General features: G+C 57.6%; 106 protein-coding genes and 1 pseudogene (1 of these 107 cut by a window edge). 70 read left to right on the top strand and 37 right to left on the bottom strand.

Going from position 1 to position 115,343, the window contains the following annotated elements; all coding sequences use genetic code 11:
- Both IEV54_RS09065 and IEV54_RS09060 read right to left on the bottom strand, forming a co-directional pair.
- A protein-coding gene (locus IEV54_RS09065; protein WP_150278411.1) for a PA0061/PA0062 family lipoprotein crosses the window boundary here: on the bottom strand, positions 1–7 show its beginning. Its footprint begins 452 nt before the window's first position; only the first 7 of its 459 coding nucleotides appear in the window; its start codon is at positions 5–7; its stop codon lies off the left edge, out of view.
- Complete coding sequence (locus tag IEV54_RS09060) at positions 4–1,230, bottom strand: substrate-binding periplasmic protein (RefSeq protein WP_150278412.1); 1,227 nt, start codon at positions 1,228–1,230, stop codon at positions 4–6. Before IEV54_RS09060 ends, IEV54_RS09065 begins: the two co-directional genes overlap by 4 nt.
- A gap of 215 nt (positions 1,231–1,445) precedes the next feature.
- On the opposite strand from IEV54_RS09060, the gene IEV54_RS09055 reads away from it, so the two are divergent.
- Together IEV54_RS09055 and IEV54_RS09050 are read left to right on the top strand one after the other, a co-directional pair.
- On the top strand, positions 1,446–2,300 hold the full coding sequence (locus IEV54_RS09055) for an SDR family NAD(P)-dependent oxidoreductase (RefSeq protein ID WP_188434396.1): 855 nt from the start codon (positions 1,446–1,448) through the stop codon (positions 2,298–2,300).
- A gap of 379 nt (positions 2,301–2,679) precedes the next feature.
- Complete coding sequence (locus tag IEV54_RS09050) at positions 2,680–4,428, top strand: putative bifunctional diguanylate cyclase/phosphodiesterase (RefSeq protein ID WP_150278414.1); 1,749 nt, start codon at positions 2,680–2,682, stop codon at positions 4,426–4,428.
- A gap of 413 nt (positions 4,429–4,841) precedes the next feature.
- On the opposite strand, the gene IEV54_RS09045 is transcribed toward IEV54_RS09050, so the two are convergent.
- Positions 4,842–5,711, bottom strand: a complete 870-nt coding sequence (locus IEV54_RS09045) for an alpha/beta fold hydrolase (protein ID WP_150278415.1) — start codon at positions 5,709–5,711, stop codon at positions 4,842–4,844.
- Between the two features lie 164 nt (positions 5,712–5,875).
- On the opposite strand from IEV54_RS09045, the gene IEV54_RS09040 reads away from it, so the two are divergent.
- Positions 5,876–6,190 carry an HP1242/YdcH family protein gene (locus IEV54_RS09040; protein ID WP_223825492.1) on the top strand — a complete coding sequence of 105 codons (315 nt, stop codon included), beginning with the start codon at positions 5,876–5,878 and terminating at the stop codon, positions 6,188–6,190.
- A gap of 299 nt (positions 6,191–6,489) precedes the next feature.
- Here IEV54_RS09040 and rfbD read toward each other — a convergent pair whose 3' ends face one another.
- The 4 genes from rfbD to rfbB are packed head-to-tail and all read right to left on the bottom strand — an operon-like array spanning position 6,490 to position 9,890.
- Positions 6,490–7,371, bottom strand: coding sequence for a dTDP-4-dehydrorhamnose reductase (gene rfbD, locus IEV54_RS09035; protein ID WP_150278416.1), 882 nt, complete (start codon positions 7,369–7,371; stop codon positions 6,490–6,492).
- Positions 7,368–7,910, bottom strand: a complete 543-nt coding sequence (gene rfbC / locus IEV54_RS09030; RefSeq protein ID WP_150278417.1) for a dTDP-4-dehydrorhamnose 3,5-epimerase — start codon at positions 7,908–7,910, stop codon at positions 7,368–7,370. The genes rfbD and rfbC overlap by 4 nt, the downstream gene beginning before the upstream one ends.
- On the bottom strand, positions 7,897–8,784 hold the full coding sequence (gene rfbA / locus IEV54_RS09025; protein WP_150278418.1) for a glucose-1-phosphate thymidylyltransferase RfbA: 888 nt from the start codon (positions 8,782–8,784) through the stop codon (positions 7,897–7,899). The genes rfbC and rfbA overlap by 14 nt, the downstream gene beginning before the upstream one ends.
- 5 nt (positions 8,785–8,789) lie before the next feature.
- Complete coding sequence (gene rfbB / locus IEV54_RS09020) at positions 8,790–9,890, bottom strand: dTDP-glucose 4,6-dehydratase (protein WP_150278419.1); 1,101 nt, start codon at positions 9,888–9,890, stop codon at positions 8,790–8,792.
- 262 nt (positions 9,891–10,152) lie between these two features.
- Between rfbB and rfbF the strand changes: the two genes are divergently transcribed.
- The 44 genes from rfbF to IEV54_RS08800 all read left to right on the top strand — a co-directional run bounded on the left by rfbF (position 10,153) and on the right by IEV54_RS08800 (position 57,884).
- Positions 10,153–10,923, top strand: coding sequence for a glucose-1-phosphate cytidylyltransferase (rfbF, locus tag IEV54_RS09015; protein ID WP_150278420.1), 771 nt, complete (start codon positions 10,153–10,155; stop codon positions 10,921–10,923).
- Complete coding sequence (gene rfbG / locus IEV54_RS09010; protein ID WP_150278421.1) at positions 10,914–11,981, top strand: CDP-glucose 4,6-dehydratase; 1,068 nt, start codon at positions 10,914–10,916, stop codon at positions 11,979–11,981. The genes rfbF and rfbG overlap by 10 nt, the downstream gene beginning before the upstream one ends.
- Positions 11,978–13,300: a lipopolysaccharide biosynthesis protein RfbH gene (rfbH, locus tag IEV54_RS09005; protein ID WP_150278422.1), complete on the top strand. Its 1,323-nt coding sequence runs from the start codon at positions 11,978–11,980 to the stop codon at positions 13,298–13,300. The genes rfbG and rfbH overlap by 4 nt, the downstream gene beginning before the upstream one ends.
- Positions 13,300–13,995 carry a sugar phosphate nucleotidyltransferase gene (locus tag IEV54_RS09000; RefSeq protein ID WP_150278423.1) on the top strand — a complete coding sequence of 232 codons (696 nt, stop codon included), beginning with the start codon at positions 13,300–13,302 and terminating at the stop codon, positions 13,993–13,995. The genes rfbH and IEV54_RS09000 overlap by 1 nt, the downstream gene beginning before the upstream one ends.
- Positions 13,996–14,003: 8 nt before the next feature.
- Positions 14,004–15,356 (top strand): GHMP family kinase ATP-binding protein, encoded by a 1,353-nt coding sequence (locus IEV54_RS08995; RefSeq protein WP_223825493.1) that lies wholly within the window; start codon positions 14,004–14,006, stop codon positions 15,354–15,356.
- A complete protein-coding gene (locus IEV54_RS08990) occupies positions 15,335–17,248 on the top strand; it encodes an N-acetylneuraminate synthase family protein (RefSeq protein ID WP_223825494.1) in 1,914 nt (637 codons plus the stop codon). The genes IEV54_RS08995 and IEV54_RS08990 overlap by 22 nt, the downstream gene beginning before the upstream one ends.
- 10 nt (positions 17,249–17,258) lie before the next feature.
- The gene (locus IEV54_RS08985) at positions 17,259–18,449 is read left to right on the top strand and encodes an FkbM family methyltransferase (RefSeq protein WP_188434395.1); all 1,191 of its coding nucleotides are present in this window, start codon (positions 17,259–17,261) and stop codon (positions 18,447–18,449) included.
- On the top strand, positions 18,446–20,251 hold the full coding sequence (locus IEV54_RS08980) for a thiamine pyrophosphate-binding protein (RefSeq protein WP_223825495.1): 1,806 nt from the start codon (positions 18,446–18,448) through the stop codon (positions 20,249–20,251). Before IEV54_RS08985 ends, IEV54_RS08980 begins: the two co-directional genes overlap by 4 nt.
- A 1-nt stretch (position 20,252) precedes the next feature.
- Positions 20,253–21,140, top strand: a complete 888-nt coding sequence (locus tag IEV54_RS08975) for a sugar phosphate isomerase/epimerase family protein (protein WP_150278425.1) — start codon at positions 20,253–20,255, stop codon at positions 21,138–21,140.
- On the top strand, positions 21,137–22,198 hold the full coding sequence (locus IEV54_RS08970) for a Gfo/Idh/MocA family protein (protein WP_150278426.1): 1,062 nt from the start codon (positions 21,137–21,139) through the stop codon (positions 22,196–22,198). Before IEV54_RS08975 ends, IEV54_RS08970 begins: the two co-directional genes overlap by 4 nt.
- Positions 22,185–23,015 carry an SDR family oxidoreductase gene (locus IEV54_RS08965; protein WP_150278427.1) on the top strand — a complete coding sequence of 277 codons (831 nt, stop codon included), beginning with the start codon at positions 22,185–22,187 and terminating at the stop codon, positions 23,013–23,015. Before IEV54_RS08970 ends, IEV54_RS08965 begins: the two co-directional genes overlap by 14 nt.
- Entirely contained in the window at positions 23,009–23,878 is an 870-nt protein-coding gene (locus IEV54_RS08960) for a class I SAM-dependent methyltransferase (protein WP_150278428.1), read from the top strand. Before IEV54_RS08965 ends, IEV54_RS08960 begins: the two co-directional genes overlap by 7 nt.
- 1 nt (position 23,879) lies before the next feature.
- Entirely contained in the window at positions 23,880–24,944 is a 1,065-nt protein-coding gene (locus tag IEV54_RS08955) for an NAD-dependent epimerase/dehydratase family protein (RefSeq protein ID WP_150278429.1), read from the top strand.
- A 13-nt stretch (positions 24,945–24,957) separates the two neighbouring features.
- Positions 24,958–25,917 carry an FkbM family methyltransferase gene (locus tag IEV54_RS08950; protein WP_150278430.1) on the top strand — a complete coding sequence of 320 codons (960 nt, stop codon included), beginning with the start codon at positions 24,958–24,960 and terminating at the stop codon, positions 25,915–25,917.
- 11 nt (positions 25,918–25,928) lie between these two features.
- Positions 25,929–27,233 carry a polysaccharide pyruvyl transferase family protein gene (locus IEV54_RS08945; protein ID WP_150278431.1) on the top strand — a complete coding sequence of 435 codons (1,305 nt, stop codon included), beginning with the start codon at positions 25,929–25,931 and terminating at the stop codon, positions 27,231–27,233.
- 122 nt (positions 27,234–27,355) lie between these two features.
- A complete protein-coding gene (locus IEV54_RS08940; protein WP_223825496.1) occupies positions 27,356–32,416 on the top strand; it encodes a glycosyltransferase in 5,061 nt (1,686 codons plus the stop codon).
- 241 nt (positions 32,417–32,657) lie between these two features.
- Positions 32,658–33,860, top strand: coding sequence for a flagellin (locus IEV54_RS08935; protein ID WP_150278432.1), 1,203 nt, complete (start codon positions 32,658–32,660; stop codon positions 33,858–33,860).
- A 75-nt stretch (positions 33,861–33,935) separates the two neighbouring features.
- On the top strand, positions 33,936–34,340 hold the full coding sequence (locus IEV54_RS08930; RefSeq protein WP_150278433.1) for a flagellar protein FlaG: 405 nt from the start codon (positions 33,936–33,938) through the stop codon (positions 34,338–34,340).
- Between the two features lie 103 nt (positions 34,341–34,443).
- A complete protein-coding gene (gene fliD, locus IEV54_RS08925) occupies positions 34,444–35,916 on the top strand; it encodes a flagellar filament capping protein FliD (protein WP_150278434.1) in 1,473 nt (490 codons plus the stop codon).
- Entirely contained in the window at positions 35,916–36,314 is a 399-nt protein-coding gene (gene fliS, locus IEV54_RS08920; protein WP_150278435.1) for a flagellar export chaperone FliS, read from the top strand. The genes fliD and fliS (IEV54_RS08920) overlap by 1 nt, the downstream gene beginning before the upstream one ends.
- 125 nt (positions 36,315–36,439) lie before the next feature.
- Positions 36,440–36,823 (top strand): flagellar export chaperone FliS, encoded by a 384-nt coding sequence (gene fliS / locus IEV54_RS08915; RefSeq protein ID WP_150278436.1) that lies wholly within the window; start codon positions 36,440–36,442, stop codon positions 36,821–36,823.
- Positions 36,804–37,130: a flagellar protein FliT gene (fliT, locus tag IEV54_RS08910; protein ID WP_150278437.1), complete on the top strand. Its 327-nt coding sequence runs from the start codon at positions 36,804–36,806 to the stop codon at positions 37,128–37,130. Before fliS (IEV54_RS08915) ends, fliT begins: the two co-directional genes overlap by 20 nt.
- Positions 37,131–37,270: 140 nt before the next feature.
- On the top strand, positions 37,271–38,737 hold the full coding sequence (locus tag IEV54_RS08905) for a sigma-54 dependent transcriptional regulator (protein ID WP_150278438.1): 1,467 nt from the start codon (positions 37,271–37,273) through the stop codon (positions 38,735–38,737).
- A 112-nt stretch (positions 38,738–38,849) separates the two neighbouring features.
- The gene (locus IEV54_RS08900; RefSeq protein WP_150278439.1) at positions 38,850–40,097 is read left to right on the top strand and encodes a sensor histidine kinase; all 1,248 of its coding nucleotides are present in this window, start codon (positions 38,850–38,852) and stop codon (positions 40,095–40,097) included.
- Complete coding sequence (locus IEV54_RS08895) at positions 40,094–41,572, top strand: sigma-54-dependent transcriptional regulator (protein WP_150278440.1); 1,479 nt, start codon at positions 40,094–40,096, stop codon at positions 41,570–41,572. The genes IEV54_RS08900 and IEV54_RS08895 overlap by 4 nt, the downstream gene beginning before the upstream one ends.
- Before the next feature lie 71 nt (positions 41,573–41,643).
- Positions 41,644–41,982 (top strand): flagellar hook-basal body complex protein FliE, encoded by a 339-nt coding sequence (gene fliE, locus IEV54_RS08890; RefSeq protein WP_150278441.1) that lies wholly within the window; start codon positions 41,644–41,646, stop codon positions 41,980–41,982.
- 27 nt (positions 41,983–42,009) lie between these two features.
- Positions 42,010–43,743: a flagellar basal-body MS-ring/collar protein FliF gene (gene fliF / locus IEV54_RS08885; protein ID WP_150278442.1), complete on the top strand. Its 1,734-nt coding sequence runs from the start codon at positions 42,010–42,012 to the stop codon at positions 43,741–43,743.
- On the top strand, positions 43,736–44,758 hold the full coding sequence (gene fliG / locus IEV54_RS08880; RefSeq protein WP_150278443.1) for a flagellar motor switch protein FliG: 1,023 nt from the start codon (positions 43,736–43,738) through the stop codon (positions 44,756–44,758). The genes fliF and fliG overlap by 8 nt, the downstream gene beginning before the upstream one ends.
- Before the next feature lie 25 nt (positions 44,759–44,783).
- Entirely contained in the window at positions 44,784–45,623 is an 840-nt protein-coding gene (gene fliH / locus IEV54_RS08875; RefSeq protein WP_150278444.1) for a flagellar assembly protein FliH, read from the top strand.
- The gene (gene fliI / locus IEV54_RS08870) at positions 45,610–46,962 is read left to right on the top strand and encodes a flagellar protein export ATPase FliI (RefSeq protein WP_150278445.1); all 1,353 of its coding nucleotides are present in this window, start codon (positions 45,610–45,612) and stop codon (positions 46,960–46,962) included. The genes fliH and fliI overlap by 14 nt, the downstream gene beginning before the upstream one ends.
- On the top strand, positions 46,955–47,404 hold the full coding sequence (gene fliJ / locus IEV54_RS08865; RefSeq protein WP_150278446.1) for a flagellar export protein FliJ: 450 nt from the start codon (positions 46,955–46,957) through the stop codon (positions 47,402–47,404). The genes fliI and fliJ overlap by 8 nt, the downstream gene beginning before the upstream one ends.
- 66 nt (positions 47,405–47,470) lie before the next feature.
- The gene (locus IEV54_RS08860) at positions 47,471–47,776 is read left to right on the top strand and encodes an STAS domain-containing protein (protein ID WP_150278447.1); all 306 of its coding nucleotides are present in this window, start codon (positions 47,471–47,473) and stop codon (positions 47,774–47,776) included.
- A gap of 3 nt (positions 47,777–47,779) precedes the next feature.
- Complete coding sequence (locus IEV54_RS08855; RefSeq protein WP_223825497.1) at positions 47,780–49,519, top strand: fused response regulator/phosphatase; 1,740 nt, start codon at positions 47,780–47,782, stop codon at positions 49,517–49,519.
- A 40-nt stretch (positions 49,520–49,559) separates the two neighbouring features.
- Complete coding sequence (locus IEV54_RS08850) at positions 49,560–49,910, top strand: Hpt domain-containing protein (RefSeq protein WP_150278448.1); 351 nt, start codon at positions 49,560–49,562, stop codon at positions 49,908–49,910.
- Positions 49,911–50,013: 103 nt separating this feature from the next.
- A complete protein-coding gene (locus IEV54_RS08845) occupies positions 50,014–51,459 on the top strand; it encodes a flagellar hook-length control protein FliK (RefSeq protein WP_150278449.1) in 1,446 nt (481 codons plus the stop codon).
- Between the two features lie 225 nt (positions 51,460–51,684).
- Positions 51,685–52,200, top strand: coding sequence for a flagellar basal body-associated FliL family protein (locus tag IEV54_RS08840; protein WP_150278450.1), 516 nt, complete (start codon positions 51,685–51,687; stop codon positions 52,198–52,200).
- A 9-nt stretch (positions 52,201–52,209) separates the two neighbouring features.
- Positions 52,210–53,181 carry a flagellar motor switch protein FliM gene (fliM, locus tag IEV54_RS08835; RefSeq protein ID WP_150278451.1) on the top strand — a complete coding sequence of 324 codons (972 nt, stop codon included), beginning with the start codon at positions 52,210–52,212 and terminating at the stop codon, positions 53,179–53,181.
- 69 nt (positions 53,182–53,250) lie between these two features.
- Positions 53,251–53,721 (top strand): flagellar motor switch protein FliN, encoded by a 471-nt coding sequence (fliN, locus tag IEV54_RS08830; RefSeq protein WP_150278452.1) that lies wholly within the window; start codon positions 53,251–53,253, stop codon positions 53,719–53,721.
- Complete coding sequence (fliO, locus tag IEV54_RS08825; RefSeq protein ID WP_150278453.1) at positions 53,721–54,149, top strand: flagellar biosynthetic protein FliO; 429 nt, start codon at positions 53,721–53,723, stop codon at positions 54,147–54,149. The genes fliN and fliO overlap by 1 nt, the downstream gene beginning before the upstream one ends.
- Entirely contained in the window at positions 54,146–54,898 is a 753-nt protein-coding gene (gene fliP, locus IEV54_RS08820; RefSeq protein WP_150278454.1) for a flagellar type III secretion system pore protein FliP, read from the top strand. The genes fliO and fliP overlap by 4 nt, the downstream gene beginning before the upstream one ends.
- 10 nt (positions 54,899–54,908) lie before the next feature.
- Complete coding sequence (gene fliQ / locus IEV54_RS08815; protein ID WP_150278455.1) at positions 54,909–55,178, top strand: flagellar biosynthesis protein FliQ; 270 nt, start codon at positions 54,909–54,911, stop codon at positions 55,176–55,178.
- Complete coding sequence (fliR, locus tag IEV54_RS08810) at positions 55,178–55,954, top strand: flagellar biosynthetic protein FliR (protein WP_150278456.1); 777 nt, start codon at positions 55,178–55,180, stop codon at positions 55,952–55,954. Before fliQ ends, fliR begins: the two co-directional genes overlap by 1 nt.
- A complete protein-coding gene (gene flhB / locus IEV54_RS08805) occupies positions 55,954–57,093 on the top strand; it encodes a flagellar biosynthesis protein FlhB (protein ID WP_150278457.1) in 1,140 nt (379 codons plus the stop codon). The genes fliR and flhB overlap by 1 nt, the downstream gene beginning before the upstream one ends.
- A 77-nt stretch (positions 57,094–57,170) precedes the next feature.
- A complete protein-coding gene (locus tag IEV54_RS08800; RefSeq protein ID WP_150278458.1) occupies positions 57,171–57,884 on the top strand; it encodes an SIMPL domain-containing protein in 714 nt (237 codons plus the stop codon).
- Here IEV54_RS08800 and IEV54_RS08795 read toward each other — a convergent pair whose 3' ends face one another.
- On the bottom strand, positions 57,885–58,268 hold the full coding sequence (locus IEV54_RS08795; RefSeq protein ID WP_150278459.1) for a hypothetical protein: 384 nt from the start codon (positions 58,266–58,268) through the stop codon (positions 57,885–57,887).
- 166 nt (positions 58,269–58,434) lie between these two features.
- On the opposite strand from IEV54_RS08795, the gene zigA reads away from it, so the two are divergent.
- From zigA to IEV54_RS08780, 3 genes are all read left to right on the top strand, one after another.
- A complete protein-coding gene (gene zigA, locus IEV54_RS08790; RefSeq protein WP_150278460.1) occupies positions 58,435–59,652 on the top strand; it encodes a zinc metallochaperone GTPase ZigA in 1,218 nt (405 codons plus the stop codon).
- Positions 59,652–60,308 (top strand): DUF1826 domain-containing protein, encoded by a 657-nt coding sequence (locus IEV54_RS08785; protein ID WP_150278461.1) that lies wholly within the window; start codon positions 59,652–59,654, stop codon positions 60,306–60,308. Before zigA ends, IEV54_RS08785 begins: the two co-directional genes overlap by 1 nt.
- A 126-nt stretch (positions 60,309–60,434) precedes the next feature.
- Positions 60,435–61,313, top strand: coding sequence for an alpha/beta fold hydrolase (locus IEV54_RS08780; RefSeq protein WP_150278462.1), 879 nt, complete (start codon positions 60,435–60,437; stop codon positions 61,311–61,313).
- Here IEV54_RS08780 and IEV54_RS08775 read toward each other — a convergent pair.
- From IEV54_RS08775 to ectA, 5 genes are all read right to left on the bottom strand, one after another.
- Positions 61,310–62,884, bottom strand: coding sequence for a cation:proton antiporter domain-containing protein (locus IEV54_RS08775; RefSeq protein ID WP_150278463.1), 1,575 nt, complete (start codon positions 62,882–62,884; stop codon positions 61,310–61,312). The two genes, IEV54_RS08780 and IEV54_RS08775, sit on opposite strands and share 4 nt — an antisense overlap.
- 179 nt (positions 62,885–63,063) lie before the next feature.
- Positions 63,064–64,494, bottom strand: a complete 1,431-nt coding sequence (locus IEV54_RS08770) for an aspartate kinase (protein ID WP_150278464.1) — start codon at positions 64,492–64,494, stop codon at positions 63,064–63,066.
- Between the two features lie 128 nt (positions 64,495–64,622).
- Positions 64,623–65,021, bottom strand: a complete 399-nt coding sequence (locus tag IEV54_RS08765; RefSeq protein WP_150278465.1) for an ectoine synthase — start codon at positions 65,019–65,021, stop codon at positions 64,623–64,625.
- A gap of 12 nt (positions 65,022–65,033) precedes the next feature.
- Entirely contained in the window at positions 65,034–66,320 is a 1,287-nt protein-coding gene (ectB, locus tag IEV54_RS08760) for a diaminobutyrate--2-oxoglutarate transaminase (protein ID WP_150278466.1), read from the bottom strand.
- A 22-nt stretch (positions 66,321–66,342) separates the two neighbouring features.
- A complete protein-coding gene (gene ectA / locus IEV54_RS08755; protein WP_150278467.1) occupies positions 66,343–66,849 on the bottom strand; it encodes a diaminobutyrate acetyltransferase in 507 nt (168 codons plus the stop codon).
- Between the two features lie 286 nt (positions 66,850–67,135).
- Between ectA and IEV54_RS08750 the strand changes: the two genes are divergently transcribed.
- Complete coding sequence (locus IEV54_RS08750) at positions 67,136–68,752, top strand: sensor domain-containing diguanylate cyclase (RefSeq protein WP_150278468.1); 1,617 nt, start codon at positions 67,136–67,138, stop codon at positions 68,750–68,752.
- A gap of 44 nt (positions 68,753–68,796) precedes the next feature.
- On the opposite strand, the gene IEV54_RS08745 is transcribed toward IEV54_RS08750, so the two are convergent.
- The gene (locus IEV54_RS08745) at positions 68,797–69,567 is read right to left on the bottom strand and encodes an SDR family oxidoreductase (protein WP_150278469.1); all 771 of its coding nucleotides are present in this window, start codon (positions 69,565–69,567) and stop codon (positions 68,797–68,799) included.
- A gap of 223 nt (positions 69,568–69,790) precedes the next feature.
- Here IEV54_RS08745 and speA point away from each other — a divergent pair, with 223 nt between their 5' ends.
- Entirely contained in the window at positions 69,791–71,707 is a 1,917-nt protein-coding gene (speA, locus tag IEV54_RS08740; RefSeq protein ID WP_150278529.1) for an arginine decarboxylase, read from the top strand.
- Between the two features lie 48 nt (positions 71,708–71,755).
- On the opposite strand, the gene IEV54_RS08735 is transcribed toward speA, so the two are convergent.
- From IEV54_RS08735 to IEV54_RS08680, 12 genes are all read right to left on the bottom strand, one after another.
- A complete protein-coding gene (locus IEV54_RS08735; protein WP_150278470.1) occupies positions 71,756–74,434 on the bottom strand; it encodes a S8 family peptidase in 2,679 nt (892 codons plus the stop codon).
- Between the two features lie 109 nt (positions 74,435–74,543).
- Positions 74,544–75,224 carry an SDR family oxidoreductase gene (locus tag IEV54_RS08730; RefSeq protein ID WP_150278471.1) on the bottom strand — a complete coding sequence of 227 codons (681 nt, stop codon included), beginning with the start codon at positions 75,222–75,224 and terminating at the stop codon, positions 74,544–74,546.
- A gap of 28 nt (positions 75,225–75,252) precedes the next feature.
- Complete coding sequence (locus tag IEV54_RS08725; protein ID WP_150278472.1) at positions 75,253–76,215, bottom strand: alpha/beta fold hydrolase; 963 nt, start codon at positions 76,213–76,215, stop codon at positions 75,253–75,255.
- Between the two features lie 170 nt (positions 76,216–76,385).
- A complete protein-coding gene (locus tag IEV54_RS08720) occupies positions 76,386–77,000 on the bottom strand; it encodes a BLUF domain-containing protein (RefSeq protein ID WP_150278473.1) in 615 nt (204 codons plus the stop codon).
- Positions 77,001–77,142: 142 nt separating this feature from the next.
- Positions 77,143–77,589, bottom strand: coding sequence for a hypothetical protein (locus tag IEV54_RS08715; protein ID WP_150278474.1), 447 nt, complete (start codon positions 77,587–77,589; stop codon positions 77,143–77,145).
- A 35-nt stretch (positions 77,590–77,624) separates the two neighbouring features.
- Entirely contained in the window at positions 77,625–79,016 is a 1,392-nt protein-coding gene (locus IEV54_RS08710) for an efflux transporter outer membrane subunit (RefSeq protein WP_150278475.1), read from the bottom strand.
- Entirely contained in the window at positions 79,006–80,982 is a 1,977-nt protein-coding gene (locus IEV54_RS08705; RefSeq protein ID WP_150278476.1) for a MacB family efflux pump subunit, read from the bottom strand. Before IEV54_RS08705 ends, IEV54_RS08710 begins: the two co-directional genes overlap by 11 nt.
- A 2-nt stretch (positions 80,983–80,984) precedes the next feature.
- Entirely contained in the window at positions 80,985–82,187 is a 1,203-nt protein-coding gene (locus IEV54_RS08700; RefSeq protein WP_150278477.1) for an efflux RND transporter periplasmic adaptor subunit, read from the bottom strand.
- A gap of 92 nt (positions 82,188–82,279) precedes the next feature.
- Positions 82,280–83,059, bottom strand: a complete 780-nt coding sequence (locus IEV54_RS08695; protein ID WP_150278478.1) for a substrate-binding periplasmic protein — start codon at positions 83,057–83,059, stop codon at positions 82,280–82,282.
- 84 nt (positions 83,060–83,143) lie between these two features.
- Positions 83,144–83,887 carry a VOC family protein gene (locus tag IEV54_RS08690; RefSeq protein ID WP_150278479.1) on the bottom strand — a complete coding sequence of 248 codons (744 nt, stop codon included), beginning with the start codon at positions 83,885–83,887 and terminating at the stop codon, positions 83,144–83,146.
- A 45-nt stretch (positions 83,888–83,932) separates the two neighbouring features.
- Entirely contained in the window at positions 83,933–85,324 is a 1,392-nt protein-coding gene (locus tag IEV54_RS08685) for a sigma-54-dependent transcriptional regulator (protein WP_150278480.1), read from the bottom strand.
- Positions 85,311–86,804 carry a sensor histidine kinase gene (locus IEV54_RS08680; protein WP_188434391.1) on the bottom strand — a complete coding sequence of 498 codons (1,494 nt, stop codon included), beginning with the start codon at positions 86,802–86,804 and terminating at the stop codon, positions 85,311–85,313. The genes IEV54_RS08685 and IEV54_RS08680 overlap by 14 nt, the downstream gene beginning before the upstream one ends.
- Positions 86,805–87,016: 212 nt before the next feature.
- On the opposite strand from IEV54_RS08680, the gene IEV54_RS08675 reads away from it, so the two are divergent.
- Entirely contained in the window at positions 87,017–87,442 is a 426-nt protein-coding gene (locus IEV54_RS08675) for a DUF4168 domain-containing protein (RefSeq protein WP_150278482.1), read from the top strand.
- Between the two features lie 94 nt (positions 87,443–87,536).
- Here the strand turns inward: IEV54_RS08675 and IEV54_RS08670 are convergent, their stop codons facing one another.
- Complete coding sequence (locus IEV54_RS08670; protein ID WP_150278483.1) at positions 87,537–88,430, bottom strand: LysR substrate-binding domain-containing protein; 894 nt, start codon at positions 88,428–88,430, stop codon at positions 87,537–87,539.
- Between the two features lie 110 nt (positions 88,431–88,540).
- On the opposite strand from IEV54_RS08670, the gene IEV54_RS08665 reads away from it, so the two are divergent.
- The 11 genes from IEV54_RS08665 (at position 88,541) to IEV54_RS08615 (ending at position 98,400) form a co-directional block, all read left to right on the top strand.
- Positions 88,541–89,653, top strand: coding sequence for an S-(hydroxymethyl)glutathione dehydrogenase/class III alcohol dehydrogenase (locus IEV54_RS08665; protein WP_150278484.1), 1,113 nt, complete (start codon positions 88,541–88,543; stop codon positions 89,651–89,653).
- A gap of 167 nt (positions 89,654–89,820) precedes the next feature.
- Positions 89,821–90,669: an S-formylglutathione hydrolase gene (gene fghA, locus IEV54_RS08660; RefSeq protein ID WP_150278485.1), complete on the top strand. Its 849-nt coding sequence runs from the start codon at positions 89,821–89,823 to the stop codon at positions 90,667–90,669.
- 60 nt (positions 90,670–90,729) lie between these two features.
- The gene (ispF, locus tag IEV54_RS08655) at positions 90,730–91,203 is read left to right on the top strand and encodes a 2-C-methyl-D-erythritol 2,4-cyclodiphosphate synthase (RefSeq protein WP_150278486.1); all 474 of its coding nucleotides are present in this window, start codon (positions 90,730–90,732) and stop codon (positions 91,201–91,203) included.
- 11 nt (positions 91,204–91,214) lie between these two features.
- Positions 91,215–92,276 (top strand): tRNA pseudouridine(13) synthase TruD, encoded by a 1,062-nt coding sequence (truD, locus tag IEV54_RS08650; RefSeq protein ID WP_150278530.1) that lies wholly within the window; start codon positions 91,215–91,217, stop codon positions 92,274–92,276.
- On the top strand, positions 92,276–93,025 hold the full coding sequence (surE, locus tag IEV54_RS08645) for a 5'/3'-nucleotidase SurE (RefSeq protein WP_150278487.1): 750 nt from the start codon (positions 92,276–92,278) through the stop codon (positions 93,023–93,025). The genes truD and surE overlap by 1 nt, the downstream gene beginning before the upstream one ends.
- Complete coding sequence (locus tag IEV54_RS08640; protein WP_150278488.1) at positions 93,026–93,700, top strand: protein-L-isoaspartate(D-aspartate) O-methyltransferase; 675 nt, start codon at positions 93,026–93,028, stop codon at positions 93,698–93,700.
- Positions 93,701–93,723: 23 nt separating this feature from the next.
- On the top strand, positions 93,724–94,635 hold the full coding sequence (locus IEV54_RS08635; protein WP_505666455.1) for a polyprenyl-phosphate transporter: 912 nt from the start codon (positions 93,724–93,726) through the stop codon (positions 94,633–94,635).
- 49 nt (positions 94,636–94,684) lie between these two features.
- A complete protein-coding gene (locus tag IEV54_RS08630) occupies positions 94,685–95,500 on the top strand; it encodes a peptidoglycan DD-metalloendopeptidase family protein (protein WP_223825498.1) in 816 nt (271 codons plus the stop codon).
- A gap of 153 nt (positions 95,501–95,653) precedes the next feature.
- Positions 95,654–96,721 (top strand): RNA polymerase sigma factor RpoS, encoded by a 1,068-nt coding sequence (gene rpoS, locus IEV54_RS08625; RefSeq protein ID WP_373286433.1) that lies wholly within the window; start codon positions 95,654–95,656, stop codon positions 96,719–96,721.
- Between the two features lie 174 nt (positions 96,722–96,895).
- Entirely contained in the window at positions 96,896–97,477 is a 582-nt protein-coding gene (locus tag IEV54_RS08620; protein ID WP_150278491.1) for a LemA family protein, read from the top strand.
- Entirely contained in the window at positions 97,474–98,400 is a 927-nt protein-coding gene (locus tag IEV54_RS08615) for a GIDE domain-containing protein (RefSeq protein WP_223825499.1), read from the top strand. The genes IEV54_RS08620 and IEV54_RS08615 overlap by 4 nt, the downstream gene beginning before the upstream one ends.
- Before the next feature lie 9 nt (positions 98,401–98,409).
- Here the strand turns inward: IEV54_RS08615 and IEV54_RS08610 are convergent, their stop codons facing one another.
- From IEV54_RS08610 to IEV54_RS08600, 3 genes are all read right to left on the bottom strand, one after another.
- The gene (locus tag IEV54_RS08610) at positions 98,410–100,476 is read right to left on the bottom strand and encodes a putative bifunctional diguanylate cyclase/phosphodiesterase (RefSeq protein ID WP_150278492.1); all 2,067 of its coding nucleotides are present in this window, start codon (positions 100,474–100,476) and stop codon (positions 98,410–98,412) included.
- A gap of 209 nt (positions 100,477–100,685) precedes the next feature.
- Entirely contained in the window at positions 100,686–101,267 is a 582-nt protein-coding gene (sodB, locus tag IEV54_RS08605) for a superoxide dismutase [Fe] (protein ID WP_150278493.1), read from the bottom strand.
- A gap of 218 nt (positions 101,268–101,485) precedes the next feature.
- A complete protein-coding gene (locus IEV54_RS08600) occupies positions 101,486–102,088 on the bottom strand; it encodes a LysE/ArgO family amino acid transporter (RefSeq protein WP_188434389.1) in 603 nt (200 codons plus the stop codon).
- Positions 102,089–102,177: 89 nt separating this feature from the next.
- Here IEV54_RS08600 and IEV54_RS08595 point away from each other — a divergent pair, with 89 nt between their 5' ends.
- Entirely contained in the window at positions 102,178–103,080 is a 903-nt protein-coding gene (locus tag IEV54_RS08595; protein ID WP_150278495.1) for a LysR family transcriptional regulator ArgP, read from the top strand.
- Here IEV54_RS08595 and IEV54_RS08590 read toward each other — a convergent pair.
- Together IEV54_RS08590 and IEV54_RS08585 are read right to left on the bottom strand one after the other, a co-directional pair.
- Positions 103,051–104,109, bottom strand: a complete 1,059-nt coding sequence (locus IEV54_RS08590) for a saccharopine dehydrogenase family protein (protein ID WP_223825500.1) — start codon at positions 104,107–104,109, stop codon at positions 103,051–103,053. The two genes, IEV54_RS08595 and IEV54_RS08590, sit on opposite strands and share 30 nt — an antisense overlap.
- Before the next feature lie 215 nt (positions 104,110–104,324).
- Entirely contained in the window at positions 104,325–104,681 is a 357-nt protein-coding gene (locus tag IEV54_RS08585; protein ID WP_150278496.1) for a hypothetical protein, read from the bottom strand.
- A 230-nt stretch (positions 104,682–104,911) separates the two neighbouring features.
- Here IEV54_RS08585 and IEV54_RS08580 point away from each other — a divergent pair, with 230 nt between their 5' ends.
- Complete coding sequence (locus IEV54_RS08580; protein WP_150278497.1) at positions 104,912–105,808, top strand: coiled-coil domain-containing protein; 897 nt, start codon at positions 104,912–104,914, stop codon at positions 105,806–105,808.
- Positions 105,808–106,299 (top strand): annotated as a pseudogene (locus IEV54_RS17350) (acyl carrier protein phosphodiesterase); the annotation flags it as partial. The gene IEV54_RS08580 and the pseudogene IEV54_RS17350, both read left to right, overlap by 1 nt.
- 14 nt (positions 106,300–106,313) lie before the next feature.
- Here IEV54_RS17350 and IEV54_RS17470 read toward each other — a convergent pair.
- Entirely contained in the window at positions 106,314–107,174 is an 861-nt protein-coding gene (locus tag IEV54_RS17470; protein WP_150278499.1) for a lysophospholipid acyltransferase family protein, read from the bottom strand.
- Positions 107,171–107,944, bottom strand: coding sequence for a GNAT family N-acetyltransferase (locus IEV54_RS08570; RefSeq protein ID WP_150278500.1), 774 nt, complete (start codon positions 107,942–107,944; stop codon positions 107,171–107,173). The genes IEV54_RS17470 and IEV54_RS08570 overlap by 4 nt, the downstream gene beginning before the upstream one ends.
- Before the next feature lie 184 nt (positions 107,945–108,128).
- Here IEV54_RS08570 and IEV54_RS08565 point away from each other — a divergent pair, with 184 nt between their 5' ends.
- Together IEV54_RS08565 and IEV54_RS08560 are read left to right on the top strand one after the other, a co-directional pair.
- Positions 108,129–108,911, top strand: coding sequence for an oxygen-binding di-iron domain-containing protein (locus IEV54_RS08565; RefSeq protein ID WP_150278501.1), 783 nt, complete (start codon positions 108,129–108,131; stop codon positions 108,909–108,911).
- 13 nt (positions 108,912–108,924) lie between these two features.
- Positions 108,925–110,085, top strand: a complete 1,161-nt coding sequence (locus tag IEV54_RS08560) for a phospholipase D-like domain-containing protein (protein WP_150278502.1) — start codon at positions 108,925–108,927, stop codon at positions 110,083–110,085.
- Positions 110,086–110,147: 62 nt separating this feature from the next.
- Here IEV54_RS08560 and IEV54_RS08555 read toward each other — a convergent pair whose 3' ends face one another.
- From IEV54_RS08555 to IEV54_RS08545, 3 genes are read right to left on the bottom strand one after another with little or no spacing between them, the layout of a single operon-like run.
- Positions 110,148–110,912, bottom strand: a complete 765-nt coding sequence (locus tag IEV54_RS08555; protein ID WP_150278503.1) for an enoyl-CoA hydratase — start codon at positions 110,910–110,912, stop codon at positions 110,148–110,150.
- 34 nt (positions 110,913–110,946) lie between these two features.
- The gene (locus IEV54_RS08550) at positions 110,947–111,879 is read right to left on the bottom strand and encodes a 2Fe-2S iron-sulfur cluster-binding protein (RefSeq protein WP_188434387.1); all 933 of its coding nucleotides are present in this window, start codon (positions 111,877–111,879) and stop codon (positions 110,947–110,949) included.
- Positions 111,872–112,987 (bottom strand): GGDEF domain-containing protein, encoded by a 1,116-nt coding sequence (locus IEV54_RS08545; RefSeq protein ID WP_150278505.1) that lies wholly within the window; start codon positions 112,985–112,987, stop codon positions 111,872–111,874. Before IEV54_RS08545 ends, IEV54_RS08550 begins: the two co-directional genes overlap by 8 nt.
- A 301-nt stretch (positions 112,988–113,288) precedes the next feature.
- Between IEV54_RS08545 and IEV54_RS08540 the strand changes: the two genes are divergently transcribed.
- Positions 113,289–114,809 (top strand): fumarate hydratase, encoded by a 1,521-nt coding sequence (locus IEV54_RS08540; RefSeq protein ID WP_150278506.1) that lies wholly within the window; start codon positions 113,289–113,291, stop codon positions 114,807–114,809.
- The last annotated feature ends 534 nt before the right edge of the window (positions 114,810–115,343 follow it).

The raw sequence follows: 115,343 nt of genomic DNA, 5'->3' as shown, positions 1-115,343 counted from the left end.
GCATCATAACTTGCCTCCAAGATCCGATTTCAAAAGGGCACGCTCAATATTCAGACCGATAATCAATGTGCCTATTACTTCCTTGGTGTCAGGGTCACGGATCTGCTCACTTATATGCACCTGATAGGCCTGGCTCGACTGGTCATATTGCAGCGTACCGATATAGGCCTCGTTGTTGATAGCAAAAAACGCCTCGGAAAACTTGGCCTCATCGCCCTGCCAGTAATCGGTGGTCCGCTCGCTGGCGGCCACCAGCAAACCCAGTCGGTCCGTGGCCATTATTTCGGTTATCAGACCGTTGCTCTCTGCCTGCTGAGTCTTGAGCCATGCCGAGAAGGGTCGCGCCAGCAGCCCATCGGCTATGGGGGCGGAGCCGGTTTTGGTCTCTTTAACCCATTGCCTGTCCAGTGCCAGAATCTCCCTGGTGTGAAGCTGCACATGCTCCCTATTTTGCTGGCGCACAGCGTCAATCAGGACCCGATTGTCTGCCCAACTCTGGTAAAGGTCGCGATGCAATTGGGCAATCTGTTTTTTCTCCGCAGCATGCAGCGCGGGCGTCTCTGCCAGGCAGTAGTAAACCTGCCGGTTAAAGCGTTGCAGCAAATCAGGTTCGCGTGCCAGCAAGCGATTGGAGAAGTAGACACCGAGCGTGGCGTATTTGTAAAACTGCTCGAAACCAGGCCGCAGTTGGACGGGTTGCTGGGTAAGAACAGTACGCAGGGTGCTCTGATCGGCCAGAAATCGATCAATCCGACCGCGATCCAGTAATTGCAATAATTGCTCGGTGGTGCCAACCACCTGGTCTACCTCGGTGCCCTTTTCCAGCAACCAGGCCAGTTGATTGCTGCCTCTAATAGCTCCGGTTCGCGGGCGGGCGGTTGGTTTTACAGCGCTATCTGTATTGCTATACCAGAACCATTTTTCCAACGCCAGCGGCGCGGACAGCGTGGCATAGGGCTCAGCCCGGGGCATCTGGGTTGCAGAGAAAAAGCCATCTGCCCGGTTCTGCTCCACCTCATAGATGGCCCGCTCCCAGGGCAGAATCTTTATCTCGTACGCTTGCTGCATGGACTCGAAAACACATTCCAGTGTGCGCACTGATGAGCCTTCCAGGCCCTCGGGCGTACGAATCTGATAGGGCGGGGACACATCGGTATTGAGGATGATGGGCGCGGCCTCCGTGGTCAGCGCAACCAGCGACAGTGCCAATAGAGATATCGAGCGGGCCATGCTCACAGTGCATTCCTTTTATTGTTTGAAACAGATGACTGACTATAGCCTAAGAGGAAGTTCGTGCGACTTCCGGCGTCCGACCAGCACGGGCTGATAAACGCTGATCAACCTGGATGATAGATCTGGTCTGGGTAGGGCAATGCGGGCATGCTATTCATCAAATCAATAATCTGGCTGCGGGTACGGCTTGCGGCCCCACAAGGAGAGAGCACATGCAAAACCTGAAAGGTAAAGTAGCGGTCATTACCGGTGGTGGTAGTGGTCTGGGCCGCGAATTCGCGCTGCGTTGTGCCGCACGGGGTATGAAACTGGTACTGGGGGATGTCGACGAAGCCGGCATGCAAGAAACCCTGAATCAGGTCAATGAGTTGGACTCCAGTATTGAATCCGTAACCATGCGCTTGGACGTCTCCAAGCTAGAGCAGGTTCAGACTTTTGCTGATCTGGCAAAAAGCCGGTTTGGTGGCGCACATCTATTGTTCAATAACGCCGGTGTCAGCGTCGGCGGGCCCGTATGGATGAATACCCAGGCGGACTGGGAATGGGTGGTTGGCGTCAATATGTACGGAGTAGCTTGGGGTCTCAAGGCCTTTATCCCGATGATGATCGAGCAGGGCGAAGGCCATGTCGTCAACGTCGCCTCCGCCGCTGGTTGGGTAAACGGCCCGAGCATGGCGGTTTATAACGCGACCAAGCATTCTGTCGTGGCGATCTCCGAGACGCTGGCGCTGGATTTGCATGACGTGGGCGCTAATAACGTTGGTGTGACCGTTCTGTGCCCGGCTTTCTTCCCCACCGGCATTCACGACTCAGCCCGTAACCGCCCTGCGGATATGGCCGACACGCTCGCTCCGAGCGCGATCGATCAGGAACGCGCCGCGGCTCTCAAAGCAGCTGTAGAAAAAGGCCGAGTCAAAGCCCAAGACGTAGCCGAAATGACACTTAAGGCCGTCGAAGACGATCAGTTCTACGTCTTCCCGCATCGCAAGATCAAACAACTGATTGCCATGCGTGCAGCGGCTGCAGACAGGGAAACGACTGTATTTGACTCGATGAATCCGCAGTAATCGCCCTTGGGAGGGTCGAGTTCCACCTCGATCAAATGTGCGCTGAAAGCACCCTGGCCGAGATGGAACTCGGCCGTTCCCGGTAATTTAAATCAAAGTGTTGCACCAGAAACCCGCTCACCCGGCGCTCAATGGGCGTATCCCTCACTACCCAGCTAGCCAAGCTCCCCACAGATCCTCTCACCAGCAACAGGTGCAGGGCGATGAAACTTGAAAATATCGCAAAACGGATCCAGTCTGATTTAATCCATGAGGCGCATTGGATAAATGTGCAGATTTGTTAAGCGTCCCGGTTCGACCTGAAGGCAAAACGCAAAACCTGACCCTGATCTTTTGGCCCCGAGCTCAATCGTCCGGAAGGTTTTCGGAGTTACAGACCATGCCAGATAAACAGGATCCTGCGGCATCGCCCACATCGGCCAGCGCCTCACCAACGGCGGTTGTACAGAGCGAACAAAAGTTCTATGAGCTGATCGAGAGCCTACCCATGGTCGCGGTGCAGGGCTACGACAAAAAACGCCAGGTCATTTATTGGAACGAAGCGAGCAGGCGCCTCTACGGATATACCCGGGAGGAAGCGCACGGCCGGTTGCTGGAAGACTTGATCATTCCTGACCAGATGCGCAAGGGCGTAATAGAAGCCCACCAGGGTTGGTTAGATAACAACGTCAGCATTCCCGCGGCAGAAATCGAACTGCAGCACAAGGAGGGTCACCTCGTCCCGGTTTATTCCAGTCATGTCATGATCAAACAGGATACCGGCGAATGTGAAATGTTCTGTATCGACATTTCCTTGCAGGAGCAGAAAAAGGCCAGGGATGAGCTAATTAGGGTGGCGAGTTTCGACGATTTGACTCAATTGCCGAACCGGCGAATGATGGAATTTGAATTGTCGGAGCGTCTGGCCGAAGCAGACCGCATGAATCGCGCATTGGCAGTGGTGTTTATCGATCTGGATAATTTCAAGCTGATCAACGACACCCTGGGCCACCATTATGGCGATGAGCTACTGAAGGCCGTTGCTGAAGCCCTGAAAACCGAAGTGCGTACCTATGATCTGTTGAGCCGCTTTGGCGGTGATGAGTTTGTTTTGCTGCTGTTTGATCTCGATAGTGCAGAGCGTATTCATGAACTCCTCAAACGGCTGATCGTTAAGCTCGATCAGGGCTTTTTTCTGGATGGAGACTGTTATCAGGTAACCGCCAGTTTCGGCGTCAGCCTGTATCCGGCCGATGGCACTACGGTGGCCGAACTCATGGGCAATGCTGATGCAGCCATGTACCAGGCCAAGGAAAAGGGTAAAAACAGTGTGTGTTTTTATACTTCAGACATCAATGAGCGTCTGATTCGATATCAGGAGGTCACTGCAATCCTGCAGCGCGCCATCGTAACTGATAGTTTGCAGCTCTATTTTCAGCCGCAAGTCGATTTGAGAAATGGGCGCATCGGAGCCTGCGAAGCCTTGCTACGGTGTTTCGACGAGCGATCTCAAGCCATATCCCCGGCCGTTTTTATTCCCGTAGCGGAGAAGTCCGGTCTGATCAATCGTATTGGTGAATGGGTAATCCAGTCGGCCTGCAAACAGCTCAAGGCCTGGCAAGGCACAGCACTCGAGGCGTTGCGGGTGGATATTAATTTATCCGGCAAGCAACTGATCAATCAGCACCTGGCGGATCATATTCTGCAGACGCTCCACGATTACGGCTTGACCCCCGGCCAGCTGGGCGTGGAACTGACGGAAAACGAGGTGTTTGGGGGAGATGAAGCGCAAATAAGGCAGCTGGAGCGGTTGAAACAGGCCGGGGTGCACATTTCGATAGACGATTTTGGTACTGGTCATTCGTCCCTGGTGTATTTGCGAAAGCTGCCGGTCAGCAGCCTCAAGATTGATATGAGCTTTCTGCATCATGCATTGGAAAACGAGAGTGACCTGGCCATCATGCAGGCCATTATTACCGTTGGGCACTCGCTTGGCCTAAATGTAGTAGTGGAGGGCGTGGAAACCCCAGAGCAGGATGAGCTGGTTAAAAACCTGGGCTGTGACCAGGCCCAGGGGTATCTATATGCCAGGCCGATGCCGGCGGATCAGATGCCGGCATTCATGGCTGGTTTCGATTCGGACAACTGAGCATGTTTGGTGATTCAGATTCAGTGGTCGGGACCTCGTTCGCGCCCTGGCCTTTGCACCTACTACCAACAGGAAAGCGTCGAGTTCCAGCTCGATAGCGAAGCAACCTGAATCCACACAGGCCGAGATGGAACTCGGCCACTCCCGCAAGTCGCCAAGCTCCGCCCTGGGAGTGTCGAGTTCCACCTCGACAAAAGGGGAAAAGCTGCACCCAAGGCCTAGATGGAGCTCTGCCACTCCCGGAAGTCGCCAAGCTCCGTCCTGGGAGTGTCGAGTTCCACCTCGACAAAAGGGGAAAAGCTGCGCCCAAGGCCTAGATGAAACTCGGCCACTCCCGGGTGTATCGGCCGTTACCCAGCTTCCGACCCCATCGTCATTCCCGCGAACGCGGTAAACCATTTTGATTTTGAGTGCTACCCAGCCATCGCCAACCGCGGCTGCTGCCCTTCGGCAACACGTCCACGCAACAAGAATCTCTCAACCACCGATTGCACATCCTGCAGCGCGGTCTTGTGTTCCATCTCCAGAAAATGCCCGGTATGCGCGATAGTGGCAAAATCTGACTGCGGTGCCAGCGCCCGGAAATGCCTGGCATCTTCCGGTGAGGTATAGCGGTCCCACTCGCCGTTGATGAACAGCAAAGGCACATCGATATTGCCCACGCAACTCATATACTGCGCCGAGTCCAGCTCGCGCACCTGCCGCACGTGAAACAGCATCTGGGCGTATTCGAACTCTTCCAGGGAGCTTACATGTCTGAAGTTGCAGCGCTTGAACAGTGAGGGAAGGTGCTCGCCAATAGTCCCGTTGATCAGGTCACCGATTGCCTGCCGGTCACACGCGGCCAGGCTGTGTTGTGCACGATCCAGATAGGACTGCATGGCGGGATTGAGCACAGGTGAAAAGGAGCTGATCACCGCACTGCGTATCCGTTCTGGCCGTTGCGCCAGCGCCAGCAGAGTCGCCACACTGCCCCAGGAAAACGCCAGCACATGGTCAGCACGAAACAATTCGATAAGATCCAGCAGAATCAGCGCTTCATCCTGCTTGTCGATCAACGGCATGCCGGGATTGTATTGCCTCGACTGACCCTGATAGGGCTGATCAAACAGCACCACGTTGAACAATGGCTGCAGATAACGCGCTGATTGACTGAACGAAGCGCTGGTCGCCAATGAGCCATTGACCAGAATGATGGTCGCGCTGGTGCGCGGGTTGGGATAGAGCGTTGTGTGGACTTTCAGGTCGCGATGCACGCGAACAACGGATTTTTCGGCATACATGGTTCACCTCATGACATCAGCTGGGTTTTGTCACAGCTAACCTCATGCGGATGTCAGCGGCATTTCAGTTGCCTGCCGCTGATCGACTTTCACCTAACTGTCACGCTGTATCCTTGCTCCAATCACTGCTTCCTTGATCAGGATCAACAGCTGGATGAGTGCAAATGGCTGATAGTGGTGAAGAGTTATCCACCCCAACCACAGAGGCTGTCTGCATGTCATTGGAAAAGCACGATCTGATTCACGAAATGCCCGAAGCAAAAGAAGCGATTCACCAGCTGAAAACCAGTAACAATCACTTCGCAAAGCTGTTTGAGGAATACCATGAGGTTGATCATGCGGTGCATCGATTTGAAACAGGTGCAGAGAACTGCTCTGATGAGCACCTGGAGAATCTCAAGAAGCAGCGTCTCAGCCTCAAGGACCAGTTGGTTGGCATGATTCGCGAGTATGAATCTTCAGAGCTGTCTGGGTCCTGAGTTTCCCCGGGCCAGGCGGTTGTCTGGCTCGACACGCCTGGCCGAGATGGAACTCGACCACTCACAGGATGCCCCTCCCGGCCTGTGCCTTTTCTTTCACGCCACGCTGCAATTGCTCAGGCTGGCGATGGATTTTCCATGAAGTCCGGTACCTGGGAATTGTCGAGTTCCACCTCGACAGCAGCGCCAGCAGAGCTCACCCCGACCGAACCGGGACTCGGATGCTCGCGGGCGCCTCTCATATTCAAAACGTAGGACCCCGGTCAGCACTCCTTCGGCCCGCGCGCTCCTTCCCCAGACTAATCCTGCCTCAGCTCTTCCAATAATTTATCCAGGTCGACTCGCCAGTCGGGCTGACAGATGCCAAAGGTATTTTGAATCAGCGAACAATCCAGTACAGAGAACGCTGGGCGTTGGGCGGGAGTTGGATAGTCCTGCGTTGTGATCGGACGTAAGGCGGGCAGCTTGTCGAGCAGTCCTGACTGAAGGGCTCTGTTGAGGATTTCCTGAGCAAAGTCATGCCAGGTACAGGCTGGCGAACCAGCAAAATGGTAGGTGCCCCACTGAAGATCCCCGGCTTTCTGATAACGCACTGCCAGTTCCCAGAGGCAGTTGGCGATGCTCGCTGCCGACGTCGGACAACCTCTCTGGTCCGCGACAACCCTCAACTCTTCCCGCTCATTACTCAGTTTGAGCATGGTCTTGACGAAGTTCTTGCCGTGTACGCCGAATACCCAGCTGGTTCGCAGGATCAGCGATCTTTGCAGCTGAGCCAGGAGCGCCTGCTCGCCTGCCAGCTTGCTGGCACCGTAGACCCCGGTGGGTCCTGTGGAGTCTGTTTCCCTGTACGCATGATTCAGATCACCTGCGAATACGTAATCCGTCGACAGATGAAAAACAACAGCGCCGACACTCTGTGCGGCCTTGCCCAGATTGGCAGGCCCTATTTGATTAACGCTCCAGGCGCGTTCTGACTCGCTTTCGGCCTGATCCACTGCGGTGTAGGCAGCGGCATTCATGATGATGGCGGGTTTATATTCTGATACTGCTGTTTGCACTGCACTGGCGTCCGTTATACCCAGCTGGGAAGACGTTCGTGCCAGAAGCTCGAAGCCAGTCGGGGTCAGGCGTTCGATTTCATGGCCAACCTGCCCTGAGGCGCCTGTGAGCAGGACCCTCATCTGGCGTGTTTTGCCAGGTCAGCGAGTGACGGCAGCGCCAGATCCTTGGCTGAAAGCAGAGGCTCCGTAATGGGCCACTGAATGTTCAGATCAGGGTCGCTCCACAGCACCCCGCCTTCATCCTCGGGGTAATACAGGTCGGTGCACTTGTATTCGAAATCAGCCACCTCACTCAGTACGCAGAATCCGTGGGCATAACCCGGTGGGATCCACATCTGGCGATGGTTCTCGTCTGATAGCGTAACGCCGACGTACTGACCGAAGCTAGGGGAGGCGGGGTCGATGTCTGCGGCAACATCAAATATCGAGCCTCGGCTGGCACGTACGAGTTTCCCCTGGGGATGTAGGCGTTGGAAATGCAGACCGCGAAGCACGCCTTTTCTGGAACGCGAATGATTGTCCTGCACAAATGCCATATCCATTCCGGCGTCACGATAACGCTCGGCATGAAAGCTCTCCAGGAAGAAACCTCGCTCATCGCCAAATACGGTGGGTTCGATAATGAAAACGCCAGGCAGTGCTGTTTCAATAATCTTCATTGCTCGGCCCCTGGGCGAGGACTTTACTCAGATACTGGCCGTAGCCTGTTTTGCTGAGTGCCTGGGCCTGGGCTTTCAGTTTGTCAGCCGACAACCAGCCCTGATTGAACGCGATTTCCTCAAGACAGGCGACTTTCAAACCCTGGCGCGCTTCAATGGTCTGCACAAACTGGCCGGCATCCATCAGAGACTCATGGGTACCGGTGTCGAGCCAGGCAAATCCCCGTCCCAGCAGACTGACGTTGAGATCTCCTCGTTCCAGATAGGCACTGTTCACGTCGGTGATCTCCAGTTCGCCGCGCGGTGATGGCTTGATGTTTCTGGCGATTTCTATCACGTCGTTGTCGTAAAAATACAGACCGGTCACCGCGTAGTTGGATTTGGGAACGGCTGGCTTTTCTTCGATAGAGATAGCACGGCCTTCAGCGTTGAAATCCACCACGCCGAAGCGTTCCGGGTCGCTCACGTGATAGCCGAACACAGTGGCACCCGAGCTGCGAGCTGCGGCCTCTTTGAGCATCGCGCTGAAGCCGTAACCATAGAAAATATTGTCGCCCAGGATCAGGCACACATTGCTGTCGCCGATAAAATGCTCACCAATCAGAAAGGCCTGGGCCAGGCCGTCTGGTGAAGGTTGCTCGGCATATTCCAGACTGATGCCAAAATCCGATCCATCACCGAGTAACTTGCGAAAGCTGGGCAGGTCCTCCGGCGTCGAGATGACCAGAATCTCCCGAATGCCGGCAAGCATCAGCACCGACAGGGGATAGTAGATCATCGGTTTGTCGTAGATCGGCAGCAGTTGCTTGGATACGCCCCGTGTAATCGGATGAAGGCGGGTGCCCGATCCGCCTGCCAGAATGATGCCTTTCATATTGGTTAATCCTTTTCCACTGTGGCGGTAGCATATTCTGCTGCCCCCAGACGGGCGAGCTGATAGTCACCACTGAGTACGCGCTGCCACCAGGCACGATTGATCAGATACCACTCTACGGTCTTGCGGATCCCGGAATCAAACGTTTCGCGCGGAACCCAGCCGAGCTCGCGCTGGATCTTTGACGCATCTATCGCATAGCGCTGATCGTGCCCTGGGCGGTCCTTCACAAAGGTGATCAGCTCTTTATAGCTTTCCAGGGTCGCGGGTCTCTCATCTGCGGCCAGTTCGTCGAGCAGCGTGCACAGCGTCTCGACCACTTCCAGATTGCGTTTCTCGTTGTGCCCGCCGATGTTGTAAGTTTCTCCCACCCGGCCACGTGTCGCCACCTCCACCAGTGCGCGAGCGTGGTCCTCTACATAGAGCCAGTCCCGAATCTGCCCGCCATCGCCGTACACCGGCAGCGGCTTGCCCTGGATCGCGTTGAGGATCATGTGGGGAATCAGTTTCTCGGGGAAGTGGTAGGGTCCGTAGTTGTTCGAACAGTTGGTGATAACAACAGGTAACCCGTAAGTGCGCTGCCAGGCTCGAACCAGATGGTCTGAGCTCGCCTTGGTCGCCGAGTAGGGTGAGCTGGGCGCATAGGGCGTTTCTTCTGTAAACAGCGCTTCGACGCCATGCAGATCGCCGTACACTTCATCAGTCGAGACGTGGTGGAAGCGGAAGGATGTCTGGCGAGACCTGTCCAGCGTTTGCCAGTAGGCTCGGGCAGCCTCAAGCAGACTGTAGGTGCCGACGATATTTGTCTGGATGAAATCGGATGGGCCATCAATCGACCTGTCTACGTGCGACTCAGCCGCCAGGTGCATCACCACATCTGGTTGGAATGCGGACATGAGCTTCGACATTGCCGCCTGGTCGCATATGTCCAATTGATGGAAGTTGTAGCGGTCACTGCCCGCAAACTCGGCGAGTGAGTCGAGGTTGCCAGCGTAGGTAAGCTTGTCGACGTTGGCGACGACCTGCACAGTGTTCGCCAGAAGGTGGCGGATCACGGCGGAGCCTATGAAGCCGGCGCCGCCGGTGATTAGGAATCTCAAACCCATGCTTGCTCCTCGCATTCGGCACCCATCCGAAGGGGGTTCGCCGATATTGGCGATAGTTTGATACAGGGCTGTGGTGAGGGCAAATGGATCTATTTGCGCCTGATTGACCGGGGCTCGTTTGCGCCCCGTGTTGTCAGACAGAGGCGCTGATAGCAAAATGATTTCGATTGGCAAGATTCTTGCTCAGACTCGGGTAACGTCCTCTTAGTCAACAATATGCCAAGATGTTGGCGATCAGTAGCCTCAGAATAAGGATTGAACAATGAAGGCAGTCATTCTGGCTGGTGGTCTCGGTACCAGAATCAGCGAGGAGTCGCATCTCAAGCCCAAGCCCATGATTGAGGTGGGTGGCAAGCCGATAATCTGGCACATCATGAAAATCTACCAGCATTACGGGATTACCGACTTCGTGATCTGCCTGGGTTACAAGGGATATGTCATCAAGGAGTATTTTGCCAACTACTTCCTGCATATGTCGGATGTGACCTTCGACATGTCGGAGAATCGCATGCACATTCACCAGCGGCATGCAGAACCCTGGCGTGTGACATTGGTTGATACCGGTGAGATGTCCAGCACGGGCGGGCGTCTCAAGCGAGTGCGTGACTACCTGGGTGACGAGAGCTTCTGCTTTACCTACGGGGACGGTGTATCCAACATCAATATTCCTGAGCTAATCGCATTTCATCGTAGGCACGGCAAACTTGCGACTGTTACTGCTGTGCAGCCCCCGGGCCGTTTCGGTGCTCTGGATATTAAGGGTAACCAGGTCAATGGCTTTCAGGAAAAGCCGCTCGGTGATGGCGGCTGGATCAATGGCGGCTTTTTTGTGCTGGAACCAGCGGCACTCGACTATATCGCTGATGACAGCACAACCTGGGAGTTCGAGCCCATGCGCCAGCTGGCCAGCGATGGTGAGCTGATGTGCCATTTTCATCGGGGCTTCTGGCAGCCCATGGATACGCTGCGTGACCGCAATTTTCTGGAAGAGCGCTGGGCCAGTGGCAACGCGGAGTGGCGCTTATGGGAGTGAACACTGATTTCTGGACTGATCGGCGGGTGCTGTTGACTGGTCATACGGGTTTCAAGGGCAGTTGGCTGGCCATCTGGCTGCGGAGCCTCGGCGCCGAGGTATACGGTATTGCCCTGGCTCCTGAAAACGAACCCTCACTGTGGAGCACCGCAGGTCTTGCAAGTTGTGTGGATGGCAGTTTTACCGACATACGCGATCAATCAGCGCTGACCGACAAGGTGCTGGCGTTTGCGCCGGAGATTGTCTTCCACCTGGCGGCGCAACCGCTGGTACGTGCCTCCTACCGTGATCCGGTAGAAACCTATTCGACCAATGTCATGGGCACAGTGCATCTGCTGGAAGCATTGCGCCAAACCGAGTCGGTCAAGGCCATCGTCGTGGTAACCACAGACAAGTGCTACGAGAATCAGGAATGGCAATGGCCCTACCGCGAGACCGATCGACTTGGCGGATTCGACCCCTATAGCAACTCCAAAGCCTGCGCAGAACTGGTATGTGCGAGCTACCGCGATGCGTTTTTTACTCCAGCGGGAGTGGCACTGGCAACAGCCCGCGCGGGCAACGTAATAGGCGGAGGCGACTGGGGTGCGGAACGGCTGCTGCCAGATGTGCTGCGTGCCTGGGACGCGGGTGAGGAACTGACCTTGCGCTACCCCGGGGCCACCCGTCCGTGGCAACATGTGCTGGAGCCCCTGAGCGGTTATTTGAAGCTGGCGGAGTATTTGCTGGCTGTGGGGACGAGCGGTCCCAGCGCCTGGAACTTCGGACCGGACAATGACAGTGTTGTCAGCGTGGAGTCGGTGGTGGCTCGAATGGCAGCGCTCTGGACGTACGATCAAGCACGTTGGCGATGCGTCGAGGCCAGTCAACCGCATGAAGCCGGAGTGCTTGCGCTGGACTCGTCCCGTGCCCGTAGTCAGCTGGCCTGGCGCCCGCACTGGACTCTCGACATGGCACTGCAGCGAACGCTCGACTGGCACAGCGCCTGGCGCAAGGGTGATGACTTGCAGGCGCTCTGCCTTCAACAGATAGCCCTCCATCAAGGCGAGTCAGTATGAGTGATGCCCGCAAGCAGCAATTGCGTGAAGAAATAGCGATAAAAGTGAAGGAGTATGCCGAGCTCAGCCTGGCGCCCACACCGTTTATTCCCGGCAGCTCGCTGGTGCCGCCCTCGGGGAAGGTGATCGGTGCTGGCGAGCTACAGATGATGACTGAGGCTGTGCTGGATGGCTGGCTGACCACCGGGCGTTTTAATGACGCCTTTGAGAAACGTCTGGCCAAATACCTCGGACGACGCAGCGTGTTGACCACCAACTCTGGCTCGTCGGCCAACCTGCTGGCGTTTTCGGCATTGACTTCACCGCGCCTGGGCGAGAGGGCGATTGTTCCCGGTGATGAGGTTATCGCCGTTGCTGCGGGCTTTCCAACTACGGTAAATCCGATTATTCAGTGCGGTGCGGTGCCGGTCTTTGTGGATGTTGATCTGGTGACCTGCAATATTGATCCGGCACTGATCGAGGCGGCCATATCGCCGCGTACCAAGGCGATAATGCTGGCTCATACCTTGGGCAATCCCTTTGACCTTGGCGTGGTCCGGGCGTTGTGTGACAAGTACCGGCTGTGGCTGGTCGAGGATTGTTGCGATGCCCTGGGCGCCACCTATAATGGCCGAATGGTGGGCTCCTTCGGAGACATTGGCACCTTGAGCTTTTATCCGGCGCACCACATCACCATGGGAGAGGGAGGTGCCGTCTTTACCGATAAGCCGTTGCTCAAACGTATCATGGAGTCCTTCCGCGACTGGGGACGCGACTGCTACTGTCCGCCTGGAGAAGACAATACCTGCGGGAAGCGCTTCGGCTGGCAACTGGGCGGATTGCCCGAAGGCTATGACCACAAATACACCTACGCACATCTGGGCTACAACCTGAAGATCACGGATATGCAGGCGGCCTGCGCTTTGGCGCAAATGGACCAGGTGGATGATTTCATCACGGCGCGCAAGCGCAATTTCGCTTGGCTACATGAGCGACTGAGCGCCAGCAGCGACTATCTGATTCTGCCCGAGGCGACGCCCAACAGTGATCCGTCCTGGTTCGGCTTTCCGCTCACGTTGCGTGATGGGGAGCGCCATCAGCGTGTCGACCTGCTCCGTTTTCTTGATGCCCAGGGCGTCGGAACTCGCTTGCTGTTCGCCGGTAACCTGGTCCGTCAGCCTTACATGCAGGGTCGCAATTTTCGTGTGGCCGGATCGCTTCCGGTAACCGAGAAGGTTATGCGCGACACCTTTTGGGTAGGCGTCTGGCCTGGTCTCAGCGAGGAGCATCTGGAGCACATTGCCAGCAGCATAGAAACCTTTTTCGCGAGGATCATCTGATGCGCGCCTATGTGCTGTGTGGTGGCCTGGGCACGCGTTTGCAGTCTGTGACAAAGGGTGGACAGAAAGCGGTGGTAGATGTTCAGGGCGAGCCCTTTCTGCTACTGGTATTGAAGGAGCTCAGGGCGGCCGGGATTGAGGAAGTGGTGCTCTGTGCCGGACATCGGGCAGATCAGTTGCAAAGCCTGCTTGAGTCCCTGGCCAAGCGAGCCGAATTGCGCCTGCACTTGGTGGTGGAGGAATCACCGCTGGGTACCGGGGGAGCTTTGCTGCATGCGCTGCAGTACTGGCCGGTTGATGAGCCTTATCTAGTCCTCAATGCCGATACCTACCTGAGCAGCGAGGCCTTTTCCTTGCTTGCTGATGGCAAGCGTAATTTGATTCTGGCCGCCGATGTTGCGGAGCGTACGCGTTACGGTAGCCTGTGTATCAATGACGACGGGCTGGTCCTTGCCTTGTGCGAGAAGGGCAGCGCAGGCGCTGGGCCGGTCAATGCCGGTGTCTACTGTTTTACTGCTGACGCGCTGGCTGCGGAGCACCCGCGTGCCTGCTCGATGGAACTGGATATCCTGCCCGGGCTGATCGAACGCGAGCAGTTGTTCGCCGTTCACTACGACGGCCCCTTTGTCGATATCGGCACGCCATCCTCTCTGGCTGCCTTCACACAATCAGAGCAATGGAGTCCGTCGCGATGAGCCGCCTATTGGAAACGCTCACGGTAGGGTCCGAGCAATCTATCCTCGATGCGGTCAAGTGCATCGAATCGGGTGATTTGCAGATCGCTTTCGTCGTCGAGTCGGACCAGCGGTTGGTGGGGGTGGTGACCAACGGCGACGTGCGGCGCTATTTGTTGCAGGGCGGCGATACCAAGCTGCCGGTGGTTGCCTGCATGAACAGCAACTTCCGTGCAGTTGAGGTCGGGGCGACGCGCGAACAGTTACTGAAAACCTTCGACCTCGGCTTCAATGCTCTGCCTGGGCTGGATGCGCAAGGTCGTCTACAAGAAATCTACACCCGCCAGATGACGGCGAGCCCTGAAGTGCCTGTACTGGCGCGCGCCCGCGCACCGGTGCGCATGAGCTTTTGTGGTGGTGGGGCGGATTTGACCTATTTCTTTGTTGATCATCCTGCAGCCGTACTGAGTTGTACGGTGGGTCTGTATGCGCACGCCACCCTGGTCCCACGGGATGACGCCAGCGTGCATATCTTTTCCGAAGATCTGGGATGTGAAGAACACTACGATAGCTTGGCCCAGTTGCTAGTGAGCGAAAACAAGAGCCTGCTCGGCACCATCGTTTCGGTGATTCGCCCTGCTTACGGCTTTGATCTCTATCTGCGCTCGGATTTTCCGGTGGGATCTGGGTTGGGCGGCTCATCTGCAGCCACCACGGCAATCATTGCCGCTTTCAACGAGCTGCGGCAGGATCGCTGGAATACCTATGAAATTGCCGAGCTGGCGTTTCAGGCTGAACGTTTGTGCTTCGGCATTGCTGGGGGTTGGCAGGACCAGTATGCGTCAGCTTTCGGCGGTTTTAATCTTATTGAGTTCGAAAATAAGCGCAATCTGGTACACCCGATTCGCCTCGAAGACGCGGCCCGTTTCGAGCTGGAAGCTTGCCTGGTGCTCTGCGACACCGGCCTTGTTCATAATTCGGGGCAACTGCACGAAAGGCAGCGCCAAGAGATGGAAGCGGAGTTGTCGCAAACTGATCTGCTGCGCGAAAGTGTGACGCTCTGCCGGCGCATGCATCGGCACCTGATACGCTGTGAACTCCACGACTTCGGTTTGTGTCTGCACGAGGCCTGGATGCTGAAGAAGCAGTTTTCGTCTGCAGTGAGCGACGCCAAACTGGATGAAATCTATGCCATCGCTCAAGCGGCAGGTGCGCTTGGTGGCAAGTTGCTTGGCGCCGGAGCCGGCGGTTTCTTCCTGTTTTATGTGCAGCCTCAGCATCGACAGGCGGTGGTCCGTGCGGTGAATGAACTGGGCTGTGCGACAACCAATTTCCGATTTGAATCGAGTGGCGTGACTTCATGGCGAACGAAAATACAATGACTCCCGCAGTGATGGATGTCGGTGGCTTCACTGTCGGCGGCGACCAGGTCTTCGTGATTGCCGAGGTGGGTAATAATCACAACGGCTCGCTGCCGCTGGCCAAAGAGCTGGTCGACGCCGCCATTGCCGTAGGTGCCGACTGCGTCAAGTTCCAGCTGCGTGACCGGGCCGCGCTGTATCGTAGCAAGGCAGATGGCTCCCGGGCTGAGGACCTGGGTGTGGAGTACATCCAGGATCTGCTGGACAAGGTAGAACTGACGCTGGCGGAGCATCGTGATCTGCGCGACTATTGCGCCAGCAAGGACATGCTTTATCTCTGCACACCCTGGGATGAGTCCAGCGTCGACGCGCTTGCCGACTTTGATCTCCCGGCCGTCAAGCTGGCCTCGGCAGACCTTTGCAACCCCTATCTGATCGCCAAGGCAGCCTCCCTGGGCAAGCCCATGATTCTCTCCACGGGTATGTCATTCGAGCATGAGGTCGTTGCTGCTATCGCTCAGTTGAGTGAGCTGGATGTTCCCTTCGCATTGTTGCACTGCAACAGTGCCTATCCAGCCCCGGAAACCGATATCCAGCTCAACTACATCGGGCGCATGCGTGAACTGCACGGCTTGATCGGCTACTCCGGCCATGAGCGGGGTATCGCCATTTCGCTAGCCGCAGTGGCGCTGGGTGCCAAGCTGATCGAGCGACACATCACGCTCGATCGCGGTATGGAAGGTCCGGACCACCTGGCCAGCCTTGAGCCTGCAGAATTCAGACAGCTGGTGGAGGGTGTGCGTCAGTTGGAAAAGGCATTGCCCTGCCCGGGCATGCGGCGCCAGGTCAGTCAGGGCGAGCTGCTGAATCGCGAAAACCTTGGCAAGAGCGTGATTGCCGTGACTGCGATCAAATCTGGCGATGTATTCACCCAGGACAAGCTGCGCGTCGCGAGTCCCGGTCAGGGCCTGGCACCTTATCGCCTGGCAGACCTGCTTGGCCGGAGCGCCTGTCGTGACATTGAGCAGGGAGATTTTCTGTTTGAAAGCGATATTGACGGCGCCGAGCAGAAGACCTTGAAATTTGATTTGCCGGTTCGTTGGGGCGTTCCTGTGCGCTACCATGATTTTCTGCAGTATCATTCGCGCATAGCACCGGATCTATACGAGTTTCATCTGTCCTATCGTGATTTGTCGGTTGACCCCGAGCCCTATCTCAAGCCGGTGGCATGCAGCCGTCTGGTCGTGCATGCGCCTGAGCTGTTCGAGAACAGTGAGCTGCTTGACCTGGTGGCAGATGACGAAGCGTACCGCCAGCGTTCAATCGCCAACCTGCAACGTGTTGTCGATGCGACGCAACGTATTGCCGCCTTCTTTCCTCAGGCTGACGCGCAATTGATCGTGGCCAATGTGGGTGGTTTCTCCGCCGACGCTCCTCTTCCCGTCGCGCGGCGCGAGATGCTGTACCAGCGTTTCAGCGAGTCCTGCGCGCAAATTGATTTTGGCCCCACTGAACTGATCCCACAGAACATGGCGCCGTTCCCGTGGCACTTCGGCGGACAGCGGCATCAGAATATCTTCATGATGCCGGACGAACTGGCGCAGAAGGCAGAGGCCCTTGGTTTGCGCCTGTGTCTGGACCTGTCCCATCTGCAGATGACCTGCTTTCACTTTGAGCTGGATTTTCAGGCCGCGTTGCGGCGCCTGCTGCCGTTGTCCGCGCATCTGCACGTGGCGGATGCCAAGGGCACCAATGGCGAGGGTGTGTTGATGGGTACTGGAGATGTCGACTGGCCGGCGACCTGGGCGCAGATCAGGGAGGCAGATGCCAGCTTCATTCCCGAAGTCTGGCAGGGCCACAAGGACCACGGTGCGGGTTTCTGGGCGGCCCTGGTCTACTTGCAATCATTATGAGGCTCCATCTATGAATACCGACGATCTCACCCAGCGTTTGGAGTCGTTGCTATGCGAGCCGTTGGAGTCCATCCGCGAGCGCCAGGCCACTACTCTGGAGCGCCTGATAGGAGGCCTCGACCGTCCCTTCGCACTGTTTGGAGCCAGCCACCTTGGTCGCAAGGCTCTGATGGTTCTGAAGGAAAAGGGCTTGGCCCCTTGCGCCCTCATGGATAACAATCCGGCACTGTGGGGGACCTATATCGAATCGGTGCCGGTGTATAGCCCCGCGCAGTTAGTCGATCAATGGAGCGGCGAGCTGCCAGCAGTGATATGTACCATCTGGAGTGGCCATATCCACGATTGCATGGAAGATCGACTTAAACCGCTGCGTGAGTTGGGGTTTAAACGCATCGCACTGTTTGGGCACCTGGCTTGGCGGTATCCGCAGGATTTCTTGCCACACTATTGTATGGATTTGCCAGAGTACGTGGTGCCGGAGGCTGATGCTATCCGCCGCGCCTTCGCTCTGCTGGGAGATGAGACTTCGCGTCGGCTGTTCGTTGACCATGTCGAGTGGCGGCTGCATCTGGATCACGATCTGCTGCCGGTCTCTTCGCCGCTGCAGATTTACTTTGACGCCCGGTTCAGTACCGATTTCGCCGAGGAGGTAGTGTTCGACCTGGGCGCCTTCAACGGCGATACAATGGAGGGCTATCTGGCCAGCGGTCGCGGCTACCGCGAGTATCATTGCTTCGAGCCAGTGGCACGTAACTTCGCCGAGCTGCAGACTTGCCTGAAGCGACTGGCGCGCCCCGACCTGTATGTCCACCGCCTGGCGGTCGGCGACAACGTTGGCGGAGTGCTGATTGAAGCGACTAACGGCCCCTCGTCCAGGGTTGGTATGGGTGACGAGCGGGTGCCCATGACTACTTTGGACCACCTTGCGGCCCAGGGCATGCTCCCTACTTTCATCAAGATCGACATCGAAGGCCACGAACCTCAATGTCTCGCCGGTGGCCGTCGGCTGATTGCCGAGCTCCAGCCGCTGATCGCGGTGAGCGTCTACCACGAACAGAACCACCTATGGCGCATTCTGCTGCAGCTGCACGAATACCACGAGGGCTACCGCTACAGTCTTTGCCCCCATGTCAGTGATGGTTGGGACCTGGTTCTCTACGCGGTTCCTGCTGATCGTATCCCCGCCCCATTACCGGTATGAGTACCAATTCCATGCGTGTTGCCGATTACATCTTTGATTTCATCGCCAGACAGGGCGTTAACCACATTTTTTTCCTGCCTGGTGGTGGTGCCATGCATTTGAACAATGCGCTGTATCGCCGGACTGATCTGACGCCTGTGAGCATGTTGCACGAACAGGGCGCCGCTATTGCTGCGGAGGGCTACGCGCGTACGTCTGGTGGCCTCGGGGTATGCCTGGTGACCTCCGGGCCGGGGGCCACCAACGCCATGACGGGGCTGGCCGGGGCGTGGTTCGAGTCGACCCCGACGCTCTTCGTGTCCGGGCAGGTCAAACGTGCGGACCTGAAAGGCAACACTGGCCTGCGCCAACTGGGTACTCAGGAACTCGACATTGTCAGTGTCGCTGGGCCGCTGAGCAAATACGCGGTCTGCCTGCTGGATCCGTTGCGCGTGCGCTATGAATTAGAGAAAGCGCTGCATCTGATGCTCAGTGGCCGCAAGGGACCGGCCTGGATTGACGTGCCTTTGGATGTGCAGGCAACCGAGATAGATCCTCAGGAACTGGAGGGGTTCGTGCCGGAACAGGCAGAAGCCTCGCTTTGGCCCGAGGAGGCCGCACTGGCGCGTCTGATGGGCCGGCTGCGGGCTGCCCAGCGCCCGGTACTGTTAGTGGGCAATGGCGTGCATGCCGCCGGGGCGGAAGTTGAGCTGCGCCAGTTGATCGAGGATCTGGGTATCCCGACGCTGACGACCTGGATTGGTGCCGACCTGCTGGAGCATGGGCATCCGCTTTACGTCGGACGGTGCGGCACGGTGGCACCTCGCGGACCGAACTTTGCAGTGCAGAATGCCGACCTGGTGATCGCCATCGGCTGTCGGATGGATTTTTCCATCACCGGCTTCAATCGCGCCCATTTTGCTCGCGCAGCTGAGATAGTGGTGGTTGATATCGATCCGGCAGAGATACTGAAGCTGGGCGACATGCCGGATGAGAGTTTTGTCTGTGATGCAAAAGAGTTCATTAAGCAATTGCACAGTATCAATGACGGCGGGTCGCTGGACTGCGAGGCATGGCGTGCACGCTGCGCTGCCTGGAAGGAGGCTTATGCGGTGGTGTTGCCCGAGTATCGGCAGGCGGGCGCCTACGTCAATACCTATGTATTTACCGAGCTGCTCTCTGAGTTGATGTCCGAGGGAGACCAGATCATCCCAGGTAGTTCTGGCGCGGCGCTGGACACCTTCTGGCTGGCGCTGCGCCTGAAGCGGGGGCAACGTGCGGTGGCCACTGGGGGGCTGGGCTCCATGGGTTATGGTCTGCCGGCGTCCATCGGCGGCTGCCTGGGCAGCGGCGGGCGTCGCACGGTTTCAATTGATGGTGATGGCGGCTTTGTGATGAATATTCAGGAGCTGGAAGTGGTCCGGCGCCTGAAGCTGCCGATTAAGTATTTTGTTCTCAACAACAATGGTTATGCTTCGATTCGGGCATCTCAGGGTGGGTATTTCAAACAGATCATAGGCTGCGATCCGGCCTCTGGCTTGACCTTGCCAGATATCTCGGCGCTGGCTGCAGCTTTCGGTCTGCCGGTTATGCAGGTAGATGGCACCGGTGATTTGCGCTCTACCATTGAGCAGGCTCTGGCGCTCGACGGGCCTGTGGTCTGTGAGGTCATGGTTGAGCCTGATCAGGCAATTGGTCCACGGATAACGTCGCGAATCGAACATAACGGCGTCATGGTTTCAAGTCCTCTGGAAGACCTTTTCCCCTTTCTGGAGCGCGATGAGCTGCGCGCCAACATGTTGATTCCCCTGGTGGAGGAGTGATATGACCGACTACCTGGCAGCTTATGCCGAGGGCGGCTTGTATACCATGCAAGGCCGACTCAGCGAGCCTGAAGAGGGCCGCTTTCAATCCTTCCCGCGTAGCCAGTGGCGTTTGGAAATCGAACGTGCCGCGCAGATCGGGCTGCGGGGTATCGAATGGATCTACGACCTTTACGGAGAAGGCAGCAACCCGATAGAAACCCAATCCGGACGTCGAGAGCTCGGCGGACTGCTGGAGCAGCATGGTCTTGCTGTGGTGTCCGTCTGTGCCGACTACTTCATGGATCGTCCACTTTTGCGTTGCAGTCCCGAGGAGCACGGGGCCTTGATTGACCGGCTGGAGTGGCTGCTCGGCGTGTGTGCCGAGCTGGGGGTCGGGCGGGTGGTGTTGCCATTCGTGGATGCGTCCAGCATCCGCAATGCTGCGGAGCGCGCCCAGGTGGTTGCGGCGCTGCGGCAAGTGCTGCCAAGCGCCGAGCGTCAGGGCGTGGAACTGCACCTGGAAACCGATCTCGGCCCGGAGGCGTTCCGCCAGCTGCTTGCGGAGCTTGAACACCCGCTGATTTGCGTCAACTACGATGCGGGCAACAGCGCCTCGCTCGGGTACCTACCCGAGGAGGAGTTCGCGGCCTATGGTGCGCGGGTCGGTAGTGTCCACATCAAGGACCGTCAACGGGGCGCCGGCACGGTGGAGCTGGGGCAGGGCGATACGGACTTTCGCAGCTTGCGCGAGCAACTGCTCAAATACGACTATCACGGTGATTTTGTGCTTCAGGTCGCTCGTGGCGAGGCTGGGGATGAGCCGCGCTGGCTTTCAGAAATGGCGCATCTCGCGGCTGACTGGTTGCGTGGTTGCGCCCTGAATGATGAAAAGAGAGATATAACGTGAAGATTCTGTTCTGTGGACTGGGGGGGATTGGTCAGCGCCATCTGCGTAACCTGCGCCTGTTGCTGGGTGATGCGCTGGAGGTGCACGCCTATCGTGTGCGGGGCCAGCGCATCAAGTTGCTGGACAACCTGACAATCGATGAAGGTGCGGATCTGGAAAAGGATTACGCCATCCAGGTACACCATGAGCTGGCTGAGGCGCTGGCGCAACAGCCAGCGGCGGTCTTTATCTGCAATCCCAACGCGCTACACGTGCCGGTAGCACTGGAGTGTGTGCGTGCCGGTGTTCCCGTGTTCATGGAAAAGCCGTTGGCCAGTGATCTGACAGATGTTGACCAGCTGCTTGCCGAGGTAGAGAAGCGCAAGCTGCTGTTCCATGTTGGCTACAACTTCCGTTTTCATCCCGGGTTACAGCGGCTCAAGACCTTGCTCGAAAAGGGATTCTTTGGGCGGCTTGTCAGCGTGCGCTCGGAGATCGGAGAGTATCTGCCTAACTGGCACCGCTATGAGGATTATCGGCAGATGTATGCCGCTCGGGCCGATCAGGGCGGTGGCGTCATCCTCTCGCAGATTCACGAAATGGATCTGATCTACTGGTATTTCGGTCTACCTCGCAGCCTGGTCTGCCATGGTGGCCATCTCAGCGGGTTGGAAATCGATGTGGAAGACACTGCTTCATCCTTGATGCGTTTCGAGGGTGACAATGGTTGTTTTCCTCTCATGCTGCATCAGGATTTTGTGCAACGTCCACCGTCGCGCAGATTCAAGATCGTCGGCGATGCTGGCTGCGCCGAAATGGATCTGATTGCCAACTGCTTGTATGTCTACGATGAGGTGGGAGAACTCTGCGAGCAGAACGACTTTGCCGGTTTTAACCGCAATGACATGTTTCTGGCGCAGGCCAGGCATTTTCTCGATTGTCTGACTAACGGCACCAAGCCCGTGGTGGATATCACCGAAGGTGTGCAGAGTCTGCGTATGGCACTGGCTGCACGGCGCTCGTTGCGCGAAGGGTGCGAGGTGCAATTGAGTGAGGTGAACATCCATGGCCAGCGTTGAAACGCTGTTTCGCCTGGATGACCGGGTGGCGTTGATTACCGGCGGCGCAGGTTTACTGGGCTATCAGCATGCAGCCACCATTGCGGCGCTGGGCGGCTTGCCGGTGCTGCTTGATATCAACGCCGCCGAGCTGATGAAAAACGCCGCGAGGCTTGAAGCTGAAACGGGATACAAGGCGCTGACGCTGGTCGCCGATATCACGGACGTGGACGCGCTACGCTCGGCGGATGAGCAAGTGCAGGCACATCATGGGCGATTGGATATTCTGATCAATAATGCCGCGCGTAATCCCAAGGTAGAAAAGGCTGGTGATCAGGACTTTTCCCGTCTGGAACACTTTCCCTGGGAACAGTGGCGTCTGGATCTGGATGTTGGCCTGGGTGGAGCCTTCAACTGCGCCAAGGTATTTGGTTCGCAGATGGCGCGGCAGGGTAGTGGGGTGATCATCAATATCGCCTCCGATCTTGGCGTTATTGCGCCGGACCAGCGCCTCTATCGTGTCGAGGGCCTTGAACCGGATAACCAACCGGTCAAGCCGGTGACTTACTCGGTGGTCAAGCATGGCCTGATTGGCTTGACCAAGTATCTGGCGACCTATTGGTGTGAGCAGGGCATACGCTGCAATGCGCTGTCGCCGGGTGGTGTCTATGCCGGCCAGAACGACGTGTTCGTCGCCAAGCTGACGCAGCTTATACCCCTTGGCCGCATGGCTGGCGCTGATGAATATCGCGGCGCTATCGCGTTCCTCTGCTCGGACGCCTCCTCTTATATGAATGGTGCCAACCTGGTAATCGACGGGGGTCGCAGCACATGGTGAGTCGCGAACTGATTGCTCGTCACTGTATCTGTTGTGGTGGCGGTAATTTGGAAAAGTCTCCGGCAGTATTGATGCCCTTCGTTGCGCTACGCGTTTTTGGTCATGAGCCGGTGGAAATCACCGCAGACTGGGGGCTGCGTGATTTGCGTCAAGGGATGGCCTACACCCTGTGCAACTCGCTGCAATGTCAGGAGTGTGGCGCCCTTTTCCTTGACTACCGCTTTACCGATGAGCAGATGGCAGCGCTGTACCACAACTATCGCGATGCGCAGTACAATGCGCAACGCATTCGTTTCGAGCCGGACTACGTTAAGGTCGTGCCGCATTACCATCAGCGCGCCGCCTATCTGGATGAGGTGGAGACGTGGCTAGCGCCACACTTGCCCGAGGCCCCTGCCGTACTGGACTGGGGCGGTGATAGCGGCATCAACAGCTTGTTCCGAGAGCGTAAACGCCTACTGCATATCCATGATATTTCTGGTGTAGAGCTGGTACCCGGCGCCGAGCAAGTCGACATTGAGCAAATCAGCCAGAATCACTACGATCTGGTGACTTGCAGCCAAGTGTTGGAGCATGTGTCGTTCCCACTGGAGCTTGTGGAGCGGATGCTGCCGGCCCTTGATTCTGGGGCACTGCTCTATCTGGAAGTTCCCCACGAGGCTCTGATGCGCGAGCACCCGGGCAATCTGGATCTGGCACACCGTAAGCGACACTGGCACGAACACGTTAATTTCTTTACCGAAACTGCCATGCGCCGGCTTCTGGAGCGCCTGGGCCTGACGGTGCTGGATGTGCTGCACCTGCCGGTAGACGTGGGTTGGACTCGCGGCGAGGTAATGGGCGTGTTGGCGAGGTCGACCTGACATGGAGCCGCTTCTGGACAGTCCAAAGCGTCACCCCGTGATCACCGAGGACCTGGCGCTGATCTTCTCACGGCCTGAGGATTGGCGTCGCTTCGCCGGCAGTCATGTGCTGATTGCTGGCGCCACCAGCTTTCTGGCGGCCTACCTAGTCGAGTTCTTTGCCTCGCTGAGCGAATGTTGGCCGGAGCAGCCAGTGGTAATTCACGCCTTGGCGCGGAACTCAGATAAATTACACTCGCGCTTCCCGCACCTGAGCAAGCAAAGCTGGTTCCGGCCAATAATTCAGGACGTCTGCGACCCTCTCCCGGCAATGGATCACGTGGACTTCATCGTCCATGCGGCTGGCGCGGGCAGCCCAAAGCAGTACTTGGCCGACCCCATAGGCACTACCCGCTCTAACGTTCTAGGCGTGCTCAACCTGCTTGAATTGGCGCGCCAGCATCAGTCACGCTTGCTGTTCATGAGCAGCGGTGCGGTCTACGGCCATGGAGATAGCGATAGCCCCATCACTGAAACCGATTATGGCGCCCTGGATCCCTTGGATATCTCCGCCTGCTACGGCGAGGGCAAACGAGTAGCTGAGACGCTCTGCGCCGATTACCACCGGCAGCACGGCGTGACGGCTGTCATGGCACGCATCTCCCACACCTATGGTCCGGGCATCGCGCTGGACGATGGAAGGTCTTTCGCCGATTTCATTGCCGACGCGCTGGCGGGACGAGACATTGTGCTCAGCAGTGATGGCTCTGGCAGTCGGCCGTTCTGTTATGTGGCTGATGCGACCGCCGCCTTTCTGATCCTGCTACTGCGGGGAGAGGGAGGTAACGCTTACAATGTCGGTCTCGATCAGGAGACGACTATCCTCGATCTGGCCAGACTGATCGCGCGGCTTTCACCAACCCCAGGCCTTGAGGTGAGGTGCCCCCCGCATAGTTCGACACGGCAAGCGCTGTTCCGGACCGGCGGACATTTCTGCCTCGGCAAGATGGAACGCCTGGGTTGGCGGCCGACCATTTCGCCTGAAGTGGGGTTTGAACGGACCCTGCGCTATTTCATTCAGTCCTAAATGGAAGCTCGAAATGGAAAAAATCAATAATAATCGCCTGGTTTTGGCCAAGGTAAAGTTCGATGCCGGCGAAATAGACAAATTTCAGTATGCTGAATACATCAATGATCAGCACGCCAGACTCTTCGACTATCCGCAGTTCCTGGCGGGGACCGATGTTCAGGAAATTCGCATTACCGCACAAGGGGTCGTGGTGACCTCTGCCGCTCATGGCATCGCCATGTTTATAGATGCCGTGGATCTGCACGCCACGCCCTACACCCTGCTTGACTTCGGTAGCTATGAGACAGATGAAACCAGTTTCCTTAAATCGGTGCTCTGTGATGGAGAGGTATTTCTCGACATCGGCGCCAACCTCGGTTGGTACTCTCTGGTGCTGGGCCGCAACTGCCCCAAGTCAAGAATCTATGCCTTTGAGCCGATTCCGTCCACGGTGGAGGTGCTGGAGAAGAATATCCGCCTCAACGGCCTTGAGAATATCGAGACGGTCTGCATGGGTATGTTCAACAAGGAAGACGAGCTGAACTTCCTCTTCGCCCCCGACGTGTCCGGCGCCACCTCGCTGAAGATGACTGGACAGTCCAGAGGACGTACTTCAATCCAGAATGTGACGTGCCGAACAACCACCCTGGACGTCTTTTGCGCCAGCCGCGACATAGTACCTTCGCTGCTGAAGATCGATGTGGAAGGCGCGGAGTTGATGGTAGTGCAGGGCGGCGAGAAGATCTTGGAAAGCACCCCGATCATCTTGATGGAGCTGTTGCGAAAGTGGTCCCGCGAGTTTGGTTACCACCCCAACGACGTGTTCACTCTGTTGGAGAGATACGGTTATCGAGCCTGGGTGTTCGCCGAGGATCACAAGCTAGAGGGCTGTCCTCGCGTTACCGAAAACACCATGCAGACAAACTACGTCTTCATGCATCCACAAAAGCACGCAGATGTGATTTCCCAGTGGGAATTGCCCGCCCGATAGAGGTTTGTCCCATGCTCGCGCCAACGGCCATGAAATACGGTCTTATCACCAATGTAATGACATTTGGCCACCTTACGGCCGGAAGCCGGAGTAATCTTGGCGACGATATCCAGACTCATGCGGTCGAGCATTTGTACGCTTTTATGGGTATTACGCCAGACCAGATTGTGCGGCTGAACCGATATGAATTCCAGGAGTATGACGGGCGCCACGGCTATATCCTCATGCCGATGTGTGGCTATTTCACCTTGGGTAACGCGCAAAGTCCATTGCCTCTATCGCCCTACATCATTCCGGTATACTTCAGCTTTGGGCTCTCCAGCGATGTCGATGATCCTGCAGACTTGGACCATTTTCGCCGCTACGAGCCCATAGGTACCCGAGACGAACGGGTTATGCAGATGTTCCGCTCGCGCGGCGTTGCTGCCTTCCTTTCGGGATGTTTGACCATCATTTTCCCTCGCCGCGAGCATGCCCCGGTAAAGGGCAAGGTGTTTCTTGTAGATGTGCCGAACGAAGTGCTGGAGCACATGCCCCGGGAGCTTCTCGACAAGGCGGAGCATCTGACACACGTATACCCATACGAGCGCATTCCCTCCGACCAGAAGGAAGCTGATCGTCTGGACGCTCTGGCGCGTGAATTATGCAAACGCTATGCGGACGAGGGCGTTCTGGTCGTGACCAGCCGTCTGCATTGCGCTGCTCCCTGTATCGCGATGGGGATTCCTACAATCGTTGTTGCTCACAATATCAGTGATCGTTTCGCGTGGCTGGATCGTTATGTGAAGATCCACACTCACGAAACCTTTGCCCAGATCAACTGGAATCCTAGCGTGCCTGATCTGGAGGAAACCAAGCAGATGATACTTGGCGCGGCTGCCAGACAGATTGTCCGGGCTCGCGAGCGCTGGGCACCATGGGCTGAAATCAGCGCGTTCTACGAAAGCCGTGAGTCTAGTCAGTACAACCATATGATGACGCAAGCTTTGGAGCAGATGCTGCCTCCTGGTCGAGTTCCCCTGCGCTTTGCTTTTTGGGGAGCCAATACCCACGGTGTTCGCCTGAGTCGTGCCATCGGAGAGCTGCGGCCGGGCAGCGAGCTGGTCGCAGTAATTGATGAATATTTGCAAGCAGATCGCTTCTGTGGCGTATCGGTGGTGCGCTCGGATGCTCTGGATGGACTGCGGCGTGAGGGCGTATACGTTTTTATCTCGACGTTTGCAGGACGGGAATATGCCGAGACGCGCCTACAGGAAAAAGGGGTCGAGCATGGCTGTTTGTTCCACGACCTGTTGACTTTTCATGCGCTCTCTTAAGCAAGTTGGCGGTATAGAACAATTGCCTGACTGGTATGGGCACGTATTGGCTGAAGGCATCTGGCTTGTGGCGAAGTCACTTGCAGGGATGTCTTTCCAGGTACAAAAGAAGGAAGTTGGGAATGATGGAGTTTGACTTGATGGCCGGAGGTCGTTGCCACGGCAAGCCGTGGCGGGTAGGGATCGCAGGCGTCAGCAGTGCCGACCCGGAGCGGCCTTTCGTTCTTAGCGACGCACTCTGGCTGGATTTGATGCGTCAACTGCCCTGGCAACAGCTGAAAGCTTATGCCGGAGTCCATGGATTGATCTTTGAGCCGATTTTGCACGGCGACAATGTTGATCATGATGCCCTGTTATTAGTGCTGAGCGATCATTCCGGGCAACTGCTAACGGGGTTGAGTTCGCAGGTTCGTCGTTACCTACTGCTACGAGGCAATCAAGCACGCGTGGCCCCCGAACACGAGACTTCGTTCTCACGAGTTTTTCTTCCTCTCGGCGAGCCATTCACCGATGGCCAATTGGTTTCCCTGAATCAAGCATTTACCCTGCCGGCATCCTCGGTCAGCAAATATGAATGGTTACCCTGTGATGATGAGCCTGAATTGCCAGGCTTACTCCCGCGGCAATGGTGCGAATGTCTGGAAACTGGTCGCGTGCCGGTGCATCTAGGCAACTGGTCGGTTCCTGAATGGGTCCCGCAAGGTAGCTATATCGAGGGACATGATCGGCATGGTCAAACCTCGCTGCAGGATTACTGTAACGCGCGTGTGCAGGCCGCTGGCGAAAAGCTTTATGCTTTTTTTGCGAATAAGAGCAGCTACCCCTATTCTAGCGATTTCTGGGTTACAGCGCTAACGGCTGCTATTGCTGGTGATGCCGCTACAGTTCGCGACTCGAGACCTTTGCTCAGTGTCATCATTCCGGCCTACAACTATGGTCGGTTCCTGAAGCAAACCATCTTGTCGGTATTGGATCAGGGCTATAAAAACATAGAGATCCTGGTGCTCGATAACGCATCAACCGACAACACCGCTGAGGCTGTGCGCTCGTTTGCCGATGAGCCTCGTGTCCGCTATATCCGCAACTCACGCAATGTGGGCCCCAGCTATAACGTACTCAACGGTATCCAGATCGCTCAGGGGCACTACCTGTCGCTGCTGATGGCTGACGATTATTACAACCCTGGTTTCTTGTCCAGCCTGCTGCCCCGCATGCTAGAAAATCCTGAAGTGGTTGTTGGATATACGGCGATCCGCTGGGTGAATGAGCAGGGAAATATGCTCAATATGCCCAGGCATCCGGGTTACAAAGATCAGGATTATGTGGGAGGTCGCAACGAGGTCGCGGACTTGTTGGTTCATGACAGCTACATCCCCCCGTCTGCCACGCTGATCCAGCGTGATCCCTTCTTGCAGGTTTGGCGGAGAGATTCAAAGCTCAATGGCGCCGGTGACTGGCTCTCGATGTTGCAAGTGGCAGAAAAATATCCTGACTTTATCTTCCTGAGCAAACCTGGGGTCACCTATCGAGCCCACTCTGCTCAACTCTCGACCGAGTTCTATTCTTCCAGTGCGCCGCTAGCTGACCATATACGCATAGTCGAGGGAGTCTTCGAGCGCGGGGCGGAGAATAAGCTCCGAGATCATGAACTCAGTGTTGCCGCGCATCTTCGCCGGCGCCTCGCTTTGTATCCAGGTGAACAGTCCTCGTCTTTGGGATTGCGAGTGAGTCAGCTATGTGAACGGCTAGAAGCGTTGGCTGAGTCTAATGGGCAGCCTCTGTTCGCTATCGTGCTTACCACCTATAACCGCCCAGCCATGCTGATGGATGCCCTGCGTAGCCTGGCCGAGCAGAGCCTGCAGGATTTTGAAGTCATTCTGGTCAACGATCACGGTGATCCGGTCGAGTCGTTGCTTGATGGCTTTGATTTTCCCCTGACCTACTTGCGCCAGGGCGCGAATAGAGGCCCGGCTGCCGCTCGTAATGCGGCGCTGCGGTTAGCGAGGGGCCGCTATGTTGCTTACCTTGATGATGATGACGTCTTCCTGCCCGACCACCTTCAGTCGCTGGCTATTGCGATAAAGAGCTATCCTGACGCCGTCGTTTACGCGAATGCGGTGTTTGTTACCGAGAAGCTGGAACAGGACTCCCGTATCGAGTTGGTTCGTGAGGATCGCTATGTTCACGATATCTACTCGAAGGAACGGCTGTTCGTCGACAATTACATACCGGTCAACACCTTTGCATGCGCAAGAAGTCTTGCGATAGCGGCTGGTGATTTTGATGAAACCTTGTCAGGGCTGGAGGACTGGGATTTTCTTCTGCGCCTGGCCTCCCGTGCACAGTTCATACACCTGCAGCAGACCACCGTTGAAGTCAGGATGCGCGTGGCTGACGAAACGTCTGAACGGCGATCAGAGCAAGCTGCAAAGAACTACGCCGAGCTTTACCAGGAAATCTACCGTCGCCATTCTGATCTGGGCAGCGAACAGGTTCGCCAGGGACGCGCCGCGCAGTTGCGTAGACTGGGAGTCGTTGCAAAGGGTGCCCCGGCATCCGTACGCACCTGGCTGGCTGCCAGAACCCTGACGCCAGTGCAGCAGCGTTTGATCGCCGAGTATACGGAGAAACAGAAGGATCATACGGCGCAACTGGGAGTGGTGATCATTGATCTGGATGGTGACACTGAGGGGCTGACCCGCAGTCTCGATTCGATACAGAATTTTGTCGCGGTCAATAATGTCAATCCCCTGGTGCTGAGCACTTCATCCAAGCCGGAAGGTCATCTGGGCTCCTGGTTTCAGGTTCAGCCGGATAACTGGGTCGCTACACTCAACGAGCTGCTCGTGGCCGATAACAGTGACTGGATTATGCTGGTGCGCGCAGGCGACGAATTGACCGCCAGCGGTTTGCAGATGACTTCGCTGGAACTCCTGGCCGATCCGCAGTGCCGCGGCATCTACTGCGACGCACTTTATCGTCAGGACGACGATGACTATGGCGCTGCGCTGCGTCCTGACTTCAATCTTGATTACCTACTCAGCTTTCCACGTGGGGTTGCGCAGCATTGGCTGTTTAATCGCAAACACCTACTCAGTCTTGATGGCTTTGACGAGCAGATGGGCGAGGCCATGGAACTGGACCTGATCCTGCGTCTGGTCAATCAGGAAGGTATCAGCGGCCTTGGCCATATCCCCGAACCTCTCGTCATTTCGGCAGCGCCTACCCTGCGCGACAGCCCGGACGAACGCTCAGCGATACTCTCGCATCTCCAGGCTCGCGGCTATTCAAAGGCACAATTGAGTAGCGTCCGTCCTGGCCAGTACAGGGTGGAATATGGGCATTCGGAACAACCAATGGTCTCGGTGGTGATTGTTGTGCGCGACGATTTGGCGATGGCCCAGCGCTGTGTCATGAGTGTTCTCGAAAATACTCACTACCCCAACTACGAAATTTTACTGATCGATAATCAGAGCCAGAGGTCGCCGACACTCGATTGGTTGAAGGGTGTCGAGCAAATGGGTAGCGAACAGATAAAGGTAATGCGCTCCCCGGAGCGTTTGAGTCACAGCGAAGCCTGTAATCAGGCCGCATTGAACGCCAGCGGTGATTACCTGTTGCTCTTGCGCCCAGATGTAGCGGTGATTGATGCAGATTGGCTGGATGCATTGATGAATCACGGTCAAAGACCGGAAGTCGGCGTAGTGGGTGCGCGTACGGTGAATTCGGAAGGTCTGGTTACGCACGCGGGCCTCGTGCTCGGACTGGAAGGCCCCGCTGCCGGCATGTTTCTGGGTGAGTCACTGGATGCTACAGGATACATGCAGCGTCTACAGGTAGATCAGAACATCAGCGCTGTGGCTGACAGCTGCCTGTTGGTGCGCAAGTCGCTATATGTTGACGTGGGCGGCATGGATGCCAAGCACTTTGCTGATCAGGGGAGCGATGTCGATCTCTGCCTGCGTATTACTGATAGCGGACATATGCTGGTCTGGACGCCTAGAGCTACCTTGCTTCATAGCGCTGAAAAAAAGGCTATGCCAGTTGCGGTCGAAGATGCGCTTTTCGCTCGCTGGTTGCCTCGTTTAGCGCGGGACCCTGCTTATAACCCCAACTTCTCGCTAGCCAAGCCGGGCGGCTTCAAGCTGGCTGATCCGCAGATATCCTGGCGACCTCTGAATGTCTTTCGTCCGGTACCTGTCATCTTGGCGCATCCTGCTGATGAAACCGGGTGTGGGCAGTATCGGGTCATTCAACCTTTTAGCGCGTTGAAGACAGCTGGTTTGATTGATGGTGCCCTTTCTCGCGGGCTGATGCATGTCACTGATCTTGAACGCTACGATCCGGATGTGGTGGTTCTGCAGCGACAAATAAGCAACGAACGGCTTGAGGCGATGCGGCGGATGCGTGCATTTTCCAGGGCCTTCAAAGTCTATGAGCTGGACGACTATTTGCCGAATCTACCGCTTAAAAGTGTGCATAGAAGTCACATGCCCAAGGATATTGTCAAATCCTTGCGGCGTGGCTTGTCTTTTGTCAATCGTTTTGTCGTTTCCACAGACGCCATCGCCGAAGCTTTTGGCGACTTCCATTCGGATATACGTGTCAGGCAGAACACGCTCGATCCGCTACTGTGGAGGGGGAGTTTACCCGTCAGCTACAGGCGTACCGCCAAAAAGCCGCGTGTGGGGTGGGCAGGTGGGGCGAGTCACACGGGTGATCTGGAAATGATTGAGGATGTAGTCAAAGCGCTTTCTGACGAGGTGGAATGGGTGTTCTTCGGGATGTGCCCTGACAAATTAAGGCCCTATATCCATGAGTATCATCCTGGTGTTCCGATCGCACAGTATCCGGCGGCGTTGGCGCGGCTAAATCTAGACCTGGCTCTTGCCCCGGTAGAACAGAACTTGTTCAACGAATGCAAAAGTAACCTAAGGCTTCTGGAATACGGCGCATGCGGCTATCCGGTGATATGTAGCGAACTGCGCTGTTATGAAGGCGACTTGCCGGTTACACGGGTCAAAAATCGCTACAAGGACTGGGTCGAGGCAATACGGATGCATCTTGCAGACCTTGACGCCAGTGAGGCCATGGGCGACGCCCTTCGAGATGCGGTGACTAGCCAATGGATGCTTGAAGGGGCGAATCTCGATCTTTGGCGTAAGGCGTGGTTGCCGGAATGATCTTCCAGTTGCCGAGTTAAAGAATGTCCGAATGTGGACGATAAGAGGGTAGGGCTGGTTGGTATCTCGGCCTCGCCACATTAGGTGCAGGCGGGTTGACAAAGATTTTTTTCAAAACCCCTAAAGCTTTGGTGAGTGGCGTCGATACAGTACTTGAATGCGAACTCAATGGGTGCCTGGGCAAAGCCGGCCCTGAGATCGCTGCTCAGGCAAACATAACCAAGTTTACGAGGTACTTACCATGGCTCTTACAGTCAACACAAACGTAGCTTCACTCAACGCCCAGCGTAACTTGGGTGCATCTTCCAACAACCTGCAGACTTCCCTGCAGCGTTTGTCTTCCGGTTCGCAGATCAACAGCGCCAAGGACGACGCGGCTGGCCTGCAGATCGCCAACCGTCTGACCAGCCAGATCAATGGTCTCGGTGTTGCTACCAAGAACGCCAACAACGGCATCTCGATCGCTCAGACTGCCGAAGGCGCTCTGCAGGAATCCACCAACATCCTGCAGCGTATGCGTGATCTGTCCCTGCAGTCGGCAAACGGCTCCAACAGCGACACCGAGCGTGACGCCTTGAATTCTGAAGTGACCGAGTTGAAGAAAGAGTTGGACCGGATTTCCAACACCACTGCATTCGGTGGCAAGAAGCTGTTTGATGGCAGCTTCGGAACCGAAACCTTCCAGGTTGGTAGTGCTGCGAACGAAGCGATCAGTCTCAAGCTGGACGAGGTTAGCACCAAGGAATTGAAATCCGATTCCATCAGCAGCGGTACCATTGCTACACAAGCCGCAGCAACGGCTAGCGGTGCGGTTGCTGTAAGCTTCACTGTGGAGCAGGGCAGTGCAGACGGTACTGATCGCGTATTTACCATCAGCGCTGAATATGCCTCCGGCGCCACCGCTGCCGAGCAGACCCAGCTGCTGGCAACAGTTATCAACGATGCCAACATGGGTGTAGGTGCGTTCGTCAACGACGCTGGTGGAATTGACGTCATCACTGATGCTGATCTTGGTACTGCCAACAAGGGTGAGCTGTCGATCGCATTCGCTACTGACACCACTGCTGCTGCTGCCGAAACGGCCGCCAGCGGTGGGACTGCAGTGGCGCTGGCCGATGTTACATCTAATAACTCTGTGAAAGATATCGACATCACGTCTGCCAAAGGTGCTCAGGAAGCCGTCTACATCATCGACGCCGCCCTGCAGTCCATCGATAGCCAGCGTGCGGACCTGGGTGCTGCCCAGAACCGCTTCCAGTCGACTATCAGCAACCTGCAGAACGTGTCCGAGAATGCTTCTTCCGCTCGCGGCCGGATTCAGGATACCGACTTCGCTGCTGAAACTGCGAAGCTGACCAAGAACCAGATCCTCCAGCAGGCTGGTACTTCAATCCTGGCCCAGGCCAACCAGCTGCCCCAGGCCGTCCTCAGCCTCTTGGGCTAAGGTCGAATAGGAGCTAGACTGCGGGGGGAGGGCTGAAAGCCTTCCCTCCGCTTTTTCCTTTGCGAGGTAAGCACCATGGAAATGGGCGTTCTCAAACCGTTTGAAGTAACTAGCACTGCACGCGCCGGTGTTTCGGTTGAGGCGGGTAGTGTCGGCAGGGCTGCCGGCAAGCAAACGGATGTTGCATCAGCAATCAGCTCGAACAAAACGGATGAGGCTACTCGCTCATCTTTGACAGATCAGCCCGTCGAAGCAGACCGTGAAGCAATAGATGCGGCCGTTTCTGACATGCAGAATTTCGTCCAGTCGGTCCAGCGTGACATCAACTTCAACGTGGATGACAGCAGCGGCCGGGTGGTAATCAATGTAACCGAGGCTACCAGTGGCGAAGTGATTCGCCAGATTCCCTCGGAAGAAGCGTTGCGACTCTCGGAGAGCCTTTCCGAAATTCGCAGCTTGCTGTTTAAAGCAGAAGCCTGAGGGCTTGCTGCTGGCCGGTTCTACTGGCACATAACTTGCCTGCATTACCGGGACATTCTATTCGGTACGCAGACCGCCAAAAAACGGTCGTAGGGGCAGGCTTATGGCTATTCAAGGTTTTACAGGTGTTGGTTCCGGTCTCGATATCAATAATATCGTCAAGGCAATGGTGAATGCGGAAAGCGCTCCCAAAACCGCTCAACTGAATCGTCTGGAGCGGGACACCACGGCCAAGTTCTCCGGGCTTGGACAATTTCGGAGTGCGATTTCCGACTTCCAGAGTGCGATCAAGGATCTCAACGATCCCGCCCTGTTCGAGAAACGTAGTGCCACCTCCGCCAAGCAGGACATCTTTACCGCCAAGGCAGATGGAACGGCAACCGCAGGCAACTTCAGCGTCCAGGTCTTCAATCTGGCGCAGACCAGCAAATTGTCCCTGCAGGGGTTGGATAACGCCACTGACCCCGTTGGTACCGGTACACTCACTATTTCTGTGGGTGGAGAAGCTCTCGATATTTCCATCGGTGAAAACGACAGCAGTCTTGCCGGGATCCGCGATGCGATCAATGCGGCCGGAAAAAACAGCGGCCTGTCCGCCACGATCGTAAGCGACCCCAGCGGTGCAGGCGGAGCACGTCTGGTACTGAGTTCGGACAAGGCGGGTAACGGTAACGATATCAGCGTCAGCTCCAGCAGTACTACCGGCAACCTAGGTCAGTTGGACTTCACCCCCCCAGATCCGACCCTGATTGATTACGAACCTGCAGCGTACGACCCGGCAAATCCCCGTGCGGCCCGTGTGATCAGCTACGCCCGGGACGCCAATCTGGCAATTGATGGCATCCCTCTCTCGAGTGCCAGCAATACTGTTGAAGACGCTATTGCGGGGGTCACGCTGACCCTTAAGTCTGCGCAATCCGCAGAGGACTTGCAGAACGCCAGCACTATAAGTCTGGGTGTTGCCGAGGATCGGGCGGGCGTCAAGGGATCGCTGAAGAAATTTGTCGATGCCTACAACAAGATGATGGGTACGATCGGCAGCCTGACAAAGGTAACTTCGGTAGGTGGTGATGACGGAGAGCCATTGGCTGCAGCCCTTGTTGGTGATGCTTCGGTGCGGTCATTTTCCTCTGCTATTCGAAATGAGCTCGGTTCTACCCAGGGCGGAACCAATGGCCTTCGCCTGCTCGCCGACCTGGGAATTTCCACCCAGCGCGATGGCACGTTGAAAATCGATGATCAGAGAATGGATACGGTACTTGAGGAAAACTTCGAGGAGCTGAGCGGGTTCCTCACTGGCGACTCAGGTATCCTTTCGAGACTGGAAGCCAAGACTGACCCTTACACCCAGGGTGGTGGCATTCTCGAGTCGCGCACCAAGGCACTGCAAAATACGCTTTCCAGCGTGGATGGTCAGCGTGAACAACTGACACGCCGCATCGACAAGCTTGAAGCGCAGCTATTTTCCCAGTTCAACGCCATGGATGCCTTGGTGGCTCAGCTCTCGGGCACCAGCGACTATCTAAGCGGTGCACTCAGTAATCTCCCAGGCGTTGTCAGACAGGATAGACGTTAATGAAAAGCCCAATCGATACCTATAAAAAAGTCAGCATTTCCCAGGAAGTGTCGCAATATCGCGCGGTACAACTGCTGCTCAACGGCGCGATTGAACGCGTCAAGCTGGCTCGCCACGCCCAGGCGACGGGTAACCCCGAACGCCGTGGTGTCGCTGTAAGCAGCACCCTCAGTATCATTGGTGCGCTGCAGGCGGCGCTAGACAAGGATCTGGGTGGCGAGATCGCCGAAAACCTGGATGCCCTGTATGACTATATGACCCGTAAGCTCGCGGGTGTCGCGTTGGATGATACGCCGCGTAGCCTGGACGAGGTGCAGGGTCTGCTCGAAGAAATCAAAGACGGTTGGGATGCGATCGAACCGAATTTGCACGCTGAACAGGAAACACCCCCCGCTTGACGGATACGGGCGCATTGCGCTCGTTTTTGTTGAGACACTCCCGCTGTGTTTTTTGCATTTTGCCCCTCAAGTTTTCCCGGGATCGCCGATACAGAGGTATGTGTTCTTCACCTCAGGATATCGCCATGAATGCTTACGCAGCGATGAAGCAGTACCAGACAGTCAATGTTAACGCCCAGGTCAGCGAAGCTGCCCCACATCGGCTGATCCAGATGTTGCTGGAAGGCGGTTTGCAGCGTATTGCTCAGGCTCGGGGCGCCATGCAGTTTGGCAACATCCCCCTTAAAGGCGAATTGATCGGCAAAAGTATGGGCATCGTCTCCGGTCTGCGCGACGCACTGGACCTGGAGAAAGGCGGCGAAGTGGCGGCCAATCTGGATAGCCTTTATGCTTACATGCTGCAGCGCCTGAGTATGGCCAACCTGCACAATGATCCGGCCATGCTGGATGAAGTCGCGGCGTTGCTGCGGGACGTGAAAGAAGGCTGGGATGGCATTGCCCAACACTGAGGAAAGCATCATGACGGTTGCGGTCAAGCAATTGGAAGATACCCATCGCGCGCTGGTCGAGGCGGTGCATGCCGGTGACTGGCAGCAGGTCAGTAGCCTTGATGGTGTGTGTCGGGAACTTGTCGCCCAGGCCATGGCCCAGGAAGACCGCGACGATCAGGCCTTGGCAGATGCCTTGGACAATCTTTTGACTACCTATCGGGAAGTTGTGGCGCTATGCCAGGCAGTGCAGGGCAAGCTTGCCGAAGAGCTTCAGGATCTTCAGCGCAGCAAGCAGGGTGCCAAGGTCTACCAGATGTTCGGCTGAGGGCTGTGCCATAAAACTGCGCCAACTATTTGACTCGCACGTTAAATCTGACTACCTTTAACCAGAGATTATAAGTGTGGCACTACGCTATCAAAGCGCAGTGCCCTATAACGTGTGTTTACAGGACGCCCACCCCGCCTATGTTGCCCAACAGCCATATTTTGCTGATCGATGATGCGCCCAATGGTCGCCAGGACCTGAGCGTGATTCTCGCCTTTCTGGGTGAAGAGGTTGTTCTGGCCACCTCTGCCGGTTGGCAAAAGGAAGTGGAAAAACAGGACACCAGCGCGGGTACCTTCAAATGCGTGATCCTTGGTCATTGCGAACAGACCACAGGAGTTCAGGGTCTGATCGGCCAGTTGGATAAGTGGGATGAAAATCTCCCGGTTATTCTGCAGGACGTCGAGCAGGCTGCTCACTGGCCTGAGCATCTGCGCCAACGGTTGCTGGCGGTCTTGTCGCCACCACTGGGCTATAACCAGTTGCTTGATGCCTTGCATCGCGCCCAGGTATACCGCGAGGTGTTCGACGAACGTAGTCGTCAGCGTCAGCGCGAACCAAACCTGTTTCGCAGTCTGGTAGGCACCAGCCGCAGCATCCAGTCTGTACGGCAGATGATGCAGCAAGTTGCCGACACCGAGGCGACCGTGCTGATACTCGGTGAATCCGGTACCGGCAAGGAAGTGGTTGCGCGCAATCTGCATTACCATTCCAAGCGCAAGGATGAACCTTTTGTGCCGGTTAATTGCGGCGCCATACCGGCCGAGCTGCTGGAAAGCGAGCTTTTCGGCCATGAGAAAGGTGCTTTCACTGGCGCTATCACCAGCCGTGCTGGCCGCTTCGAACTGGCCCAGGGTGGCACTCTGTTCCTTGACGAAATCGGTGACATGCCGCTGCCGATGCAGGTGAAATTGCTTCGCGTACTGCAGGAGAGAACCTTCGAGCGCGTTGGCAGTAACAAGGTACAGACTGCCGACGTACGGGTGATTGCAGCCACGCACAAGAATCTCGAAACCATGATAGTGGACGGCGGGTTCCGTGAAGACCTCTACTATCGCCTGAACGTGTTCCCGATCGAGATGCCGGCCATGCGTGAGCGTATCGAGGATCTTCCTCTGCTGCTCAATGAGCTGATCACGCGTCTGGAAAAGGAAAAGCGGGGCTCGATCCGCTTCAGCACCTCGGCGATCATGTCCCTGTGTCAGCACGACTGGCCGGGCAATGTGCGCGAGCTTGCCAATCTGGTGGAGCGCATGGCCATTATGCATCCCCATGGCGTGATTGGTGTGGGTGAGCTACCTCGCAAATTCCGTTATGTGGAAGACGACCAGGAGGATCTTCGCAAGCTGCGTACCGATGAGGACGAGCGCGATGAGGCCTTCAGCGGCCTGGTTGGACTCGATAGCCCGGCTTATCTGCCTCCGGAAGGTCTGGATCTCAAGGAGTACCTGGGCGGGCTTGAGCAGACACTGATTCAGCAGGCGCTGGATGAGTGCAATGGCGTGGTTGCCCGGGCCGCCGAGAGATTGCGTATCCGTCGAACCACCCTGGTTGAGAAGATGCGTAAATACGGTATCAACCGTGGTGTCGATCTGTCAGAAGACTGACGCGAAATAACTCAACGGCTTGTAAGTATCTGATATAAAAGGATACTGGCCTTGTGGCACAAGCCTTGCTTTGTCACCCCTGACTAGACGTATTGTAATCAGGGGATACCCAATGGTTCTGACTGCCCAACACCTGCCCGCTACCGAAACCGACCCACAGGTTACCGTGCCCGGCGCCCGCCCGCAGCGTAGCGAAGCCCAGCTGGAGCGGGCCCATGCGTTGTTCAAGGAAATGTCGGACCGGCTGTCCTCCTCCCACACGCTGTTGCAGGCGCAGGTCGCTTCTCTTCAGGGTCAGCTGGATCAGGCCCGCGTGCAGCGTGATCAGGAACTGGCTGAAAAAGCCTGCCTGGCCTCACGCTTGCAGAATCTGCTGGATCTGTTGCCCGGCGGTGTCGTGGTGCTGGACGGCAATGGCCGCGTGCGCGAGGCCAATCCTGCCGCCCGTGAACTGCTCGGTGAACCCCTCGAAGGCCAGCTCTGGCGGGATTTGATCCGGGAACGCTTTGCCCCGCGAGATGATGATTACCATGAGGTGTCCCTGCGCAGCGGTCGCCGTGTATCCCTGGCAACCCGCTCGCTCAATGGCGAGCCGGGTCAGATCATCCTGATCAACGATCAGACCGAAACCCGCCAGCTGCAGAGCCAACTGGCCCGCCATGAACGCCTCTCTGCCCTGGGGCGCATGGTCGCCTCGCTAGCCCACCAGATTCGTACCCCACTTTCCACTGCCATGCTGTATGCCAGTCATTTGAATGACAGCGCTTTGCCGCTGGAACACCGCCAGCGTTTCGGCGAGCGTCTGACCTGCCGGCTGCAGACCATCGAACACCAGGTGCGGGACATGCTGCTGTTTGCCAAGGGTGACCTGCCCCTGACAGATCGGCTGACCATTACCGAGCTGTTTGATGCCTTGCGCCAGCAGGCCGAACCCATGCTGGGTCAGGCGGGCGCTACCTGCCGCTGGGACAACCGTTGTGACAGCCAGGCATTGCTGCGCTGTAATCAGGACACCCTGATTGGTGCGATGACCAACCTGATAGATAACGCCATTCAGGCTGGCGGGCACTATCCGCAGCTCAAGGTCTGTGCCCGGCTGATCGAAGGTCAGCTTAGTCTGGCCGTGGTCGATACCGGATGCGGCATGGATGCATCCCAGCGCGCCCAGATTGGCGAGCCCTTTTTTACCACGCGATCCCAGGGCACAGGTCTTGGGGTTTCGGTAGTCAAATCCGTTGCGGCAGCCCATGGCGGCGCATTCTTTCTACGCAGCAAGGCCGGTTGGGGTACCTGCGCTGAACTGCTGTTGCCCTTGCAGGCGGTTGTGGCAGACGGTACTTACCGGGAAGCACACCCATGAGCAAGCCTCGCATTCTGCTGGTCGAGGACGATCGCGCCCTGCGTGAAGCCCTGGCCGATACCCTGACCCTGGGCGGCTATGACTATATCGAAGCAGGCGACGGCGAAAGCGCCCTGGCGTTACTGCAGCGCGAATCGGTCTGCATGGTGGTGAGCGATGTGAACATGCCGGGTATGGATGGCCATGGCCTGCTGCGGGCCCTGCGCCAGCAGCACCCGCATCTGCCGGTGTTGTTGATGACCGCCTATGGCACTGTGCAGAACGCTGTTGGCGCGATGCGCGATGGCGCGGTGGATTATCTGGTCAAGCCCTTCGAGCCCAAGGCTCTGCTTGACCTCTTGGGTCAGTATGCATTGGGACGACTGCAGTCGGGCAAGCTCGAAGGTCCGGTGGCGGTGGAGCCGGCCAGTCAGCAGCTGTTGCAGCTCGCCAGCCGGGTTGCTGCCAGCGATTCGACAGTGTTGATCTCCGGCGAGTCCGGCACGGGCAAGGAGGTACTGGCGCGCTACATTCACCAGGCGTCCTCCAGAGCCCGGCAGCCCTTCATTGCGATCAACTGCGCCGCTATTCCCGATAACATGCTCGAGGCCACTTTATTCGGTCACGAGAAGGGCGCCTTTACCGGAGCGGTAGCCGCGCAGTCCGGCAAGTTTGAACAGGCCAACGGCGGCACCCTGCTGCTGGATGAAATATCCGAGATGCCCCTGGCCCTTCAGGCGAAGCTGTTACGCGTCCTGCAGGAGCGGGAAGTGGAACGCGTTGGCGGTCGCAAGCTCATTCAGTTGGATATCCGCGTGATCGCTACTACCAACCGTGATCTGCCTGCGGAAGTGGCGGCGGGGCGGTTCCGGGAAGACCTCTACTATCGTCTTGGCGTGTTTCCGCTGCAGTGGCAGCCGCTGCGCGCGCGGGTAGGGGACATAGTGCCAATCGCCCAGCGTTTGCTCGACAAGCACATTCGCAAGATGAACCAGTCTCCAGTGCGATTTGCGGAGGATGCCTGCCAGGCGATGCGTGAGCATGGCTGGCCGGGGAACGTTCGTGAGCTGGACAATGCCGTGCAGCGCGCGTTGATCCTGCAACACGGTGGCGTTATTCATGCCCAGGATCTTTGTCTGGCAGTACTCCCGGGCAGCCCTGTTACTCCGGGTGCTATCGGTGCCTCAGAGCGTCCGGCATTCAGTGCGCCGACACTGCCGGTCATGCCATCGACCGTGTCGTCAGCCGACCATGACGGCAATCTGTCGCCGGCGTATGACCTGGCTGAACCGGCAGGTTCGGCTGCCAACAATCTGACAACCGATCTCGGGGCTGGTGTGCGTCAGCGCGAGTTCCAGTTGATTCTCGATGTGTTGCGGACCGAACGCGGCCGCCGCAAAGAGGCGGCCGACAAACTGGGTATCAGTCCACGCACTCTGCGCTACAAGCTGGCCCAGATGCGTGATGCGGGGCTGGACATCGAGATGCGCTTTTAGTTGGCATCGATCTTGCTGTATCAATCTTAAAGCTACAGTCGCCGTCAAAAAAATACGGTTTGGAGATTGGTATGACCCAGGGTGTCGAGTTCAATCGTTTGATGTTGCAGATGCGTTCCATGCAGATGGAAGCCATGGGCCGGCCGCAAGCGCCGACGCCCCTGGAGCAGAACGCCGACGTCAAAGGCCCCGCCTTCGACGATCTACTGAAAAATGCAGTGGACCGGGTAAGCGAATTACAGAAGACTACCTCCGAACTGCAAACCGGCTATGAGCGTGGCGATGCCGGCATTGATCTCACCCAGGTTATGATTGCTTCGCAGAAATCCAGCGTTGCGTTCCAGGCTGCATTGCAGGTCCGGAACAAGATGGTGTCTGCCTATGAAAGCATCATGAACATGCCCATCTGATTTGCCGTGATTGACCGAGGGTAGAAAATGGATTCCGCGAACACTGCAAATACACCGGCCACCCGGCCCGAGGCTTCCGCTGATCGCAAGCCGTTTCTGGGGATGAGCTTTCTTGACAACCTGGCCCAGCTCCCGATGCTGCGTCAGTTTGGATTGCTGGTCGGTCTGGCGGCCAGCGTGGCCATCGGTTTTGCGGTTGTGCTCTGGTCACAGCAGCCTGACTACCAGATCCTCTACAACGATATGCAGCGTTTCGATTCAGCCCAGGTAACCGAAATACTGCAGACCAGCCGTATCGAATACCGTATCGACCCCAATACCGGCGCCCTGCTGGTTGCCAGTGCGGATATCAACGATGCCCGCATGCGCCTGGCCGGCGCTGGCGTAACACCCCGTGATGACAATCTGGGTTTCGAAATTCTTGATCGTGAGCGGGGCCTGGGCACCAGTCAGTTCATGGAGGCGGCGACTTACCGACGCGGTCTGGAAGGCGAAATTGCCCGCACCATTTCCAGTATGTACAACATCAAATCAACGCGGGTGCACATCGCCATGCCCCGTTCCACCGTTTTTGTGCGTGATGAACGCAAGCCCAGCGCTTCGGTATTGCTCGAAATGTATTCCGGCCGCTCGCTCGAGCCGGCCCAGGTGATGGCCATCGTCAACCTGGTGGCCACCAGCGTTCCCGAGCTGGACAAGGATCAGGTCACCATCGTTGACCAGGCAGGCAATCTGTTGTCCGACCAGAGTGAGCTGAGCGAACTGACCGTGGCCGGTCGCCAGTTTGACTACGCAAGACGCATGGAAGAGAGCTACGAGCGCCGCGTGAACGGAATTCTGCTGCCGATTGTCGGTGAGGGACGTTACCGCGCAGAAGTTTCCGCGGATGTTGATTTCAGTACTGTCGAGTCCACTGCCGAAATGTACAGCCCCGAGTCGGCCCTGCGCAGTGAGCAGGTCATGACCGAAGCCCGCGGTGCCGGTCAGGAGGCCCGTGGTATTCCCGGCGCCCTGACCAATCAGCCCCCCGGCGCGGCGCAGGTTCCCGAGCAGGCCCCCGAGGTTGATGAAGATGGCGCGCCACTGCCGGCGCCTGTCCCAATGGACACTCGCGAACAGGCCACGCGTAACTTTGAACTCGATCGCCAGATCAGCTATACCCGCCAGCAGCAAGGTCGGCTTGCCCGGTTGTCGGTAGCGGTGGTGGTTGATGATCCGGTGACAGTGAACGCGGAAACCGGTGAAACCACCCGCGTACCCCTGACCGAAGCGGATCTTGCCCGGTTGACCCGACTGGTTCAGGATGCAGTGGGTTATGATGTGAGTCGTGGTGACAGCGTCAGCGTAGTCAACAGCCCCTTTGTTGCCCAGGCAGCCCTGGAGCCGCTACCCGAGGTTCCGTTGTGGTCGCAGCCCTGGTTCTGGGATGTGGCCAAGCAGATTCTGGGTGTGCTGTTCATCCTTATTCTGGTGTTCGGTGTGCTACGCCCGGTACTCAAGAATCTGACCACGACCAGTCGCGAGAGTGGTGCGGGCGGATATCCTGCCGAGTATGGTGGCACCGGTGAGCTGGATGGTGATCTGCGTGACGACCATGTCAGCCTGTCCGGGGCTGCCGCGGGAGGCGCAGGAGCCGCCATGCTGTTGCCTTCGCCCGGCGCAGATTACGAACAGCAGTTGAATGCAATCAAGGGGTTGCTGGCCGAAGATACGGGCCGCGTCGCCCAGGTAGTCAAAGAGTGGATAAACGCCGATGAGTGAAGACGCAGCCAAGCGAGCCACCAAGCTGTCGAAGCTGGACAAGGCCGCCATCTTTCTATTGAGTCTGGGGGAGTCCGACGCCGCAGCAGTGCTCAAGCACATGGGGCCCAAGGAGGTCCAGCGGGTCGGTAGCGCCATGGCTGGTTTGCGCACCATCAACCGTGAACACGTGCATCAGGTGATGGGCGACTTCATTGAAACCGTTGGTGAACAGACCGGCCTGGGTGTTGGCGCCGACAGTTATATACGCACCATGCTTACCCAGGCCCTGGGTGAAGACAAGGCCAACGGGCTGGTTGATCGTATCCTGCTTGGTGGCAGCACTTCGGGTCTGGACAGTCTCAAGTGGATGGAGCCCAGGGCCGTAGCCGATGTGATCCGATTCGAGCACCCGCAGATTCAGGCCATTGTGGTGGCCTATCTGGACCCTGACATGGCGGCTGAGGTGATCAGCTATTTTGATCACAAGGTCCGCCTGGATGTGTTGCTGCGCGTAGCCTCCCTCAACACCGTGCAGCCTTCGGCACTCAAGGAGCTCAACGAGATCCTTGAAAAGCAGTTTGCCGGCAACTCCAATACCACCCGCGCCAATATGGGCGGCGTGAAGCGCACCGCAGATATCATGAACTTCCTCGAGTCGAGCACCGAGTCGCAGCTGATCGAAGCTATCCGTGATATGGATGAGGATCTCTCAAGCAAAATCGAGGATCTGATGTTTGTGTTCGACAACCTGGCAGACGTGGACGACCGGGGTATTCAGGCATTGCTGCGCGAAATTTCTTCCGAGGTGTTGATCGTTGCCCTCAAGGGCGCTGATGAGGCAATCAAGGACAAAATTCTCAAGAATATGTCCAAGCGCGCATCCGAGTTGTTGCAGGATGATCTTGAAGCCAAGGGCCCGGTCCGTATCAGCGAGGTGGAAGCGGCGCAGAAAGAGATTCTCACCATTGCGCGGCGCATGGCCGATGCCGGCGAGATTGTGCTGGGCGGCAAGGGCGGCGAGGAAATGATTTGATATGCCGGTACTGGGAAGCTTGTAAATGAAAACCCCGAGCACCACCGCAGCGAGAACGGAAGGTAGCGAGTTGCTGCGCGGTGGCGAACAGTCCGCTTTCGCCCGTTGGGACTTGCCCAGTTTCGATGCCGAACCCCATCATGTTCCGCTGGATCGCGAGGAGCCGGAGGCCGACATCAGGGCGCCTCTGGACGAAACCGACGTGGACGCCGACCAGGAGCCCCAGGAGGAAGCGCCCAAGCCCTTCACCGTGGAAGAGCTTGAGCAGATCCGTGAGGAAGCCTACAACGAGGGCTTTGCCACGGGTGAGAAGGATGGTTTTCATTCTGGTCAGCTCAAGGGGCAGAAAGAAGCAAAAACCAAAGTCGATGCTCGCCTCGCCGAGTTGGAAGCATTGATGACGCAGTTGATGGAGCCCATGCACGAACAGGACGACCAGATTGAAGACATGCTACTCAAGCTCGTCGAAACCATGGTGCGCCAGGTTGTGCAGCGCGAGCTCCAGACTGACTCCAGCCAGATCATCAAGGTACTCAGAGGCGCGTTGAAAGCACTGCCTATGGGCGCCGAGAATATTCGTATCTATCTCAATCCGGTTGACTTCGATGCTGCCAAGGCGCTTCGCGAGCGCCATGAGGAAAAATGGCGCCTGCTTGAGGATGATCAGTTACTGCCCGGCGGATGCCGTCTGGAAACCGAGCACAGCCAGCTTGATGCCACAGTAGAGACACGTTTGCAGCAGATCACCGAGCAGCTTTTTGAACAGCAACGCGAGCAGCGAGCTCATCCGCCAGAGCCCGATATCAGTGTTGAGCCGTCAGGTGCTGATGATGGCAACGAGGTGCAGGGCGATGGTCAGGCCTGAGCGTATCAGCTTCGCCCGTCGCCTGGCCTCATACGAGCCGGTATTGACGCTGCCTGATGAACCGATAGTCGAGGGGCGCCTGATTCGCATGGTTGGCCTTACCCTGGAAGCCGAGGGTTGCAAGGCGCCAGTGGGCAGCCGTTGCCTGGTGATCAGCGAAACGGCCCAGGGTCGCAGCCAGATCGAGGCCGAGGTCATGGGTTTTGCCGGCAGCAAGATTTATCTGATGCCAGTGGACAGCCTGCAGGGTGTGCAGCCTGGAGCGCGCGTGGTGCCCTCCAAGGGCGGTGGCAAGCTGCCGATGGGCACGGCCATGCTGGGCCGCGTGGTGGACGGTATCGGTCGGCCACTGGATGGCAAGGGTGATTTCCGGGCTGATGACTGGGTGGACCTCAATGGCCCCAGCATCAACCCTCTCAAACGCCATCCGATCGAAGAGCCGCTGGATGTGGGCATTCGCTCGATCAATAGCTTGCTCACCGTCGGGCGCGGCCAGCGTCTGGGCCTGTTCGCCGGTAGTGGCGTGGGCAAGAGTATGTTGCTGGGCATGATGACGCGCTTTACTGACGCCGATATCACTATCGTGGGTCTGGTCGGTGAGCGGGGCCGCGAGGTCAAGGAGTTCATCGAGCAGATCCTGGGCGAGAAGGGCATGGCCCGTTCGGTAGTCGTGGCTTCGCCCGCCGATGATGCGCCGCTCATGAGGCTGCGTGCGGCGATGTATTGCACACGCATCGCCGAGTATTTTCGTGATCAGGGTAAGAATGTATTGCTGCTCATGGACTCCCTGACCCGTTTTGCCCAGGCCCAGCGTGAAATTGCCCTGGCCATTGGTGAACCGCCTGCCACCAAGGGCTACCCGCCTTCGGTATTTGCCAAGCTGCCACAATTGGTGGAACGGGCGGGTAACGCCGAGCAGGGCGGAGGCTCGATCACCGCCTTTTACACGGTGCTGTCTGAAGGGGACGATCAGCAGGACCCGATTGCCGACGCCTCGCGGGCGATTCTGGATGGTCACGTGGTGCTGTCACGGCGGTTGGCTGAAGAAGGTCATTACCCGGCCATCGATATCGAAGCCTCCATCAGCCGGGCCATGCCGCAAATTGTCAACGAAACCCAGATGCAGGGCGCCCAGCGCTTCAAGCAGATCTATGCCCGGTATCAGCAGAGCCGCGATCTGATCAGTGTCGGCGCCTATTCCGCCGGGTCCGATCCGCTGACTGATATGGCCATGGCGAAAATGCCCGAGATGCAGGCTTTCCTGCGCCAGGGTTTGCACGTCAAGGTCAACCTGGCTGACAGCCGCGCCGCCCTGGAACAGTTGATCAGCCATGAGTGAAAGCCGCATACGGCGTCTGGCGCCGGTGCTGGACATGGCTCTTGAAGAGGAACGCAAGGCGGCAGGTAGACTGGGCGAGGCCCAGCAGCAGCTTGATAGCGCCCGCGCACGCCTTCAGGACCTGGAATATTATTGCAGCGAGTATCAGAAAAGCTGGGTTCAGCGCGGCCAGCAAGGGGTCGGGCGTGACTGGCTGCTCAATTATCAGCGGTTCCTTGCGCAGATGCAGACGGCAATCGAGCAGCAACAGCAGACGGTTACATGGAATGGTCAAAGCCTGGAAAAGGCCCGCGAACAGTGGCGTCTGCGTTATCAGCGCCTTGAAGGTATGCGCAAGCTGATTGAGCGTTATCGGGATGAAGCGCGACTCAAGGCGGACCGTCAGGAGCAGAAATTGCTCGATGAATTATCCCAGCGGGCTTTCGAAAGAGGCCCCAAATAATTCCTGACAGGTTATGCTCCCTGTGCTAGTAATTAGCATTGTGTGCAGACTCAATAAGGAAGTTATATGCCCATCAAGGCCACCCTGTCCCCCGACGGCCAGGAACTGACAATCAAGGTATCTGGGCGATTCGATTTCAGCGCGCATCAGGATTTTCGCGAAGCATACGAACGCGGAGGTCTGTCCCCCCAACGCTTCGTAGTAGACCTCCATGACACCGACTATATCGACAGTTCAGCCCTGGGCATGCTGCTGCTGCTGAGGGATCATGCCGGCGGTGATGCGGCAGACATACGCATCATTCATTGCAACCAGAATGTGCGCAAGGTTCTGAGTATCTCGAATTTCGAACAGCTCTTCAGTATCGAATAGCCCGTGGCTGACAACGGGGCCAAGGGGCATCCACTGGCGCAGCAGGTCACCCCGCTGAAGGTGTTGATTGCGGACGACAACCCCACCGACCGGATGATTCTCGCCCGACTGGTTGCCCGGCTCGGGCATGAGGTGGTCAGCGCCGAAAATGGCCTTGAGGCGTTGGTCCAGTTCAGCGTGCAGCGGCCTGATCTGGTCTTGCTGGATGCGCTGATGCCTGTAATGGACGGCTTCGAGGCCGCCCGCCGGATGAAATTGCAGTCCGGCGAGAATCTCATCCCGATCATCTTTCTGACCAGCCTGACCGACACTGGCGCCCTGGTGAAATGCCTTGAGGCCGGTGGTGATGATTTCCTCACCAAACCTTACAACCCGGTCATCCTGCAGGCGAAGATTCAGGCCTTCAATCGCATGCAGGAGATGCATCAGACCCTGCAGGATCAGCGTGATCTGATCAGCAGCCAGCATGAGCGTCTGCTGCACGAGCAGGAGCTGGCGAAGATCATCTATGACCGGGTCGCCCATGCGGGGAGCCTGGGTGCCGACAATCTGCGCTACGTACAGACCGCTTTTGCCATGTTCAATGGCGATATTCTTCTTGCTGCCTACCGCCCTTCAGGCGGCATGCATATTCTGCTGGGCGATTTCACCGGCCATGGCCTTTCTGCGGCCATAGGCGCGATGCCCCTGGCTGAGGTCTTCTATTCGATGACCGCCCGCGGTTTCAATTTGAGCGATATTCTGCTTGAAGCGAACAGCAAGTTGAGTCGGATACTCCCGACAGGTATTTTCTGCTGCGCGGTGCTGATTGAAATCAATCCAGACAAGGGCTTGGTGGGTATCTGGAATGGCGGCCTACCTGAAGTGCTGCTCCTGGACCGCAGGGGTGCTCTCCTGCATCGGGTACCCTCCACCCACCTGCCGTTGGCAGTGGCTACATCAGAGCGATTCGATCCCACGCCAACAGTGTTGCCAATGGCAAGCGGTGAGCGGTTGTTGTGCCTGACCGATGGTGTGATCGAGAGTCGGAATCAGGCTGGCGACCAATATGGCGAAGAGCGGGTGATCGACCTCATCAATCGTTATCAGGGTCGGCCCGAAGCAATATTCGAAGGTCTACTCGGCGCGCTTGAAGCCTTCCATGGGAGCCCTGAGGACGATATCAGCTTGCTGGAAGTGATCATGCAACCGCTCGCAGCGCCACCCGCGACGCTCCTCCATGAAGATGCCAGGCACCTTGACAGTCAGGATTGGCAACTGGCTTACACGTTCCGCGCGGCGTCGATTCGAGAGCACAACCCTCTGCCTTTTCTGCTTGAGGTGCTGATGGAGGTCCCCGGTCTGCGTGCCCATGCCGGCAGGCTGTTCACCATTCTCAGCGAACTGTACAGCAACGCCCTGGAGCACGGTCTGCTGCAACTCGATTCCTCCCTGAAGCTGGACTCCAAGGGCTTCAATCGTTACTACCGGGAGCGCAATCAGCGCTTGCGGGTGTTGCGTGATGGCTGGATACGCGTGGTACTTGATCATCAACCGAATCCCGACGGTGGGGTTCTGGCTATAGAAGTCGAAGATAGTGGTGACGGTTTTGTCGAACAGAGTCCGAGCGATAGCCTGGACGGCTATGCGGGCCGTGGCCTGGAGTTGGTACGCGCGCTTTGCGATGAGGTACGCTTCAATCGCCGGGGGAACCAGGCCAGGGTAGTGTTTGCCTGGGAGCTTGGGCATACTGCCGGCATCTGAATGATGACAGTCTGATGAAAGCCAGGGAGACATAAGCTGCATGGCGGATTTGCCCATCGACATTGATCCCTCCGTGCAGGACGCGCTTCGCGAACTGATGCAGGAGGATTATGCGCTGTTGATCGACACCTTCAGTCGCGATGCCCACAAGCGTCTTGCTCAATTGCGGCTGTGCCTGAGCGGCTCGGACTGGGAGGGATTTCGCCAGGCGGCCCACAGTTTCAAGGGCAGCTGCGGCAATATGGGCGCCATTGCGTTGCAGGAGGCTTGCGAGAAAGCCGAGCTTGCTGGTCTGGAAGCAGATGCGTTTAAAGCGCAGCGCAGCTACCAGGACGTTCAGCGTTGCTTCCAGCGGGTTGCACCCTTGCTTGGTATTCCAGCGTCTATCTGATCTGCAAAACTGACTCGTCTTTTGCGCTACCTATAAAACTGGCGCGTGCCTTGCATTAATAAAAGTCAGGCTTCATCCCCTTTCTTGCAGTGGAGAGTACGCAATGTCGGTCAGTCAGAATCTGCTGGCGTTTTTCAGTGGCGCATCGCCACAGATCAAGTCCTCGGCGACGCCTGCAAACGCGGCAGACAGCGGCCAGTTGGAGGGTCTCGCCAGTTTTGCCGAGATCCTAACGGACCAGCAGCCCGGCGATGTCGAGGCTCTTATGCAGCTGCTGGGAGGCGCCGAAGGCGATCAGGCACAAGGTCTGTTGGACCTGGCCGAAATTGCCGCCGACGGCAAGAACTTGCCGGCAGGCATGCAGGAATGGTTGGCGCAGCTGGATGAGCTGCGCAGCGAAACCGAAGATCAGACTGCTTCGCTGCACGCAGGTGCGGTGTCGGATGAGCAGCAGCAGGAATTGGGTGCCCTGGTGGAAGATTGGTCCCAATGGCTGGATCAGGCCCGCCAGTTCATGGACAAGGCCCAGGAAGGGCAGGGCCCCAACGCGTCGCTTGACGCAGATGCGGCTGACGCCCTGGCTACCATGGCGGAGCTGGTGGGCGCCCAGCTGGCATCCAAGGCAGCGGAAGCAGCCAGTACCGCCCTGGGATCGCCTGGTGCTGCCCAGACTGCTGTGGCTCCACCTCTGGCACCCGCCGCCGTCACCGGGACCACTGGTGAGCCGCTCCTCGACCCGGCCAGAAAACTCCGGTGGGACACTTCTAGCGCGGGTCTGCAGTTATCCCAAGAGCAGGCTACCCGTGGTGAGCGAGATATGCGCCAGGAGCCAGCCGGTAACAATGGACTGCGGGCCATGGCCGAGCGCGGTGCTGCAGCCGAGGGTCAACAGCCGGTACAGCGTAATCTGGATATGACACCCGCTGCGATGGATGGCAGGGCGGCCTTTGCCGGCAAGCTCGCCGAGACCCTGGAAACGCTGGGCGGTCGGACGGCAACCTCTGACCCTGACGCCGCTGAAGCGATGTTACGTCCTGGTACGCAAACTCAGGCTGCAGCCCAGGGCGCGTTGGCGGCGCGGCCGGTGTTGGCGGCCAGTCAGACGCTGAACGTGCCCTTCGGTCAGGCAGGCTGGGGCGATGCAGTAATGGACAAGATGATGTGGATGTCCAGTCAGAATCTGCGCAGTGTTGAAATTCGCCTGGATCCGGCGGACCTCGGACCTCTTGAGATCCATATCCAGACGCGGGGGCAGGAGCATCAGGTTCAGTTCGTGACACAGAATCCATCCGTGCGCGAAGCGCTCGAGGCGCAGATGTTCCGGCTGCGTGAGGCGTTCAGCCAGCAGGGTATGGACCTGGTCAATGTCTCCGTCGGTGACTCGGCCGTTGACCAGCAGGCCCACCATAGCCAGGAGCAGGGGGCTGAGGGGCGCAATCGTGGCGTTGCCGGTGCCCAGACCCTGGAAGCTGACGAGGCAGGCATGATGCTGGCCTCCGCCGCCGCAAGCCAGGCGGAGTCCAGCCGCCTCGTGGACTATTACGCCTGACGTCAATATTGGCGCAGTACTGCAAACCGGGCCCAGGCCCGGTTTTGTTTCGTCTGGAATCCTGTAACCTGCAGGCAAAGACATTTGTCTCGCTTGGCTTTATCCTTGGCGCTCATATACTGCACTGATCCTGGAAGTTGGCACATTCAGTGCAGCATTCAGTGCAAAGTGCTACTCAACCACCTGTGAAAAGGCTTTTCACGGCATAAGTGACGGTATTCTGGCATGGCAAAGCAGGAAAAGGTTAAACCGGCGGCGGCTGAAGGTGAAGAAGCTCCGGTCAAAAGCAAGAAAAAACTGCTGATTCTGGTTGGCGCCGTTTTTCTGGCGGTCTTGTTGTCGGCAGGGGGCGCGGCTTTCTTTCTGATGGGTGGCGAGGAAGAGCCGGAAGAGGTTGCGGCAGATACTGCGCCAGTTCAACAGACGGCCCTGTATCAGCCGATGGACCCCGCATTCGTCGTCAATTTTACCCATGAGGGCCGTCGACGTTATATGCAGGTCAATGTGGTGTTGATGGGTCGTGACCCCGAGTTGATGGCTGCGCTTGCCCAGCATATGCCGCTGATACGCAACGAGCTGGTCCTGCAATTCAGCAGTGAAGAGTTCACTTCGCTCTTTACGCCCGAGGGCAAGGAAGCTCTGCGAGAAAGTGCGACCCTGGCGGTCAAGTCGACGCTCGAAAAAGAGTTGGGTAATCCGGTTATCGAAGCCCTGCTGTTCACCAACATAGTCTTGCAATAGGAATTACCGATGGCCGTACAGGATCTGCTGTCACAGGACGAAATCGACGCGCTTTTGCACGGTGTCGACGATGGGGCAGTCGATACGGAGGTCGATTCCGAGCCCGGCTCGATCAAGAGTTACGATCTGACCAGTCAGGACCGTATCGTCCGTGGACGCATGCCGACCCTGGAGATGATCAACGAGCGCTTCGCCCGCTATACCCGCATCAGCATGTTCAATCTGCTGCGTCGCTCCGCTGACGTTGCCGTGGGTGGCGTACAGGTGATGAAGTTCGGCGAATATATACATTCACTTTACGTACCGACCAGCCTCAACCTGGTCAAGATGAAGCCTCTGCGCGGCACCGCCCTGTTCATTTTGGATGCCAAGCTGGTCTTCAAGCTGGTCGACAATTTTTTTGGCGGCGATGGCCGGCATGCCAAGATCGAAGGCCGGGAATTTACCCCGACGGAATTGCGCGTGGTACGCATGGTTCTGGACCAGACTTTTCTGGATCTCAAGGAAGCCTGGCAGGCAGTCCAGGAGGTGAATTTCGAATATGTGAACTCGGAAGTCAATCCGGCCCTGGCCAATATCGTCAGCCCGAGCGAGGTGGTGGTCGTGTCGACTTTCCACGTGGAGCTCGATGGTGGCGGCGGCGATATGCATATCACCTTTCCCTATTCCATGATTGAACCCCTGCGCGAAGTTCTCGACTCGGGTGTGCAGTCCGACGTGGACGATCACGACGAACGCTGGGTACGCGCACTGCGCGAGGAGATCACTGCGGCTCGCGTGCCGCTCAGTGCCACCGTGGTGCGACGCCAACTGAAACTCAAGGACCTACTGAGCATGCAGGCCGGAGATGTGATTCCGGTCGAACTGCCCGAGCATATGGTCCTGTGCGCCAACGGTGTTCCCACATTCAAGGCCAAGCTCGGTTCGGTCAAGGGCAACCTGGCGTTGCAGATACTGGGGCCGGTTACTCGGCCGCGTTGAACGCGAGCGCCAGACGTATTACAGAACTCGATAAAATCACGCCAATAATCAGCATTGAGGAATAACAAGATGGCCGATGACAAAACGTCCGGCGACGTAACCCCCGAAGAGCAGGCTCTGGCGGATGAATGGGCTGCGGCACTGGATGAGTCGGGCGACGCCAGTCAGGACGATATCGACGCCATGCTAGCGGAGAACGAGAAATCGCCGCGCATGCCGATGGAGGAGTTCAACGCGCCGACGATTCAGCCCGGTGATAACTTCGAGACGGGAGGCGATACGCCCAATCTGGATGTCATCCTGGATATTCCGGTGACCATTTCAATGGAAGTGGGAAACACCGACATTACCATCCGCAACCTGTTGCAGCTCAACCAGGGGTCCGTGGTGGAGCTGGATCGACTCGCTGGAGAGCCGCTGGATGTGAAAGTCAACGGTACTCTCATCGCCCACGGCGAAGTAGTAGTGGTGAACGAGAAATTCGGTATTCGTCTGACCGATGTGATCAGCCCTTCTGAACGAATCAAGAAGCTTCGCTGATGCCGGCCGCACGCATATCTGGGGTATGTACTCTGGTGCTGCTGTTTTCGCCTGCGGTTCTTGCACAGCAGGCGGCAGAGGGCGGTCAGATCAATGTCCTGGCGCAACTCGGCCAGCTGGCCTTGGGGCTGGTGCTGGTAGTTGGGCTGATATTTCTGATTGGTTACCTGATGCGCCGCGTGGGTCCCCTCGCGCCCCACGGCAGACAACAGATCAAGCTGGTCAGTAGCCTCGCGCTAGGACCGCGTGATCGATTGATCCTGATTGACGTTGCCGGCAAGCAACTGCTTTTGGGCGCTTCTCCAGGGCGGATAACGACTCTGCATACATTTGAAGAGCCTGTGGCAGAGGTGCCGGATGGGCCGGGGATGAACAGCGACTTCGCCAAAACCCTGCGCACGCTGCTCAAGCGGGAGCCACAGCCATGATCCGCTGGATGCTGCTGCTTATGATATTTCTGGCGCCCAATGTGTTTGCCCAGGGCGCGGGTGATCTGCTGAGCATGGATGCGATCACGCTGAGCACCGATGAGGAGGGTGGCCAGACCTATTCGGTCAGTCTGCAGATTCTGCTGCTGATGTCGGCGCTGACCTTCATCCCGGCGTTCGTCATGATGATGACCAGCTTTACCCGGATCATCATTGTCTTTGCCATTCTGCGTCAGGCCCTGGGTTTGCAGCAGACGCCGTCCAGTCAGATCATGATTGGTCTGGCCATATTTCTGTCGATCTTCATCATGGCACCGGTGTTCGAGCGGATGAACGAGACCGCACTGCAGCCGTATCTCAATGAAGAGCTTTCTCCGCAGCAGGCTCTCGAGCGAGCCAGTATCCCTCTGCGGGGTTTCATGCTGGCTCAGACACGCGAAACGGATCTGGAGCTTTTCGTGCGCCTGGCCCGCCGGGATGACATCACCAGCCCTCAGGAAGTACCTTTTCATATTCTGGTGCCGGCCTTTGTTACCTCGGAGTTGAAAACGGCATTCCAGATAGGTTTCATGATCTTCATTCCGTTTCTGGTGATCGACCTGGTGGTGGCCAGTGTATTGATGGCCATGGGTATGATGATGCTGTCGCCGCTGATCATTTCCCTGCCTTTCAAGATCATGCTGTTCGTGCTGGTTGATGGTTGGGCCTTGATCATAGGTACCCTGGCCGCCAGCTTTGCCGTGACATAGGAGCCGGACAATGACACCCGAAGTTGCTGTGGAGCTGTTTCGTCAGGCACTCTGGCTGACCACTGTGCTGGTGGCCATTATTGTGGTGCCAAGCCTGCTTGTGGGTCTGGTGGTTGCGATGTTCCAGGCCGCGACCCAGATCAACGAGCAGACACTGAGCTTTCTGCCCCGTTTGCTGCTGACCTTTCTCACCCTGATTGTGCTCGGGCCCTGGATCGTGACGCAGTTGATCGAGTACACCGACAGCCTGTATCGCAGCATACCAGGCCTGATCGGCTGATGATCGAGCTCTCCGGTGGGGATATCAGCCGTTGGGTATCCAGCTACATGTGGGTGTTTTTTCGTATTGCCAGTGTGATGATGACCATGCCGGTGATCGGGACGCAACTGGTGCCGGCGCGCATTCGTCTGTTTCTCGCCGTGGCAGTGACCTTTCTTGTCGCTCCGCATATTCCGACCCCGCCGTCCCTGGATCCATTGAGTCTGAACACCTGGGCGATTATTGCCGAACAGATACTCATTGGGGCCACCATGGGCTTCGTTCTGCAGTTGCTGTTCCAGGTCCATGTGCTTGCTGGTCAGATCGTTGCCATGCAGATGGGTCTGGGCTTTGCCTCGATGAACGATCCGACCATGGGGATTTCGGTCGCGGTGGTTGCCCAGGTATTTACCATGCTGACTACCTTGCTGTTTCTGGCTGTCAATGGTCACCTGGTAGTGATCGAGGTCCTGGTCGAGAGCTTCACCACCTTACCCCTGGGTGAGTTCTTTCTGGTCTCGGATTTCCAGGCAGTTGTGCTGCGTTTTTCCTGGGTCATGGCAGCAGCATTGCTGATTGGCCTGCCGGCTATTACCGCGCTGTTGATCGTCAATCTGTCCTTTGGCGTGATGATGAGGGCCGCGCCGCAATTGAACATTTTCTCGATCGGTTTTCCGCTCACCTTGGTCTTCGGGATATTCATACTCTGGGTTCTGATAGGCAGCGTGGGAGAGCATTACCAGATCGTGGTCTCCGACACACTGATCTGGTTGCGTGAGCTGGTGAGGGCTAGCTGATGTCGCAAGAATCGGATAGCGGTCAGGAAAAAACCGAAGACCCCACGGAGAAACGCCTCAAGGAGTCCCGTGACAAGGGCCAGATTGCCCGCTCCAAGGAGCTCAATACCCTCGCGGTAGTCATGTGCTCGGCGGTGGGTCTGATCATGTTTGGTCCCGCCATGTTCCGCCTGCTGATTGATCTGATGACCTATAACTTTTCCCTGGAGCGCGATGCACTCTTTGCTACTGACAGCATGGGCTTACATCTGCTCGAGTCGGTAAACATGGGGCTGATGATACTTGCGCCGCTGTTCTTCATTCTGTTTGTCGCATCTATCGTGGGACCGATCATGCTGGGCGGCTGGTTGTTCAGTGGCAAATCCCTGGCGCCCAAATTCAGCAGGATGAATCCGCTGGCGGGTCTCAAGCGGATGTTCTCACTGAAGGCTTTGGTAGAGCTGCTCAAGGCCCTTGCGAAGTTTCTGGTAGTGCTAGCGATGGCGCTGCTGGTGCTTGCCTTTTTTCAGAACGACATGCTCGAACTCGACAGTGAGCCTCTGCCCGATGCGATTGGTCACAGCCTGTGGATTCTGGGTACGGCATTGTTTTTTCTGGCGTGCTCTCTGATTCTGATTGCGGTGGTGGATATTCCGTTTCAACTCTGGGACAACAAGCAGAAGTTGAAAATGACCAAGCAGGAAGTGCGCGACGAATTCAAGGACTCCGAAGGCAAGCCAGAGGTGAAGGGGCGTATTCGCCAACTGCAGCGCGAGATGGCTGAGCGGCGGATGATGGGCGAGGTACCCCAGGCAGATGTGGTCATAACCAACCCGACCCACTTTGCCGTAGCTTTGAAATATGATCCGCTGAATGCGGGCGCGCCTGTTCTGGTAGCCAAGGGGGCCGACTTCGTGGCCCAGCGTATTCGCGAGGTGGCAACCGAGCACAATGTCGTGGTGCTCGAGTCCCCGCCGCTGGCGCGGGCGGTGTTTTACAGCACGGAGCTGGATCAGCAGATTCCCGCCGGGCTTTATCTCGCGGTGGCGCAGGTCCTGGCTTATGTATTCCAGCTGCGCCAATATCGGGCGGGTCAAGGCAAACGGCCAGGGCCAATGCCCAATCCGGACATCCCCGAAGACCTGCGAAAGGATGAATAAGCCGTTGCTGCCAAGGGAAGCTGCAGCGTATACATACCGCTCACAGTGGCGCGCTATTCAAAACAGGAGTTAAGGCAATGACAGGCAGATCCGGCGCAATATGGCAGATGCTGGCAGGCGCGTTTATCGCACTGGCGTTGGCATTCATGGCGGTCAATATCAAGAGTGGCATGCTGCAGTTCCGTGATGCTGACCGCGTGGTGAGTGTAAAAGGGTTGGCCGAACGCACTGTAAAGGCCGATCTGGCGCTGTGGCCGATCAATTTCTCCGTGCTTGGTAATGGCCTGGACCAACTCCAGAACGACATCGAGGCGCAGCAGAGCCTGATCAGGTCATTCCTGCTGCTCAAGGGGTTTGCTGAGGATGATATCCAGTTATCCATGCCCAAGATCACCGACCAGCACGCTAATGTTTATGGCTCTGCGCTGCCGGCGGAGCGTTACAGAGCAGACGCGACAGTGCTGGTCCGCACTGAAGATGTGGAGCGGGTCAAGTCGGGTATGCAGTCGGTTGGCGAACTGGTGAAATCGGGTGTTGCCCTGACCCAGAGCTACGAGTTTCAGCCCAGTTTCGTATTTACCAAGCTGGAGTCGATAAAGCCGGAAATGATTGCCGATGCCACGCGCGATGCGCGCGCCGCGGCAGATCAGTTTGCACGTGATGCCGAGGCCAGCGTAGGAAGCATCCGGCGTGCATCCCAGGGCTACTTCTCGATCGAGGACGTAGATCCTTTCACGCCCGAGACCAAGCGGGTGCGAGTGGTAACCAGTGTTGATTACATACTGCGCTAATCACTCCAGGCGCTGAATAACGAAGGGGATGAAGTTTTCCCCTTCCACTTCCTGCTCTTCACCCAACTCACACCACACGCGTTCAACCATCACCGGCTCGGGGAGGCTGACGTGAAAGGGTGGCATTTGCCCATTCACTTCCTCCAGAAAGGCCTGTTGGGCTTCGGGACTCAGACGGCTCAACAGCTCCAGAAGAATTTCCTGATCGAAGTCCAGGGACAGCGCATGGGCTTCACCCTCCTCTCCCCAGGGCACATCGAATAGCGTTGTGCAGAGCTCATGGCTGACAAAGTCGATTTCACTGAACCGGATCTGCAGAAATTCCACAGGTTGATTGGAGGCCAGTGCTTGCAATTGGTACGTCAAACCGAGATCGGGATTCATGTGAGGCCGTGGCAGTTGTGTTTGTATTTATCGGCATTCTAGCAGTTGGAGGTCTCGGCGCAGAGAGACCTGCTGTTTTATTTGCCTGAACGCCTTCTATCTGCCTGAGGAATAATGTTATGTTATATCAATATTAAACAATGTTGTCATAGTCGGAGTATGTCTGATGCAGCACAGTGATTCGTTATTGCCTGTCAGCGTATTGTCAGGATTTCTTGGGGCAGGCAAGAGCACGCTACTCAACCAGATTCTGCGTAATCGGGAGAACTTGCGGGTGGCCGTTATCGTCAATGATATGAGCGAGATCAATATCGACGGGAGTGAGGTCCAGCGTGATGTGACGCTCAACCGTGCCGAGGAAAAACTGATCGAGATGAGCAACGGCTGCATCTGTTGCACCCTGCGCGAGGACCTGCTGGAGGAAGTCGCCAGGCTCGCTGGCGAGGGACGCTTCGATTATCTGCTGATCGAATCCACGGGTATCTCCGAGCCGCTGCCGGTAGCTGAGACCTTCACCTTCCGGGACGAGCAGGGGCGCAGTCTCTCCGACCTGGCGCGGCTGGACACCATGATAACCGTGGTCGATGGGGTCAACTTTCTCAACGATTTCCAGGCTGCCGAGACTCTGGCCAGTCGCGGCGAGACGTTGGGTGAAGAGGATGAGCGCTCGATCACCGATCTGTTGATCGAGCAGGTGGAGTTTGCCGATGTCATCCTGCTCAGCAAGGTCGACCTGATATCCCTTACTGCCCGTGAGGAGCTGCAGGCCATTTTGCGTGGACTGAACAGCGAGGCCGAGATAATTCCGATGGTCATGGGCCAGGTGCCGTTGGACAAGGTACTCAATACCGGGCGCTTCAGCTTCGAGCGAGCGGCCATGGCCCCGGGCTGGCTCAAGGAAATGCGTGGCGAGCATGTTCCCGAAACCGAGGAATACGGCATCGCCTCCGGCACCTACCAGGCGCGCAAGCCATTTCACCCCGAACGCTTCCATGCCTTCCTCGCTCGCACCTGGGAAAACGGCAGGCTGCTGCGTTCCAAGGGCTATTTCTGGCTGGCCAGTCGGCCGTCCGAAGCCGGTAGCTGGTCCCAAGCGGGTGGTTTGATGCGCTACAGCTATGCGGGCCGCTGGTGGCGTTCGGTTCCCCGGGCGCACTGGCCAACGCAGGAGCAGGAGGTCGAGACAATCATGGCCAACTGGGATGCCGAGGTGGGTGATTGCCGCCAGGAACTGGTGTTCATCGGCCAGCACATCGACTTCGCTCGCTTGCGCCAGGACCTCGATGCCTGCTTGCTGACTGAGGAGGAAATGGCCATGGGGCAGGGTGCCTGGACGGCATTGACCGACCCCTTCGGTCCCTGGTCCGAAGAGCAGGCCGCCTGATGCATGCGGCAGATCAGATGACGGTACCCGCCTGGGTCCAGGCAGGCTCCATGGATACGCTGCTCGAGATCTTCCGCGACGAGATCAATCTGGCGGTATGGCAACGACCGCTGGCGACATCAGTGGAGCGCTTTTCCGACGCTCTGCTGCAGTGTGGTGGCCAGTTGGCCGAATCCCACACCCTGGATGTCATTACCGATGACTCGGGTAATTGTGCTGTGCGCATGCCGCGCCTGGCAGGGGCCATGAGTCATCTTGAGGGCTATGCCGACTTTGTTGCCGATGTGGCCCATCTGGTGGACGCTTTCGCCTGTCTGGTGGACGCGCAGATTATCGGCTTGCGCCTGCGCTCCCTTGAGCAGGCCATGTGCCCGCGCTGGCATGTCGATCATGTGCCGGTGCGGCTGGTGACTTCCTACGCAGGGCCGGGATCGGAGTGGTTGGCCGAAGGGCAGTTGCCGCGCGAGCATCTGGGCGGCCCGGGTATAGATCGCTACGCTCGGCATGTACACGGCCAGGCCCTGGGAGTCGGGGAGGTGGCGTTGCTCAAGGGGGAGCGCTGGCAGGGTAATACGGGTCGGGGCCTGATTCATCGTTCACCAGGCGTGCGGCAGGGCGAACGCCGCCTGCTGTTGACGCTGGACTGGCTGAAGTAAGCCAGGCGATTGCGCCAGTCATGAGACTGGTGTGGGGGCCGGGCTGGGCCTGTCTGAGTCCACAAATCGCTGACATCCGGGCGCTGGCCCTCTAGAATGCCGCTTTAAACAAAAGAGCCGCCCCCGATGCAGTTGCTACCCTGGAGTCACAATACCCGCGCCGGTTTTACTCTGAGAGGCTGGCATTCGCCGCCCTCCGGCAAGCCCCTGTTGCACTTCCTGCATGGCAACGGCTTCTGCACTCGCAGCTATGAGCTGATGCTCGAGCACCTGGCCGCGGATTTCGATCTGTGGTTATGCGATCTGCAAGGCCACGGGGAAAGCGACCATGGAGGGCGTTTTCTGGGCTGGAATCGGAATGCCGAGCTCGCTCTCGAGGCATTCTCAGCCGGCCGTGAGCGCTTTGGTGCGGTAGAGGCTTACGCGTGCGGACACAGCTTCGGCGGTGTTCTGACCAGCCTGATTCTGGCGGGTCATCCTGATGTGTTCCGCCGTGCGGTCCTGCTTGATCCGGTCCTGTTTCCTGTGTCCCTGATCGGGCTGCGTACCAGCCTGAGCCTGCTTGGCATGCGCCGCAATCCCATGGCCGATAGCGCGCGAGCCCGCCGTCACCATTGGCCGGACCGCGAGGCGGCCTACGCCGCACTGCATGGTCGTGGCATTTTCAGGGGCTGGGAGGAGGCTGCTTTTCGCGCCCACATCGATCACGCATTGAAAGACCATGACGAGCTTGGCGTCGAATTGAAATGCCGGCCCTCCCGCGAGGCCGAGGTGTTCGAGAGCATGCCTGAGCGCCTCTGGCCAGCGCTGAAACGCATCCGCACCGATACCCTGCTGATTCACGGTGAAAACACCTATCCGTTCGTTCTCCAGTCCGCTCGCAAGCTGGCTGCAAGCAACGCCCGGGTGACTTCACGTGCGACCCCGGGCGGCCACTGTTTCATGCAGGAGCACTCGGTTACAGCGGCGCAGCAGGTGAAGGCCTTTCTGCTTTCCAGTAATTAGTTTTGTTGGTCTTGCGGCGCTGGCTGACGGCTGATGATGGCGCGATTCACCTGCTCGGCCAGGCCGTTGCCTGCTTCGCTCATCGTCAGGTAGGCCAGGTCTGCCCCCGCTTCCAGAATGCGCTCGGCAATGTCTTCGTACATGGCGTGGGAAACGATCAGGCCTTTGAAACCACGGCTGCGCAGCTTCTGCACCGCGATGGTCTTGGCTTCGGCGTCGTTCATTGCCAACACCACAGAATGCACCTGGGGCATCTGCAAGCTTTGCCAGAACACCTGGTCCTCGGCATCGGCAAAAAGCGCCTGCCGTCCGGCAGCAATGCTTGCTTCTATGGCTACCGGGTCAGAATCCAGGCCTACTACCCGGTAGCCCTTGGTTGCGAGGCTATCGTATGCCGCGCGGCCGGTCCGGCCCTGGCCCATGATCAGGATTTCAGCGTCACCCAGCGATAGTGGCTGTTCGTCAGGATGTCGGATGTCCCGCTCGAATGGGATCAAGCGATTGGCCAGACGCTCGTAAAGCGGGTGCGCAAATCGATTGATGGGGGCGGAAAAAATGAACGACAGCGATACGGTTATCGCCAGAGGAATCAACCATTCGGGTAGGACCACGCTGGCAACAATCAGGCCAAACTCGCTGTAGTTGGTCAGGCTCACGCTGCTGAGAAAGGCGCTGCGCGCACGCAGCTTGAAGAGCAGAAACAGGAAAAAGAACAATACGCCCTTGAGCGGCAGCACCACGGCCATCACCAGGGCAAAGATAATGGCATCCGCGTCGGGCAGCCCGCCTATACCGATTTGCAAAAAGAAACCGACCAGGAATACTTCTTTCAGACTCCACAGTGATTGCGACAACTCGCCGGCACGTTTGTGGTTGGCCAGCATGGCACCAAAAGCCAGGGCGCCCAGCTCCGAACTCAACCCGACAGATTCAAAACCCACGCCACCAATAACCAGCGCAAGGAACAGGCCCAGCAGCACCAGCAGCTCTTCGTGACCACACATATCCAGCAAACGATAGAGCAGGGGTTTGAGCAGTGGTATCGCAAATACCAGAAGCGCCCAGGCGGAGGGGGAAGTGCCGCTGGCGATACTGATGACCAACAGGGCGATCAGGTCCTGCATGATCAGCACGCCTATAGCCACGCGGCCGTGAAAGGCCCGCAACTCGCGCTTGCTCTCCAATACCTTGGCGGCAAGTACGGTACTGGAGAATGACAGTGCGACGGCCAGCAGAATCGATTCGCGCATACTGATGTCCAGCAGCACCAGAATGCCGGGCAGAAAAATGACCGTTGATAACACGAAATGGATCAGGCTGCCGCCGATCACCTCTGGGCGTACCAGGTTCTTGAGCTTGAGCTTCAGGCCGACGGTAAAGAGCAGCAGCAGAACGCCCAGATGGGCAATGTGGGCCAGAATATAACTGTCCTGGGGGCCAACGCCGAAGGTATCGCCGAAAGCTGCCAGCGCAAAACCTGCCGCAAGGTAGCCAATCAGGGGTGGTAGTCCCACCTGACGCATGATCAGACCGAGGATGAAGGCAAAGGCGATCCAGACAGCTTCGATCAAAATGGAATTCCCGTTCTTTGTATTGTAAACCGCCATTCTAGGGGCGGGGCCTGGCAGGGGCTAGGGATCAGCCATAAAAAAAGCTGCAAGGTGTGCTTGCAGCTTTCTCTGGGTCGCTTGCCGTATTGCTCAGGCGGCTATTTCACGCGACATTTCATGCGACTGTTTCACGCGACATTTCATGCGATAGCTATTACATCGCCGTGGTTTTCGGGCTCGATGAGCGCGCGGTGCAAGGCAGCCACTGCAGCGTCGTAATCATCTTCATTGATAATACACTGCATTTCCACCTGGCGGATCGACTGGTGGATTGCCTGAATGCTGATATCGGCTGCGGCCAGCGCAGCGACCGTCTTGGCCAGAATACCTTTTACCTTCAGGTCCGAGCCGATCGCGGAGACGATGGCAATATTATGCACGTGCACTTCCGCCATGGGGTACTTCTCTTCGATCAGGCGTGCAGCGCGATTGATCATCTTCCGGGAACCGGACGCGTAGTAGGTGATGCTGTTGGCATCGGAATCCTTGTTAACTACATACAGCTTGAGCTGTTTGAGTAGCTTGGTTATCTCGATGTCATAGGCCACATCGCCCAGCATTTCCTGGTCGAATACCTCAAGACCAAAGACGTCCTTGCGACCGGCGATAATCTCTACGCAGGGCTTTTCGCTGCAATAATCCTGGCTGATCAAGGTGCCCGCATGATCCGGCTCGAAGGCATTCTTGATGCGTAGCTGTATGCCCGCGCGACGCAATGTACGTGCCGCCTTGGGATGGATTGCTTCCATGCCGAGATTGGACAACTGATCGGCTACGTCATAATTGGTGCGGCCTATGGTGACCACATTGTCCAACCCAACCAGGTTCGGATCGGCACTGGAAAGGTGATATTCCTTGTGGATCACCGCTTCGCGAGCGCTGGTTGTGGCAGCAATCTGGGCGAAAGTGATTTCACTGTAGCCGCGGTCGAAAGTATTCATCTGACCTTCACTGCAGTGGGTATAGCCTGTGGCTACCACCAGCTCCTTGCTCAGGTCGATCCCGGCAAAGCTGTCCTTGATCATTTCCAGAAACGGTTTGGGTTCTGCCTGGTTCCAGCCCGTGAGGTCGACCAGGCGGGCGTTGACGCCATACTTCTTCAGGGCCAGGACTGTATTGAAAGCACTGTGTGCTTCGCCCAGTGAAGCCAGCATCTCGCGCACCTTCATCAGATGCTCGGTGAGCTGAAAGTGGCCATAGGTGCACAGTTGCTGCAGGCTGAGCATGCAGTCACGAACGTCACCTATGCGGCCTTCAATAAAGCGATCAGCTGCCTGACGCTCATATTCACCGCTGAACAGTTCGGCGTTCTTGGCCTGCATGCTGACCAGTACCGCATCAAGCGCGTCCAGCCAGGCATCTTCGTTCTGTGCGTCGGCAAAACGCTCGTAGACGCCGGGCTCACCGGATTTTTTGTGTTCCAGCAGCAAGTTGGTCATGCCACCGTAAGCGGAAACCACAAAGACGCGATTATACAGCTCGCTTTTCTTGCGGTCGCCAATGAAAAGGGTGTCGAGTACTTCATCAAAGCGGCTCATCGAGGTGCCGCCGATTTTTTCTACTGTATGCATAATTCTCATTTTGCGTTGGTGAATGTTGCTCGCATCCCTCGCGGGTGCGGGTGACTTCTTACCAACGGCTTCAGCCGTCGCTGCCGGCGCAGACGCATAGTCGGTGCGCCTTTGCCGGCGGCGGGCAATCAGCCAGAAACGCTATCATCAACCGGATAGACGCCATCCTTGTCGTGCACTTCCTTGCCGCTCAAAGGCGGATTGAATACGCAGGCCATTTTCATGTCGGTCTTGCCGCCACGCAGCCAGTGCTCATCGTTCTTGTCGAGAATGTAGAGCACGCCTGGCTCGATCTTGTAGACCTTGCCATCCGAGATAGTTTCGATCTCGCCGTCACCACTCATGCAGTACACCGACTCAAGGTGGTTCTTGTACCAGATGTGCGTCGTGGTACCGGCATAGATGGTAGTGATGTGAAAGGAAAAGCCCATATTGTCGTCTTTCAACAACATGCGGGTGCTTTCCCAGTTATCCGACTTGACCCGGCGATCCGAGGCTTCGCAATCCTTCAGTGTACGTACGATCATATTCCGTTCTCCTCAAGATGCCTGTTCGGCAGTGTCTTCGTTCATGACTTTCGCAAATGCTGCTTCGAGAATCGTCATGGCTTGGTCGATCTGTTGTTCGGTGATAACTAGCGGGGCGAGGCACTTGACTACCTGGCTGTGATTGCCGCTCGTTTCAATTACCAGGCCATGCTGGAATGCTTCGCGGCAGATTGCTGATGCAATCTCACCGTTGGGGCAGCTGATGCCGACCATCATGCCGCGACCCTTGACGAACAAGGAATCGGGGCCGTGCTTGCGGACGATCTTCTGCATCCGTTCCTTGACCATTTTGCCCTTGGCCTGGACGCTCTTGGCGAACTCGTCAGTGGTCCAGAAGTGCTCCATGGCGGCAGCTGCGGTGACGAAGGCCAGGTTGTTGCCTCTAAAGGTACCGTTGTGCTCGCCCGGTTCCCACTGGTCCAGCTCCCGACGCATTACCACAACCGCAAAGGGCAGACCGTAGCCGCTCAGCGATTTGGACAGGGTAATAATGTCTGGCTGAATGCCCATGCCCTCAAAGCTGAAGAAAGTACCAGTACGGCCACAGCCAGCCTGGATGTCATCGGCAATCAGCAGCATGCCGTGCTTCTTGCATAGCTTCTGCAGTTTGCGCATCCATTCGGCTGATGCGGTATTCAGACCGCCTTCACCCTGGACCACTTCCACAATAACGGCAGCGGGCTTGTCGATGCCGCTGCTGGGGTCGCTCAACAGTTTGTCCATCATCGAGATGGTGTTCACGCCTTCACCGAAGTAGTTGGCATAGGGCATGCGGCTGACGTCGGTCAGCGGGACGCCTGCGGCACCACGGTGATGCTGGTTGCCGGTCACGGCCAGTGCGCCAACGGTAACGCCGTGGAAGCCATTGGTGAAGCTGATGACGTTATTACGGCCAGTTACCTTGCGGGCGAGCTTCAGCGCGGCTTCTACCGAGTTGGTACCGGTAGGGCCGCTGAACTGGGTCACGTAGTCACCGAAACCGCGCGGCTCGAGAATGATCCGATGAAACGCCTCGAGGAAGGTCTCCTTGGCACCTGAATACATGTCCAGACCGTGGGTGATGCCGTCGTCGGAAATATAGTCAATCAGGGCCTTTTTCAGAACCGGGTGGTTGTGGCCGTAATTCAGCGTGCCGGCGCCGGCTAGAAAGTCAATATAGTGCTTGCCTTCGCTGGTGATCAGTTCCGCGCCGCGCGCCTGTTTGAACAGGACGGGGAAGGAACGGCAATAGCTGCGGATGCCGGACTCATGTTTTTCGAATTGTTCGAAGTTGCTCATGGTATCTCCTGATATCAAATTCTTAGGCAGTCGTTATTGCAAAAGGTCCTGCGCGGTAGAGCACTTCATCGTCATGGTGACCGTTGAAATGCGTTGCGCTGGAAAAGAGAACACTGGTTTCGTACTCGGCACCGAGTTCACGGAAGGCTTTCTTGAACAGCGCTTCGGATCCTTCGTTGCCGGGTGAAATAGTGGTTTCAATATGGTCAACACCTTCGGCTGCGACGCGCTTGACCAGCGTCATAAGCATCTTGAGCGCCAGGCCCTGGCCACGCATGCGGCTATCTACAGCAACCTGCCAGACAAAAAGCGTGTTGGACCGGGCCGGGGGACGATAGCCGGAAATGAATCCGACCAGATCTCCCTCGTCGGTGAGTGCGGCGATGGCGGTATCGCGAAAATCGCTGCACTGCAGCAGGTTGCAGTAAACCGAATTGGTGTCCAGCGGCTTACAGCGCTCCACTAATTCGTTCAGGGCAAAGCCGTCTGTGGCCTCTGGTTTTCTAAGTGTTACGGGTGTCTGCGTCATGGGTGTCCAATATTTACGTGTAAATACTTTATACATGATAAACATATATGAAAAATTATCTCAACCCGCTGTTAAAGGCACGTACAGGGCAGGTTCCTTGCTCATATAATATTTATAGCTGTTAAATAGATTCGTCATATTTGTATGCATGGCGGCATGAGTCAAGGGCTGCAGCCGGTTCTTCCGGGGTCGTTGTGAGCGGGTAAACCGGGTGCTCACGGTCGTATTTGACCCCCTCGCGCAGGTATAATTCGATAAATTCAAAGGCCAAATGAAGGATTCCATGATGGCCCGCAGTACCAGCCTTCGAACCCGTCTCGCTGCGTTGATCGCGTTGATCGTGGTCCTGCTGAGCTGGTTGCTGGGTACCTTTATCAACGTTGACCTGTCCCAGCGACTGCGCGAGGAGTCAGGTCGTGAGCTGGTGGAGCTGGCCTATCAGATGGGGGATCGGCTGGACCGTGATATGGCAGCGCGGGCTTCCATACTCGAAGTACTTGCCCAGCTAGATGCGTTGCGTGAACCGGACGCACGGCAGGAGCAGATCCGTTTGCTCGATCAGCTTAGCGCGAAGATGCCTGCTCTGGCCTGGATAGGTCTGCTGGATGCACAGGGCACTGTCTCTGTCGGTAGTGACCGAATTCTAGAGGGCATCAATATTGCCCACCGCCCGGTTTACCGCGAGGCATTGGACGGGTTGTTCATTGGTGATGTCCACGAGGCGCTTCTGTTGCAGAGCCTGTTACCCAATCCGTCCGGTGAGACAATGAAGTTCGTCGATATCAGTTGGCCAATGCGCGACGACGAAGGTCGGTTGCTGGGTGTGCTGGCTGCGCATCTTTCCTGGTCCTGGGCGGGGGAAATCAGCCGATCGCTGCTGCGTGCGACTCAAGAGCGCCGTGAAGCGGAGTTTTTCGTACTTGCCTCTGACGGCGCTGTCTTGCTTGGGCCCAAAGACTGGGTTGGCAAGCAGGTTGAGGATTTTCTACCGGTTTCGGGCAGCAAGTCAGCCGGTCTGTGGCAGGTCGTCGAATGGCCGGGGGAGGCGAAGTACCTGACAGGTGTGGCGTTTGCCGATGGTCATGGGGATTATGCCGGTCTGGGTTGGGTCGTGGTGGCCCGCCAGCCCTTGGCCGTTGCCGATCAACCAGCCGAAAATGCGCAGACGTTCATATTTTTTGCGGGGTCGCTTCTGGCGCTGGTTTTTGCTATCGCAGGCTGGTTGATGAGTGGCTATCTGACCGCTCCACTCAAACGCATCGCTCGGGCTGCAGATCGCCTGAGTGCAAGAGAGCATGCAGAAATTCCGGTCATCAGGGGAGCGCGCGAGATCGAGATCCTGGGCGCTTCTATCCGGCACCTGGTAGAGGCATTGGGTCACCAGGAGAACCGGCTGGACGAGATGTCCGAACTGGCGCTGACTGACAGCCTCACCGGCCTGGCCAACCGGGCCGCATTCGAGCGCTTTTTGCTTAGTCACGATCCCACGCTACCCTTGGCTCTATTGTTCCTTGATCTGGATGGATTCAAACGGGTTAACGACGAAATGGGGCATGCGGCAGGTGATGAGTTGTTGGCGGTTGTGGCCGAGCGTCTGCAGTCCAAGGTGAGAGACGGCGATTTGCTGGTGCGGTTGGGAGGGGACGAGTTCGTCATTGTGCTGGTGCCGGGTTCCGGTGATATCCAGCGTATTGCTCGTCAACTCGCTGATCGCACCCTCAAGGCGGTCAGCCTGCCCGTAGCATTGGAAGCGGGTGAGGCTCGCGTATATTGCAGTATCGGTGGAGCCTTCTGGCCAGAAGATGGAGCGACAACCGATGAGGTTCTCGAGTGCGCGGACAGGGCGCTGTACCGGGCCAAAGCCAAGGGCAAGAATGTGGCAGTGTTCAGCTCGGAACGCTAAGCGGTCATGACAGCGGCACATTGCGCACCGCTGCCGATACAGCTCTAGAGTGTAAAGCCCCCATCAATGGGGATGATATTGCCGGTCATGTAGGCTCCTGCGGTGCTGGCCAGCATGATAGCCAGGGCAGCCATCTCCTCCTCACGTCCCCAGCGCTTCATGGGGATAAACTTGCAGTCCTCGGCCAATGCCGCTGGATCACTCTGGATGTGGCTGGTCATCTTGCTCGGGAAACGTCCCGGCGCAATAACGTTGACATTGATGTGTTCGCCGACCAGCTCCTTGGCGAGCATGCGCGACAACTGATGCACCGCTGCCTTGCTTGGCCCGTAGGAATAGGCCTGTTCGCCGAAGGCACTGATGCCGGCAACAGATCCGATGTTGATCACCCGGGCCGGGCTCGTGCCCGAACCGGCTTTGCGCAGCAGCGGCAGCAACTGCTGGATGCAGCTGAATACCGAGGTCACGTTCAGTTGCATGACCTTCTCCCAGCCTTTGACTGGAAATTCCTCCAGGGGCGCACCCCAACTGGTCCCCGCGTTATTGACCAGGATATCCAGTTGCTGGCAGTGCGCCTGCAAATCGGTATACAGCTGACGCGCGCCCTCCTCGGAGGATAGGTCGGCGCTCAGTGCCAGGCACTCACCGTACTGGCCCAGCTCCTTGGCTGTCGCCTCGCATTCGTCCAGCTTGCGGCTGCAGATAATGACGCGGGCGCCAGCCTCCAGAAACCCCCTGGCGATCATCTTGCCGATTCCACGGCTGCCGCCGGTCACTAGTGCGGTGCGACCAGCCAGGCTGAAATATTGCTGCATGATAATGCTCCTTGATTGCTAGGCCCTGCGGGCTCAATAGATGTCAGGCACATTAGCGGTTGAAGAGTATTCAGGCCAGAGGGCGCGGGGCTCCATCGATATGGTAAATAGGTTGCCATCGCGCTGTGCGAGCGCGCGAGATTGCCCGTTTTGCTTTATCCTGTAGCCTGTTTTTCAGATTTCAGGGTGCCCATGCGGCCCCATTCAGGAGGTGGAACAGATGGTGTCACAGCGACGTTCGCGCAAGGAAGACGCATCAGACTGGACGGTTGCAGACAGCCGCAGCGTTTTCGGAATCCGTCACTGGGGTGCCGGCTATTTCAATATCAATGAACAGGGTCACGTTGATGTGATGCCCCGCGGCGCAGATGGCCGTCCTATCGACCTGCATGAACTGGTAGCGCAACTACGCGAGAGCGGATTGGACTTGCCGTTGCTGGTGCGTTTTCCGGATATTCTGCAGGACCGGGTCCGTCAACTGACCGGCGCATTTGATCGCAGTATTGCAGAGCTTGATTACCGCAGTGGCTACACCGCGCTGTATCCGATCAAGGTCAATCAGCAGGAGGCGGTGGTGGAAAATATCATCGCTACCGAGAACGTCTCCATCGGACTGGAGGCTGGTTCGAAGCCGGAGCTGATGGCTGTGCTGGCATTGGCGCCCAAGGGCGGCACCATCGTCTGCAACGGCTACAAGGATCGCGAGTTCATCAACCTCGCACTGATCGGGCAAAAGCTTGGGCATAACGTATTCATTGTTATCGAAAAAGAGTCCGAGGTTCGTCTGGTCATCGACGAAGCCGAAAGGTTGGGCGTGACGCCGCAGGTGGGTTTGCGTGTGCGGCTATCCTCGCTGGCTTCAAGCAAGTGGGCGGATACTGGTGGCGAAAAATCCAAGTTTGGTCTGTCCGCGGCCCAACTCCTGCGCGTGGTCGAGCAGTTCCGTGATGCCGGTTTGCAGGAAGGGGTACGTCTGCTGCACTTTCACATGGGCTCGCAGATTGCCAACCTGGCTGATTACCAGCACGGGTTCCGTGAGGCGATACGTTACTTCGGGGAGCTGCGGTCCCTCGGCCTGCCAGTAGATCATATCGACGTGGGCGGTGGACTTGGCGTCGATTACGATGGCACGCATTCGCGTAATGCCAGCTCGATCAACTATGACGTTGGCGAGTACGCACACACCATCGTCAGCATGCTGAAGGATTTCTGTGAAGCGCAGGATCTGCCCCATCCGCACATCTTCTCCGAGAGCGGACGGGCAATGACGGCCCACCATGCGGTGCTGGTGGTTCAGGTGACCGACGTCGAAAGGCACAATGACACTGTGCCGCCGATCGACGATCTAGAGAGCTTGCCGCAGGTTGTACGCAATCTTGTCGGGCTGCTCGATCACAATGACATCGAGATGGTTACCGAAACCTATTGGCGCGCTACCCACTACATGAGCGATGTGGCGGCCCAGTATGCAGAGGGCAAGCTCAACCTGTCCCAGAAGGCCCTTGCCGAGCAGTGCTACTTCGCTCTTTGCTCGCGCCTGCATACACTACTCAAGGCACGCCAGCGCTCGCACCGGCAAGTACTCGATGAGTTGAACGACAAGATGGCCGACAAGTACATCTGCAACTTCTCGGTGTTCCAGAGTCTGCCTGATACTTGGGCAATCGATCAGGTGTTGCCAATCATGCCGATCAATCGTCTGAACGAGGAGCCCATGCGCCGAGCGGTGCTGCAGGATCTTACCTGCGATTCCGACGGCAAGATCCGCCACTATGTGGACGAGCAAAGCATCGAGAACAGTCTGCCGGTTCATGAGCTGCGCGAAGGCGAGGACTATCTGCTGGGGATATTCATGGTCGGCGCCTACCAGGAAATTCTCGGTGACATGCACAACCTGTTCGGCGATACCGATTCAGTCAACGTCTACCTGCGCAGCGATGGCAAGGTGGTGCATGGCGGCATCGAAACCCACGACACCATCGAGGACATGTTGCGCTACGTGCATTTCGAGCCCGATGAGCTGGTTACCCGGTATCGCGACAAGGTTGCCGGCGCAAAGCTTACCTCGGTCGAGCGTGCACGTTTTGTCGATGCCCTGCGCCTGGGTCTGACCCGCTCCTCCTACCTGACAGCCGAATAAGGCTCCGCGGTAAATCAATGGCAGGCCTCGCAGAGGCCTGCCCACCACTCAAAAACGTTGCTGCCATTGGCCCATGAGAACCTGCATGGGTGGCGCGTCCGCCTGATGTCCAGGCTCTCGGATGCCCAGCCAGGACAGCTTGACGTCCCTGTTGCCCGGCAGACGCTTGCGCCAGAATGCCTCGAGATTCATCTGACGTCCGTCAGGCGCGAGATTCAGAGTCAACGACTGCATGTCGAACAGGTTGCCGTTGTAGCCGGTGGCGACGTTGACGCGGGTATCGGCAGATTCAACTCGCAGGGGCTGCTGGAACACCAGCCCCAGGTCTTCGCTGCCGCGGTTATAGACACCTGACACTAGCCAGCTGCTGCTGAGCACTCGGCCCAGGTCACCGAACAGCCCCGCGCCATCCACTTGCGTCTGGCCCATATAGCCCGCATGCTCGATCGCCAATGCGCCCAGGCGCATATGGCCCCGCACACCGGCATACAAGGTCTGACTGGAGCTGGACAGATCCAGTGCCCCGCGCCCGCGGCTGTCGAACAGGCCATCACGACCCCGCAGATAGCCCGCTTCGAGGGTCGCCGCATAGGTGCTGGTGGTGCTACTCAATCCGATAGACATGCCGTGACGCAGGGCGCTGGCCGCACTGGTGATTTCAAGGCTGGCGTACCCGAGAGGTATCCGTTGGCGCATGGCCAGAGCCTGCTCTCCCTGCTGTTGCAACCAGAATGGCGAGGCCATCCCGGTATCAAGTTGGCTCAATCCGGACAGGGAGGCCCGGTCATCGAGCATATCCATACTGTCCACCTGACCAATCGAAAGGGATTGACCGTTGCCCTGGCTAAGGGTCATTACCAGACTGTCTTCCCGGCCCTCTGCGGAAAACCGGGTAAAGCGCTGCTGGTCGCGGATTTCCGTCGCCTGGCTACGACTCAGTCTGGTGAAGCCCCGGCCACTGTCATACCGAAAGTCCCGTGGCGTCAGCATCTGACCCAGGTCTATCGCAAAACCCGCACTCAACTGGTCGGTAGTCATCACCTGCAGGCCGGCCAAGGGGTTGGCACTGCCGAAGGGGGCACCCAACACCAGCGCGGAGCCAGCCACCGGTAAGGCCTTGCCGTTTGCGCTGACCACAGTCAGCGTGCCCACTGGCCGAGTAGCCAGTTCCAAGTCAAGCAAGCCCTGGCCATAGAGGCTTGTGTCCGCGTATCGACCTTCCTTGTTGGCAGTGTAGAAGAGCCGCTGCACAACCTGATCGCTGGACAGGGTCGGGAATGCCTGGCTGACTACAGCCAGTGCACCCGTCACCGCAGGGGTTGCCATCGAGGTGCCAGAGAACCTTCCATAGCGGTCGTCGCCCAGATTGATACTCGAGACAATGTCGGTACCCGGCGCTACCAGGCACCACTGCGCCGCGTCTCCGCAGGCGTTGGAAAACGATGAGAGAACCCCGGTATTCGAATCCACGCTGGCAACGGCGATCCAGTGGTTTTGCAGCTCGGGATACAAGGAGGGAAGTGCTGCAAATACCAGGGGCTGATCCAAATCCTCATTGCCGGTTGCCCAGACATACACGCGCTGATCAGCAACGCCGGTCTGCCATTCGGCAAGGAGTGCCGGAAATGCGCTCTCGATGGTGGCCCGCCCGGCGTCGGCTACGGTGACATCGATGCCCCAACTGTTGTTGAACCAGCGGGCACCGTTGTTGCGCGCCCAGGCAAAGCCGGTAGCCAATTGCTGGTCAGAGGCAGTGATTTCGTCGGCGTCATTGGTGAAGCGCACGTTCAGCAACTGCGCCCCGTAGGCGTAGCCAACAGTCCCGGTGTTGTTGCGGCGTGCGGCCAGGATGCCGGCCACGTGAGTACCGTGGTCACCGCTGTCGCTGCCGGCCTGGGCCGAGGTCTCGTTGGTCAGCACGTTATAGTGACCCGCTATCTGACCGTTCAATTCGATGTGCGTACTGCGCACGCCGCTGTCGATTATCGCGATCCGGCTACCGGCGCCGGTAAAGCCACGCTCGTGGGCGATGTGGCCGTAAGTCAGATTATAGCCGTTGGTAAGTGCGTGCTCGTTGGACAGGGGCAGCAGCTTGTCGGCGGGGTTCTCCGGTCCTGGCTCGGGCCCGTACTCCGGGGTTGGGTCAGGGTCGGTGGGCTCGGGGGCGGGCTCCTCGGTCGGCGGTGGGGTAGGCGAAACGGGTGATGTGGGCAGGCCGGGAGTTTCATCGACAATCGGATCCTCGACAGGCGCGCTATTTCCACCGCCACCACCACCACCACCACCTGCTGCTGCGGCTATACCCGCTACTGCCGCACCACCCAACAGCCAGCCGGTACTGATGCCGCCGTTGTTACTGGCGTCGGCAGATGCGACAGAGGTAACGGAGGATGCGCCGTATCGGCTTTGCAGCATCTGCTCGAGCAGCGCTGACTGGGTAGTGCTGACCATGCCGAGCGTTTCCACGTAGACCGACAGGCCGGCCTCACGGCTGCGGTTTATCATCGGGGTTGCGGCAGTGCGCAGGGCCAGATCCGATCGAGCTGCCGCATCGAGAAGGTTTTGCAGTTCAGCAGAGCTTATCCGGTTCTGGTATCCGGGATAATTTCCTGCCGCCGCTATCGCTTCAGCCAGGGGTGAACCGCTTTGCTGGGCCAGTAGCGTGGTTGGAAAGGCCAGAGCCAGAGCGGAGGTCAGGCAAGCCAGACGCAGGGTAGTAGCCGACATGGTGGATTCCCTTCTTGGTTCTTATTTGTCAAAACCATATCAGAGTCACATGACAACTTTCCTGTAGCGCAGCCCCTTTGTTTGACAAGCTGTGACCGGATACCGGATTTCAGTCAGCCCAACCGCCGCAAACGGGAAATACCTGACCGACGAAACAGTTTGCCGCATCGCTGCAGAGATACGCAGCGAACTGTGCATCCTCATCCGCAGTAACCAGACGACCCAGGGGGACCTCCCGTTTTACCCGCTCCTGAAAAGCGGGGTTGTCCTGGATTTCCTGCGGGAAGTAGGTTGGGTTATCGACAAAGTTCTGGGCAATCGCATTGACCTGAATGTTGTGCTTCGCCACTTCCACCCCGACTGCGCGCACGTAAGCCAGTTGCGCACCCCGTGCGGCACTGTAGCTGGACGCCCGCTTCATGCCGCGCAGTGCCGAAGCGCTGCCCATAAGCAGGACCTTGCCGCGCTGACGCTCGATCATGCCCGGCAATACGGCGCGAACCAGGCGTTGCAGGGGATCGACCATGCGCTCGAACATCAATCGCCATTCGGCATCGTCGACTTTTTCAGCGGGGGTGGAGGGTGCCGGTACGCCGAGATTGATCAGCAGTACATCCAGCTCCCCGCTTTGCGCAATCAGTTCGTCTGCGGCATGGGGCTCCACCAGGGTGGTGGTGCTGGAAATGACATCGGCACCACACTGGATGAGTGTCTGCTTCAGCACCGGGCCCATGAATACATCTGCCTGGGTCAGCAAGATTCGTTTGCCGGCTAGATCGGGAAATGCCATTGACGATGCTCCTGTTGCGTTCTTTTTTTCAATAATGCTGATGCAGGAAGGCGAGTAGCAGTTCATTGACCTGCTGTGGCTTTTCACCCTGAATCCAGTGGCCACAATCATCCAGCACGTGTTGCTCCACCAGCGGCACCACAGCCGGCATCTTCTTGATTGTATAGGCCTCTAGCTCCCCCACAGGGTCCTGATCCCCAATCAGAAAGAGTGCCGGCTGCAGTATCTTCTGGCCGGCGAGCCCGGCGGTACGTTCCCAGTTGCGCTCGAAGTTGCGATACCAACTGACCGGACCGTGGAAACCGCTTTGCTGGAAGGTTTTCACATAGACCTCGAACGCCTCTGGCGGGCACCAGGCGGGCGGGCTTCCAGGATCGATCCGGTCATCCAGCCAGCGGGCGTCGGCCGGCTTGTCCTGCACCAGGGTACTGCCGCCGGCGGTACCGGACATGCCATGCATCATGACGCGCATGGTTCGAGGTATATCCTCGGCCATCTCCGCCTCTGCCAGGCCAGGTTTCTGGAAGTACAGCATGTAATGGAAGCGGTCCTGGTAAAGCTCGCGCATTACCTCGATGGCCGGTCTCTTGGGGCGACCGCCAAAGGGTACCGACATGCCGCAGACAACCTTGACCCGCTTGGGTTCCAGTAGCGCCAGGTGCCATGCAACAGGTGCGCCCCAGTCGTGACCGATCATGGCGACCTGCTCATGCCCCAATACCTGCATGGCTGCCTGAATATCAGCGCATAGGGTTATCAGGTCGTAAGCGCCAGGATCGTTAGGGGCACTGGTTTCACCGTAGCCGCGCATTTCAGGTACATGTACGTGATAACCCATGGCTGCCAACGCTTCGATCTGATGACGCCAGGAATACCAGCACTCTGGAAATCCGTGCAGTAGCCAGACGGGGCGGCCATCCTGCGGACCTGCGGTATGCAAACTCAGGCGGATACCGTTTACATCGAGCATCTGGTGTTCAGTTGGGCACATGGGCGCTCCGTGGCTGCGAAGGGAAGTTTCACCCGCTACTATCGCAAACATCGCTTTGCCGCGCCGCTGCATTCACTGCCCGAAGAGCCGACCATGCATAGGGGCTATGGGTTAGGATATTCAGCAAGGTAAGGTATTCACCCTGGCCAATGATATGAAATCGTCGTGGATCAGACCAGGCCGAGGGCAATCAGCAATGCGCACCCACTGATGACCAGCGCAACGATACTGATCACAAGGCTGAGCTTGGCGGTTTTATCTGGCACCGGTGGCGGAGAATCGGGGTGCGGGTCCGTCATTGCCAATACGGTACGCGCAGGCGCAGAGGCGCGGGCCTCGACCACCGGGATGGTTGGGTCGGGTACACCTTGCAGCAACTGCATCACGCGTTCGACCAGGTGGTGATCGAAGCGATAGGGGTCAAAAGTATCGAAGCCGTGCTCTTCCAGTAGCTTGAGCATGTGCTCATCGACGGGGACATACTTCATCGACCAGTCAGGGAAGGAGAGCCGCTTGATCGGCTCGCTGGCAAGCACTTTCAGATCCTTATGGCGAGGGTCCTTGAGCAGAGTCTTGTAAAGAGCCTGCACCTTGGAGGTTTCACCCTCCAGACACTGAAAGAAGCAGCCATCGCCATAGTACAACATGCCGACCAGCCCGTTCTTGCGATTGTTTGTGCGCGAAGTTGACAGTATTCGCGCTACCGTGGGTTCGATTCCGTCATTGGCTTTGGATATGGGAAAAGTGGCGCGGCTTATATAGACAATGCGAATCAGATCGGTCATTCAGACACCCGGGTAATCTTCATTTTGTTGAGTGCAGGATAGGCTGTAACGATCCTGAAAAGGTGTTAGTTGTATTTCAAGAAACGTCCACGCTCAGGACTCTGCAGCACCACCTTGATGTTCTTTTTGATGGCCGAAGGCCTTATTCGTTCCGGACCGACAGATGAAATTGACCACCTTGTGCTTCAAGTGGTTCAAGTCGCTTCTGGCACAAGCGCAAATCAGCCAGTAGACCTGGAACGTCAATCTGATCCACCGCACTACTCGTACCACGTTCCAGGTGATGAATGGCCGCTTCCAGACTCGCCATGCCGAGGGCTGCAGAATGCCAGACAAGGTCTTCTATCGCCAGAACCATACCCGTCTCGGAGTCGGCTTCAATTTCCCCCGGCGTTTCTCGCGCCATCAGATTGGCCGCATCTTCCAGTTCAAGCAGGCTGATATCGACAAACCCGCTGATCCGACTCACTCCCAGGCTGCGGCACAACTCGTCGAGTGCAGCCAGATGCCTGAGCATGTGAATCAGGTTATGTTGATCCTGCTGGAATTCACGGCCTTGCAGTGTGGTCAGCTGCAATCTGTCGGGCATGGTAAGTCCTGGAGAGAGGGGTGTGGTGAGGCAGCTTACCTCACCATGCTTGCCCCATAAAGAACCCCAGGCTCACGCCAGCCGCCGCCAAGTGCGCGGAACAGGTCCACGCTGGCCAACAGTACGATTGCGCGCTGTTGGATAAGCGTATCCTGACTCTGGTACCAGGTACGCTGGGTATCCAGCAGTGAGACTAGATCAATGGAGCCTGCCCGGTAACGGATCTCGGCCAGGTTGAAAGCGCGTTCCGCCTCGCTGGTCGCCAGCTCCAGAAACTGAAAGCGCAATCGGGCCTGCTGAGCCGCGCCAAGTGCAGTATCGGCCTCGCCGAGTGCAATGAGCAAGGTTCTACGATAGTCGATCAGAAGCTCCTCCTGGCGGGCACGGGACAGTTCTACCTGTGCTTTGAGGGCGCCACCATCGAAGATCGACTGGGCTAACCCGGCTGCCAATGTCCAGCCGGTGGCGGAGCTGCTTAGTAGTGTACCCAGAGCGGCGCTTTGGGCTCCCAACTGGCCGGTCAGGGCGATGCTGGGAAACAGCGCTGCCCTGGCCACTGTCACATTGGCGTTGGCAGCGACCAGGCGCGCCTCGCTGGCGCGGATATCCGGGCGACGATTGAGCAGCTCCGCTGGTAATCCGGCACCTATCAGGGGTACCGCTACATCGGTGAGATTCTCTCCCGCGGGCAGTTGTGCGTCCGGCGCCTGCCCCAGGAGCAATGCAAGGCTGTTACGCAACTGCAGGCTTTGCTGCTCAAGCCCGGGCAGGCTGGCGCGCAACTGGGCGACCAGGGTGCGTTGCTGGCTGACCTCCAGACTGTCCGCTGCGCCAAAACGGTAACGGGTCTCGACCAGGTTCAACACCCGTTCGGCATTGGCCAGACTGCTGCGGGTCAGGGCCAGGCGTTGCCGGTTTTCCAGAGTCTGCAGCCAGTTGCTGACCACGGTGGCCTGGATGCTGATGGCCAGTGTCTGGGCGTCGTATTCACTGGCCAGCAAGGTGGCGCGCGCCGCGTTGGTGGTGGCCTCATTGCGCCCCCAGAAATCCAGCTCATAACGGGTGGTCAAGGCGGCGCCATAGGCGCTTGTGCTGGTGTCGCTGTCGCCGCGGCGGCTGACATCCGTGCTGGCGTTGAGCTGGGGTAGCTGCGACGCGCGTGTCTGACGTAATTGAGCTTCAGCCTGGCGGAGTCGGCTGGCTGCGCTGGCCAGATCCAGGTTGCCAGCAGTTGCTCTGGCCAGCAGGGTTTCCAGTGCCGGACTCTGGTACTGGCGCCACCAGTCGGCCTCTGGCCATGCGTGCCCTGCGACGGGCGCATTCCATTGCTTGGGTACCACCAACGTCTGCTCGGGCATGGGGGTGGTCAGGCTGCAGCCGCCCAGCAGCAGTCCCGGCAGGAGAATCAGAAAGGATCTAGTCAGCACTGAGGGCCACCACTGGGTCTAGGTTGGCCGCCTTGTGGGCGGGCATGTAACCAAAAATCAGGCCGGTTGCAAAGGCACATCCAAACGCCAGCAACACCGGTCCGGCAGTGAATTCGATTGCTGTCCCCAGGGTCTGAAGCCCCGCCGCAAACACCAGGCCGAACGCCACGCCAAGCAGCCCTCCGATGGCAGATACCACCAGAGCCTCGACAATGAATTGTTGGAGAATGTGCCGGGTGCGTGCACCGGTGGCGACCCGAATGCCGATCTCCCGGGTGCGTTCCGTAACGTTGACCAGCATGATGTTCATCACCCCGATTCCACCCACCAACAGGGAAATGGCGGCGATTGATCCGAGCAGTACGGTGAAGGTGTTCTGGGTGTCGGCCACGTTTTCCAGCAGCGAAGCCATATTACGTATCTGGAAGTCCTCCACGCCGCCATGGGCCTGGAGCAGTGTTTGTCTGAGGGCTTCCTGGGTGGCCTCTGCCTGGGTCAGATCATCGATCATCACAGTGATCGAGTTCAGATGACGCTGGCCTATGAGGCGCAGGCTCCCCGTGTTCAGGGGTACGAAAAGCACATCATCCTGATCCGCACCCCAGGGCGTTGCCCCCTTGGGCGCCATGACGCCAATAACCTGGAAAGGCACATTGTTGATCAGCACATACTCGCCCAGAGGGTCGGCACCGGCGCCGAACAGATTGTCAGCCACGGTGCTGCCCAGCACGGTAACAGCGGCATAACGCCGGTTATCTTCTTCATCCAGAAACACGCCCCTGGCTACCGGCCAGTCGCGGGCCAGTGGCAGGGCCGGGCTGGTTGCGGTGATCTGCGTCTGATAATCGGTATTACCGGCGCGCAGGGTAGCCCGGCCACTCATTTCCGGCACGGCCGCAATCACGTTGTCGAGCTGGCCGGCCAGTTCTGCATCCAGTGGCATCAGGGTGTTGGTTGACCCGTCCTGTGACCTGCGGGTGTTGGGCGCGCCAGGCCGCACCAGCAGCAGGTTGGTGCCCAGGGAGCTGATACGCTCGATCACCTCCTGGCGTGCGCCATTACCCACAGCCAGCATCACCACCACTGACGCCACGCCAATAACGATACCCAGCAGGGTCAGTACGGTACGGAAGACGTTGGCGCGAAGGGCCCGTAACGCCATGCGCACAGCCTCGCCTGCGTCGGCCAGTGTTGAGGCTACGGCCTGTTCGCGGTGCTCCCCGGCGGCCGGTGATGGGGCGTTCTCCGGGTTGTCGGGGGAGGGTGCTCCAGCAACGGGAACGGCACCGCTGTCGCGCAGAATCCGGCCATCGCGCATTTCGATCAGGCGCTGGGCATGGCTGGCGACTTCGGCATCGTGGGTGATGATAATGACTGTCTTGCCTTGACTGTGCAGCTGGGCCAGCAGTGCCAGAACGTCCTTGCCGCTCTGGCTGTCCAGCGCACCCGTCGGTTCGTCGGCGAGAATGATCTGTGCATCATTCATCAGCGCCCGGGCGATGGATACCCGCTGTTGCTGGCCACCCGACAGTTGGCTGGGCTTGTTGCGCAGGCGCTCTCCGAGCCCCAGACCGGTCAGCAATGACTCGGCTCGCTCGCGTCGCTCAAGTCGCTGCAGTCCAGCGTAGATGGCCGGCACTTCGACATTCTCGGTTGCACTCGCCGAGGCAATCAGGTGATAGCTCTGAAAGATGAACCCGAAGGTTTCGCGGCGCAGCCTGGCAAGGTCGTCACGTCCCAGGCTCGCCACATCCTGGCCGCGCAGCAGATAGCGGCCGGTGGTGGGGCGATCGAGGCAGCCGAGCAGGTGCATCAGGGTCGACTTGCCGGAGCCCGAAGCGCCCATGATGGCCACGAACTCACCCTGCCTGATCTGCAGGTTGAGGTCGTGCAGAACGGTAGTCGAGAGCTCCCCGTTACGATAGGTTCTGCTGATGCCCTGCAGGTCGATGAGTGCCTCTGTCATGGTCACATGAACCGTCTTGAGGGGCGGCTTGTATCGCCGTCAGCCGTTGGAGGTAGTCCGCCGGTCACAACCTGTTCGCCCTCTTCAAGGCCTGCGAGTACCTCAACGGCAATCCGCGTGCGCGTGCCAATGCGTATTTTTCTAGGTTGCGGCTGCCCCTGGGCGTCGAGAACCTGGACCTGATAATGCTTGCCCTGTGCTTGCGGCGCTTCGTCCGAGCTTGTTTCGCTGGATGGCACGGCCTGGCCCAGGGCGGCTACTGGAATGGTCAGTACATTCTCGGCTGAGTCGCGGACAAAAAATACCTGAGCGCTCATCTGCGGCAGCAGCTCGCCATCACTGTTACTGACGTCGAAAAGCGCGTTGAACAGCACCACATTGTTGATTACTTCCGGGGTGGGCAGAATCTGGCGCAATATGCCTTCCCAGCGGCGCTCCGGGCGGCCCAGCGTGGAGAAGTAGGCCGGCATGCCCACTTCAAGTCGGCTGATGTCTGCCTCTGAGACCTGGGTTTTTACGGTCATGGTCGACAAGTCGGCGATCTGTACTACCACCGGTGCCGTCTGATTGGCGTTGAGGGTCTGGCCCTGATTGGCGAGCTGTTGCACAACCGTGCCGGTCATGGGTGCATGAATGCGGGTGTAGTCCAGGTCCGCCTGGTCGCCGCGTAATGTCGATTCAGTCTGGCGTATCTGTGCTTTGATTGCGGCAATCTGGGCCTGGGCCGAGCGCAGTGTAGCCTGTGCGCTTTCAACCGATTCCTGGCTGGTCGCATCCAGTTCGATCAGGCTCTGTTGCCGCTCTGCCTGCAACCGGGCGAGGGTATATTGGGCCTCGCGATCGGCAAGCTGAGCCTGCAGGTTCTCCAGCTGGGCGGTACTGGCCTCCACACGGGCCAGATACAGAGTCGGGTCGATCTCGGCGAGCAATTGGCCCTCCTCGACACGATCGCCAAGCTCCACATGCAGACGTAGTAGTTGGCCGGATACCTGGGTGCCAACATCCACATACTCCAGCGGACCCAGAGTACCGAGCGCGGTAATGCTCTCCTCAATGTCGCCGCGCAGCACCTCGGCTGTCAGATAGTCCGCGGAGCGGCTTTGCGGCGCAAACCATAGAAACCAGGCCAGTGCGCCGGCTATTGCCAACGCCGTTGTTACCAGTAGTAGAAGCCTGGGGAGCGATCGGGATTTGCCAGCCTGCATGAACCTGCCCTGCGTGAAATGTCCGGGCCAAGTCTACAGTCGGTAGCGTCAGGGCGGGGACGAGAAAGGTAAAGACTCTGTAAAGAGGCGTATCAGCGGTCAGCTTCCAGGCTGCGCCGGTAATCCTGATTGGCCCGGAATAATCGATCGCGTGCACCGCTGTCGACCAGTTGCTGCAATCCGTGGTTGAAAGCGTCCATCAGCTGCTGTGCCCGGGGATGATCCCGGGGAATGATCAGATGGAGGCTAACATCGTCCAACGGTTCGGGTAGCTTGCGAACATTACGCGGTGTCAGCATTGGTGGGACCGCCTGCCAGGCGAGCTCGTCGGGGTTGCTGATCAGCACATCCACGCGACCAAGTTGCAGCATCGCATGGCATTGCTCCATGCTGCGCGGTCGGACAAACGCCAAGCGGTCACTTGCCAGACGTACCCATCCACTAACCTCATAACCCGTGGGCAGGCAGAAGGTTGCGTCGCTGAGCTCTTCCGGCGTGCCGGTTTTCCAGGTGCTGTCGCTGCGAACATAGAGCCTGAGATTCAACTCATACAGGGGGTCGGAAAATAGAAAACTCGACGCACGGCGGGGAGTACTGAGGTAAGGGAAGGTAGCGTCGTATTCGAGACGCAATGTCTCTTCGTAACCACGTGCCCAGGGTTTGAATTCAACTCTGGCCGATTGGCCCCCGGTAGCAAACGCCTGCCGTACCATCTGTGTAAGCACGCCACCCTCGCTCAGCGTACTGCCCGCAAATGGCGGATAATCGTCACCACTGACCAGATCGACAGGCTCTGGTAACGCACTGGCCAGTTCAGGCAGGCATCCCAGGGTGGTTGCCAGGAGTATTCTGGTTGCAGCTTTCAAGCTCATGACGGTTGATTTCCTTTTCTACCGTTTATGCGTTCCTGCCCCGCAGCTACAAGATAAATGTGCTGGGGTTGTCGGTCAGGTTAATCAGACTGCCTTACCGGTAACCGAAGCCCTTTCCGAGATTTCTATCCATACTCCGTCAGGATCAAACACGAATGCAATACGCGCGGTGTTGCCAAGCGTTTCCGGCGCACGGCCTGAGGTCGCACCGGCCTGCAGAGCTTTGGCGTAGGACGCGTCGCAATCGGATACCTGTAGCGTAAGGTAGCGTAATCCCAGGGTCGCCAGGGGTGCAGCTGGCTGGGGTGGTATGCCGGTTTCTTCCAGTAGCAACAGACTCCGGCCACAGGCCATAACCCCCGGGGAAACCTCGTTCAGCCCCAGAGCCTCCATGTAAAATTGCCGACTGGTCTGCAAACTGGCGACCTTCAGGCGCATTGCCAGCCCCTCTACGCCCTCGTGCCCCGGAGGCACGACGCGCACAGGCGTCCCGTCCGGATCAACACCGGTGGTCGGCACGGTGCACTTGGGGCTGGCAATGATCAGCTCCGCCAGCGGGCTGTTGTCTATCCGTGGCGGCAGGGGGGCGCGGGCGTCATTGATTTTCAGCACGGCCTGATCTGCCTGGTAACGGTGTTGCAGAACTCCGCCGCCAAGCTTCAGGGTGTGGTCGAAGGGCAGGCCCAGGTCGCTGTAATAGGCCCGCAGAGCATCGGCCTTGTTGGTAAACAGGCCAACATCAAAAAAATCCTTGGCAAAAGGCATGGGAAAGGGCTCCGTAAAAGCCTGACCATATACCAGCCGGCCGGCAAATGATTCTGTAATCATCAGCGAAATCCATGCCGATTAACCCGGCTGATCTCCTGCGGGCGATTACTCCAGCCAGCGGTACAGAGTCCGTCGGGTAATACCTAGAATGTCCGCTGCCTTGCGTTTATTGCCGGCAGTGGCGTTCAGTACCTGATGGATGTAGTCGCGCTGGACGGTTTCCAGACTTGGCATGCCCGCAGGATCCGTCTCTGCAGTTGCAGGCAGGGATGTTCGGCTGGGCAGCGGCTGAGCATCAGGCCGTGGGAGGCCCTCGGTGGGATTGTCGAGGATACGCTGGGGCAGATGACGCGTTTCAATCAGGGCGCTGTCACAGAAGGTGGCGGCCCTCTCCACTGCGTTCTGCAGTTCGCGCACATTGCCGGGAAAGCTGTATTGCAGCAGGGCGCGCAGGGTGTCATCGGTAAAGCCGCGGATCGACTGCTGCTTGCGGGCATTGAATCGGGTGAGAAAGAATTCCGCCAGCAGCAGCGTGTCTTCACCTCGGCCGCGCAAGGGTGGAACCTGGAGGGCAAAGGTTTCCAGCCGGTAGAACAGATCTTCCCGAAAGCTGCCGTCAGCCACCGCTTCTGTCAAGTTCCGGTTGGTCGCTCCTATGATCCGTACATCCAGCTGGATCTCATGATCACTGCCTACCGGTCGTACGCGACCGTCCTGCAGCACGCGCAAAAGTTTTGCCTGGAGCGCCAACGGCATCTCGCCAAGCTCGTCGAGCAGCAGAGTGCCGCCATCCGCCTGCTGAAAAAGGCCCGCGCGCTGGGTGCGGGCGCCGGTGAATGCCCCGGCAGCGTGGCCAAAAAATTCACTTTCCATCAACTCTGCGGGTATGCCGCCGCAATTGACCACCATGTAGGGCTTGCCGCGGCGCCCACTTTCTTCATGCAAGGCGCGCGCAACCAGTTCCTTGCCCGTGCCGCTTTCACCCTGGACCAGTACGGGGCCGTCCGCCGAAGCAATCTGCCGGATCTGGTGAAACAGCTGCTGCATAGCCGGGCTCTGGCCGATAATGCCGTTGAACTGTTCAATGGCGAGTAACGAGCGGTATTGCAGAACCTCACTTTTCAGCCGGCGATTTTCCAGCAGGCGCGACACCGCCAGCAGGAAGTGATCCATTTCCAGCGGCTTGGTAAGAAAATCGTCCGCCCCGGCCTTGAGTGCTTCCACCGCCTGCTGCACCGACCCGAAGGCGGTGATGATCAGAATCGCCGGCGGTGGCTCGATATTTTTGGCCACAGGCAGCAGGGTCAAGCCGCTCGCATCGGGCAGGCGAAGGTCGCTGATCAAGAGATCGGGGGGAGTCTCGCCCAGCGCTTGCTCGCCCTCACTGGCATCACGGCAGGGGGTAACTCTGTAACCCTCGGCTTCCAGCTCTTCGGTCAGTAGTTCGCGCAGGCCGCGGTCGTCCTCGACCAGAAGAATGGATTCAGGCTGGGCCATGTTCGGTGTCTCCGTTGATGGTGGGCCGGGGGCGTGGAACTGGCAGGCAGAGTGTGGCGCGGCATCCACCAAGGGGGCCGCTGCCCAGTATCAGGGATCCTTGATGTTCTTCAGCCACGGCCTGGACAATTGCCAGGCCCAGACCGGTGCCTTCACCGGAGGATTTTGTGGTGTAGAAAGGTTCGAGCAACTGCGCGACCGGTTCACCGGGGAGGCCGAGGCCATCATCATCGATATGGAAACACAGGCTTTGAGCTCCAGCCGTGGTGCTGATCACTACCCGGGTGGATGCCGCTTGCAGGCCGTTGCGCATCAGATTGAGCAACGCCAGCTCAATCCGGCCCGCATCACCCTCGAATCCCGGGAGTTTTGTCTCATCCTGCTCCAGGAGTACCTGTTTTGCCGCCATGTCGGCCTCCGGACGCAGGGCCTCGATAGCACTGTGCAGTAGCTGCGTTGGCGAAAGCTGGCGATGCTGCGGCGCTGAGGGTCTGCAATAGTCCAGTAGCTGCCGAACAGTGCGCGTCAGCCGCGCGACCTGGGTGCGAATTCCCTCAAGCTGTTGTTGCTGTTGTGCAGTCAGATCATCACTGCGTTGCAGGCGGCGGGCTCTGCCATCGATCACACTCAGCGGTGCTCCAAGCTCATGGGCAATGCCCCTGGCCATACTGCCGATTGCAGCCATTTTCTCGTTATCCTTGAGGCGGCCCAGCAAATCTGTTTCGGCACGACGATGCGCCTCCACGTCTGCCTGGGCATGCTCGATGCTGTCGAGCATACGGTTCAGGCCATGGGCCAGATTAGCCACCTCGCTGGGTCCTTCTGCTGCGGCGCGGTGGGAGTGGTCGCCATGGGCAACACGGCCCATATGAGCCAGTAGCTTGTCGACATGACGGCCCACACCTCCGTAATGCCCCAGCAGTACCGCGCCAAGAATGGTCAGACTGGCAAGCGCCCAGACCAGCCACGCGATCAGTTGCAGTTGTTCCAGAGCACGGCCGAAGTCACTGGCGCGTCGGGTTATCTGGATCAGTCCGCGTATCTGACCGGTGGCATCGGTCAGGGGGAGAAAGTGGGAAAACAGATTGCGTCCAGCAACGCGGCTGTAGGCTTCCTGGCCCTGGCCGGTGGTGACTATTCGTTCGGGAATCGTGGTTCGGGTCAGGTCCCGCTCCGTCACGCCCGCGGACGCGATCCGCACACCATCAACATCGTAAACCGAAGCGCCGTACACCTCGCCAATATCGAATACCGAGCGCAGAGCCAGTTCTATACCTGCGCGATCGCCCTTCACCAGTGAGGTGCCGATGGGAATGCTGATGGCACGTCCGATCAGCTCAAGGTCATTCTTGAGCCGCTGCTCCTGAAACTCGCTCGCTTGCCCCAGGCCGAAACGAATACCTAGGGCGGAAAGCAGCATCAATGGCAGTACGACGAACAACAGCAGTGAGCGTTGCAGGCCGCTAATGGGAGGCAACAATCGCAAGTGTCGGAGTGTATTCAATCTGAACGGATATTTTTTGCTCATGTAGAGAAAAGATACACAAAACGCCTGTCGAGTGCCAGTTGATGTCCTTGGGTAAATTCTATTATTTAAAAAATATTAGCTAAAACAGTGTGTTGGGGGTTTTTTCCATAAACTGGCATGGAACATGGATAGTGTCAGGTACACATTCAGAAGGAGATATCCATATGAACAACCTTAAAACTCTCGCCGCCGCAATCTGTCTTACCGCCTTCGGCGCCGCGGCTCCCAGCGTTATGGCGCAGGCTACTGGTGCGCAGCAGGGTCAGCCGGCTCAGCAAAATCAGACTCAGCAAGGTATGGCCAGCCAGCCAGGCATGGCAGGCCAGCAAGCCGCCACAGAAATCAGCGATGCCGATCTCGAGAAGTTCGTGGAAGCTTCCGATAAGGTTTTCGAGATCCGCGATGAGTTTACCGAGAAGCTCAACGGGGTAGATGATCCGCAGCAAGCGCAGTCCTTGCAGATGGAAGCACAGGAAGAAATGATGGAAGCAGTCACTGACACTGGTATTGAAGTGCCTGTGTACAACGAGATTGCGACCCGCTTGCAAACCGATACTGACCTGCAGGAGCGTGCTCAGCAGTTCAACTGAGTCTGAGCTCCCGGGCCGCAGATGGCGGCTCGCAGTAATATCCCCCGAGAACCGGCGTGGCCTTTTTGCTATGCCGGTTTTTGTTTGGCTGCAGTTACCGTTCTTGATACTCCGGTCGCTCGGCCAGCCCTTCCTTGAGCATTTCAATCAATTGACGCACCTTGGGCGATAGATGACGCTGCTGGGGGTACAGAGCCCAGACAGCAGTATGCGGAGGTTGGTGCTGATTCAGTAGCGAGCGTAGTGCGCCGCTCTGAAGATGCTCGCGCACATAGTAATCAGGTAGCTGGCAGAGCCCAAAGCCCAGCAGCGCCGCATCCAGCACTGCCTTGCCACTGTTACAGCGCCAGTTCCCCTGCACTCGAATGGTCAGCTCACGCCCTGCCTGTTGAAAATCCCAGCTATCGGTGCTGCCTACCAGGCAGTTGTGCCGAGGCAACTCAGACAGGCTATGGGGCGCGCCATGGTGCTCCAGGTAGGAAGGAGCGGCACACAGGTACATGCGTCTGGGAGCTATTTTCGTTGCCACCATGCTCGAATCCGGCAGCCGACCCAGACGGATAGCCAGATCATAGCTGCCATGTAACAGGTCCAGGGTCTGGTTGGTCAGCGTGGTTTCAATTTGTAGCTGCGAATAGCGCTGCATGAACCGGTTCACCAACGGCATGATGAAGTTCTCTCCGTAGGCCACGGCGCAGGTCATGCGTAACAGCCCCTTGGGCTCACCACCCATGTCACCAATAGCCTGCAGTGCCTCCTCGCGGGCATCCTGCAGACGCTGGCAGTGCTGTAGAAATGTCCGGCCTGCTTCAGTCAGGCTCACCTTGCGGGTGCTGCGATAGAACAGCCGTGTCTGCAAGCGGTCTTCAAGCCGGGCGATCTGCCGGCTGACATGGGAGGACGACAGGCCCAATTGCTTTGCCGCGCTGCTGAACTGCCCCAGCTCAGCTACGCTCACAAATTCATCCAGACCGTCCCAGTTACTCATATCTGCGTGATTATCCCTGTGTGGCAATAATGTTTTGTCCCGCGGCCTATTATCCACACTTGATGCTTCTACTACACTCATCCCATCGCTTTTACCCTCAGGAGAGTCACATGATCAAATCACGAGCCGCAGTCGCATTCGAGGCCGGTAAGCCACTGGAGATCGTCGAAGTAGATGTCGCGCCACCCCAGAAGGGCGAGGTGCTGGTCCGTATTGTTGCCAGCGGTGTATGTCACACAGACGCCTTCACGCTGTCGGGTGAAGACCCCGAGGGTATCTTTCCGGCGATTCTGGGCCATGAGGGCGGTGGGATAGTTGAAGCTATAGGCGAAGGCGTAACCTCGCTGGAAGTAGGTGACCATGTCATTCCGCTCTACACCGCCGAATGTCGCGAGTGCAAATTCTGCAAGTCAGGCAAGACCAATCTCTGTCAGGCCGTGCGTGGTACGCAAGGCAAGGGTGTGATGCCCGATGGCACCTCGCGCTTCTCTTACCAGGGCAAACCCATCTATCACTACATGGGTTGCTCGACCTTTTCCGAATATACCGTTTTGCCGGAGATTTCCCTGGCCAAGATTCCCAAGGATGCGCCTCTGGAAAAGGTCTGTCTGCTGGGCTGCGGCGTGACCACCGGGATTGGCGCGGTGCTCAATACTGCCAAGGTGGAAGAGGGCGCAACCGTGGCTATCTTCGGTCTGGGTGGCATCGGTCTGGCGGCGATTATTGGCGCGACCATGGCCAAGGCCAGCCGCATCATTGCGATCGACATCAACCCCTCGAAGTTCGATATCGCCCGGGAGCTTGGTGCTACCGATTTCGTCAATCCCAAGGATCATGACAAGCCGATCCAGGAAGTCATCGTCGAGATGACCGATGGCGGGGTGGATTACTCCTTCGAATGCGTAGGCAATGTACAGCTGATGCGCGCAGCCCTGGAATGCGCCCACAAGGGCTGGGGCGAGTCGACCATCATTGGTGTTGCCGGAGCTGGCCAGGAAATCAGCACCCGGCCCTTCCAACTGGTAACCGGCCGAGTCTGGCGCGGCAGCGCATTCGGCGGCGTCAAGGGCCGTACCGAACTGCCGGGCTATGTTGCCAAATCCCAGAGCGGCGAAATCCCCTTGGATACCTTTATCACCCACACCATGGGTCTGGAGGACATCAACAAGGCGTTTGACCTGATGCACGAAGGCAAGAGCATCCGTACGGTCATACATTTCTAGAACAAGCCACAAGCCACAAGCCACAAGCCACAAGCTGCAAGCGGCAAGCTACAAGCCACAAGCCACAAGCGGCAAGCTACAAGCTACAAGCTACAAGTGCCGGACAGAGGTTGAGGGTTTAAACTTGCGGCTTGAAGCTTGCGGCTTGACGCTCAAGGGGATCTACCATGTCTACTATCGAACTTATCTCCGCCAACAAGAGTTTTGGCGGTTGGCACAAGCGTTATCGTCACCGCTCTACCGCTACTTCCTGCGATATGACGTTTGCGATTTATCTGCCGCCCCAGGCGGATCAGGGTGAGCCTGTGCCCGTGGTCTACTGGTTGTCGGGACTGACTTGTACCGATGAGAACTTCATGCAAAAGGCCGGCGCCCAGCGGGTGGCCGCAGAACTGGGAGTGGTTATTGTGGCTCCTGACACCAGCCCCCGCGGTGAGGGTGTGCCGGATGATCCGGATGGCGCCTACGATTTCGGCATGGGTGCCGGGTTCTACATCAACGCTACCGAGGAGCCTTGGGCGCGCAATTACCGCATGTACGACTATGTGGTGGATGAGTTACCCAAGCTGATTGAGGCCAACTTTCCGGTATCGGAACAGCGCAGCATCTTCGGTCACTCGATGGGCGGGCATGGAGCACTGATTTGTGCTCTGAAAAACCCGGGTCATTATCAATCGGTATCTGCCCTTGCGCCGATCACCAATCCCAGTCAGGTGCCCTGGGGCCAGAAAGCGCTCGGGCGGTACCTGGGCAGCGATGTTGAGCAATGGAAAAAGTGGGACACCTGCGAGCTGATTGCAGGCGCGACAGAGCGTTTGCCGCTGCTGGTTGATCAGGGTGAGGGTGATGAGTTCATCCAGCAGTTGAACCCCGAGGCGTTGGAGGCGGCGGCTGCAGCGGTGGGACATCCTCTGACACTACGTAGGCAGCCAGGCTATGACCACAGCTATTACTTTATCGCGACCTTTATCGAGGACCATTTGCGCTATCACGCCAAGGCACTGGGTCGCGCCTGAGCTTCAAGCTTTGCGCCTCACACTGTAAGATCTCCCCCTGATTAATCGGGGGAGATCTTCATGCGTATCGGGCACGGCTATGACGTTCATCGTTTCGGCGAAGGCGATTCCATCATCCTTGGCGGCGTGCGGATTGCGCATAACAAGGGGCTGATAGCACACTCTGATGGCGATGTCCTGATGCACGCGCTGACCGATGCCTTGCTTGGCGCTGCCGGGCTGGGCGATATTGGCAAGCACTTCCCGGACACTGATGAGCGTTTTCAGGGGGCTGACAGCCGCGTATTGCTGCGCCATGCGTTGACTCTGGTGCGGGGTAAGGGCTGGCAGGTTGGGAATATGGATGCGACCATTGTTGCTCAGGCTCCGAAAATGGCGCCACACATTGCGGCCATGTGCGAGTTTATTGCCGCCGACCTGCAGATTGGCCGTGATCAGGTCAACGTCAAGGCTACTACCACCGAGAAGCTTGGCTTTACCGGGCGCGAGGAAGGCATCGCGGTTCACGCAGTTGCCTTGCTGCTGCCCCTGTGAACGACCCGTTGATAGTCCCCGGTAACCAATTGCTGGGTCCCCGCGCATGGGGTGAACCTTGTGGTCGAGCGGTACTGAAGGCCTCGCCCGAGGATTTTCGGGTCGCTGAGGTGATGGACATCAAGCTCAGTGGTGCAGGTGAACACCTGTGGTTGCTGATCGAGAAGCGCAATCTGAATACCGAGGAGGTAGCCAGACAACTCGCCCGCGTAGCCGGGGTCAAACTGCGTGATGTCAGCTATGCAGGAATGAAAGATCGGCTGGCAGTCACCAGCCAATGGTTCAGCCTGCAACTGCCCGGCCGGGAAGATCCTGATTTCACAGGCCTCTGGGGCGACAACCTGCGCTGCCTCGAGTCCCTGCGGCACAGCCGCAAATTGCAGCGCGGCGCGCACAGTGCCAACCGATTCGTCATACGCCTGAATCGACTTGATGCAGACCTGCCTGCCCTGGAAGAGCGCCTGCAACAGATCGCAAGTCAGGGTGTGCCCAATTATTTCGGGCCCCAGCGCTTCGGGCGCGGTGGCAGCAATGTGTTTGACGCGCGCAATTGGGCCGCGCGGGAGGCGTTGCCACCAGCCAGGGGAACACGCTCACGCTTGCTATCTACCGCGCGTAGCCTGTTGTTCAATAGACTGCTGGCCAGTCGGGTGGCCGATGGCTCCTGGAACAGGGTGTTGCCCGGCGATTGTCTGGCCTTCACCAACAGCCGCAGTCAATTCTCGGCTGAGCGGCTGGAGTCCAATGATCCCCGACTGGCCGCCCTGGACCTCCACCCGACAGGCCCGCTGTGGGGGCAGGGTGAGCTCCCGGTCAGCGACCAGGTACGGGAGATGGAGCAAGTCATCACCGGGGCCGAGCCCGTCCTGACTGCGTGGCTGGAAAAAGCCGGGCTGGAACAGGCACGCAGAATCTTGCGCCTCCCCATTGAAGCCCTGGCATGGCATTATCCCTCAGCGGATAGCCTGGAACTTGAATTCACCTTGCCGACCGGTTGTTTTGCGACAGCGGTGTTACGTGAGCTGGTCATACTCGATGACGAGCCGGGCGGCGGACTGGAAAGCGAAATCTGATGCGAATTTTGATCACCAATGATGATGGCGTTCTGGCGCCTGGCGTAAAGGCCCTGCATGGTGCGTTGACTGACTACGCCGACTGCGTGGTTGTGGCCCCACACGAGGACCGCAGTGGCGCGAGCAGTTCCTTGAGTCTGGATCGTCCGTTGCGTCCATTCACACTGGAAAACGGTTTTGTCGGACTCAATGGTACGCCCACCGACTGTGTTCATCTGGGGCTCAATGCGTTCTATGAAGACAGCATCGACATGGTAGTGGCGGGTATCAACCACGGTGCCAACCTGGGGGACGATGTGCTGTATTCCGGTACGGTAGCTGCAGCCCTGGAAGGTCGTTTTCTGTCGCGCACGGCCATGGCGTTTTCCCTCGTCGGCAGGCAGGGAGACAACATGAGTACCGCAGCGAGTATTGCCCGGCGCATGGTGGAAACCCACGATCAACTGGATCTGCCGCCCCGCACCATCCTCAATGTGAATATTCCAAACCTGCCCCTGGATCAGATCAAGGGTATCCGGCTGACCCGTCTTGGGCATCGTCAGAGAGCAGCCAAGCCCGTCCGTTGGGTGGATCCACGTGGCAAGGAAGGTTACTGGATTTCGGTAGCCGGTGATGCCGAGGACGGTGGTGAAGGCACCGACTTCCATGCCGTCATGCAGGGTTACGTCTCGGTGACGCCATTGCGGGTCGACAAGACCCACTTCGAGGTCTTCGATCATCTCGGACAATGGCTTGAGGGGCTTGAGTGAATGGCTGCGCGTGAAGACATGAATCGCCACGGTATCGGGATGACCTCACAGCGAACTCGGGAGCGTTTGCTCGAGCGTCTGTTCGAGGAAGGCATCCGTAATCTGCATGTGCTGGAGACCATGCGCCGAACGCCGAGGCATCTGTTCGTGGATGAGGCACTGTCCCATCGGGCCTATGAAGATACGGCTTTACCCATAGGTCACAATCAGACGTTGTCACAGCCTTACATAGTGGCGCGCATGACCGAGTTGTTGCTGGGTGGCGGGCCGCTGGACAAGGTGCTGGAGGTGGGTACCGGCTCGGGGTATCAGACCGCGGTGCTGGCGCAGGTGGTCGAGCGGGTTTTCACCGTCGAGCGGATCTACCCGCTGCAGGAGCGGGCCAAGGAAACACTCAAGGCCATTGATGTGCGTAACGTGGTTTTCAGACATTCCGATGGCAATTGGGGTTGGCCTCAATATGGGCCCTACGACGCCATCCTGGTTACTGCGGCGCCCGCGGAAGTGCCTGTAGAACTATTGAACCAACTGGCCGACGGTGGTCGTATGGTGATCCCGGTAGGTCAGCACGAACAATTTCTTACCTTGGTGATACGTGAAGGCGACGCATTTATCCGCCAACAGGTTGAGCCGGTGAATTTTGTCCCCTTATTGGCAGGAGCCATACGATCTTGAGCAAGCCGGACAGCTTCAGTTCCCTGTGTATCATATTTTTCAAAGGACTTGCCATGGGAGCTGCCGACGTGGTCCCCGGTGTTTCCGGTGGCACCATTGCTTTCATAAGCGGGATATACGAACGTCTGCTGGCTGCCATTGCGGCCTGTACGCCGGCCAAGGTTGTCTGGCTGTGTCAGGGGCGCTGGCGGGAGACCTGGACTGCTATCGACGGGACTTTCCTGGTTGTTCTGCTAGCGGGCATATTGACCAGTATCGCCAGCCTCGCCCGCGTAATCAGTTATCTGCTGGTGGCCTGGCCACAGCTGATATGGGCATTCTTTTTTGGTTTGATCCTGGTGTCCATATGGCTGGTGGGAAAGCAGATCGGTCGTTGGAACGCGAGTACTGTGGCCGCATTGATTGGTGGGGCGGTGTTTGCTTACCTGATTACGGTGGCAGTTCCGCTGCAATGGGAAGCGACCCCCCTGATGCTGTTCCTGGCCGGGTCCATCGCCATCTGTGCAATGATTCTGCCGGGCATCTCCGGTAGTTTCATTCTCCTGCTTTTGGGCCTTTACGGCGCAGTACTTGGCGCTGTGAAAGAGTTTGACGTGACCCTGTTGGGTATCTTCATGCTTGGCTGCGTGGCGGGGCTGCTGTGTTTTTCGAGACTGCTCGGGTGGCTGTTGAGTCACCTTCGACATATTACGCTGGCGTTTCTGACCGGGCTGCTCATCGGTTCGTTGAACATGGTGTGGCCCTGGAAGCAGACGCTCACCTGGCGGGAAAACAGCAAGGGTGAGTCCGTCGCGCTGCAGCAGGAGAACCTGTGGCCCATGCAATATGAATCCATCCTGGGGGAGCCTTCGTACTGGCAGGCCGGGTTGGCATTGATGCTGTTGGCCGTGGTATTAGTATTGGCGCTAGAGTGGTTGGGACGGCAAACAGATTGATGACCGCAACCTGATGCAATCCGCTGTTCAAACAGGCCAGGGGCCGTATGTGTCTGACGTGAGAACTGCCGTGTATGGAGCCAAGCAACTGGGTGTGCTGCTGCTCGCGCTCATGCTCACCGCCTGTGCCGGGCCATCGGGCATTGTGCCCATAGATGATCGTGGTCGCGGTGGTGGCAAACAGATGCAAACGGTCACCTCGGGTACGCATCGTGTTCAGCGAGGCGAGACCCTTTACCAGATTGCCTTCCGTTATGGCTGGGACTGGAAAGAGCTGGCCCGAGCCAACAATATGCGTGAACCCTATACCATTTATCCGGGTCAGGAAATCAGCTTGCGCCCGCAAGGCGGTAGCCGTGCGGTGGCTCCCCCGTTATCCACATCACGCCCTTCCACTCCACGGATCTCCACCCCTTCCGCACCAGATCCGACCCCTGTAGTGGTGCGTCCAGCGCCTTCAAAGCCCGTTGCCACCCCAAATCTCCCGGCGAGGGTCTCAGGCTGGAACTGGCCCGCCCAGGGGACATTGATATCGCGTTTTCAGTCAAACGGCAGTTTGAATAAAGGCATTGATATTGCGGGTAAACAGGGCCAGCCTATAAAAGCCGCAGCTGACGGTGCGGTGGTCTACGCGGGACGTGGATTGCTGGGGTATGGCGAGATGATTATCGTCAAGCACGACGAAACCTATCTTAGTGCCTACGCCCACAACAGCCTGTTGATGGTCAAGGAAGGCGACAGGGTCCGCTCAGGTCAGACCATTGCAGAGATGGGCAGCACCGGAACCGACCGCGTGAAGTTACATTTCGAAATACGTCGCAAGGGGCAGCCTGTCGATCCATTGGTTTATCTTCCCAAGTTGTAACCTTAATCAAGTAGTTGTAGGTGTAAACAGGGATGTAGTCTTACCGATAAGAACCATAGGCGGAATAAGTTGTCCGAATAATATGAAAGGCGCACCGGGCGTTACGGATGCGTACACCGCACGTGATATCGAACCGAAATGGGGCATGCAGGCATGGCGTTGAATGACAAAATGGAATCCGGGCAGGTTCTCGACGAGGAAACTGCAACGCTGGAAGGAAAAGTGAGCGCCAGCACCCACGCGTCGTCGCAGGATTCAGAGCCGGCCAGCTCCGAGTCGACCGAAAACAGTCCAGCTGACTGCAGCCCCACTGAATGCAGCCCAACCAAGCGTGCCCCCGTTACTCCCCGTACCCACAAGCGTGAGAACGCCTTCGAATTTACCAAGCAGCTGGATGCTACCCAGCTGTACCTGAATGAAATCGGTTTTTCACCGCTGCTGACCCCAGAAGAGGAAGTGCATTTTGCCCGTCTGGCACAGAAGGGTGATCCTGCGGGTCGCAAGCGGATGATCGAGAGCAACCTGCGCCTGGTAGTGAAAATTGCCCGACGTTACGTCAATCGCGGGCTGACGCTTCTGGACCTGATTGAAGAGGGTAACCTCGGCCTGATCAGGGCAGTAGAAAAATTCGACCCCGAACGGGGTTTTCGTTTCTCGACCTACGCCACATGGTGGATCAGACAGACAATCGAGCGGGCGATTATGAATCAGACCCGTACGATCCGGTTGCCCATTCATGTTGTCAAGGAATTGAATATCTATCTGCGTGCGGCTCGTGAACTGACTCAGAAACTTGATCACGAGCCGTCCCCGGAAGAAATTTCCCAGTTGCTCGACAAGCCCGTCGAGGATGTGAAGCGCATGCTGGGGCTCAACGAGCGCGTTGCCTCTATCGACATGTCCTTTGGCCCTGACTCGGACAAGACGCTGCTCGATACCCTGACTGACGAGCAGGCAACTGATCCCTGTGAGCTGTTGCAGGATGACGATCTCAATACGAGCATTGATCACTGGTTGTCCGAACTGAGTGAAAAGCAGCGTGAAGTGGTTACCCGCCGCTTCGGGCTACGAGGTCATGAAAGCAGCACGCTGGAGGAAGTGGGTCGGGAGATCGGTCTGACCCGCGAGCGGGTAAGGCAGATCCAGGTCGAGGCGCTCAAACGTTTGCGGGAGATACTCGAGCACCACGGTTTGAGCGGTGAGTCCATCTTCAGTAGTTGAGAACGTCACGATCGACGCTGAGTGCTAAGCCGGGCCATCTTATGGCCCGGCTTTTTCGTTTCTGCCAGTCTACCGGATAGACTGATTTCAGTATTTACAACCAGCCGAGTTGGGTTATAACGGTCGCAGGCATGCCGTGTCGGTAGCTGCCGGCAATAACAAGGAGACTTAATCATGGATCTGACCAGTCCACTTACTCTGGCGTTTATCGCAGTATTGATTGTGGCCTTTCTCTATGCGGCCCTGCTATATAACCAGCTTGTCAGTATCAAACATGCTGTCAGCAAGGCCTGGGCAAATATCGACGTGTTGATGCGTCAGCGCCACGACGAGCTCCCCAAGCTGGTAGAAGCCTGCAGACGTTATATGCAGCACGAACAACAGACCCTTGAAAACGTGGTGCTGGCCCGCAACGCGGTGGCAGAGGCGCGCGAACAATCGGACGTCAAGGGCCTGGGGCGTGCAGAAACCGCACTTCGAACCGGCCTGGGGCAGCTTTTCGCCCTGGCTGAGAATTACCCGGATCTCAAGGCGAACGAGTCGTTCATGCATTTGCAGTCGCGAATAACCGGTCTGGAAAGCGGTATCGCCGATCGTCGGGAGCTCTATAACGAGGCAGTGAACATCAATAATGTGCGGATCGAACAATTTCCGGATGTGCTGGTGGCGCGGATGTTCAGCTTCCAGCCTGCCGAACTCCTGCAGTTCTCTGAAGCCGAAACCGCCGATGTTGATATGCGCGCACTGTTTTCATGATCGATATACATGGCTTCATGGTGCTGTCAGTGGGCTATTACGCACTGATTCTGGCGATCATGACCGGGGTTACCCTTGCACTGCTTTATCGCACCTTTACCCGATTGCGCCGAGCACGCTGGATCGAGGATACCCCGACTTCGCGGATCAGGTCCGCGGCGCAGGGGCTGGTCGAGCTGAAAGGTCAATTGGATCCCGGTGGGCATACACCCCTGATATCACCACTGGGTGAGGTGGATTGCCTCTGGTACCGGTTTCGTGTGGAGGAGTACCGGCGCAGTGGCAAAAGCAGCCAATGGCGGACGGTCGAAGAAGGCTGTTCCGAGCGACCCTTCGTTCTGCGTGATGACACGGGTATCTGCTGGATTGCGCCCCAGGATGCGGAAGTCCACCCGAGTCGCGTGCGCCGGTGGGAAGGACACCGACGCTGGCCTGCGGGGCACGCATTGCGCACCGGTATTCTGGCCGGGCTGATCGGCAAGCGTTATCGCTATACCGAAGAATGGTTGGAAGAAGGGCAGATTCTTTACGCTCTGGGCTGGTTTGAGAGCCACGGCGGAGGGCGTCAGGTTACTGATCGTCAGGCTGTGGCGCGCCAGGTTATCGGACAGTGGAAGGCCGATTATCCAGACTTGCTTGCGCGCTTTGATCGCAATCGAGATGGCGAGCTGGATATGGCCGAATGGGAGAGGGTCCGAAAGGCTGCAGATCAGGAAGCCTCGAGACGGATAGGCGCCAAGTCTCTTGCACCCGTGGTGCATCAACTGGGCAAAGCACCTCACAGTGGTCTGCCGTTTCTCCTTTCTGACCATCATGAGGTAAAGCTGAGCAGGAAACTGCGCAGGCAGTCGGCATGGAGTCTGGCAGGGCTGGCGATAGCCGGCGGGACGGCAGGTTGGCTGTGGCTGGCGCTGATCGCCTGATACACAGCCTCAGATGATGCTTGAGGTGCGCTTGCGGGCTTCACTCACGGAATAGGTCTCCTGCCATTTGCGAAAGGCCGAAGCGGTCAATGGCTTGCTGTAGTAATAGCCCTGGCCCTCGTTGCACCCGAGGGCAACGATGTAGGCCTCCTGAGCAGCCGACTCCACCCCCTCGGCAATGACCTGCATATTCAGGCTGCGCCCCAGCTGGGCAATTGCTCTCACGATAGTGGCATCGTCCTCGTCTTCCAGCACATCAAGGACGAAACTCTTATCGATCTTGATCTTGTCCAGAGGCAGACCGCGCAAGTAGCTGAGTGAGGAATAGCCGGTTCCAAAATCGTCGATCGCAATCAGCACGCCCGCTTTCTTGAGGCTGTTGAGGTGACCTGCGGCTGCTGATATGTCTTCCATGAGGCCGGTTTCGGTGACTTCCAGCTCAAGGCAGTGAGGAGGCAGTTGGTAGCGCTGCATGACATTGCTGACAAGCTTGGAGAGGCCACCCTGATGAAGCTGGACGGTAGACAGGTTGACCGCCATCCGCAGGTTTTTCAGGCCACTGTCATGCCACTCACGCAGTTGCCGGCAGGACTGGTCCAGGACCCACTCACCGATGTCGATGATGCAGCCGTTCTGTTCCGCCAGGGGAATGAACAGATCGGGTGGAACCAGGCCCCGCTCGGGATGCTGCCAGCGCAGTAACGCTTCAACACCGACCACCTCGTGGGTGCTGTAGCTTACCTGGGGCTGGTAAACCAGATAGAACTCATTGCGCTGCAGTGCGCCGCGCAGGTCCTTGTCAAGTTCGCGGCGTACCCGCATCTCGCTGTCCAGGCTGGCGATGTAGAACTGGTAGCGATTACGCGAACGAGCCTTGGCCAGCATCATCGTCTGCTCGGCCTTTTGCAGCAGCTTTTCTGCGTCGTCGCCGTCGTCAGGAAAAAGGGTGATGCCGATGGTCGCGCGCAGGCTGATGCTCTGCTCTCCCAGCAGCATAGGGCGTGCAAGATCATCCAGAATGGTCTGTGCCAGTTCGGCAGCCTCATAGGGCTCATTGATCCCGGTCTGGATCAGAGCAAACTGATCACCACCCAGGCGTGCCAGGCTACCAAGCCGCCCACTGTTGGCGCGCAACCTGTCAGCTACGGCAACCAGCAGGCTGTCACCTGATTGATAGCTGAACTGTTCGTTCACTTCCTTGAAGTCGTCCAGCCCGCAGCACAGGATGGCTACCCCTCGCTGTCGACGGGCAGCGTCGGCCAGAATGCGTGTCAGCTGCTCCTGCAACATGGTTCGGTTGGGCAGGCCGGTAAGGGTATCGTGCTGGGACATGTGCAGCAGATTGGCCTCGGCCTCCCTGCGCTGGTGGGTGTTGCGTTCAATGGATTCGAGCAGTTCATTGGCTTTGTAAATCCAGATGCCCAGCTCGTTCTTTTCTTGTCCCGGCAACATCGGGATATGCATCTTGCCTGGATGGTCGGGATTGATATCGGCCAGATAGCCGATAATTTTTGACAATGGCCGGGTCAGAAGTATGTGATAGATCAGAAACAGGACCAGGGCCATTGCCAGTGCTCTCAGCATGCCCGAAATCATGATTATCATGGAGCGGTTGAGAAATTCCCGGCCATAGGGAACCGTATCGAGGGTCAGGCGCAGGTCGCCGTAGTATTCGTTGTAAGGTTCGCGGCCATGCAGTTCGATACTGTAATGCTGGTCGGTACCAAACAACCAGTCGGTCAGCGGTCGGTAGGCGTAGTCAACCAGTGGCCGTTCGCGGCTGGCAAGGGGTGTTTCATCAGGGTGACCTATCGAAGCGAAGCGCACCGCGTCATGTTCGAAAAGGCCTTCCACGACCTGTAGAGCCATCTCCCGGTCAAGACTATAAACCGCCTGCGTGGCCGGGTCGCGTGACATGGCGAGAATCTGTTTGGCGGTCGAATCGATCTGGCTGCGCTCTTTTACAAGCTCATAGAAGATCTGCCCCATACTTAATACCAGCCCGACCAGCAGCGCCCACATCAATACCAGGCGCAAGAGTTTTATCGAGAGGCTGTGTCTACGCTCCAGTTTCAACGTTGTTATTCCAGACTTATTGGTCGACGGGAGAATCAATTGGTCAGCGGAATTCCTGCCTACCATCTTAATACCGTGCTTGAAGCTGCTTTTCAAGCGACGAGTATCCACATTGTAACCAATTGCGTCAAAGCCCGGGCGTCATTTTTCAGACCACAAACAAAACACCCCGCACGGGGCGGGGTGTAGGGCTACAGCAGGTTGGTGCTTCAGGCAGCGAGATTTTTCGCTACGAAGTCCCAATTGACCAGATTCCAGAACGCTTCCAGGTACTTCGGGCGAGCGTTGCGATAGTCGATGTAGTAAGCGTGTTCCCATACGTCGCAGGTCAGCAAGGGGTGTTCGCCGGCAGTAATAGGATTGCCTGCACCGATGGTGCTGGCTAGACCAAGTGAGCCGTCTGGCTTCTTCACCAGCCAGGCCCAACCGGAACCGAAGGTACCGATAGCGGTATTGGTGAACTCTTCCTTGAATTTGTCGAAGGAGCCGAATGCCTTGTTAATGGCGTCAGCGAGCTCGCCAGTTGGCTCGCCACCACCGTTGGGGCTCAGGCAGTTCCAGTAGAAAGTGTGATTCCATACCTGAGCAGCATTGTTGAAGACACCGCCGGAGGAAGTCTTGACGATGTCTACCAGATCCTTGTCTGCATATTCAGTGCCCTTGATCAGGTCGTTGAGTTTGCCGACGTAGGTGTTGTGATGCTTACCGTAATGGTATTCGAGGGTCTCTGCCGAGATGTGGGGTTCCAGAGCAGATTTCTCATAGGGCAGTGCTGGTAATTCAAAAGCCATGTGTTGTCTCCATTTCAGGTATCAGGGAACGTAAAAAAGAACCCCTGGATTACGAATTCAGTGTGTTACCGGCAGGCTGTAAATAAATGCCTGCCCGATGACGCCTCTTTTCTGCGGACGTTGCCCGTCTGTCAATGCACGGTTGCCTTGATGATAGCACCTGAAACCGGTGCTATCCACGCACCTTCCGTGTGGGTATGGCGTTGGTGCCGCTCTGTTCAAGGCCTGGCCAGCCCCCAGGCAACAATCAGCATCATAATGGCGACGCCGCCATCAATCACACGCCAGGTGGCAGGTCTGGAAAGCCACGGCGCAAGCCGGGCGCCCGCCACAGCCAGGCTGGTGAACCAGAGTATAGAGGCACTTACCGCTCCTGCTGCAAAATACAGGGGAAAGCGCTGTTGCGCGCCAATGGCGCCAATCAGCACTACCGTATCCAGGTACACGTGAGGGTTTAGCAGGGTTACTGCCAGGGTGCTCAACAACACTGATCGGCGGGACCTCATCGGTTGCTGATCTGCACGCAGAACCTGAGGCGAAAACGCTCGCCGCAACGCCAGAAGAGCATAGCTGACGAGAAAAGCCACTCCACCCCAGCGGGCGAGTTGCATGGCCAGGGTCGAATGCTCCAGTAATGCTGCCAGCCCGAAAACACCGGCAAGAATCAGCACCGCATCGCTGACCATGCACACCAGTGCGGCGCTGTAATGATGTTCGCGTTTCAGGCTTTGGCCAAGCACAAAGGCGTTCTGGGCACCAATTGCGATAATAAGTCCGGCTGCGACGAATAGACCGTTCAGATAGCCTTCAATGACTGACATTACTGCTCTCCCTTTTAGTAAAAACGGATCTTGCAGTCTTAAATGTGATAAGAAAAACAAATAATACTTATCATGCATAAGGAGAAGTAATGTTTGATTATAAGCTGCTCGAGGCGCTTGCAGCGGTGGTGGAGCAGGGTGGGTTCGAGAGAGCAGCACAGGTGCTGGGTTTATCTCAGTCGGCAATCTCCCAGCGGATCAAATTGCTCGAGTCCAGGGTGGGGGCCCCGGTGCTGCTGCGTCTAAGTCCTCCTCTGGCTACACCAGCAGGACAGCGCTTGCTCAACCACGCCCAGCAGGTGAGGTTGCTCGAGCGGGATCTTGGACAGGACCTGCCTATGGTGGGGGACGAGCAGGGGCCAACACGGCTACGTATCGCCCTGAACGCCGATAGTCTGGCGACCTGGTGGGCGCCCGCTGTGGCGGATTTCTGTGTCCGCGAGCAGATGCTGGTGGATCTGGTGACGGATGACCAGGAGGTTGTACTGCGCCGGATGCGCGCGGGTGATGTCGCCGGGTGCGTGTGCGCCACGGCAGAGCCAGTGGCCGGTGCCCGGTCCGTGCCGCTGGGCAGCATGCGCTATCTCGCGGTCGCCAGTGCTGCGGTCCTGGGCAGAGAGCATCAAGGGTTGCGTGATCCCGCCGCAGTGTTACGCATTCTGCCGGCGGTGGTATTTGGCCCGGATGATCAACTGCAGCATCGATTCTTGAGCGAGATTGGTCACAAGGGCGACTTTCAACACCACCTGTGCCCGTCCTCGGAGGGTTTTGTGCGCATGCTGTGTGCCGGCATGGGCTGGGGCATGGTGCCAGCCTTGCAGATACAACCACAGCTGCGCAGCGGCGAGTTGTGTGAAGTGCTGCCTGGCCGGCATGTGGATGTGCCGTTGTTCTGGCATTACTGGCGTCATGGCGGGAGGCTGCTGGAGGCTCTGACCCGCTGCCTGATAATCCAGGCCCCGTTACTGTTGGCTGACGGTCATATTGCCTGACCCGGGCAGGCGTTCTACGCAGCGCGCGCCCATTAGCCTCGACGGCGTGAAATAGCCCGGGGCATTTTCCGTTTCCAGAACATGTTTGATTGCCATCAGCACGCCGTGGACCGTCACGTCATAGCCGTTGGCGGTTTCAATTCGGGCGGTAACTTTCTTGCCGGCACGGTTTTGCGCCTCACCCCATACATAGGTTCGGGCCTTTTCCCGCTGGTGTACATCTGGACCCTTTACGCGTTTGCCCGCCATGCGTTTTAACAGTGCCTGTACAGGCGGCAGACCCAGTAAAGGGCGCAGTTTATCGAGCTTGCGCAGTCGCGCGGCGGCACTTGGGGCCATCGGTATGAATACTTCTATGTTGTCGATGCCGGTGGTGTACCAGGCCGTGGCAATATCGCCCCATGGAATAGTTACAGCAAACTTGCTGCCGTTGCCGAAATCGATTTCCCGGCTCTGCCACGCCAGAGGTACGCTGCGGATCTTGTCCTTCTCACGGATCTTGCCACCCATCTTGAGACCTTCAACCGAGGTTTTCGCCGTGCCTGGGGAAAATCCGCTGCGAGTATCGAACCCCAGTGCGAGGCGATCAGCGTCGGGCAGTTCGGCTTTCAGCGTAGCGGCCACGCAATCGGTTGGAATCACATCGAAGCCCACCCCGGGGCATATAACGATATCTGCCGCTACTGCATCGGCATGTCGTGCCTGTGCCTCGACGAATACATCGATCTCGCCAGTGATATCAAGATAATGGCAATGGTTGGCAAGGCAGGCATCAATCATGGGTTGGCTGGTGGCGGAAAAGGGGCCGGCGCAATGGGCGACTGCGCTCATGCTCTCAAGTCCTGCAACGGCTGCCGCAGCATTGCGTAGATCAAAAATGCGGTACTCCAGGCCAAGCTCAGTCGCGAGCTTACTCACCGCAGCGCGATTGCGTCCGGCCAGAACAGGGCTGAGGCCTTGCTTCTTGGCTTCACGCGCAACCAGCGTGCCGGTGTAACCGTTAGCGCCATAAATCATCCATTGCTGCATTGTCGATTCCTGTTTCAATTGCCATGCCACAAGCTGGGCTTCTTGCTCCAAAGGGTAACGGCTGGGGTCTGCCGGCGCCAGTGGTGAGCATGATGTGATACAGCATATCGACAACAGAAGAGGACGGAGATTGCCCCTCGGGCATTCAGGTAGCGGGAATCAGTGGATTTGTGGTTGGCTTGTTTTTGCGGCGCTATAGCACGGAGGCTACACCATCACTGGCGTACAACCTGACCCCGGTAGATGCGCACGGTCGATGGACCTTGTGGCCGACTGGCTGGCGCAGCTTCGGCTGTATTTATTCCCTGCATCAGCCGTTGCCTGGAGGCAATAGCACCCTGGCCAAAAGCGGCTGGCTGCTCAGGCTCGGGTTCAATCCGGATCATGTTCAGGAGACGCTGACCGAGTTCGCGAATGTCGCTCTGTTGGCTTGATGTGCTGAGCTGAATCATGGCGTCGGCCGCCCCTTCTTCGCTCATTCGAATAGTCACGCCCAGTTCCTGTTTTAGGCGGCGACGCAGGATAGTCATGCATTCCAGTGTAGAACGATTGAATTGTGCTTCAGTAAACATGCTGCTTCCCCCTGCGGACGATCCAGGTAAATACCGGGATTCTAGCCAAGCAGGCACTAAACAAGCAGAATACGTACCAATACGACGGGTGGCCGGAAACCCCGGCTCTGTAGCCTATCAGATGCTTTGAACAGTAATTTTCAGTTGCTTCAATGCATCCCTCTGGGGCGCGCTGCACCGCTCTGGCGCAGGGCTTTGGCGCTGTCGGTCCATTTCAAGCGAGGTGCTAGATGAAACAACGCAATCCAGATGAAGGTCTTACCAGCTTCCGGGCAACCGATGATGCTGATCCGCTGGATGCGCGCGCGGTAGAGAATATCCGTACGCCGGTCCGGATGGAGTCACGCGATTCAGGAACGGGTGCGCTATGGGCACTCTGCGGCGCCTTGACCCTGTCTCTGGTGGGCTTTGGTTACTGGAGTCATCAGCAGCAGACCAAATTGCAGCAGCAGCTGGTCGCCACGCAGAACAGTTTTGCTCGCATAAGCGAAGAGGCCGCCGGGCGTATTCAGGATGTGACCGGCAAGCTGAGCGCTACCGAATCTTCCCGCACGGTGGCCGAGCAGTCCCGCGAGGAGCGGCTCACGGGGATGCAGCGGCAATTGACCGAACTTGCCGAACGAATAGTGGCCCAGGACCGCTTGATCCAGGCTGCCAATGCAACGGACGACGAACTTGCCGGAAGGCTGGAAACGCAACGTGAGAACCAGCAAACGCTGACAACCCAGACAGGCGAGTTGGCCGAACTGGTTGCTGCCCAGGCAGACAGGATTACCACGGCCGAAGCTCAGGCGGCCGGCAACGCCACGCAGCTGGAAGGGATTGCCAATCAGATAGCCGGTTTGAACGACAGCCTGGCACAACTCCAAGAACTGGAAGGTGAACTGGCATCGCAGTCACGCACGACTGCAGCGCTGGCGCAGCGCTTGGAAGCTCTGGCGGAGGAGGGCGCGGGGGCGAATATCGAACAGGAGCTACTGGTGCTGCGCACTGAAATGGAAGAGAGGCAGAACTATAACCAGGAGGCCTTGCAGTCGATAGATGCCTTCCGCAGGCAGATCAACCGCACCATCGTGACGCTCAAGGAGCAGATAGCCAACCTCCAGCAACAGCTCGCCCGTTCCTGATGAATTATCTGGCCCATCTGTTTCTGGGTCCGCGGGACCCTGAACAAGCTCTGGGCAGCCTGCTCGGCGACTTTGTGCGTGGGCCGGTAGGCACGCTCGATCTGCCCTTAGGGGTGCGTCAGGGAATCTGGTTGCATCGGCGTATCGACAGCTTTACCGATGCCCATGCGGTAGTAGCCATGAGCAAAACCAGGGTCTCTACCGAACGCCGACGTTACGCCGGCATCATGATCGATATGTTCTATGACCATCTGCTGGCTCGACACTGGGACCGGTTCACTGATCAATCGATCAGGGATTTTACCCGGGAAATGTATGGCCTGCTGCTCTCCCAGCGCGAAGTCATTCCCGCCAACGCATGGCCGGTCATTTCACGCATGGCCGAGCAGGACTGGTTGAGTAGCTATGCACGTATCGGTTCACTGCACCGGGCGCTGGACAATATCTCCCTGCGCCTGCGCAGGACCAATCCGTTGCCGGGATCTGCCGGTGAGCTGGAGCGTGACTATGCTGCGTTTGAAGCAGACTTTCTCGCGTTCATGCCGCAGGTTATCGCCTTCGCGGGCTCGCAGGATCTGACTCTCGGCGCTGCGACAACCTCGCCCGTTTCGACCAGCCCGAGTGCTTGAACCACCGCGCCCTGAGCTGCGCGAGCCAGTTGGTTGCGATTGTGCGTCTGGCACTGCACCAGTGGCAGAAAATGCAGCTCAACATCGATCGGTGCACTGCCCAGCAGGCGCAGCAGATGCCTGGAAAATTCATCATCATCGATAAACGGAGCCAGCAGGTCTCGCTGGCCGTCGCGCCGGTAGGCAATGGCCACTGGCTGCAGCGGAGTTTGTGATTCGATGGCGCAACTCATCAGACGGCCGTGGAAAGCTCTTACCCGGTCACCTACGGTTGTCGTGCCCTCGGCAAAGATTACCAGGCTTTCCCCCTGCTCCAGGGCATCACGCAACTGCGTATGTAGGGTCTGCCCACCGGCCTGGCCGCGTTGGATAAACTGAGTTCCGGCGGCGCTGGCCAGCCAACCGACAACCGGCCAGTGGCGAACTTCTGCCTTGGAGAGGAAATGCACCGGTGACTGGGCACCGATTGCCACGATATCAAGCCAGGACACGTGGTTGCTGACCAGCAGTGCTGTCTCTTTAGCCGGCGTGCCATGACGGTGGATTCGCAGGGGTAATATGCCAATCAGGCCGCGCATCCAGAGACAGGTCAGGCTGTTGCGGTAGCGCTGGGTCGTATTCCTGGCAACCCTGTCTCCGATTGCGACGCAAGCGGTTAAAAGCAGTCCGATCAATAACCAGCCAACCACCAGCGGAATACGCCAGAGCCGGCGCAAAATCGGCATCGGATCGCTCATCGGTTGATTTCCACCTGTTCACCGGCCTTGAAGTGACGGGCGTAGCGCGGGCACAACTGTTCGCGGCGCAGCAGAATAAATACATCTGCCACGTTGAACTCCGGATCCCAGCAGGGCTCGCCACAAATTTTCGCGCCCAGGCGCATATAGGCCTTGAGCAGTGGCGGCATCTGCGCCGTCACGTTCTCTGGCAAGTCCATCTCGGGCAACGGTAGACGTGGAATTGCATTCAGCCATTCACGGCTAAGGTACCGGCCCCTGAGCCGCTGCATCACAGCCTGCGCCTGTATGCCACCGTCAGCCATGCTCACGCTGGCGCAGCCCATCAGGTATTCGTAGCGGCGTTCATTCATCAATTGCGCCAGACCAGACCACAATACTGAAATGGTCGCACCGTTACGGTAGCGAGCATGCACGCAGGTACGGCCAATTTCCAGAACACCACCGCGAAGCTGCGGAAGGCCGACCAGCTGGAACTCGCCTTCGCTGTAAAAGCCGCCAGCCCGCTGCGCGCCCTTGCTGTCAAGCAGCCGGGTAGTGGCAACCACTTCACCACTAATCAGGTCGCGAACAACCAGGTGCTCGCAGTGCAGATCAAAAGCATCCTTGTCCAGGCGGCTTCCGGCATCGGCCAGGTTGGCCCCGCATTCTTCGCTGAAAACCTGGTAACGCAGGGCCTGGGCGGCTTCAAGCGTTTCTGGGTCCTGCACCAGCTCAACAATAAGGTGTTGGGCAGGGGATAGTTCGGTGGCGTACGCGGTATTGGACATCAGGCACCTCCGTCGGGTCGGCCTCTGGTTGTTTCCTGATTGAGGCTATGGCAATGGCGTGTCAGAGATGTGAATGGACTGTTGCGATTGGATGACAGGGGTTCGCCCGGTTGATACAGGTCAGTACCCCGTCGGCCCTGCTCATTTATAAAGGCGGCACTTTCTCAGTTGCGAGGTGCAAGACATGAACAGTTCAGCCAGGGTGCTGTTTGATAATGGGCCGCACAAGGTACTGTGCTTTGATCAGCTGGTGACCGGAGATGGCGTCCAGTCCAACCAGTTTCTGATCATCGATCACGATGAGCACGCGTTGCTGGATCCTGGTGGAGATCTGACGTACATGCCCCTTTCCATGGCTGTGAGCCGGCATATTCCCCTGCGTGATCTGACCTACGTGTTTGCCTCCCACCAGGATCCCGACATCATCGCGTCCCTGGATAAATGGTTTCTGCATACCCGGTGTCGGGTAGTCTGTTCCAAGCTCTGGGCGCGCTTTCTACCCCATCTGTCGGCGGGCTTCCTGACGCGTAACGAGGGCACCAGCACCACCGAACGGATGATTGCCGTGCCTGACAGAGGCCAGAATATTCCCCTGGGGCAAACGGTCATCAAGGCATTGCCTGCGCATTTTCTGCACTCTGTGGGCAATCTGCAGTTCTTCGATCCGATTAGCGGCATTCTCTTTTCCGGTGATATGGGCGCCTCGATGGTGGATGACGCCGAACCGGTACAGGATTTCAGTGTCCATCTAGCCACCATGGAGGGTTTTCATCGGCGTTATATGGCTGGCAATAAAGCCTGCAGGTTGTGGGCGAACATGATTCGTACGCTCAAGCCCACGATGATAGTGCCGCAACACGGCCGGCCATTTGTAGGCCCTGTTATGATTGCCGCGTTTCTGGACTGGATCAGCCAGTTGCAATGTGGGCTCGATCTGCTGGACCAGGACGACTACCGAATTCCCTGACAAGAGGCGGGATATGACAGTACCCATTTACCCCTGGCGACAAGACAACCGGTTCGAGCTAGCGGTAGATGGGGAGGTTTTTTTCCCGAAAATACTTGAAGCCGTAGCCCAAGCTGAGGCCACCATCGATATAGAGCTTTATCTGGTGGAGTCGGGTGAGGCAACAGCTATAGCCATAAAAGCCTTGTTGGCGGCTGTCCGTCGCGGCGTCAGGGTGCGTTGTCTGTTCGACGATCTGGGCAGCAGTGAGTTTACCGAAGCCGAACGAGCAGAATTACGGGATGGCGGGGTAGACCTGCGAATCTACAACCCTCTGCGGTGGAAGCGCGGACTGGCCAACCTGCATCGCGACCATCGCAAGATTCTGGTGTTTGATAATCAGATGGCGATGATTGGTGGGTTCGGGCTGTCGGATGAATTCTGCCTGGCCAGTGAAAGCGGTCGTACGCGCTGGCATGATCAGATGCTGGCAATAACCGGACCGGTAGTGGCCGACTGGCAGATGTTATTCGAGCGTGCCTGGCAGCAAGCCGATGGCCCGCGGTTATCCGCATCGAGGATGGTTGATCGGGGGGATAAGCGGCCGCCACCACCGTCCGGGGTGCAAGGCTGGGCACGCGTTGCCCATCTAGATTCACGCCTTAACAACGAGGTGCTGCAAGCCCTGCTGGTGAGCGTGCGCCAGTCAGAAAAACGGGTATGGCTGGCTACCCCTTATTTTCTGCCAGCCTGGAGAGTCCGCAGAGCGCTGCAGAAGGCGGCCCGCCGCGGCGTCGATGTACGCCTGCTCCTATGCGGCCAGATAATGGATCATCCACCGGTGCGTTATGCCGGGCAACGCTATTACAGCCGTCTTCTCAAGGCTGGAATTCGGATTTTCGAATATCAACCACGCTTCCTGCATCTCAAGTCCGCGCTGGTTGATGATTGGGTGTCACTGGGTTCCTGCAATTTCGATCATTGGTCGCTGCACTGGAATCTTGAGGCCAATCTGCATGCCCACGATCGGCATCTGACTGCAAAGGTGCAGGACACTTTCGAGAAAGACTTTTCCGAGAGTCACGAATGGACCCTGGACGCATGGAAGGATCTGCCCTTCAGCCACCGGTTGAAGATTCGGATCTGGGGTCAGATCAACCGCTGGGTAACCATGTGGTTCAACATCAAGCGCTAAGGGCCCTCAGGCAGATATGTATCCTGCACGAGTGCCCATGGCCGAGCTGTGAAAATACGAACTCAGGCGAAAGCGGGTTTGCGCTTCTGAATGAATGCACTCAGCGCTTCTCGTGCTTCCGGTCCCTTCAGCAGGTCGGCAAAATAGTCGCCTTCACGATCCATCACTTCCTCTGCCACCTTCGTAACACCCTGTTTTAACAGTTTTTTGCTCAACTGAATGGAGCCAGGTGGCAGTTGCGCGATACGCAAGGCTGCGGCGCGGGCTGCTTCGTGTACGGGCGTGCCGGCGGGGAGGGCGTGGTTGGCAAGGCCTATCTCTGCGGCGCGTTGACCACTGATGGTCTCGCCGAGCAGCAGAAGCTCGGCTGCGCGCAGGTGCCCCAGCAAGCGAGGCAAGAGGAAACTGGAGCCTGCCTCGGGGCACAGACCAAGATTGACGAAGGGCATTTTCAGTTTCGCATTGTCGGCGACGTAAACCAGGTCGCAATGCAGCAGCATGGTTGTGCCCACGCCGACTGCTGGTCCGTTTACCGCTGCAATCAAGGGTTTGGATGCATGGCAGATGGCCTTGAGAAACTCGTATACCGGGCTGTTGGGTCCGGCAGGAGGCACGTCAATGAAGTCGGCTACATCGTTGCCGCTGGTAAAGCAGCTTTCGTCACCCTGAATAATGACCGCGCGCAGACTATCGTCGGACTGTGCGGCATTTATCGCTTCAGCCATCGCGCTATACATGTCGCGAGTCAGAGCGTTCTTCTTGTCGGGCCGGTGCATGCTCAAGGTCAGTACGGCTTCACTACGATCTACTAACAGATGTTCACTCATTGCAGACTCCTGGCGTTCAATACCGCCAGGACTGTCATGTCTGGCGGCTGAGAAAAGCTTCGTCGATAATCTGCCGGCCTGGCAGACCGGCCATGAAAAGGGGTTTGCGCACCTGTTCGACAAATGCGGGTGGTCCGCAGACTAGCGCCAGTGTGGATCGCGAGGCAAGTCGCAGTTGTGTCAAATCTGCCGCCAGTTCGGTCCCGGGCCGCAAGTGCAGGGTGAGATCGGGGTGGTTCTCTGCCAGGTCTCGCAACGCCCCCTCCAGATAGCAGCCGTGTTTGTCGTGCCAGTGATACAGCTGTATTGGCGCATGATGATTCAGTGCGAAGGCTTGCCGGGCTATTGCCTGCAAGGGTGCCAGCCCTGTGCCGGCAGCCAGCAGGAGGAGGGGTTTATCCTGCCAGTCCGGGTCGTAGTGAAAATGACCGCCGGGAGCGCCAAGGTATATTCTGTCTTCGGGCTTGAGGGACTGTATTTTGTCTGAGAAGGCGCCGAATCGATGCAGCTTCAGGTGGAAGGTCAATTCCGCTTCATCTGGCAGGCTGGCTATCGAGTAGGGTCGGCCCAGGGCCTCATCCAGCCAGATCACCATGTGTTGCCCGGGTTTGAATCGCAGCGGACGGTCCGGCTTTATCCGCACAATCAATGTGTTTTCGGTTGCCTGATGAGTCGATACCAGCTTTGCGCCAAGCCCGTCCCTCGCGGGATCGTGGAGCTTGATGTGCATGTTTTCGAGTACCGGGCACTGGCACGCAAGCACCCAGCCGGACTCGCGTTGTTCCGGATTCAGGCCCTTAACAGCGTTGATAGGCACGGCGCCGTCCAGGGTCTGCACCAGACACGTCTGACAATGTCCCGCGCGGCAAGACCAGGGCACCCTCTGCCCGGCGGCGAGTAGGGTGTCGAGCAGGTTGTCTCCGGCCATGGCCTGTATGGCGATATCCCCAATGCGTATCTCAGGCATAAGCCTCTTCATACACCTCGCAGCGGTTACGTCCGTTATCTTTGGCACAGTACAGCGCTTCGTCAGCCTGATTCAGACGTTTTTCCAGGTTGTCATCCGGTCTTACCAGATTCAGGCCGGCCGACAGAGTGCAATAAACTTCGGCCCCTGCCACGTTATAGCAGGTGCCAGCAAAACAGGTGCGAATGCGTTCTATGCATTGATGTAACGCAGCGAGGTCGGAATTGTCGAGCATGACGACAAACTCCTCGCCACCGAAGCGTGCCACCATGTCTTCTTCGCGTAGATTCTGACGAGCGACCTCGGCAAAGCCCTTGAGGACTTCATCGCCGGCGGCATGGCCGTGGATATCATTGATTTTCTTGAAATGATCCAGGTCGATCAGGGCAATCCCGACCTTTCGGCCCGGGGTCAACAGGGTGATGCGCCGTCGCGCTTCACTGAGAAAATAGCGCCGATTGGCCAGGCCGGTGAGCCCATCCGTATCAGCCAGGCTTTGCAATTGCCCCATCATGTCTCGGAGAGTTGTCTGATGGGTTTGCAACACGTTATGCCGGCGTTGCAAACGGCTGCGGAGCTCGCGTATGTAGCTACAGAAGAAGCTTAGCCAGCCGGTAAAACACGCCAGTACAAACCACTCCAGCAGGTGTACGGTCAGCGCCTGGGTACTGTCATCCTGAAAGGTATTGAAGAGGATCAGCGTGCCATACAAAATCAGGGCGAGACCGGCATGGGTCAGGAAGGCGCGACGTGATAGCTGAAAAACGCCAAAAAGCAGGATGATCGGATAGATCATGATCAGGCTGCCGCGAAACTCTCCGCTGAAAGCGAGCAGATAGGTAAGCAGCAACATGGCGATGACCATCTGCAAACTGGTCAGGCTGGGATCCTTGAAACGCAGGTTGAGCCCACTCTTCAGAATGCCGAAAAGGACGGCCTGCAGGCTGAAGCCGAGCAAAACGTGACTCGCGGCCATGGCCCCGCTAGCGTTGTATTGCCCTGCAAGCCAGGCGGCACCGATAACTACGTAGGTGATAGCGTAGCTGAGCTGTGCCAGGTAGAACCTTTGCAGCCGTAGCGCCTGAAATTTGGATTCATTGCTATCCATGTCGGAAAGGCTATCCCTTTATTTTTGTGGTTTACATGATGGCACTTTGATACTAATTGTTACTGTAAACCTGCTTTGGTCGTTTGAACAGGCTGATTATGCGCATTGGGGCCTTTGGGAGATTACGCCTTCGAACTTGCTCGGTTATACTGCGCGACCCGATTAGCCACAATAGCCAGGGTCGGTCCGCTTATCGGACCTTCCGGCGCTTATCCGTGAATCTGGCAGCGTCGTCTTCACCCATCATGCTCCCTATGATGCCGACGCACTGCCCTTCGCCCAGAAGAGGAGCCACTCCAGCATGGCCGCAATCAAGCAGAATGACCTGATCCAGAGCGTAGCGGATGCGCTACAGTACATCTCCTATTATCACCCGGTAGATTTCATTCAGGCTGTGCATGAGGCCTATCTTCGGGAGGAGTCTCCAGCCGCCCGTGATGCCATGGCTCAGATTCTGATCAACTCGCGCATGTGTGCTACTGGCCACCGCCCCATATGTCAGGACACCGGAATCGTCACGGTGTTCGTGAAAGTTGGCATGAATGTGCGCTGGGATGATGCCACCATGGGTCTGGACGATATGATCAACGAGGGTGTTCGCCGCGCTTACAATCTGCCGGAGAACGTGCTGCGTGCGTCGATCCTCGCCGATCCTGCCGGCAAGCGTACCAATACCAAAGACAACACGCCTGCGGTGATTCATTACCAGATGGTCCCGGGTGACACCGTCGAGTTTCATGTGGCGGCCAAGGGTGGTGGCTCCGAGAACAAGTCCAAGATGGTCATGCTCAATCCGTCCGATTCGATAGTTGACTGGGTTGTAAAAACGGTTCCAACCATGGGCGCGGGCTGGTGCCCGCCGGGCATGCTGGGGATTGGTATTGGCGGCACCGCCGAGAAAGCGGCGGTGCTGGCCAAGGAGTCGCTGATGGACTCCATCGATATTCACGAGCTGCGCAAGCGTGGTCCGCAGAACCGGGTTGAGGAGCTGCGCCTGGAGATCATGGACAAGGTCAATGCACTCGGGATTGGCGCCCAGGGTCTGGGTGGTCTGACTACCGTTCTGGACATCAAGATCAAGGATTACCCGACTCATGCGGCCAGTCTGCCGGTGTGCATGATTCCCAACTGCGCGGCGACTCGTCACGCACATTTTGTACTTGATGGCACGGGTCCGGCCGTGCTTGAGGCGCCTCCGATGGATGCCTACCCGGATATCACCTGGGAAGTCGGTACCGGTGTGCGTCGGGTGAATCTGGATACGCTGACGCCAGCGGATGTGCTTGAGTGGAAGACCGGTGAGACCGTTCTGCTCTCCGGCAAGATGCTGACCGGCCGTGATGCGGCCCACAAGCGTATGGTCGAGATGCTCAACAACGGTGAGAAGCTGCCGGTCGATCTGAAGGGCCGCTTTATTTACTACGTTGGGCCTGTTGATCCAGTTCGCGAGGAGGTGGTCGGGCCTGCTGGTCCTACGACTGCGACCCGTATGGACAAGTTCACCCGCCAGATTCTGGATGAGACCGGCTTGCTTGGCATGATCGGGAAGTCTGAGCGTGGTCCGATTGCGATCGAGGCTATCAAGGATTACAAGGCGGTTTATCTAATGGCGGTTGGCGGTGCGGCTTATCTGGTTGCTCAGGCGATCAAGAAGGCGGAGGTGCTGGCTTTCCCTGAGATGGGTATGGAAGCTATCTATGAGTTCGAGGTCAAGGATATGCCGGTAACCGTGGCGGTCGATACCAAGGGCGAGTCGGTACATATCACTGGGCCGGCGATTTGGCAGAAGAAGATTGCGGACAGCCTGGCGGTCGAGATCTGATACTACGCTTTGTTGATTGTTTGAAAGGCCCCGGTTCTGGATTGGAATCGGGGCTTTTTATTGTTTGCTTGTTTATTTAAGTCGGCGCGCCCGCTCCCACCCTGCCAGGCTGTGCGCTCAACCTGCAATTCTCACCCCGGTCATTCTCGCGAAGGCGGGAATCCATTTTGATCTTCGCGCAGCGAATGACAGCGATATGTGATCGCTGGCCGAGCCGGCTTTTCCAGAATCGATATGTCGACAGCCTCGGTGTCTGGGAGCTTCCAGCCTGTCAGGGTTCCGAAAGCCGCCGTGAATCCATCCATGGAGGCTTGTCAGAAACGTCCTTGTTTCAGACACTTTCTCCACCCTGCCAGGCTGTGCGCTCAATTGGCAATTCTCACCCCGGTCATTCTCGCGAAGGCGGGAATCCATTTTGATCTTCGCGCAGCGAACGACAGCGATCTGCAATCGTTGGCCGGGCCGGGCCGACTTTTCCAGAATTGATACGTCGACAGCCTCGGTGTCTGCGAGCGCCCAGCCTGTCAGGATTCT

Origin of the sequence: Halopseudomonas salina (assembly GCF_014637955.1) — a bacterium.
Lineage (GTDB): Bacteria > Pseudomonadota > Gammaproteobacteria > Pseudomonadales > Pseudomonadaceae > Halopseudomonas > Halopseudomonas salina.
This window is presented reverse-complemented; position numbering and strand designations above follow the sequence as displayed.

Bases quoted from the DNA above. Each gene is read 5' to 3' on its own strand.
- ectB (WP_150278466.1), bottom strand. From the start codon at position 66,320: ATGAGCAACTTCGAACAATTCGAAAAACATGAGTCCGGCATCCGCAGC.
- IEV54_RS08750 (WP_150278468.1), top strand. From the start codon at position 67,136: ATGGCCCGCAGTACCAGCCTTCGAACCCGTCTCGCTGCGTTGATCGCG.
- IEV54_RS08935 (WP_150278432.1), top strand. From the start codon at position 32,658: ATGGCTCTTACAGTCAACACAAACGTAGCTTCACTCAACGCCCAGCGT.
- IEV54_RS08785 (WP_150278461.1), top strand. From the start codon at position 59,652: ATGCATGCGGCAGATCAGATGACGGTACCCGCCTGGGTCCAGGCAGGC.
- IEV54_RS08850 (WP_150278448.1), top strand. From the start codon at position 49,560: ATGGCGGATTTGCCCATCGACATTGATCCCTCCGTGCAGGACGCGCTT.
- IEV54_RS09000 (WP_150278423.1), top strand. From the start codon at position 13,300: ATGCGCGCCTATGTGCTGTGTGGTGGCCTGGGCACGCGTTTGCAGTCT.
- rfbH (WP_150278422.1), top strand. From the start codon at position 11,978: ATGAGTGATGCCCGCAAGCAGCAATTGCGTGAAGAAATAGCGATAAAA.
- fliR (WP_150278456.1), top strand. From the start codon at position 55,178: ATGATCGAGCTCTCCGGTGGGGATATCAGCCGTTGGGTATCCAGCTAC.
- IEV54_RS08545 (WP_150278505.1), bottom strand. From the start codon at position 112,987: ATGGATAGCAATGAATCCAAATTTCAGGCGCTACGGCTGCAAAGGTTC.
- fliS (WP_150278436.1), top strand. From the start codon at position 36,440: ATGAATGCTTACGCAGCGATGAAGCAGTACCAGACAGTCAATGTTAAC.
- IEV54_RS17470 (WP_150278499.1), bottom strand. From the start codon at position 107,174: ATGAGCGATCCGATGCCGATTTTGCGCCGGCTCTGGCGTATTCCGCTG.
- IEV54_RS08795 (WP_150278459.1), bottom strand. From the start codon at position 58,268: ATGAATCCCGATCTCGGTTTGACGTACCAATTGCAAGCACTGGCCTCC.
- fliI (WP_150278445.1), top strand. From the start codon at position 45,610: ATGGTCAGGCCTGAGCGTATCAGCTTCGCCCGTCGCCTGGCCTCATAC.
- rfbC (WP_150278417.1), bottom strand. From the start codon at position 7,910: ATGAAGATTATTGAAACAGCACTGCCTGGCGTTTTCATTATCGAACCC.
- ectA (WP_150278467.1), bottom strand. From the start codon at position 66,849: ATGACGCAGACACCCGTAACACTTAGAAAACCAGAGGCCACAGACGGC.
- IEV54_RS08745 (WP_150278469.1), bottom strand. From the start codon at position 69,567: ATGCAGCAATATTTCAGCCTGGCTGGTCGCACCGCACTAGTGACCGGC.
- IEV54_RS08860 (WP_150278447.1), top strand. From the start codon at position 47,471: ATGCCCATCAAGGCCACCCTGTCCCCCGACGGCCAGGAACTGACAATC.
- rfbG (WP_150278421.1), top strand. From the start codon at position 10,914: ATGGGAGTGAACACTGATTTCTGGACTGATCGGCGGGTGCTGTTGACT.
- IEV54_RS08985 (WP_188434395.1), top strand. From the start codon at position 17,259: ATGAATACCGACGATCTCACCCAGCGTTTGGAGTCGTTGCTATGCGAG.
- IEV54_RS08685 (WP_150278480.1), bottom strand. From the start codon at position 85,324: ATGGCCCAGCCTGAATCCATTCTTCTGGTCGAGGACGACCGCGGCCTG.
- IEV54_RS08975 (WP_150278425.1), top strand. From the start codon at position 20,253: ATGACCGACTACCTGGCAGCTTATGCCGAGGGCGGCTTGTATACCATG.
- IEV54_RS08735 (WP_150278470.1), bottom strand. From the start codon at position 74,434: ATGTCGGCTACTACCCTGCGTCTGGCTTGCCTGACCTCCGCTCTGGCT.
- fliQ (WP_150278455.1), top strand. From the start codon at position 54,909: ATGACACCCGAAGTTGCTGTGGAGCTGTTTCGTCAGGCACTCTGGCTG.
- rfbD (WP_150278416.1), bottom strand. From the start codon at position 7,371: ATGAGGGTCCTGCTCACAGGCGCCTCAGGGCAGGTTGGCCATGAAATC.
- IEV54_RS08705 (WP_150278476.1), bottom strand. From the start codon at position 80,982: ATGACAGAGGCACTCATCGACCTGCAGGGCATCAGCAGAACCTATCGT.
- IEV54_RS08945 (WP_150278431.1), top strand. From the start codon at position 25,929: ATGCTCGCGCCAACGGCCATGAAATACGGTCTTATCACCAATGTAATG.
- rpoS (WP_373286433.1), top strand. From the start codon at position 95,654: ATGGCGTTGAATGACAAAATGGAATCCGGGCAGGTTCTCGACGAGGAA.
- surE (WP_150278487.1), top strand. From the start codon at position 92,276: ATGCGAATTTTGATCACCAATGATGATGGCGTTCTGGCGCCTGGCGTA.
- IEV54_RS08585 (WP_150278496.1), bottom strand. From the start codon at position 104,681: ATGTTTACTGAAGCACAATTCAATCGTTCTACACTGGAATGCATGACT.
- IEV54_RS09040 (WP_223825492.1), top strand. From the start codon at position 5,876: ATGGCTGATAGTGGTGAAGAGTTATCCACCCCAACCACAGAGGCTGTC.
- IEV54_RS08840 (WP_150278450.1), top strand. From the start codon at position 51,685: ATGGCAAAGCAGGAAAAGGTTAAACCGGCGGCGGCTGAAGGTGAAGAA.
- fliT (WP_150278437.1), top strand. From the start codon at position 36,804: ATGGCATTGCCCAACACTGAGGAAAGCATCATGACGGTTGCGGTCAAG.
- IEV54_RS08725 (WP_150278472.1), bottom strand. From the start codon at position 76,215: ATGTGCCCAACTGAACACCAGATGCTCGATGTAAACGGTATCCGCCTG.
- IEV54_RS08895 (WP_150278440.1), top strand. From the start codon at position 40,094: ATGAGCAAGCCTCGCATTCTGCTGGTCGAGGACGATCGCGCCCTGCGT.
- IEV54_RS08730 (WP_150278471.1), bottom strand. From the start codon at position 75,224: ATGGCATTTCCCGATCTAGCCGGCAAACGAATCTTGCTGACCCAGGCA.
- fghA (WP_150278485.1), top strand. From the start codon at position 89,821: ATGTCTACTATCGAACTTATCTCCGCCAACAAGAGTTTTGGCGGTTGG.
- IEV54_RS08770 (WP_150278464.1), bottom strand. From the start codon at position 64,494: ATGCATACAGTAGAAAAAATCGGCGGCACCTCGATGAGCCGCTTTGAT.
- IEV54_RS08950 (WP_150278430.1), top strand. From the start codon at position 24,958: ATGGAAAAAATCAATAATAATCGCCTGGTTTTGGCCAAGGTAAAGTTC.
- IEV54_RS08780 (WP_150278462.1), top strand. From the start codon at position 60,435: ATGCAGTTGCTACCCTGGAGTCACAATACCCGCGCCGGTTTTACTCTG.
- IEV54_RS08695 (WP_150278478.1), bottom strand. From the start codon at position 83,059: ATGAGCTTGAAAGCTGCAACCAGAATACTCCTGGCAACCACCCTGGGA.
- IEV54_RS08690 (WP_150278479.1), bottom strand. From the start codon at position 83,887: ATGATTACAGAATCATTTGCCGGCCGGCTGGTATATGGTCAGGCTTTT.
- fliN (WP_150278452.1), top strand. From the start codon at position 53,251: ATGGCCGATGACAAAACGTCCGGCGACGTAACCCCCGAAGAGCAGGCT.
- fliS (WP_150278435.1), top strand. From the start codon at position 35,916: ATGAAAAGCCCAATCGATACCTATAAAAAAGTCAGCATTTCCCAGGAA.
- IEV54_RS08990 (WP_223825494.1), top strand. From the start codon at position 15,335: ATGGCGAACGAAAATACAATGACTCCCGCAGTGATGGATGTCGGTGGC.
- IEV54_RS08720 (WP_150278473.1), bottom strand. From the start codon at position 77,000: ATGACCGATCTGATTCGCATTGTCTATATAAGCCGCGCCACTTTTCCC.
- IEV54_RS08640 (WP_150278488.1), top strand. From the start codon at position 93,026: ATGGCTGCGCGTGAAGACATGAATCGCCACGGTATCGGGATGACCTCA.
- fliG (WP_150278443.1), top strand. From the start codon at position 43,736: ATGAGTGAAGACGCAGCCAAGCGAGCCACCAAGCTGTCGAAGCTGGAC.
- rfbB (WP_150278419.1), bottom strand. From the start codon at position 9,890: ATGGGTTTGAGATTCCTAATCACCGGCGGCGCCGGCTTCATAGGCTCC.
- IEV54_RS09060 (WP_150278412.1), bottom strand. From the start codon at position 1,230: ATGGCCCGCTCGATATCTCTATTGGCACTGTCGCTGGTTGCGCTGACC.
- fliD (WP_150278434.1), top strand. From the start codon at position 34,444: ATGGCTATTCAAGGTTTTACAGGTGTTGGTTCCGGTCTCGATATCAAT.
- IEV54_RS08620 (WP_150278491.1), top strand. From the start codon at position 96,896: ATGGATCTGACCAGTCCACTTACTCTGGCGTTTATCGCAGTATTGATT.
- IEV54_RS08615 (WP_223825499.1), top strand. From the start codon at position 97,474: ATGATCGATATACATGGCTTCATGGTGCTGTCAGTGGGCTATTACGCA.
- IEV54_RS08595 (WP_150278495.1), top strand. From the start codon at position 102,178: ATGTTTGATTATAAGCTGCTCGAGGCGCTTGCAGCGGTGGTGGAGCAG.
- IEV54_RS08955 (WP_150278429.1), top strand. From the start codon at position 23,880: ATGGAGCCGCTTCTGGACAGTCCAAAGCGTCACCCCGTGATCACCGAG.
- fliE (WP_150278441.1), top strand. From the start codon at position 41,644: ATGACCCAGGGTGTCGAGTTCAATCGTTTGATGTTGCAGATGCGTTCC.
- fliH (WP_150278444.1), top strand. From the start codon at position 44,784: ATGAAAACCCCGAGCACCACCGCAGCGAGAACGGAAGGTAGCGAGTTG.
- IEV54_RS08590 (WP_223825500.1), bottom strand. From the start codon at position 104,109: ATGCAGCAATGGATGATTTATGGCGCTAACGGTTACACCGGCACGCTG.
- IEV54_RS08700 (WP_150278477.1), bottom strand. From the start codon at position 82,187: ATGCAGGCTGGCAAATCCCGATCGCTCCCCAGGCTTCTACTACTGGTA.
- IEV54_RS09055 (WP_188434396.1), top strand. From the start codon at position 1,446: ATGCAAAACCTGAAAGGTAAAGTAGCGGTCATTACCGGTGGTGGTAGT.
- IEV54_RS08570 (WP_150278500.1), bottom strand. From the start codon at position 107,944: ATGTCCAATACCGCGTACGCCACCGAACTATCCCCTGCCCAACACCTT.
- IEV54_RS08565 (WP_150278501.1), top strand. From the start codon at position 108,129: ATGAACAGTTCAGCCAGGGTGCTGTTTGATAATGGGCCGCACAAGGTA.
- IEV54_RS08960 (WP_150278428.1), top strand. From the start codon at position 23,009: ATGGTGAGTCGCGAACTGATTGCTCGTCACTGTATCTGTTGTGGTGGC.
- IEV54_RS08845 (WP_150278449.1), top strand. From the start codon at position 50,014: ATGTCGGTCAGTCAGAATCTGCTGGCGTTTTTCAGTGGCGCATCGCCA.
- fliM (WP_150278451.1), top strand. From the start codon at position 52,210: ATGGCCGTACAGGATCTGCTGTCACAGGACGAAATCGACGCGCTTTTG.
- IEV54_RS09045 (WP_150278415.1), bottom strand. From the start codon at position 5,711: ATGTATGCCGAAAAATCCGTTGTTCGCGTGCATCGCGACCTGAAAGTC.
- IEV54_RS08800 (WP_150278458.1), top strand. From the start codon at position 57,171: ATGACAGGCAGATCCGGCGCAATATGGCAGATGCTGGCAGGCGCGTTT.
- IEV54_RS08900 (WP_150278439.1), top strand. From the start codon at position 38,850: ATGGTTCTGACTGCCCAACACCTGCCCGCTACCGAAACCGACCCACAG.
- IEV54_RS09050 (WP_150278414.1), top strand. From the start codon at position 2,680: ATGCCAGATAAACAGGATCCTGCGGCATCGCCCACATCGGCCAGCGCC.
- IEV54_RS08550 (WP_188434387.1), bottom strand. From the start codon at position 111,879: ATGCCTGAGATACGCATTGGGGATATCGCCATACAGGCCATGGCCGGA.
- ispF (WP_150278486.1), top strand. From the start codon at position 90,730: ATGCGTATCGGGCACGGCTATGACGTTCATCGTTTCGGCGAAGGCGAT.
- fliF (WP_150278442.1), top strand. From the start codon at position 42,010: ATGGATTCCGCGAACACTGCAAATACACCGGCCACCCGGCCCGAGGCT.
- sodB (WP_150278493.1), bottom strand. From the start codon at position 101,267: ATGGCTTTTGAATTACCAGCACTGCCCTATGAGAAATCTGCTCTGGAA.
- fliJ (WP_150278446.1), top strand. From the start codon at position 46,955: ATGAGTGAAAGCCGCATACGGCGTCTGGCGCCGGTGCTGGACATGGCT.
- rfbF (WP_150278420.1), top strand. From the start codon at position 10,153: ATGAAGGCAGTCATTCTGGCTGGTGGTCTCGGTACCAGAATCAGCGAG.
- IEV54_RS08600 (WP_188434389.1), bottom strand. From the start codon at position 102,088: ATGTCAGTCATTGAAGGCTATCTGAACGGTCTATTCGTCGCAGCCGGA.
- IEV54_RS08905 (WP_150278438.1), top strand. From the start codon at position 37,271: ATGTTGCCCAACAGCCATATTTTGCTGATCGATGATGCGCCCAATGGT.
- IEV54_RS08580 (WP_150278497.1), top strand. From the start codon at position 104,912: ATGAAACAACGCAATCCAGATGAAGGTCTTACCAGCTTCCGGGCAACC.
- IEV54_RS08930 (WP_150278433.1), top strand. From the start codon at position 33,936: ATGGAAATGGGCGTTCTCAAACCGTTTGAAGTAACTAGCACTGCACGC.
- flhB (WP_150278457.1), top strand. From the start codon at position 55,954: ATGTCGCAAGAATCGGATAGCGGTCAGGAAAAAACCGAAGACCCCACG.
- IEV54_RS08670 (WP_150278483.1), bottom strand. From the start codon at position 88,430: ATGAGTAACTGGGACGGTCTGGATGAATTTGTGAGCGTAGCTGAGCTG.
- IEV54_RS08715 (WP_150278474.1), bottom strand. From the start codon at position 77,589: ATGCCCGACAGATTGCAGCTGACCACACTGCAAGGCCGTGAATTCCAG.
- IEV54_RS08940 (WP_223825496.1), top strand. From the start codon at position 27,356: ATGATGGAGTTTGACTTGATGGCCGGAGGTCGTTGCCACGGCAAGCCG.
- IEV54_RS08980 (WP_223825495.1), top strand. From the start codon at position 18,446: ATGAGTACCAATTCCATGCGTGTTGCCGATTACATCTTTGATTTCATC.
- fliP (WP_150278454.1), top strand. From the start codon at position 54,146: ATGATCCGCTGGATGCTGCTGCTTATGATATTTCTGGCGCCCAATGTG.
- IEV54_RS08765 (WP_150278465.1), bottom strand. From the start codon at position 65,021: ATGATCGTACGTACACTGAAGGATTGCGAAGCCTCGGATCGCCGGGTC.
- IEV54_RS08965 (WP_150278427.1), top strand. From the start codon at position 22,185: ATGGCCAGCGTTGAAACGCTGTTTCGCCTGGATGACCGGGTGGCGTTG.
- zigA (WP_150278460.1), top strand. From the start codon at position 58,435: ATGCAGCACAGTGATTCGTTATTGCCTGTCAGCGTATTGTCAGGATTT.
- IEV54_RS08675 (WP_150278482.1), top strand. From the start codon at position 87,017: ATGAACAACCTTAAAACTCTCGCCGCCGCAATCTGTCTTACCGCCTTC.
- IEV54_RS08560 (WP_150278502.1), top strand. From the start codon at position 108,925: ATGACAGTACCCATTTACCCCTGGCGACAAGACAACCGGTTCGAGCTA.
- rfbA (WP_150278418.1), bottom strand. From the start codon at position 8,784: ATGAAAGGCATCATTCTGGCAGGCGGATCGGGCACCCGCCTTCATCCG.
- IEV54_RS08665 (WP_150278484.1), top strand. From the start codon at position 88,541: ATGATCAAATCACGAGCCGCAGTCGCATTCGAGGCCGGTAAGCCACTG.
- IEV54_RS08540 (WP_150278506.1), top strand. From the start codon at position 113,289: ATGGCCGCAATCAAGCAGAATGACCTGATCCAGAGCGTAGCGGATGCG.
- fliO (WP_150278453.1), top strand. From the start codon at position 53,721: ATGCCGGCCGCACGCATATCTGGGGTATGTACTCTGGTGCTGCTGTTT.
- IEV54_RS08555 (WP_150278503.1), bottom strand. From the start codon at position 110,912: ATGAGTGAACATCTGTTAGTAGATCGTAGTGAAGCCGTACTGACCTTG.